The 112980-nt window shown below is 66.4% G+C and carries 115 protein-coding genes and 1 tRNA gene (1 of these 116 only partly in view); 79 read left to right on the top strand and 37 right to left on the bottom strand.

The window, feature by feature from the left end; genetic code table 11:
- The 3 genes in view from AU187_RS07300 to AU187_RS07290 are tightly spaced (at most 43 nt apart) and all read left to right on the top strand, a layout consistent with a single transcriptional unit that may run on beyond the window.
- Positions 1 to 1039, top strand: the 3' portion of a protein-coding gene (locus AU187_RS07300; protein WP_059102076.1) for an acetyl-CoA C-acetyltransferase. The gene continues 143 nt to the left of window position 1, outside the view; 1039 of the gene's 1182 nt are visible here — the last part of the coding sequence; its start codon lies beyond the left edge, outside the window; it ends in the stop codon at positions 1037 to 1039.
- A gap of 43 nt (positions 1040 to 1082) precedes the next feature.
- Positions 1083 to 1466, top strand: a complete 384-nt coding sequence (locus tag AU187_RS07295) for a DUF3817 domain-containing protein (protein WP_059102075.1) — start codon at positions 1083 to 1085, stop codon at positions 1464 to 1466.
- A gap of 13 nt (positions 1467 to 1479) precedes the next feature.
- Positions 1480 to 2373, top strand: coding sequence for a tetratricopeptide repeat protein (locus AU187_RS07290; RefSeq protein WP_216636049.1), 894 nt, complete (start codon positions 1480 to 1482; stop codon positions 2371 to 2373).
- 79 nt (positions 2374 to 2452) lie between these two features.
- Here the strand turns inward: AU187_RS07290 and glgB are convergent, their stop codons facing one another.
- Positions 2453 to 4666 carry a 1,4-alpha-glucan branching protein GlgB gene (gene glgB / locus AU187_RS07285; protein WP_059102073.1) on the bottom strand — a complete coding sequence of 738 codons (2214 nt, stop codon included), beginning with the start codon at positions 4664 to 4666 and terminating at the stop codon, positions 2453 to 2455.
- Positions 4667 to 4670: 4 nt separating this feature from the next.
- Positions 4671 to 6758, bottom strand: a complete 2088-nt coding sequence (locus AU187_RS07280) for an alpha-1,4-glucan--maltose-1-phosphate maltosyltransferase (RefSeq protein ID WP_059166472.1) — start codon at positions 6756 to 6758, stop codon at positions 4671 to 4673.
- Between the two features lie 195 nt (positions 6759 to 6953).
- On the opposite strand from AU187_RS07280, the gene AU187_RS07275 reads away from it, so the two are divergent.
- The 3 genes from AU187_RS07275 (at position 6954) to AU187_RS07265 (ending at position 11280) form a co-directional block, all read left to right on the top strand.
- A complete protein-coding gene (locus AU187_RS07275) occupies positions 6954 to 9578 on the top strand; it encodes a glycosyltransferase family 1 protein (protein WP_059102071.1) in 2625 nt (874 codons plus the stop codon).
- Complete coding sequence (locus tag AU187_RS07270) at positions 9575 to 10438, top strand: Vgb family protein (protein ID WP_059102070.1); 864 nt, start codon at positions 9575 to 9577, stop codon at positions 10436 to 10438. Before AU187_RS07275 ends, AU187_RS07270 begins: the two co-directional genes overlap by 4 nt.
- 116 nt (positions 10439 to 10554) lie before the next feature.
- Positions 10555 to 11280, top strand: a complete 726-nt coding sequence (locus tag AU187_RS07265) for an MspA family porin (RefSeq protein WP_286131872.1) — start codon at positions 10555 to 10557, stop codon at positions 11278 to 11280.
- A gap of 21 nt (positions 11281 to 11301) precedes the next feature.
- Here the strand turns inward: AU187_RS07265 and AU187_RS07260 are convergent, their stop codons facing one another.
- The 3 genes from AU187_RS07260 to AU187_RS07250 all read right to left on the bottom strand — a co-directional run bounded on the left by AU187_RS07260 (position 11302) and on the right by AU187_RS07250 (position 16038).
- A complete protein-coding gene (locus AU187_RS07260; RefSeq protein ID WP_059166471.1) occupies positions 11302 to 12741 on the bottom strand; it encodes a neutral zinc metallopeptidase in 1440 nt (479 codons plus the stop codon).
- 69 nt (positions 12742 to 12810) lie between these two features.
- A complete protein-coding gene (locus tag AU187_RS07255; RefSeq protein ID WP_059166470.1) occupies positions 12811 to 14763 on the bottom strand; it encodes an ATP-dependent DNA helicase in 1953 nt (650 codons plus the stop codon).
- An 18-nt stretch (positions 14764 to 14781) separates the two neighbouring features.
- On the bottom strand, positions 14782 to 16038 hold the full coding sequence (locus tag AU187_RS07250) for a nicotinate phosphoribosyltransferase (protein WP_286131874.1): 1257 nt from the start codon (positions 16036 to 16038) through the stop codon (positions 14782 to 14784).
- A gap of 102 nt (positions 16039 to 16140) precedes the next feature.
- On the opposite strand from AU187_RS07250, the gene clpS reads away from it, so the two are divergent.
- Genes clpS through AU187_RS07190 form a run of 12 tightly spaced genes read left to right on the top strand, consistent with a single transcriptional unit; the run spans position 16141 to position 25087 of the window.
- Positions 16141 to 16455 (top strand): ATP-dependent Clp protease adapter ClpS, encoded by a 315-nt coding sequence (gene clpS, locus AU187_RS07245; protein WP_059166469.1) that lies wholly within the window; start codon positions 16141 to 16143, stop codon positions 16453 to 16455.
- Positions 16456 to 16462: 7 nt separating this feature from the next.
- Positions 16463 to 17047 (top strand): oxidative stress transcriptional regulator AosR, encoded by a 585-nt coding sequence (gene aosR, locus AU187_RS07240; RefSeq protein WP_059102065.1) that lies wholly within the window; start codon positions 16463 to 16465, stop codon positions 17045 to 17047.
- The gene (locus AU187_RS07235) at positions 17044 to 18063 is read left to right on the top strand and encodes a P1 family peptidase (protein ID WP_059166468.1); all 1020 of its coding nucleotides are present in this window, start codon (positions 17044 to 17046) and stop codon (positions 18061 to 18063) included. The genes aosR and AU187_RS07235 overlap by 4 nt, the downstream gene beginning before the upstream one ends.
- Before the next feature lie 44 nt (positions 18064 to 18107).
- Positions 18108 to 18566, top strand: a complete 459-nt coding sequence (locus AU187_RS07230; RefSeq protein ID WP_286131873.1) for a M67 family metallopeptidase — start codon at positions 18108 to 18110, stop codon at positions 18564 to 18566.
- Positions 18563 to 18847: a MoaD/ThiS family protein gene (locus tag AU187_RS07225; protein ID WP_059102062.1), complete on the top strand. Its 285-nt coding sequence runs from the start codon at positions 18563 to 18565 to the stop codon at positions 18845 to 18847. Before AU187_RS07230 ends, AU187_RS07225 begins: the two co-directional genes overlap by 4 nt.
- Positions 18847 to 19809 (top strand): cysteine synthase, encoded by a 963-nt coding sequence (locus AU187_RS07220; RefSeq protein WP_059102061.1) that lies wholly within the window; start codon positions 18847 to 18849, stop codon positions 19807 to 19809. The genes AU187_RS07225 and AU187_RS07220 overlap by 1 nt, the downstream gene beginning before the upstream one ends.
- Complete coding sequence (locus AU187_RS07215) at positions 19800 to 20486, top strand: rhomboid family intramembrane serine protease (protein ID WP_059102060.1); 687 nt, start codon at positions 19800 to 19802, stop codon at positions 20484 to 20486. Before AU187_RS07220 ends, AU187_RS07215 begins: the two co-directional genes overlap by 10 nt.
- A gap of 8 nt (positions 20487 to 20494) precedes the next feature.
- On the top strand, positions 20495 to 21316 hold the full coding sequence (gene murI, locus AU187_RS07210; protein ID WP_059102117.1) for a glutamate racemase: 822 nt from the start codon (positions 20495 to 20497) through the stop codon (positions 21314 to 21316).
- A gap of 58 nt (positions 21317 to 21374) precedes the next feature.
- Positions 21375 to 22151, top strand: a complete 777-nt coding sequence (locus tag AU187_RS07205) for a cyclic nucleotide-degrading phosphodiesterase (RefSeq protein ID WP_059102059.1) — start codon at positions 21375 to 21377, stop codon at positions 22149 to 22151.
- A gap of 45 nt (positions 22152 to 22196) precedes the next feature.
- On the top strand, positions 22197 to 22979 hold the full coding sequence (rph, locus tag AU187_RS07200) for a ribonuclease PH (protein ID WP_059166466.1): 783 nt from the start codon (positions 22197 to 22199) through the stop codon (positions 22977 to 22979).
- Positions 22976 to 23584 carry an RdgB/HAM1 family non-canonical purine NTP pyrophosphatase gene (gene rdgB / locus AU187_RS07195; protein WP_059166465.1) on the top strand — a complete coding sequence of 203 codons (609 nt, stop codon included), beginning with the start codon at positions 22976 to 22978 and terminating at the stop codon, positions 23582 to 23584. Before rph ends, rdgB begins: the two co-directional genes overlap by 4 nt.
- Positions 23585 to 23626: 42 nt before the next feature.
- A complete protein-coding gene (locus AU187_RS07190) occupies positions 23627 to 25087 on the top strand; it encodes an MFS transporter (RefSeq protein ID WP_286131871.1) in 1461 nt (486 codons plus the stop codon).
- Here AU187_RS07190 and AU187_RS07185 read toward each other — a convergent pair.
- Positions 25065 to 25397: a DUF3817 domain-containing protein gene (locus AU187_RS07185; RefSeq protein WP_059102055.1), complete on the bottom strand. Its 333-nt coding sequence runs from the start codon at positions 25395 to 25397 to the stop codon at positions 25065 to 25067. The two genes, AU187_RS07190 and AU187_RS07185, sit on opposite strands and share 23 nt — an antisense overlap.
- Positions 25394 to 25774, bottom strand: a complete 381-nt coding sequence (locus AU187_RS07180; protein WP_059166463.1) for a hypothetical protein — start codon at positions 25772 to 25774, stop codon at positions 25394 to 25396. Before AU187_RS07180 ends, AU187_RS07185 begins: the two co-directional genes overlap by 4 nt.
- A 36-nt stretch (positions 25775 to 25810) precedes the next feature.
- On the opposite strand from AU187_RS07180, the gene AU187_RS07175 reads away from it, so the two are divergent.
- A tRNA-Leu gene (locus tag AU187_RS07175) sits at positions 25811 to 25892 on the top strand.
- A 73-nt stretch (positions 25893 to 25965) separates the two neighbouring features.
- Here AU187_RS07175 and AU187_RS07170 read toward each other — a convergent pair.
- From AU187_RS07170 to AU187_RS07160, 3 genes are all read right to left on the bottom strand, one after another.
- Complete coding sequence (locus AU187_RS07170; RefSeq protein ID WP_059166462.1) at positions 25966 to 26460, bottom strand: SRPBCC family protein; 495 nt, start codon at positions 26458 to 26460, stop codon at positions 25966 to 25968.
- Between the two features lie 45 nt (positions 26461 to 26505).
- Positions 26506 to 26724 (bottom strand): hypothetical protein, encoded by a 219-nt coding sequence (locus tag AU187_RS07165; RefSeq protein WP_059166461.1) that lies wholly within the window; start codon positions 26722 to 26724, stop codon positions 26506 to 26508.
- 86 nt (positions 26725 to 26810) lie between these two features.
- Positions 26811 to 27146, bottom strand: a complete 336-nt coding sequence (locus AU187_RS07160; protein WP_082684043.1) for a WhiB family transcriptional regulator — start codon at positions 27144 to 27146, stop codon at positions 26811 to 26813.
- Positions 27147 to 27277: 131 nt separating this feature from the next.
- Here AU187_RS07160 and AU187_RS07155 point away from each other — a divergent pair, with 131 nt between their 5' ends.
- Complete coding sequence (locus AU187_RS07155; protein WP_059166460.1) at positions 27278 to 27907, top strand: TetR/AcrR family transcriptional regulator; 630 nt, start codon at positions 27278 to 27280, stop codon at positions 27905 to 27907.
- Positions 27908 to 27920: 13 nt separating this feature from the next.
- Here AU187_RS07155 and AU187_RS07150 read toward each other — a convergent pair whose 3' ends face one another.
- Positions 27921 to 28772: an AraC family transcriptional regulator gene (locus tag AU187_RS07150; RefSeq protein WP_059166459.1), complete on the bottom strand. Its 852-nt coding sequence runs from the start codon at positions 28770 to 28772 to the stop codon at positions 27921 to 27923.
- A 24-nt stretch (positions 28773 to 28796) separates the two neighbouring features.
- Between AU187_RS07150 and AU187_RS07145 the strand changes: the two genes are divergently transcribed.
- Positions 28797 to 30068, top strand: coding sequence for an amidohydrolase family protein (locus AU187_RS07145; RefSeq protein ID WP_059166458.1), 1272 nt, complete (start codon positions 28797 to 28799; stop codon positions 30066 to 30068).
- Here the strand turns inward: AU187_RS07145 and AU187_RS07140 are convergent.
- Both AU187_RS07140 and AU187_RS07135 read right to left on the bottom strand, forming a co-directional pair.
- Entirely contained in the window at positions 30046 to 31119 is a 1074-nt protein-coding gene (locus AU187_RS07140) for an NAD(P)H-dependent amine dehydrogenase family protein (protein ID WP_059166457.1), read from the bottom strand. The two genes, AU187_RS07145 and AU187_RS07140, sit on opposite strands and share 23 nt — an antisense overlap.
- A 17-nt stretch (positions 31120 to 31136) precedes the next feature.
- Entirely contained in the window at positions 31137 to 31925 is a 789-nt protein-coding gene (locus AU187_RS07135) for an SDR family NAD(P)-dependent oxidoreductase (RefSeq protein WP_059166456.1), read from the bottom strand.
- A 72-nt stretch (positions 31926 to 31997) separates the two neighbouring features.
- Here AU187_RS07135 and AU187_RS07130 point away from each other — a divergent pair, with 72 nt between their 5' ends.
- The 12 genes from AU187_RS07130 to AU187_RS07080 all read left to right on the top strand — a co-directional run bounded on the left by AU187_RS07130 (position 31998) and on the right by AU187_RS07080 (position 42233).
- On the top strand, positions 31998 to 32597 hold the full coding sequence (locus tag AU187_RS07130) for a TetR family transcriptional regulator (RefSeq protein ID WP_059102047.1): 600 nt from the start codon (positions 31998 to 32000) through the stop codon (positions 32595 to 32597).
- A gap of 108 nt (positions 32598 to 32705) precedes the next feature.
- Complete coding sequence (locus AU187_RS07125; protein WP_156425644.1) at positions 32706 to 33353, top strand: hypothetical protein; 648 nt, start codon at positions 32706 to 32708, stop codon at positions 33351 to 33353.
- A gap of 250 nt (positions 33354 to 33603) precedes the next feature.
- A complete protein-coding gene (locus tag AU187_RS07120; RefSeq protein WP_059166455.1) occupies positions 33604 to 35133 on the top strand; it encodes a nitric oxide reductase activation protein NorD in 1530 nt (509 codons plus the stop codon).
- The gene (locus tag AU187_RS07115) at positions 35130 to 35921 is read left to right on the top strand and encodes a CbbQ/NirQ/NorQ/GpvN family protein (RefSeq protein WP_059102044.1); all 792 of its coding nucleotides are present in this window, start codon (positions 35130 to 35132) and stop codon (positions 35919 to 35921) included. Before AU187_RS07120 ends, AU187_RS07115 begins: the two co-directional genes overlap by 4 nt.
- A 14-nt stretch (positions 35922 to 35935) precedes the next feature.
- Positions 35936 to 36064: a hypothetical protein gene (locus tag AU187_RS25880; protein WP_286131870.1), complete on the top strand. Its 129-nt coding sequence runs from the start codon at positions 35936 to 35938 to the stop codon at positions 36062 to 36064.
- On the top strand, positions 36061 to 36783 hold the full coding sequence (locus tag AU187_RS07110) for a hypothetical protein (RefSeq protein WP_059166454.1): 723 nt from the start codon (positions 36061 to 36063) through the stop codon (positions 36781 to 36783). The genes AU187_RS25880 and AU187_RS07110 overlap by 4 nt, the downstream gene beginning before the upstream one ends.
- 21 nt (positions 36784 to 36804) lie before the next feature.
- On the top strand, positions 36805 to 37245 hold the full coding sequence (locus AU187_RS07105) for a hypothetical protein (RefSeq protein WP_059166453.1): 441 nt from the start codon (positions 36805 to 36807) through the stop codon (positions 37243 to 37245).
- Positions 37242 to 38459, top strand: coding sequence for a cytochrome P450 (locus AU187_RS07100; protein WP_059166452.1), 1218 nt, complete (start codon positions 37242 to 37244; stop codon positions 38457 to 38459). Before AU187_RS07105 ends, AU187_RS07100 begins: the two co-directional genes overlap by 4 nt.
- Positions 38456 to 39505, top strand: coding sequence for an NAD(P)H-dependent amine dehydrogenase family protein (locus AU187_RS07095; RefSeq protein WP_059166451.1), 1050 nt, complete (start codon positions 38456 to 38458; stop codon positions 39503 to 39505). Before AU187_RS07100 ends, AU187_RS07095 begins: the two co-directional genes overlap by 4 nt.
- A gap of 13 nt (positions 39506 to 39518) precedes the next feature.
- Positions 39519 to 40574 (top strand): NAD(P)H-dependent amine dehydrogenase family protein, encoded by a 1056-nt coding sequence (locus AU187_RS07090; protein WP_059166450.1) that lies wholly within the window; start codon positions 39519 to 39521, stop codon positions 40572 to 40574.
- Entirely contained in the window at positions 40571 to 40987 is a 417-nt protein-coding gene (locus AU187_RS07085; RefSeq protein ID WP_059166449.1) for a VOC family protein, read from the top strand. Before AU187_RS07090 ends, AU187_RS07085 begins: the two co-directional genes overlap by 4 nt.
- A gap of 19 nt (positions 40988 to 41006) precedes the next feature.
- Positions 41007 to 42233, top strand: a complete 1227-nt coding sequence (locus tag AU187_RS07080; RefSeq protein ID WP_059166448.1) for a cytochrome P450 — start codon at positions 41007 to 41009, stop codon at positions 42231 to 42233.
- A gap of 51 nt (positions 42234 to 42284) precedes the next feature.
- On the opposite strand, the gene AU187_RS07075 is transcribed toward AU187_RS07080, so the two are convergent.
- Genes AU187_RS07075 through AU187_RS07060 form a run of 4 tightly spaced genes read right to left on the bottom strand, consistent with a single transcriptional unit; the run spans position 42285 to position 46383 of the window.
- Positions 42285 to 43730 (bottom strand): adenylate/guanylate cyclase domain-containing protein, encoded by a 1446-nt coding sequence (locus AU187_RS07075; RefSeq protein ID WP_059102036.1) that lies wholly within the window; start codon positions 43728 to 43730, stop codon positions 42285 to 42287.
- A gap of 13 nt (positions 43731 to 43743) precedes the next feature.
- Positions 43744 to 44046: a hypothetical protein gene (locus AU187_RS07070; RefSeq protein ID WP_059102035.1), complete on the bottom strand. Its 303-nt coding sequence runs from the start codon at positions 44044 to 44046 to the stop codon at positions 43744 to 43746.
- 13 nt (positions 44047 to 44059) lie between these two features.
- Positions 44060 to 45562 carry a class I adenylate-forming enzyme family protein gene (locus tag AU187_RS07065; RefSeq protein ID WP_059102034.1) on the bottom strand — a complete coding sequence of 501 codons (1503 nt, stop codon included), beginning with the start codon at positions 45560 to 45562 and terminating at the stop codon, positions 44060 to 44062.
- Complete coding sequence (locus AU187_RS07060; RefSeq protein WP_059102033.1) at positions 45559 to 46383, bottom strand: SDR family oxidoreductase; 825 nt, start codon at positions 46381 to 46383, stop codon at positions 45559 to 45561. Before AU187_RS07060 ends, AU187_RS07065 begins: the two co-directional genes overlap by 4 nt.
- A 212-nt stretch (positions 46384 to 46595) precedes the next feature.
- On the opposite strand from AU187_RS07060, the gene AU187_RS07055 reads away from it, so the two are divergent.
- From AU187_RS07055 to AU187_RS07040, 4 genes are read left to right on the top strand one after another with little or no spacing between them, the layout of a single operon-like run.
- Positions 46596 to 48173: a methylmalonyl-CoA mutase family protein gene (locus AU187_RS07055; protein ID WP_059102032.1), complete on the top strand. Its 1578-nt coding sequence runs from the start codon at positions 46596 to 46598 to the stop codon at positions 48171 to 48173.
- Entirely contained in the window at positions 48173 to 48595 is a 423-nt protein-coding gene (locus tag AU187_RS07050; protein WP_059102031.1) for a cobalamin B12-binding domain-containing protein, read from the top strand. Before AU187_RS07055 ends, AU187_RS07050 begins: the two co-directional genes overlap by 1 nt.
- Positions 48596 to 48646: 51 nt before the next feature.
- On the top strand, positions 48647 to 49603 hold the full coding sequence (locus AU187_RS07045; protein ID WP_059166447.1) for an LLM class F420-dependent oxidoreductase: 957 nt from the start codon (positions 48647 to 48649) through the stop codon (positions 49601 to 49603).
- Positions 49600 to 50661 carry a CaiB/BaiF CoA transferase family protein gene (locus tag AU187_RS07040; RefSeq protein ID WP_059166446.1) on the top strand — a complete coding sequence of 354 codons (1062 nt, stop codon included), beginning with the start codon at positions 49600 to 49602 and terminating at the stop codon, positions 50659 to 50661. Before AU187_RS07045 ends, AU187_RS07040 begins: the two co-directional genes overlap by 4 nt.
- An 89-nt stretch (positions 50662 to 50750) precedes the next feature.
- On the opposite strand, the gene AU187_RS07035 is transcribed toward AU187_RS07040, so the two are convergent.
- Positions 50751 to 51065: a 2Fe-2S iron-sulfur cluster-binding protein gene (locus AU187_RS07035; RefSeq protein WP_059166445.1), complete on the bottom strand. Its 315-nt coding sequence runs from the start codon at positions 51063 to 51065 to the stop codon at positions 50751 to 50753.
- A 111-nt stretch (positions 51066 to 51176) separates the two neighbouring features.
- On the opposite strand from AU187_RS07035, the gene AU187_RS07030 reads away from it, so the two are divergent.
- From AU187_RS07030 to AU187_RS07015, 4 genes are read left to right on the top strand one after another with little or no spacing between them, the layout of a single operon-like run.
- Positions 51177 to 52574, top strand: a complete 1398-nt coding sequence (locus AU187_RS07030) for a class I adenylate-forming enzyme family protein (RefSeq protein WP_059166444.1) — start codon at positions 51177 to 51179, stop codon at positions 52572 to 52574.
- Positions 52559 to 53371 carry an acyl-CoA dehydrogenase family protein gene (locus tag AU187_RS07025; protein ID WP_059166443.1) on the top strand — a complete coding sequence of 271 codons (813 nt, stop codon included), beginning with the start codon at positions 52559 to 52561 and terminating at the stop codon, positions 53369 to 53371. Before AU187_RS07030 ends, AU187_RS07025 begins: the two co-directional genes overlap by 16 nt.
- Positions 53358 to 54446: an acyl-CoA dehydrogenase family protein gene (locus AU187_RS07020; protein ID WP_059166442.1), complete on the top strand. Its 1089-nt coding sequence runs from the start codon at positions 53358 to 53360 to the stop codon at positions 54444 to 54446. The genes AU187_RS07025 and AU187_RS07020 overlap by 14 nt, the downstream gene beginning before the upstream one ends.
- A 1-nt stretch (position 54447) precedes the next feature.
- Entirely contained in the window at positions 54448 to 55215 is a 768-nt protein-coding gene (locus AU187_RS07015; RefSeq protein WP_059102024.1) for an enoyl-CoA hydratase/isomerase family protein, read from the top strand.
- Positions 55216 to 55296: 81 nt separating this feature from the next.
- On the opposite strand, the gene AU187_RS07010 is transcribed toward AU187_RS07015, so the two are convergent.
- Positions 55297 to 56049, bottom strand: a complete 753-nt coding sequence (locus tag AU187_RS07010; RefSeq protein ID WP_059166441.1) for an SDR family NAD(P)-dependent oxidoreductase — start codon at positions 56047 to 56049, stop codon at positions 55297 to 55299.
- Positions 56046 to 56810: an SDR family NAD(P)-dependent oxidoreductase gene (locus tag AU187_RS07005; protein WP_059102022.1), complete on the bottom strand. Its 765-nt coding sequence runs from the start codon at positions 56808 to 56810 to the stop codon at positions 56046 to 56048. Before AU187_RS07005 ends, AU187_RS07010 begins: the two co-directional genes overlap by 4 nt.
- A gap of 76 nt (positions 56811 to 56886) precedes the next feature.
- Here AU187_RS07005 and AU187_RS07000 point away from each other — a divergent pair, with 76 nt between their 5' ends.
- Complete coding sequence (locus AU187_RS07000; RefSeq protein ID WP_059166440.1) at positions 56887 to 58032, top strand: thiolase family protein; 1146 nt, start codon at positions 56887 to 56889, stop codon at positions 58030 to 58032.
- 48 nt (positions 58033 to 58080) lie between these two features.
- The gene (locus AU187_RS06995; protein WP_059166439.1) at positions 58081 to 58968 is read left to right on the top strand and encodes an ArgK/MeaB family GTPase; all 888 of its coding nucleotides are present in this window, start codon (positions 58081 to 58083) and stop codon (positions 58966 to 58968) included.
- 28 nt (positions 58969 to 58996) lie between these two features.
- Here AU187_RS06995 and AU187_RS06990 read toward each other — a convergent pair whose 3' ends face one another.
- Positions 58997 to 59578 carry a TetR/AcrR family transcriptional regulator gene (locus tag AU187_RS06990; protein ID WP_059166438.1) on the bottom strand — a complete coding sequence of 194 codons (582 nt, stop codon included), beginning with the start codon at positions 59576 to 59578 and terminating at the stop codon, positions 58997 to 58999.
- Positions 59579 to 59675: 97 nt separating this feature from the next.
- Between AU187_RS06990 and AU187_RS06985 the strand changes: the two genes are divergently transcribed.
- Genes AU187_RS06985 through AU187_RS06970 form a run of 4 tightly spaced genes read left to right on the top strand, consistent with a single transcriptional unit; the run spans position 59676 to position 62113 of the window.
- The gene (locus tag AU187_RS06985; protein ID WP_059102018.1) at positions 59676 to 60383 is read left to right on the top strand and encodes a hypothetical protein; all 708 of its coding nucleotides are present in this window, start codon (positions 59676 to 59678) and stop codon (positions 60381 to 60383) included.
- Positions 60380 to 61219: a hypothetical protein gene (locus tag AU187_RS06980; protein WP_059102017.1), complete on the top strand. Its 840-nt coding sequence runs from the start codon at positions 60380 to 60382 to the stop codon at positions 61217 to 61219. Before AU187_RS06985 ends, AU187_RS06980 begins: the two co-directional genes overlap by 4 nt.
- Positions 61216 to 61812 (top strand): cytochrome c oxidase subunit 3, encoded by a 597-nt coding sequence (locus tag AU187_RS06975; protein WP_059102016.1) that lies wholly within the window; start codon positions 61216 to 61218, stop codon positions 61810 to 61812. The genes AU187_RS06980 and AU187_RS06975 overlap by 4 nt, the downstream gene beginning before the upstream one ends.
- 4 nt (positions 61813 to 61816) lie before the next feature.
- Positions 61817 to 62113 (top strand): cytochrome C oxidase subunit IV family protein, encoded by a 297-nt coding sequence (locus AU187_RS06970; RefSeq protein WP_059102015.1) that lies wholly within the window; start codon positions 61817 to 61819, stop codon positions 62111 to 62113.
- 42 nt (positions 62114 to 62155) lie between these two features.
- On the opposite strand, the gene AU187_RS06965 is transcribed toward AU187_RS06970, so the two are convergent.
- Both AU187_RS06965 and AU187_RS06960 read right to left on the bottom strand, forming a co-directional pair.
- Positions 62156 to 63760 carry an FAD-dependent oxidoreductase gene (locus AU187_RS06965; protein WP_059102115.1) on the bottom strand — a complete coding sequence of 535 codons (1605 nt, stop codon included), beginning with the start codon at positions 63758 to 63760 and terminating at the stop codon, positions 62156 to 62158.
- A gap of 28 nt (positions 63761 to 63788) precedes the next feature.
- Positions 63789 to 64514, bottom strand: a complete 726-nt coding sequence (locus tag AU187_RS06960) for an IclR family transcriptional regulator (RefSeq protein WP_059166482.1) — start codon at positions 64512 to 64514, stop codon at positions 63789 to 63791.
- Between the two features lie 142 nt (positions 64515 to 64656).
- On the opposite strand from AU187_RS06960, the gene AU187_RS06955 reads away from it, so the two are divergent.
- The 19 genes from AU187_RS06955 to AU187_RS06865 all read left to right on the top strand — a co-directional run bounded on the left by AU187_RS06955 (position 64657) and on the right by AU187_RS06865 (position 85540).
- A complete protein-coding gene (locus AU187_RS06955) occupies positions 64657 to 65526 on the top strand; it encodes an alpha/beta fold hydrolase (protein ID WP_059166437.1) in 870 nt (289 codons plus the stop codon).
- Positions 65526 to 67205 (top strand): bifunctional 3-(3-hydroxy-phenyl)propionate/3-hydroxycinnamic acid hydroxylase, encoded by a 1680-nt coding sequence (locus tag AU187_RS06950; RefSeq protein WP_059166436.1) that lies wholly within the window; start codon positions 65526 to 65528, stop codon positions 67203 to 67205. The genes AU187_RS06955 and AU187_RS06950 overlap by 1 nt, the downstream gene beginning before the upstream one ends.
- A complete protein-coding gene (locus AU187_RS06945) occupies positions 67129 to 68073 on the top strand; it encodes a 3-carboxyethylcatechol 2,3-dioxygenase (RefSeq protein WP_082691767.1) in 945 nt (314 codons plus the stop codon). The genes AU187_RS06950 and AU187_RS06945 overlap by 77 nt, the downstream gene beginning before the upstream one ends.
- The gene (locus AU187_RS06940) at positions 68066 to 69835 is read left to right on the top strand and encodes an FAD-binding protein (protein WP_059166434.1); all 1770 of its coding nucleotides are present in this window, start codon (positions 68066 to 68068) and stop codon (positions 69833 to 69835) included. Before AU187_RS06945 ends, AU187_RS06940 begins: the two co-directional genes overlap by 8 nt.
- Positions 69832 to 71172: an LLM class flavin-dependent oxidoreductase gene (locus tag AU187_RS06935; protein ID WP_059166433.1), complete on the top strand. Its 1341-nt coding sequence runs from the start codon at positions 69832 to 69834 to the stop codon at positions 71170 to 71172. The genes AU187_RS06940 and AU187_RS06935 overlap by 4 nt, the downstream gene beginning before the upstream one ends.
- Before the next feature lie 49 nt (positions 71173 to 71221).
- Positions 71222 to 72040, top strand: coding sequence for a coniferyl-alcohol dehydrogenase (locus AU187_RS06930; RefSeq protein WP_059102009.1), 819 nt, complete (start codon positions 71222 to 71224; stop codon positions 72038 to 72040).
- 39 nt (positions 72041 to 72079) lie between these two features.
- Entirely contained in the window at positions 72080 to 73078 is a 999-nt protein-coding gene (locus AU187_RS06925) for a cyclase family protein (protein WP_059166432.1), read from the top strand.
- Between the two features lie 10 nt (positions 73079 to 73088).
- Complete coding sequence (locus tag AU187_RS06920; protein ID WP_059166431.1) at positions 73089 to 73679, top strand: NADPH-dependent FMN reductase; 591 nt, start codon at positions 73089 to 73091, stop codon at positions 73677 to 73679.
- Positions 73676 to 74530: an alpha/beta fold hydrolase gene (locus AU187_RS06915; RefSeq protein ID WP_059166430.1), complete on the top strand. Its 855-nt coding sequence runs from the start codon at positions 73676 to 73678 to the stop codon at positions 74528 to 74530. The genes AU187_RS06920 and AU187_RS06915 overlap by 4 nt, the downstream gene beginning before the upstream one ends.
- On the top strand, positions 74527 to 75336 hold the full coding sequence (locus AU187_RS06910; RefSeq protein WP_059166429.1) for an SDR family NAD(P)-dependent oxidoreductase: 810 nt from the start codon (positions 74527 to 74529) through the stop codon (positions 75334 to 75336). Before AU187_RS06915 ends, AU187_RS06910 begins: the two co-directional genes overlap by 4 nt.
- Complete coding sequence (locus AU187_RS06905) at positions 75333 to 76043, top strand: TetR/AcrR family transcriptional regulator (protein WP_059102004.1); 711 nt, start codon at positions 75333 to 75335, stop codon at positions 76041 to 76043. Before AU187_RS06910 ends, AU187_RS06905 begins: the two co-directional genes overlap by 4 nt.
- Position 76044: 1 nt before the next feature.
- The gene (locus tag AU187_RS06900; protein WP_059166428.1) at positions 76045 to 76239 is read left to right on the top strand and encodes a ferredoxin; all 195 of its coding nucleotides are present in this window, start codon (positions 76045 to 76047) and stop codon (positions 76237 to 76239) included.
- 11 nt (positions 76240 to 76250) lie between these two features.
- Entirely contained in the window at positions 76251 to 77489 is a 1239-nt protein-coding gene (locus AU187_RS06895; protein WP_059166427.1) for a cytochrome P450, read from the top strand.
- 35 nt (positions 77490 to 77524) lie between these two features.
- Positions 77525 to 78715 (top strand): amidohydrolase family protein, encoded by a 1191-nt coding sequence (locus tag AU187_RS06890; protein ID WP_059166426.1) that lies wholly within the window; start codon positions 77525 to 77527, stop codon positions 78713 to 78715.
- Positions 78716 to 78744: 29 nt separating this feature from the next.
- Positions 78745 to 79959 (top strand): M24 family metallopeptidase, encoded by a 1215-nt coding sequence (locus tag AU187_RS06885; protein WP_172800182.1) that lies wholly within the window; start codon positions 78745 to 78747, stop codon positions 79957 to 79959.
- Positions 79959 to 81101: a M24 family metallopeptidase gene (locus AU187_RS06880; protein ID WP_059166425.1), complete on the top strand. Its 1143-nt coding sequence runs from the start codon at positions 79959 to 79961 to the stop codon at positions 81099 to 81101. Before AU187_RS06885 ends, AU187_RS06880 begins: the two co-directional genes overlap by 1 nt.
- A 100-nt stretch (positions 81102 to 81201) precedes the next feature.
- On the top strand, positions 81202 to 82143 hold the full coding sequence (locus AU187_RS06875; RefSeq protein WP_059166480.1) for an enoyl-CoA hydratase/isomerase family protein: 942 nt from the start codon (positions 81202 to 81204) through the stop codon (positions 82141 to 82143).
- A complete protein-coding gene (locus AU187_RS06870) occupies positions 82143 to 84608 on the top strand; it encodes a CaiB/BaiF CoA-transferase family protein (protein ID WP_059166424.1) in 2466 nt (821 codons plus the stop codon). Before AU187_RS06875 ends, AU187_RS06870 begins: the two co-directional genes overlap by 1 nt.
- Before the next feature lie 122 nt (positions 84609 to 84730).
- Positions 84731 to 85540, top strand: a complete 810-nt coding sequence (locus AU187_RS06865) for an SDR family NAD(P)-dependent oxidoreductase (protein WP_059166423.1) — start codon at positions 84731 to 84733, stop codon at positions 85538 to 85540.
- Positions 85541 to 85548: 8 nt separating this feature from the next.
- Here AU187_RS06865 and AU187_RS06860 read toward each other — a convergent pair whose 3' ends face one another.
- Positions 85549 to 86391 (bottom strand): SDR family NAD(P)-dependent oxidoreductase, encoded by an 843-nt coding sequence (locus tag AU187_RS06860; protein WP_059166422.1) that lies wholly within the window; start codon positions 86389 to 86391, stop codon positions 85549 to 85551.
- An 18-nt stretch (positions 86392 to 86409) separates the two neighbouring features.
- Positions 86410 to 87495 (bottom strand): NAD-dependent epimerase/dehydratase family protein, encoded by a 1086-nt coding sequence (locus tag AU187_RS06855; protein WP_059166421.1) that lies wholly within the window; start codon positions 87493 to 87495, stop codon positions 86410 to 86412.
- Between the two features lie 92 nt (positions 87496 to 87587).
- Between AU187_RS06855 and AU187_RS06850 the strand changes: the two genes are divergently transcribed.
- Both AU187_RS06850 and fadD12 read left to right on the top strand, forming a co-directional pair.
- Complete coding sequence (locus AU187_RS06850) at positions 87588 to 88394, top strand: lysophospholipid acyltransferase family protein (RefSeq protein ID WP_059166420.1); 807 nt, start codon at positions 87588 to 87590, stop codon at positions 88392 to 88394.
- Between the two features lie 2 nt (positions 88395 to 88396).
- Positions 88397 to 90004 carry an acyl-CoA ligase FadD12 gene (gene fadD12, locus AU187_RS06845; protein WP_059166419.1) on the top strand — a complete coding sequence of 536 codons (1608 nt, stop codon included), beginning with the start codon at positions 88397 to 88399 and terminating at the stop codon, positions 90002 to 90004.
- On the opposite strand, the gene AU187_RS06840 is transcribed toward fadD12, so the two are convergent.
- From AU187_RS06840 to AU187_RS06820, 5 genes are all read right to left on the bottom strand, one after another.
- Complete coding sequence (locus AU187_RS06840; RefSeq protein WP_059166479.1) at positions 90001 to 91437, bottom strand: WS/DGAT/MGAT family O-acyltransferase; 1437 nt, start codon at positions 91435 to 91437, stop codon at positions 90001 to 90003. The two genes, fadD12 and AU187_RS06840, sit on opposite strands and share 4 nt — an antisense overlap.
- Positions 91438 to 91510: 73 nt before the next feature.
- Complete coding sequence (locus AU187_RS06835) at positions 91511 to 92524, bottom strand: phosphotransferase (RefSeq protein ID WP_059166478.1); 1014 nt, start codon at positions 92522 to 92524, stop codon at positions 91511 to 91513.
- Positions 92525 to 92591: 67 nt separating this feature from the next.
- Complete coding sequence (locus AU187_RS06830; protein ID WP_059101992.1) at positions 92592 to 93428, bottom strand: mycofactocin-coupled SDR family oxidoreductase; 837 nt, start codon at positions 93426 to 93428, stop codon at positions 92592 to 92594.
- 44 nt (positions 93429 to 93472) lie between these two features.
- The gene (locus AU187_RS06825; RefSeq protein WP_156442330.1) at positions 93473 to 94600 is read right to left on the bottom strand and encodes a cytochrome P450; all 1128 of its coding nucleotides are present in this window, start codon (positions 94598 to 94600) and stop codon (positions 93473 to 93475) included.
- A 312-nt stretch (positions 94601 to 94912) separates the two neighbouring features.
- Positions 94913 to 95629, bottom strand: a complete 717-nt coding sequence (locus AU187_RS06820) for a TetR/AcrR family transcriptional regulator (protein WP_082691765.1) — start codon at positions 95627 to 95629, stop codon at positions 94913 to 94915.
- Between the two features lie 122 nt (positions 95630 to 95751).
- Here AU187_RS06820 and AU187_RS06815 point away from each other — a divergent pair, with 122 nt between their 5' ends.
- Together AU187_RS06815 and AU187_RS06810 are read left to right on the top strand one after the other, a co-directional pair.
- Entirely contained in the window at positions 95752 to 96924 is a 1173-nt protein-coding gene (locus AU187_RS06815; protein ID WP_059166416.1) for an acyl-CoA dehydrogenase family protein, read from the top strand.
- Positions 96925 to 96936: 12 nt separating this feature from the next.
- A complete protein-coding gene (locus tag AU187_RS06810; protein WP_059101988.1) occupies positions 96937 to 97719 on the top strand; it encodes an enoyl-CoA hydratase in 783 nt (260 codons plus the stop codon).
- Positions 97720 to 97806: 87 nt separating this feature from the next.
- Here the strand turns inward: AU187_RS06810 and AU187_RS06805 are convergent, their stop codons facing one another.
- The 7 genes from AU187_RS06805 to AU187_RS06775 are packed head-to-tail and all read right to left on the bottom strand — an operon-like array spanning position 97807 to position 103666.
- Positions 97807 to 98595 carry an acyl-CoA dehydrogenase family protein gene (locus tag AU187_RS06805; protein ID WP_059166477.1) on the bottom strand — a complete coding sequence of 263 codons (789 nt, stop codon included), beginning with the start codon at positions 98593 to 98595 and terminating at the stop codon, positions 97807 to 97809.
- 14 nt (positions 98596 to 98609) lie between these two features.
- Entirely contained in the window at positions 98610 to 99749 is a 1140-nt protein-coding gene (locus tag AU187_RS06800) for an acyl-CoA dehydrogenase family protein (protein ID WP_059166415.1), read from the bottom strand.
- A complete protein-coding gene (locus AU187_RS06795) occupies positions 99746 to 100210 on the bottom strand; it encodes a nuclear transport factor 2 family protein (protein ID WP_059166414.1) in 465 nt (154 codons plus the stop codon). Before AU187_RS06795 ends, AU187_RS06800 begins: the two co-directional genes overlap by 4 nt.
- Positions 100194 to 101477 (bottom strand): metal-dependent hydrolase family protein, encoded by a 1284-nt coding sequence (locus AU187_RS06790; RefSeq protein ID WP_286131869.1) that lies wholly within the window; start codon positions 101475 to 101477, stop codon positions 100194 to 100196. Before AU187_RS06790 ends, AU187_RS06795 begins: the two co-directional genes overlap by 17 nt.
- Entirely contained in the window at positions 101453 to 101782 is a 330-nt protein-coding gene (locus AU187_RS06785) for a hypothetical protein (protein WP_059166413.1), read from the bottom strand. Before AU187_RS06785 ends, AU187_RS06790 begins: the two co-directional genes overlap by 25 nt.
- Positions 101775 to 103118: an aromatic ring-hydroxylating oxygenase subunit alpha gene (locus AU187_RS06780; protein ID WP_059166412.1), complete on the bottom strand. Its 1344-nt coding sequence runs from the start codon at positions 103116 to 103118 to the stop codon at positions 101775 to 101777. The genes AU187_RS06785 and AU187_RS06780 overlap by 8 nt, the downstream gene beginning before the upstream one ends.
- A 5-nt stretch (positions 103119 to 103123) precedes the next feature.
- The gene (locus tag AU187_RS06775) at positions 103124 to 103666 is read right to left on the bottom strand and encodes a carboxymuconolactone decarboxylase family protein (protein WP_059166475.1); all 543 of its coding nucleotides are present in this window, start codon (positions 103664 to 103666) and stop codon (positions 103124 to 103126) included.
- Positions 103667 to 103925: 259 nt separating this feature from the next.
- On the opposite strand from AU187_RS06775, the gene AU187_RS06770 reads away from it, so the two are divergent.
- The 9 genes from AU187_RS06770 (at position 103926) to AU187_RS06730 (ending at position 112907) form a co-directional block, all read left to right on the top strand.
- Positions 103926 to 105221 (top strand): amidohydrolase family protein, encoded by a 1296-nt coding sequence (locus tag AU187_RS06770; protein ID WP_059101983.1) that lies wholly within the window; start codon positions 103926 to 103928, stop codon positions 105219 to 105221.
- A gap of 138 nt (positions 105222 to 105359) precedes the next feature.
- Positions 105360 to 106526, top strand: coding sequence for an acyl-CoA dehydrogenase family protein (locus AU187_RS06765; RefSeq protein ID WP_059166411.1), 1167 nt, complete (start codon positions 105360 to 105362; stop codon positions 106524 to 106526).
- Positions 106527 to 106545: 19 nt separating this feature from the next.
- Positions 106546 to 107304 carry an SDR family NAD(P)-dependent oxidoreductase gene (locus AU187_RS06760; protein WP_059101981.1) on the top strand — a complete coding sequence of 253 codons (759 nt, stop codon included), beginning with the start codon at positions 106546 to 106548 and terminating at the stop codon, positions 107302 to 107304.
- On the top strand, positions 107301 to 108518 hold the full coding sequence (locus AU187_RS06755; RefSeq protein ID WP_082691764.1) for a CaiB/BaiF CoA transferase family protein: 1218 nt from the start codon (positions 107301 to 107303) through the stop codon (positions 108516 to 108518). Before AU187_RS06760 ends, AU187_RS06755 begins: the two co-directional genes overlap by 4 nt.
- Positions 108515 to 109309 carry an enoyl-CoA hydratase/isomerase family protein gene (locus AU187_RS06750; RefSeq protein WP_059166410.1) on the top strand — a complete coding sequence of 265 codons (795 nt, stop codon included), beginning with the start codon at positions 108515 to 108517 and terminating at the stop codon, positions 109307 to 109309. The genes AU187_RS06755 and AU187_RS06750 overlap by 4 nt, the downstream gene beginning before the upstream one ends.
- A gap of 2 nt (positions 109310 to 109311) precedes the next feature.
- Complete coding sequence (locus AU187_RS06745) at positions 109312 to 110457, top strand: thiolase family protein (protein WP_059101979.1); 1146 nt, start codon at positions 109312 to 109314, stop codon at positions 110455 to 110457.
- Between the two features lie 18 nt (positions 110458 to 110475).
- A complete protein-coding gene (locus tag AU187_RS06740; protein ID WP_059166409.1) occupies positions 110476 to 111624 on the top strand; it encodes an acyl-CoA dehydrogenase family protein in 1149 nt (382 codons plus the stop codon).
- Positions 111625 to 111789: 165 nt separating this feature from the next.
- On the top strand, positions 111790 to 112407 hold the full coding sequence (locus AU187_RS06735; protein WP_059101977.1) for a TetR/AcrR family transcriptional regulator: 618 nt from the start codon (positions 111790 to 111792) through the stop codon (positions 112405 to 112407).
- Positions 112404 to 112907 carry a hypothetical protein gene (locus AU187_RS06730; RefSeq protein ID WP_059166408.1) on the top strand — a complete coding sequence of 168 codons (504 nt, stop codon included), beginning with the start codon at positions 112404 to 112406 and terminating at the stop codon, positions 112905 to 112907. The genes AU187_RS06735 and AU187_RS06730 overlap by 4 nt, the downstream gene beginning before the upstream one ends.
- The last annotated feature ends 73 nt before the right edge of the window (positions 112908 to 112980 follow it).

Below are 112980 nucleotides of genomic sequence, written 5' to 3'. Positions count from 1 at the left end.
CGAGTACGTGATCATGGGCCAGGTCCTCACCGCCGGCGCCGGGCAGATGCCCGCCAGGCAGGCCGCGGTGGCCGCCGGAATTGGCTGGTACGTGCCCGCACTGACCATCAACAAGATGTGCCTGTCGGGAATCGACGCCATCGCTCTCGCCGACCAACTGATCCGCGCCGGCGAGTTCGATGTCGTCGTCGCCGGCGGGCAGGAGTCGATGACCCAGGCACCGCACCTGCTGATGAACAGCCGGTCGGGCTACAAGTACGGCGATGTCACCGTGCTCGACCACATGGCCTACGACGGCCTGCACGACGTGTTCACCGATCAGCCGATGGGCGCGCTCACCGAACAGCGCAACGAGGTCGATCAGTTCAGCCGTGCCGAACAGGACGAGTTCGCCGCCCGGTCGCACCAGAAGGCCGCCGCGGCCTGGAAAGACGGCGTCTACGCCGATGAGGTGGTGCCGGTGCAGATCCCGCAGCGCAAGGGCGATCCGCTGGAGTTCAACGAGGACGAAGGCATCCGCGCCAACACCACCGCCGAGTCGCTCTCCGGTCTCAAACCGGCATTCCGCAAGGACGGCACCATCACCGCCGGGTCGGCATCTCAGATTTCCGACGGCGCCTGCGCGGTGGTCGTGATGAACAAGGCCAAGGCCGAGGAACTGGGGCTGAGCTGGTTGGCGGAGATCGGCGCCCACGGCGTGGTCGCCGGCCCGGACTCCACCCTGCAGTCGCAGCCGGCCAACGCCATCAGGAAAGCCGTTGCCCGCGAGGGGATTTCGCTCGACCAGCTGGACGTGATCGAGATCAACGAGGCGTTCTCCGCGGTCGCGTTGGCCTCGACGAAGGAGCTGGGGGTCGACCCGGAGAAGGTCAACGTCAATGGCGGTGCGATCGCGATCGGGCATCCGATCGGCATGTCGGGCGCCCGGATCACGCTGCACGCCGCCCTCGAGCTGGCCCGGCGCGGGTCCGGCTACGCCGTGGCCGCGCTGTGTGGCGCGGGCGGCCAGGGCGACGCGCTGATCCTGCGCGCGCCGTAGCCTCTACGACGGCGTGTAGTAAACATTCCGGTTTTCGTGCACAATAGCGGCCATGACTGGCGCTTTCGATCTTCGGTCCGTTGCCGGATGGTTCCGGCTCGTCGCCTTGCTGGAGGCGTTGAGCTGGGTTGGTCTGCTGACCGGCATGTACTTCAAGTACGTCGGCACGCCGCGCACCGAGGTCGGCGTGCAGGTGTTCGGCATGGCGCACGGGCTGATCTTCGTCGGCTTCGTCGCGGTGGGCCTGCTGGCCGGGATCACCGTCAAGTGGGCGCCCGGCACGTGGTTGCTGGCGATACTGGCGAGCATCGTGCCCCTGGCGAGTGTGATCTTCGTCATCTGGGCGGATCGCACCGGTCGGATGGGCGTCGTGCCCGCTGCCGCGAGCATGTCGCAACCGGGGCGGTCGATCCCGGAAACGACGTGACAAACTTGAACGCGTGAGTCGTCCACGCCCTTCCATCGCGGCCTCCATGGCCGGTGCGGTTGATCTGTCCGCCCTCAAGCAGCGGCCCTCGACGAACGACGGTGGCTCGTCGGCGCCGGCCGGTGGAGTGGAGATCACCGAAGCCAATCTCGAAGATGAGGTGCTGGTCCGGTCGAGCCAGGTTCCGGTCGTCGTCCTGCTTTGGTCACCGCGCAGCGATGCCAGTGTCCAACTGGGTGATTCGCTTGCCGAACTGGCCACCGCCGACGGTGGCAAGTGGTCGCTGGCGACCGTCAACGTCGACGTCGTACCGAGGGTGGCGCAGATGTTCGGGGTGCAGGCGATCCCGACGGTGGTCGCACTGGCCGCTGGACAACCGCTGTCCAGCTTCCAGGGCATGCAGCCGCCAGAACAGCTGCGCCGGTGGATCGACTCGCTGTTGAACGCCGTCGCGGGCAAGCTGCCCGGCAGCGGTGAGCCGGGGGAAGCCGAGGAGGTCGACCCCGCGGTCGCGCAAGCCCGGGCGTCTCTGGACGCCGGTGACTTCGACGCCGCGCGCACGGCGTATCAGGCGATTCTGGACGGCAATCCCAATCACGCCGAGGCCAAGGGCGCCGTGCGTCAGATCGACTTCCTGCAGCGCGCGAGTTCCCGGGACCCCGGTGTGATCGCCGCCGCCGACGCGGCACCCGACGACATCGATGCGGCGTTCGCCGCGGCCGACGTCGAGGTGCTGCAACAGAACGTCGCAGCCGCCTTCGACCGGCTCATCGGCCTGGTCAAGCGGACCTCCGGCGACGACCGCACCACGGTGCGCACGCGGTTGATCGAGCTGTTCGACCTGTTCGACCCGGCCGACCCCGAGGTCATCGCCGGCCGCCGCAAGCTGGCCAACGCGCTGTACTGACTCGCGGAGTGCGCCGAGACTGCGGGGAGATCGCGATTTCGGCTGAATCCGCGATCTGTGAGCAGTTTCGGGGTCAGAACTAGGCGGGTTCGTATTCGAACCACAGGGCCGCGAGCGGGGGTAGCACCATGACGGCCGACGCGGGCCGGCCGTGCCAGGGCTCGTCGGTCGCCTCGACGGCACCGTAGTTACCGATGCCCGACCCGTTGTAGATGTCGGCGTCGGTGTTGAGCACTTCGCGCCAGGTGCCGGCGTACGGCAGGCCGAGCCGGTAGCGGGTGTGTTCGGTGCCGGCGAAGTTGAACACACACGCCAGCACGGAGCCGTCGTCGCCGTAGCGCAAGAAGCTCAGCACGTTGTTGGCCGAGTCGTTGGCGTCGATCCAGGAGTAGCCCTCCGGTCGGGTGTCCTGCGCCCACAGGGCCCGTCGGCTGCGGTAGATGCCGTTGATGTCCTGCACCATGCGTTGGATGCCGGTCGAGAACCCGTTCTCGTCGAGCTGGTACCAGTCCACGCCGCGTTCCTCGGACCATTCGGCGCGTTGGCCGAACTCCTGGCCCATGAACAACAGCTGCTTGCCCGGATGCGCCCACTGATAGGCCAACAGGCTGCGCAACCCGGCCGCCTTGTTGTGGTCGTTGCCCGGCATCCGGCCCCACAACGTGCCCTTGCCGTGCACCACCTCGTCGTGGCTGATCGGCAGCACATAGTTCTCGCTGAACGCATAGAGCATCGAGAACGTGATCTCGTGGTGGTGGTAGCTGCGGTGGATCGGATCGCGCTTGATGAACTCCAGGGTGTCGTTCATCCAGCCCATATTCCACTTCATCGAAAACCCCAGGCCGCCAAGGTTGGTCGGTCTGGTGACGCCGGGCCATGAGGTGGACTCCTCGGCAATCGTCACGATTCCGGGCGCGGCCTTGTGCACGGTCGCGTTCATCTCCTGAAGGAACTGCACGGCTTCGAGGTTCTCGCGGCCGCCGTATATGTTCGGCGTCCACCCGCCCTCGGGCCGCGAGTAGTCCAGGTAGAGCATCGAGGCGACCGCGTCGACCCGCAGCCCGTCGATGTGGAATTCCTGCAACCAGTACAGCGCGTTGGCCACCAGGAAGTTGCGTACCTCGCTGCGGCCGAAGTCGAATACGTAGGTGCCCCAGTCCAACTGCTCGCCGCGGCGCGGATCGGAGTGCTCGTAGAGGGCGGTGCCGTCGAAGCGGCCGAGAGCCCAGGCGTCCTTGGGGAAGTGGGCCGGCACCCAGTCCATGATCACACCGATGCCGGCCTGGTGCAGCGTGTCGACGAGGTGGCGGAACTCGTCGGGCGTACCCAGCCGGGACGTCGGCGCATAATACGACGTCACCTGGTAGCCCCAGGAACCGCCGAAGGGATGCTCGGCGACCGGCATCAATTCGACGTGGGTGAACCCGTTCTCCACGACGTACTGGGTGAGCTGCGCAGCGAGGTCGCGATAGTTCAGGCCGGGCCGCCATGACATCAGATGCACTTCGAGGGTGCTCATCGGCTCGAACACCGGGTTCTGGTTGGTGCGCTTGGCCATCCAGTCCTGGTCCTGCCAGGTGTATTCGCTCAGGGTCACCTTCGACGCCGTCTTCGGCGGCACCTCGGTGGCGAAGGCCATCGGGTCGGCGCGGTCGCTGACCGACCCGTCGGCACCGTGGATGCGGAACTTGTACAGCCCGTCGATATGGAAACCCGGCCAGAACACCTCCCACACACCGGTCGAGCCGAGCACGCGCAGCTGTGCTTCGTTGCCGTCCCAGTGGTTGAACTCGCCGATCAGGGTGACGCCCTTGGCATTCGGCGCCCACACCGCGAACGAGACACCGTCAACGACACCGTCGGGCGTGCTGTAGCGGCGGGGATGCGCGCCGAGGATCTCCCACAGCCGCTCGTGGCGGCCCTCGGCGAACAGGTGCAGATCCATCTCCCCGAGCGTGGGCAGAAACCGGTAGGCGTCGGCCACCGTGTGTACCTGGGTCGAGCCGCTGCCGGCGGGGTAGTGCACCTCGAGCCGGTAGTCGGCCAGTCCGGTGAACGGCAGCGCCACCGCGAACAATCCGGATTCGATGTGCTGGAACACATACCGCTCAGCACCGACGAGCGCCACGACCTCCACCGCATGCGGGCGGTAGGCCCGGATCACGGTGTGGTCGTCGTACTCATGGGCGCCCAGCACCGAGTGCGGGTCGTGGTGTTCACCGGCAAGCAACCGGTTCAGGTCGGCGGTGTGCGGCCGCAGATGTGGGCTGCTCGCCTGTTTGGTCTGCGTCATGTCGTCACTCCCTACGCAGTAGGTTGAGTCGTTGGTCGGTGGGCACCTGCGGCATGTTCAAGATGTGCGCTACCGCACGTACCGGGTCGAGGCGCACGTAATTCGCCTGCCCCCATTGATATTCGTCGCCGGTGACCTCGTCGCGCACCCAGAAGCGGTCGTAGGGCTCCATCCCGAGCGCGGGCATGTCGAGCCACAGCGTGGCCTCCTCGGGCCCGAACGGGTTGAGGGTGACCACCACCAGCACCTGGTCGCCGGTCGCCGGATCGAACTTGCTGTAGGCCAGTAGCGCGTCGTTGTCGACGTGATGGAACGTGATGGTGCGCAACTGGTGCAGCGCAGGATGCAGCCTGCGAATCTCGTTGAGCCGAGCGATGAACGGTTCCAGTGATTCGCCGTCGGCCAGTGCGGCGTCGAAGTCGCGGGCGCGCAGTTCATACTTCTCGGAGTTGAGGTACTCCTCGCTGCCCTCTCGTACCGGGCGGTGTTCGTAGAGTTCGTAGCCCGAGTACACGCCCCACGCCGAACTCATCGTCGATGCCAACACGGCGCGGATCGCGAACATGCCGGGACCGCCGCGCTGGAGGCTCTCGTGCAGGATGTCGGGCGTGTTCACGAACAGGTTCGGGCACGCATAGTCGGCGTGTTCGGCGATCTGCTCGCCGAACTCGATGAGCTCCCACTTCGCCGTGCGCCAGGTGAAGTACGAATACGACTGCGTGAAGCCGAGTTTGGCCAACCCGTACAGGCGCGCCGGGCGGGTGAACGCCTCGGAGAGGAACACCACGTCCGAGTGCTCGTTCTTCACCTTCCCGATCAGCCATGCCCAGAAGTTCGGCGGTTTGGTGTGCGGGTTGTCTACCCGGAAAACCTTGACGCCGTGCGAGATCCAGTGCCGAACCACCCGCAGCACCTCCTCATAGAGGCCGGCCGGGTCGTCGTCGAAGTTCAGCGGATAGATGTCTTGGTACTTCTTCGGCGGGTTCTCCGCATAGGCGATGGTGCCGTCGGGCAGCACGGTGAACCATTCCGGATGGGCCTTGGCCCACGGGTGGTCGGGAGCGCATTGCAACGCGAGGTCGAGCGCCACCTCCATGCCTTCGTCGCGAGCCGCGGCGACGAAGTCGTCGAAGTCGGCGACGGTGCCCAGCTCCGGATGGACAGCGTCGTGACCGCCCTCGTCGCTGCCGATCGCCCAGGGTGAGCCGACGTCGTTGGGCGCGGCGGTCACGCTGTTGTTGCGGCCCTTGCGGTGAACCTTGCCGATCGGGTGGATCGGCGGCAGGTAGACCACGTCGAAGCCCATCCGCGCGATGCGGGGCAGCGCCTTGGTGGCGGTCGCAAAGGTGCCGTGGATCGGGTTGCCCTTGCGGTCCCAGCCGCCGGTGGAGCGGGGAAAGAACTCGTACCACGCGCTGAACCGTGCTTCCGGGCGGTCCACCCAGATCCCGTACTGCTCGCCGCGGGTGAGTAACTCGCGCAACGGATATTCGTCCAGCAGCGCGGTGACCTCCGGTGCCAGCGCTGCGCCGGCGCGGCTGAACGGGTCGCCGGGTTGTCGCAGCTGCGCCGCCGCGTCGATGAGCGGATAGCGGTGCTGACGCGGCACCCCGGTCGAGGCGCGTTCCAGCAGTCGCGCGCCGATCAGCAGATCGTTGGACAGTTCCGACTCACTTTGACCCGCATCGAGCTTGGCGGTCACGTTCTTGCGCCAGGTGGCCACCGGATCGCCCCAGCCGTCGACCCGGAAGGTCCACAGCCCGGTGCAGTCCGGGGTGAACGCACCGTGGAATACGTCGGGCGTTCTGCCCACCGACATCGGCAGGTGCTTGGGCCTCTTGCGCGGTGTGGCGCCGAGGACCGCCTCGATGGGCACCGCCTCGGTGGACTGTGCCAGCCCGGGAGGGTCGTCGGCGAGCTGAGGGTATGCCGAGCCGTGGTAGCGCACCACCAGTGTGGCCGCCACCGCGTCGTGGCCTTCTCGCCAGACCGTCGCAGCGATCGGGATGATCTCGCCGACGACCGCCTTGGCCGGATAGCGTCCACCGGAGACAACAGGCTGGACGTCATCGATCTCGATACGACCGGCCACCTACCAACTCCTCACACCCACGCGGCCCGGTGGGGCCGCTGTGTCGTCTGGTCAACTCACAGTCAACTTCAATAAGCCTCGTCGCGCCCTATACCCACGCTAGTGCGCAGCCCAACCCAAAGCGGACCAAGCAGTCGGAACGCCAGGCCTGCGGGACGCCGGATTGTCAGTAAGGTTGTGTCGCGTGATAGCCCGATGAAAGCGCTGAGAAGGTTCACCGTCCGCGCACATCTGCCCGACCGGCTGGCCGCGCTGGAACGGCTTTCGATCAACCTGCGCTGGTCCTGGGATCGGCCGACGCAGGATCTGTTCGAGTCGATGGATCCCGAGCTGTGGAAGCAGGTGGGCTGCGATCCGGTGGGCCTGTTGGGCCAGATCAGCCCCGGGCGACTGGACGAACTGGCGGTCGACGAGGCGTTCCTGAACCGCCTCGACGGGTTGGCCGCCGATCTCGACGACTACCTGAGCCGGCCGCTCTGGTACCAGCAGGCGATCGAAGACGGCGCGCAACTGCCCAACGGCATCGCGTACTTCTCGATGGAGTTCGGGGTGGCCGAGTCGCTACCGAACTATTCGGGCGGACTCGGCATCCTCGCGGGCGACCACCTGAAGGCGGCATCCGATCTCGGCCTACCGCTAATCGCGGTCGGACTGCTGTACCGGTCGGGCTATTTCCGGCAGTCGCTGACCGCCGACGGCTGGCAGCACGAGAGCTATCCGGCCCTGGATCCGCAGGGCCTTCCGCTTCGCCTGCTCACCGACCGGGACGGCCGACCGGTCCTGCTCTCTGTGGCGATGCCGAGCGAAAACCGCTATGACAACCAACTGCGGGCCCGGGTATGGATCGCACAGGTGGGTCGAATTCCCTTGCTGCTGTTGGATTCCGACGTTCCTGAGAACGACCACGACCTGCGCGGCGTGACTGACCGACTCTACGGCGGCGACCAGGAGCACCGGATCAAGCAAGAGATCCTGGCCGGCATCGGCGGGGTCCGGGCGATCCGGGCGTTCATCGAGTTGGAGGGTAGGCCCTCGCCGGAGGTGTTCCACATGAACGAGGGACACGCGGGCTTCCTCGGTGTCGAGCGAATCCGTGAACTCATCGACGCCGGGCTCGACTTCGACACCGCGCTGACGGTGGTGCGCTCGTCGACGGTGTTCACCACGCACACTCCGGTGCCCGCGGGCATCGACCGGTTCCCGGTCGAGATGGTCCGCCGCTACTTCGGTGGGTCTTCCGATGGACCTTCGGGCGCGATGTCACGGCTGCTGCCCGGTGTCCCGCTCGACCGCATCGTCGCGTTCGGCGAAGAGGACGACCCGGACAAGTTCAACATGGCGCACATGGGGCTGCGCCTGGCGCAGCGCGCCAACGGTGTCTCGCTGTTGCACGGCAACGTCAGCCGGCACATGTTCAACGAGCTGTGGCCCGGCTTCGACCCCGACGAGGTGCCGATCGGATCCATCACCAACGGTGTGCACGCTCCGACGTGGGCGGCGCCGCAATGGCTGGAACTCGCCACCGAGCTGCTCGACAGCGAGGATCTGAGCCGCGCGCGAGAACCCGCGGTGTGGGAGCGGCTGCAGCAGGTCGACACCGGTCATCTGTGGTGGATCCGGTCGCAGCTGCGCGAGCAACTCGTCCAGGACGTGCGCGCGAGACTACGCCGCTCCTTTCTGGAACGAGGGGCGGCGGAGGCCGAATTGGGTTGGATCGCAAACGCATTCGACCCCGGCGTGCTGACGATCGGCTTCGCCCGTCGGGTCCCGACCTACAAACGCCTGACGCTGATGCTGCGTGACCCCGAGCGGTTGGAGCGACTGCTGCTCAACGAGGAGCGGCCCGTCCAACTGATTGTCGCGGGCAAGTCCCATCCCGCCGACGACGGGGGCAAGGCGCTGATCCAGCAGGTGGTGAAGTTCGCCGACCGGCCCGAGGTGCGGCACCGGATCGCATTCCTGCCCGACTACGACATGTCGATGGCGCGCCAGCTGTACTGGGGCTGCGATGTGTGGCTGAACAACCCGCTGCGGCCGCTGGAGGCCTGCGGCACGTCCGGCATGAAAAGTGCGCTCAACGGCGGGCTGAACCTGTCGATCCGCGATGGGTGGTGGGACGAGTGGTACGACGGCGAGAACGGCTGGGAGATCCCGACGGCCGACGGCCTCGCCGACGAGAACCGGCGCGACGACCTCGAGGCGGCCGCACTGTACGACCTGCTCGAGACCTCGGTGGCGCCGAAGTTCTACGACCGTGACGAGCGCGGCATCCCCACCCGGTGGGTGGAGATGGTGCGGCACACGCTGATCGTGCTCGGGCCGAAGCTGCTGGCATCGCGGATGGTCCGCGACTACACCGAGAAGTACTACGCGCCCGCGGCCCAGTCGCTGCGCAGAACCGTCGAACCCGGTGCGGACGGTGAGCCGTTCGGCGCCGCGCGGGAGCTGGCCGGCTTCCGGCTGCGCGCGCAGGAATCGTGGCCGAAGATCCAGATCACCGACGTCGACAGCTACGGCTTGCCCGACACCCCGCTGCTGGGCTCGGAGCTCACGCTGACCGCCAAGGTCCATCTGGCGGGCCTGCGGCCCGACGAGGTCGTGGTGCAGGCCGTCCTCGGCCGCGTCGACGCCGGCGACCAGCTCGTCGACCCGGTGACGGTACCGATGGCGCACACCGCAACCGCCGACGGCGGCAACGAGGTGTTCTCCGCGACGGCGCCGCTGCCCGTCGCCGGTCCCGTCGGTTACACCGTGCGGGTGTTGCCGCACCACCCGCTGCTGGCCGGCGACAACGAACTCGGCCTCGTCACCCTCGCGTGACGGCGCCACGACGAGCGGACGCGCTCGAGGTCGCCGTCGACGGCGGACCCTACGCGCTCGCCGCGGGCCCGGACGGGGCGCTGTGGGTGACGCTGGTGCACGCCGGCGCTATCGCGCGGGTGACCGACGCCGGTGACGTCACCGTCTATCCCGTCGCGCAGGGGTGTCGGCCCACGATCATCGCCGCGGGCCCCGACGGCGCGATGTGGTTCACCCGCTACGGCGACGACCGCATCGGTCGCATCACCATGGCGGGAGAGGTGAGTGCATTCGAGCTGGCCGAGGGCAGCGCCCCCTACGGCATCACGACCGGTCCTGACGGCGGGCTGTGGTTCACGGCGCTGACTTCCGGTGAGATCGGCCGGATTTCGGTCACCGGCGAGATCTCCGCCGGGTACCCGATCGGCGGTGCGCCGTCGATGATCGCCACCGGGCCCGACAACGCGCTGTGGTTCACGCTGAACCAGGCCAGCGCGGTCGGCCGGCTGACGCTCTCCGGTGAGCTCACGGTGCGCGAAACCCCCACGGCCGCATCGGGTCCGGTCGGGATCGCCGCAACACACGACGACGCGGTGTGGTTCACCGAGATCCTCGCCGAGCGGCTGGGGCGCATCCCGCGCGACGATGCCATCCAGGAGATCGCGCTTCCCGGCAAGCCGCACGGCGTGCTCGCCGATCCGGACGACGGGGTGTGGGTGACGCTGTGGGGGTCGAGCCAACTCGCCCGGGTCAGCGGCGACGGGGAGATTGTCACCATCGACCTTCCGCCGGGCAGTGAACCGCACGGGCTGGCGGTCGACGCCAACGGCTGCGTCTGGGTGGCACTGGAAGCGGGTTACGTCTTGCGGATGCCGTCCTGATACGTCCCTGACGTCTTGCTGCCCGGTCCGCCGGAACGATTCTTCGGGCATTTGTCCGCAGCCGGCAGTCCTCGCGGTAGGTTCCGAAGCGTTCCTAACGATCGGGAGGGCGGGCAGTGACGGTTGGGATTGTGCTACGAAGCGGCATCACAGTGATCGCCATCGTGGGTCTGTTGGGCAATCTGGGCGCTGCCGTGGCCGCGGCCAATCCGGAGGTTGAACCCATCGCCGCCGAGGCCGCGCCCCCGCCGGGGGAAGGTGCGGTCGAGTCGACACCGCCGGCGGTGACGGAAGGCCCCGATGGCTGGCGTCTGGAGATGAGTGCCGAGAAGGAGACCCAAGCCCCGATCCCCCCGCTGACGACCGCACTGTCGTCACGTGAATACGTCGTCGGCGGCACTTACAAAGGACGGCTGAGCGGGCCTGGGGGCGGCGAGGAGCCGGAGGGCACCCTCGAGGTCGGCTACGAAATCGGCTGTGGCATCGACATGAGCACCTCCAACGGTGTCTCGTTGACGGGCACCGCCGGCATCAACCCGTCCATCGGACTCCTGGGACTCACCATCGTCGGAGGGGGAGAGGACTTCGGAATTCTGCCCAGCCTGGGCGGCAACGTCGGCGGCGGCATCACCGTCGGCCTCAAACCGGGCCTGGTCAACGTGGTCCCGGTGACGAAGAAGAAGTTCACCGGCGCCGAGCCGTGGGTAATGGTGAGCGGCTTCCGGGTCAAGATCGACGGCTGCGTCGGAGAGTCGTTCATCCGCTCCTATGCGTACCTCACCCACTCGACGGAGCAGTCGGAGGCGATCGTCGCTTGGTACGGCGTGACCAAGAAAATCTGAGCAGAGCCGAGAAGGTCCGCGTCAGTCGAATCGCTTGAAGCAGCGCTCGGTGTCGCCGAGCACCCCGACCCGGAACGCGTCGATGCGGGAGAAGCCCGACGGCACCGACTCGCCGTTGACGTCGCTGGCCACCAGGCCGTTGACGAGGATGCCCGACACCGCTTCGTCGACGTCGCCCGCGGTCAGCGCCACGGTGTTGCCGTCGGGGGTCTGCACACTCTTCGACAACTTGGTGGTGGCGACGCCGGTCAGGCACGCCGTGCGCAGCGCTGCCTCGGCGTCGTCCAGTCCGACGCCGCCGTGCTCGTTCTGGATCGCCTGCATGTAGCGCGACACCAGCACCGAGTAGGCGGTGTTGTCGCCGGTGGCCAGGCCGATCGGATCCTCAACGTCGGGCGGTGCGCCGATCCGCGCCAGCTCATCGAGATCGACGGCGATGGTGTTCGTGGCGGGACAGTAGGACACCGGCGGGCTGGGTCGCGCGTCCGGGCACTCGGCGGGGCCGAAGGTCAGCTCGGGTGGTGCGGCGGGTTCGAACAGGATGTCCATCGCGTCGACGACCGCGCGCACCGATTCCTCGGAGACGGCCCACTCGCCGGTTTCGTTCTCGTCCAAAAGAACCGGCAGATCGCCTCGGCGCTGGCCGATTTCGCGCATATCGATCGCTGCGCAGGCCGCCGCGCCGTCGGTGAATCCGAACTGGAAGGCCGAAACACGTTCGAACGCCGAGCCGTGTTCGTCGACGCCCGCTTCGGGGTCGTTCTCGCTCAACAGCGGATCGCGGAACGCGACGACGGCCGCCAGCACGTTGTTGAGCCCGTCACCGGTCGACAGTGTGAAGCGCGTCGACTCGTCCTCGGCGACCCAGCGCATGTACGCCCCGGCAAGGCAGTCGGCTTGTTGTTCGGAGACCAGCGTCGGGGTGTCCTCGCCGACCAGGCCCGCCTGCTTCTGCACTGAGTGGCCGTACTCGTGGGCGAGCACCATCGTGACGCCCATGTCGCCGTACGCCTGTCGCAGGCCCGGCAGAAGCTCACCGCGATCCCAGCCGATCGTGTTGTCGGTCTGGCAGAAGCCGGCATTGACCAATCCGTAGGTGTCGGTGTCGCAGAACCCGGTCTCGTCGAATCCGTTGGCGTCCCAGGAGTACACCTGGTCGACCGGCTTGAACCTGCCGTCGAAGGCGTCGCCGTAGGCACCTTCCCAGAACTCTTCGATGTCGCTGATCGCTTGGCGGGCGAGTTCGTCGATATCGCTTCCGTCGGTGCCGCGCACCTCACGCACGGGGTCCTGCGCGTCGGGCCGCAGACCGGTGGGGCCGTCCGTCGCCGGCATCCCGGCGACGCGGAACGGATCGGCGAACACCGAGACCGGTTGGCCGTGCAGCATGCTGGTGCACGCGGTCGCCAGCGAAGCCGCGCCCACCGCGATCGCGACGGCGATCCGGTGTCGTCGACTCATGGACGCCGCCTTTCGGATCGACTGGCGGCCACGCGGCGCGCACTGAACCGTTGCCAGGATAGAAAACAATCAAACGGTGCGGAGACGTTCGAGCGCCTGGCGCACGCGGGTGGAGTCGGTGGTGGCCCAGAACGGCGGTAGCGACGCCCGCAGGTAGCCGCCGTAGCGGGCGGTGGCCATCCGGGAGTCCAGCACGGCGACGACGCCGCGGTCGTCGACGGTGCGCAGCAACCTGCCCGCGCCCTGCGCCAGCAGCAACGCCGCGTGGCTGGCGGCCACGGCCATGAAGCCGTTGCCGCCGCGTGCGGCCACCGCCCGCTGTCGGGCGGTGAGCAGTGGGTCGTCGGGGCGCGGGAACGGAATCCGGTCGATCAGCACCAGCGACAGGGATGGGCCGGGCACGTCGACGCCCTGCCACAGCGAAAGCGTGCCGAACAACGAACTCTCGGGATCGTCGGCGAACCGTTTGACCAGTGCCGACGTGGTGTCCTCGCCCTGGCACAGCACCGGGGTGTCCAGGCGTTCGCGCATGATCTCGGCCGCGGCTTTGGCCGCCCGCATCGAGGAGAACAAGCCCAGCGTGCGGCCGCCCGCGGCGGTGATCAGCGCCGCGATCTCGTCGAGTTGTTCAGCCGACCCGGTGCCGTCGCGCCCGGGCGGGGGCAGATGCGCAGCGACGTAGAGGATGCCCGACTTCGCATGCTCGAACGGGGACCCGACGTCGATACCCTGCCATCTAGTGTCTTCGGCCGTCAGTCCCCATGCGGCCGCCATCGCGTCGAACGTGCCGCCGATGGTCAGCGTCGCCGACGTCAGCACCGTCGTCGAATGCTCAAAGAGCCTGGTGCGCAACAACCCTGACACCGCCAGCGGCGCCACCCGCAGGATCGTGCGCACCGTTCCCCGCGTCTCTTCGCGTTCGATCCACACCACGTCCGTGCGGTCTGCGAGGGCGGGCCCGAACGAATCGAGGATGCGCGAGGCGGTGTCGCCGATATCCGTCAACGCGGTGACGGCCTCGGCGCGCGCGGACGCCGCCTTGGGGTCACTCGGCGCGGTGTCGATCGCCGACCGGACCCGGTGCGCGGCGTCGCGCACCGCGGTCAGATAGGTCGCCAGTTCGTCGTCGAGCACATCGATGCGGCCCGGTTCGGTGTCGTGGATCGCCGACGACAGCGTCGCGGTCGCGGCCTCCAGCCGGTGTGCCAGTTCCTCGTCGACCAGGCGCGCGGCGCGGCGGTGGGCGGCGCCGAGCGACGTGGCCGACAACTCGCCGGTGGCCACCGAGGTCACCCGGTCGACCAACTCGTGCGCCTCGTCGACGACCAGCAGGTGGTGTTCGGGCAGTACCGCGGCATCGGAGATCGCGTCGATCGCCAGCAGTGCGTGGTTGGTGACGACGACATCCGCTCGGCCGGCTTTCTCCCGCGCCTTCTCCGCGAAGCAGTCGGTTCCGAACGGGCACCGTGCCACGCCGATGCACTCGCGCGCCGACACGCTGACCTGCGACCAGGACCGGTCCGGCACTCCGGGGGTCAACTCGTCGCGGTCACCGGTGTCGGTGTCCGACGACCAGGCGACGAGCCGCTGCACGTCGCGACCTAGCGCGCTGGCCGCGACCGGTTCGAACAACTCCTCCTGCGGGCGCTCCTCCGATTCCGCAGCCCCGTTGTGAATCTTGTTCAGGCACAGATAGTTTCCACGGCCTTTCAACAGCGCGAACTCGGGCGTGCGGGGCAGCGCGCCGGTCAGCGACTCGGCCAGTCGCGGCAGGTCACGGTCGACAAGTTGGCGTTGCAGCGCGATGGTGGCCGTGGACACCACGACGGGTTCGTCGGTCTCGACGGCGCGCGCGATTGCAGGAACCAGGTAGGCCAGCGACTTACCGGTGCCCGTTCCGGCCTGCACCGCGAGATGCTCACCGGTGTCGAACGCGCGCGCAACGGCCCGGGTCATCTCGATCTGGCCGGCGCGCTCGCGACCGCCCAGCGCGGTGACCGCCGTGGCCAGGAGTTCGGTGATGTCCGACGTGGCTGCTCCTTACGCGCCGGGAGGGATCAACCGGGTCGGGATCGCCGGCTCGCCGCGGGAGAGCTTCAGCCCGTCCCACGGCAGGCTCGTCAAACCGTCGGCGACCCGCTGACGGGCCGCGTCGAAGGACAGCTCGTCGACCGGTTCACCGCGCTGGATCAGCGGAACCGTCAACGCTCGCGCGGTGAGGCCGTCGTGGTCCGAGGGCGCGCGGCCGTCGGGGTACACGACTTCCTCGACGATCGTGCCGGTCGGCTTGGCAAGCCGCAGCGCCTGCTTGCGACCTCCGTGAGACTGCTTGTGGCTGCTGCGCTTTTCCACCGGGATGCCATCCACCTCGGCCAGCTTGTAGACCATGCCGGCGGTCGGGGCGCCGGAGCCGGTGACGAGAGAAGTGCCCACGCCGTAGGTGTCGACCGGTTCGGCGCGCAACGAGGCGATCGAGAACTCGTCGAGGTCGCCGGACACCACTATCTGGGTTCCGGTGGCGCCGAGGCTGTCGAGTTGAGCGCGGACCTGGCGTGCGAGCACCCCGAGGTCGCCGGAGTCGATGCGCACCGCCCCGAGCCCGGGACCGGCGACCTCGACGGCCGTCGCCACCCCCGCGGTGATGTCGTAGGTGTCGACGAGCAGCGTGGTGCCCACGCCCAGCGCGTCGACCTGCGCCCGGAACGCCGCCCGCTCGTCGGGACCGTCGTGGGTGGTGTGCAGCAGCGTGAAGGCGTGCGCGCTGGTGCCCAGCGCCGGGACCCCGTAATCGAGTTGCGCCTGCAGATTCGACGACCCGGCGAAGCCGGCCAGGTACGCGGCGCGGGCGGCGGCGACGGCGGCCCGTTCGTGTGTGCGCCGCGAACCCATCTCGATCAGCGGTCGGCCTTGGGCCGCGCTGACCATGCGGGCGGCGGCCGACGCGATCGCGGTGTCGTGGTTGAAGATCGACAGCGCCAGCGTCTCCAGTACGACACATTCGCCGAAGGTGCCGTGCACCGAGAGCACGGGCGAACCCGGGAAGTACAGCTCACCTTCGGCGTAGCCGTCGACATCGCCGCGGAATCGATAGTCGGCGAGATAGGCAAGCGTCTGTGAGTCGAGGAAGTCGAGGGCAGACAGCGTCGCATCGTCGAATCTGAAGTGCGCCAAAGCATCCACGAATCGGGCGGTGCCGGCGACCACGCCGTAGCGACGCCCTTCGGGGAGGCGGCGCGCGAAGAGTTCGAAGCTGGTTCGCCGGTGTGCGGTGCCGTCACGCAGCGCGGCCGCGAGCATCGTCAGCTCGTATTTGTCGGTGAGCAGGGCCGGGGATGCGGCGGTCACACCGCCACCGTAGTAGCTCGAAGCGACGGTTCTGCGTTGGCTATCCTGAACCACATGGTTACGCCGGCGAAGGCTCGACCGAAAACTCGCAAGGAGCGGGACGTCAAGTCCGTCGCGGAGGAAGACGCGGCCACCGACAGTCCGTGGGTGACCATCGTGTGGGACGACCCGGTGAACCTGATGACGTACGTGACTTATGTCTTCCAGAAGCTGTTCGGCTACCCCGAGCCGCACGCGACCAAGCTGATGCTGCAGGTGCACAACGAGGGCAAGGCGGTGGTTTCGGCGGGCAGTCGCGAGTCGATGGAGGTCGACGTGTCCAAGCTGCACGCAGCCGGGTTGTGGGCGACCATGCAGCAGGACCGCTGACAGACACGTGCGTAAGTGGAAGCGGGTGGAGACCGCCGGCGGCGCGCGCTTCCGGTCGGCCGTGGCGCCGCATGAGGCCGCACTGTTGCGGAGCCTCGCCACCTCGCTGATGGGCATGCTCGATGAACGCGAATCCTCCGCGCCCGCAGACGAACTCGAGGCGATCACCGGTATGCGCACCGGCAACTCGACACCGCCCGACGACGACACGATGAAGCGGCTGCTGCCGGACTTCTACCGACCGCAGAGCGAGCACCCGGCCGGCTCCAGCGCGGCCGAGAGCCTCAACAGCGCGCTGCGCAGCCTGCACGAGCCGGCCATCATCGACGCGAAACGCCAAGCCGCGCAGACAGTTCTGGACACCATGCCGCGCGAGGGCGGCAAGTTCGAGTTGTCCGAGGACGACGCGCACGCCTGGGCCGCCACGGTCAACGACATGCGACTGGCGCTGGGCACCATGCTGGGCATCTCGCCGGACGGTCCCGACGACCTGCCGCACGACCATCCGATGGCCGGGCACCTCGACGTCTACCAGTGGCTCACGGTGCTGCAGGAGTATCTGGTGCTCGCGCTGATGGGCAAGTCCCGATGAGCTCGATCACCGACGTCGCCGGTATCCGGGTGGGCCAGCATCATCGACTCGACCCGGATGTGACGTTGGGTTCAGGTTGGGCCAGTGGCACCACCGTCGTGCTGACCCCGCCGGGGACCGTCGGCGCCGTCGACGGCAGGGGCGGGGCGCCCGGCACCCGCGAGACCGACCTGCTCGACCCGATCAACTCCGTGCAGCACGTCGACGCCGTGGTGTTGTCCGGCGGCAGCGCGTACGGCCTGGCCGCCGCGGACGGGGTGATGCACTGGCTCGAGGAGCAGGGCCGCGGCGTCGCGCTGGAGGGCGGCGTCGTGCCGATCGTGCCCGCCGCGGTGGTCTACGACCTGCCGGTCGGAGGCTGGCAGTGCCGGCCGACTGCGGAGTTCGGTTACGCCGCCGCCGAGAGCGCCGGGGCCGAGTTGGCGATCGGCACGGTGGGTGCGGGCACGGGCGCGCGGGTGGGTGTGCTCAAGGGCGGCGTGGGCACGGCCTCGATGACGCTCGACTGCGGCGCGACGGTCGGGGCGTTGGTGGTGGTCAACGCCGCGGGCGACGCGGTCGATCCGGCGACGGGCCTGCCGTGGCTGGCCTACCAAATCGAGGAGTTCGGGTTGGTGCCGCCGCCCGCCGACCAGATCGCCGCCTACGCCGACCGGCATGTCGAGTACAGCCCGCTCAACACCACCATCGCCGTCGTCGCCACCGACGCCGTGCTGAGCCCCGCAGGCTGTCGACGGGTCGCCGTCGCCGCGCATGACGGGTTGGCGCGCACCATCCGGCCGTGCCACACCCCACTGGACGGCGACACGGTGTTCGCGCTGGCCACGGGTGCCGTGGAGGTCCCACCCGACCCGTCGACGCCGGCGTCGATGTCGCCGGAGGTCCCGCTGATCACGCAGGTCGGGGCCGCCGCTGCGGATTGTCTGGCCCGAGCCGTGATGGTGGGGGTGCTGGCCGCGGAGTCGGTGGCCGGAATACCCACGTACCGGGACCTGTTGCCCGGAGCGTTCGAGTAATCGCGAAACAGCATTCCAGCAGGCGTTTACTCGATATTTCGCTGCTGGAATACAGTTTCGGGCAGAAAGGGGTAGTTGTGCTGGTGATTCGGGCCGATTTGGTCGACGCCATGGTCGCCCACGCCCGGGCCGACCATCCCGACGAGGCCTGCGGCGTGATCGCCGGGCCGGAGGGCTCGGACCGTCCGGAGCGCTTCATCGCGATGGTCAATGCCGAGCGTTCGCCGACGTTCTACCGGTTCGACTCCGGTGAACAGCTGAAGGTGTGGCGGGCCTTAGAGGATGCAGGCGAGGCCCCCGTGATCATCTATCACTCGCACACCGCCACCGAGGCGTATCCCAGCCGCACCGACATCGCCTACGCGTCCGAACCGGATGCCCACTACGTGCTGGTGTCGACCCGCGACCCCGAGAAACACGAGGTGCGGAGCTACCGCATCGTCGACGGCGTCGTCACCGAGGAACCCGTCAAAATCGTCGAGCAGTACGAGGAGCAATCATGACTGTGAACGTGTCGATCCCGACCATCCTGCGCCCCCACACCGGCGGCGAGAAGCGCGTCACCGCGAACGGTGACACGTTGGCCGCGGTGATCGGCGATCTGGAGGCCAACTACTCCGGCATCTCGGAACGACTCATGGACAACGGCAAGCTGAACCGGTTCGTCAACATCTATGTCAACGACGAGGACGTGCGGTTCTCCGGCGGGCTGGACACCACGATCGCCGATGGCGACTCGGTCACCATCTTGCCCGCGGTGGCAGGAGGGTCAGTGGGCGTCTGATGACGCGTTACGACTCGCTGCTCGAAGCGTTGGGCAACACGCCGTTGGTGGGCCTGCGCCGAGTCTCGCCGCGCTGGGACGACGAGCCGCACGTGCGGTTGTGGGCCAAGCTCGAGGACCGCAATCCCACCGGCTCCATCAAGGACCGCCCGGCGTTGCGGATGATCGAGGAGGCCGAACGCCAGGGCCTGCTGCAGCCCGGCGCGACGATCCTGGAGCCGACCAGCGGCAACACCGGCATCTCGCTCGCGATGGCCGCGTTGCTCAAGGGCTATCAGATGATCTGCGTGATGCCGGAGAACACGTCGATCGAACGCCGCCAGCTACTGGAACTGTACGGCGCGCGGATCATCTATTCGCCCGCCGAAGGTGGCTCGAACACCGCGGTCGCGCAGGCGAAAGAGCTTGCGCAGCAGAACCCTTCGTGGGTGATGCTCTACCAGTACGGCAACGAGGCCAACTCGCTGTCGCACTACGAGGGCACCGGACCGGAGCTGCTCGCCGACCTGCCCGAGATCACCCACTTCGTCGCGGGCCTCGGCACCACCGGCACCTTGATGGGCACCGGTCGGTATCTGCGCGAGCACAAGCCGGACGTGAAGATCGTCGCCGCCGAACCGCGGTACGGCGAGGGCGTCTACGCGTTGCGCAACATCGACGAGGGGTTCATCCCCGAGTTGTACGACCCGGACGTGCTGACGACGCGGTACTCCGTCGGCTCATACGACGCGATTCGGCGCACCCGCGATCTGGTCCAGGTGGAAGGGATCTTCGCAGGCATCTCCACCGGTGCGGTACTGCATGCCGCGCTGGGCATGGCGGCCAAGGCGGTCAAGGCGAAAGAGCAGGCCGACATCGCGTTCGTCGTCGCCGACGCGGGGTGGAAGTATCTGTCGACCGGTGCCTACGCCGGTAGCCTGGATGACGCCGAAGACGCGTTGGAAGGTCAGCTATGGGCTTGAGCGGTCCGGGATACCCGGCCACGCCATCGCAGCCGAAGAAGCGGCCCGCGTGGATGGTCGGCGGCCTGACCGTGCTCAGCTTCGTCGTGCTGCTGTGGGTCATCGAGTTGTTCGACTCGCTGTCCGACCACCGCCTGGACGACAACGGGATTCGGCCGCTGGAGAGCGACGGGCTGCTGGGAATCCTGTTCGCGCCGCTGCTGCACTCGAACTGGGATCACCTGATCGCCAACACCGTTCCGGCGCTGGTGCTCGGTTTCCTGATGACGCTGGCGGGCATGTCACGGTTCATCTTCGCCACGGCCATCGTGTGGATCCTCGGAGGCCTCGGCACCTGGTTGATCGGCAACGTCGGCGCGCACTGTCCCTACGTCGGAGTGCGGTGCGAGGCCAACCACATCGGCGCTTCGGGCCTGATCTTCGGTTGGCTGGCGTTTCTGATCGTGTTCGGATTCTTCACGCGTAAGGCGTGGGAGATCGTTGTCGGCGTGATCGTGCTGCTGGTCTACGGCAGCGTCCTGCTCGGTGTGCTGCCCGGTACGCCGGGGGTGTCGTGGCAGGGTCACTTGAGCGGGGCGGTGGCGGGCGTCGTCGCGGCGTATCTGTTGTCCGGACCGGAACGCAAGGCACGCGAACGACGCAGGAGCGCGGCGTCGAACCCGTACCTGACGACGTGAACTCGGCAGTGTCCTCGGAGGCGCCCGTCGGCATCTTCGATTCCGGCGTCGGCGGGCTCACTGTGGCCCGCGCGATCATCGACCAGTTGCCCGACGAGAACATCGTCTACGTGGGCGATACCGAAAACGGGCCGTACGGACCGCTGTCCATCCCGCAGATCCGCGCACACGCCCTGGCGATCGGCGACGACCTGGTTTCGCGCGGAGTCAAGGCGCTCGTCATCGCATGCAACACGGCGTCGTCGGCGTGCCTGCGCGACGCCCGCGAACGCTACGCGCCGGTGCCCGTGGTCGAGGTCATCCTGCCCGCGGTGCGCCGCGCCGTCGCGACCACCCGCAACGGGCGGATCGGCGTCATCGGCACCGCGGCGACGATCGCGTCCGGCACCTATCAGGACGCGTTCGCCGCGGCGCGCGACACCGAGGTGATCGGAGTCGCCTGCCCCCGGTTCGTCGACTTCGTCGAGCGCGGTGTGACCAGCGGACGGCAGGTGCTGGGACTGGCCGAGGGCTACCTGGAACCGCTGCAGCGCGCCGAGGTCGACACGCTCGTACTCGGCTGCACCCACTATCCGATGCTGTCGGGGCTGATCCAGCTGGCGATGGGCGAGAACGTCACCTTGGTGTCCAGCGCCGAGGAGACCGCCAAGGACTTGCTCAGGGTGCTCACCGAACTGGATTTGCTGCGGCCCCACGGAAGTTCACCCGCGCAGCGGATGTTCGAGGCGACCGGTGATCCCGAGGCGTTCACCACACTGGCCGCGCGGTTCCTGGGGCCGACGCTCGACGGTGTTCGACCTGTTCAACGTCACGTCGGTTCCCAAAGATGATTTTCGTCGCTCGAACCGGCCATGTTTTCGTCGCGGGGATACCGGGCATGGCAAGCTAGTGAGCGTGCGAATCACCGTTCTCGGTTGCTCCGGCAGTGTCGTCGGGCCTGATTCGCCAGCGTCGGGATACCTCGTGTCGGCTCCCGATACGCCGCCATTGGTCCTTGATTTCGGCGGTGGTGTGCTCGGCGCGCTGCAGCGCCACGCCGACCCGAACGACGTTCATGTGCTGTTGTCGCACCTGCACGCCGACCACTGCCTCGATCTACCCGGGCTGTTCGTGTGGCGGCGCTACCACCCGTCGCCGGCACAGCAGCGCGGCATCATGTACGGCCCGGCCAATACGTGGGCCCGGCTCGGCGCGGCGTCGTCGCCCGAAGGCGGCGAGGTCGACGACTTCTCCGACGTGTTCGAGATCCGCCACTGGGTCGACGACGAGGCGGTCACGATCGGTTCGCTCAACGTGACGCCGAAGCTTGTTTGCCACCCGACGGAGTCCTACGGCATGCGTATCACCGATCCGGACGGCGCCACGCTGGTCTACAGCGGCGACACCGGCTACTGCGACGCGTTGATCGACCTCGCCCGGGGCGCCGACGTGTTCCTGTGTGAGGCGTCGTGGACGCACTCGCCGGACCGGCCGCCCCGACTGCACCTGTCGGGCACCGAGGCGGGCCGGGCCGCGGCCGCAGCGGGCGTCGGCGAACTTCTGCTGACCCACATTCCGCCGTGGACATCGCGGGAGGACGTCATCAGCGAGGCCAAGGGCGAGTTCGACGGTCCGGTGCACGCGGTGGTGTGCAACGAGACCTTCGACGTCGTGCGCGCGGCGTAGCGGTACGCGGGCGGTGGGGTCACACCGAGCCGATAGGGTTGGCTGGTGTCCCGAAGAGAAGACGGCCGGCTTGACGACGAGCTGAGGCCGGTTCGTATCACCCGTGGGTTCACCACGCATCCCGCCGGTTCGGTGCTGGTCGAATTCGGCCAGACGCGCGTCATGTGCACCGCGAGCGTCACCGAGGGAGTGCCACGCTGGCGTAAGGGCTCCGGGCAGGGCTGGCTGACAGCGGAATACGCGATGCTGCCCGCAGCCACGCACGACCGCTCCGACCGCGAGTCGGTCAAGGGCCGGATCGGCGGCCGCACCCAGGAGATCAGCCGGTTGGTCGGCCGCTCGTTGCGGGCGTGCATCGACCTCGGTGCGCTGGGGGAGAACACCATCGCGATCGACTGCGACGTGCTGCAGGCCGACGGCGGCACCCGAACCGCAGCGATCACCGGCGCCTACGTGGCGCTGGCCGACGCGGTCACCTATTTGTCGGCAGCAGGCAAGCTCTCCGACCCGCGGCCACTGTCGTGCGCGATCGCCGCGGTCAGCGTCGGCGTCGTCGACGGCCGCATCCGCGTCGACCTGCCCTACACCGAAGACTCGCGCGCCGAGGTCGACATGAACGTCGTCGCCACCGACACCGGGACGCTGGTCGAGATCCAGGGCACCGGGGAAGGTGCGACGTTCCCGCGCTCCACGCTGGACAAGATGCTCGACGCCGCGATGGCCGCGTGCGAGAAGATCTTCGAGATTCAGCGTGAGGCGTTGGAGCTGCCGTATCCCGGAACGCTGCCGGAGCCGAAAGAACCGACGAAGAAGGCGTTCGGAAGCTGACTGAGTTGTTGGTGGCCAGCCGCAACCCCAAGAAGCTGACCGAATTGCGCCGGGTGCTCGAGGCAGCGGGGGTTTCGGGTCTGACGTTGCTGTCGCTCGATGACGTGCCCGCGTTCGACGAGGCGCCGGAGACCGGTGCGACGTTCGAGGACAACGCGGTGGCCAAGGCGCGGGACGCGTATCGCGCGACCGGTCTCGCGACGGTTGCCGACGACTCCGGGCTGCAGGTCGACGCGCTCAACGGGATGCCGGGGGTGCTGTCGGCGCGATGGTCGGGCCGGCACGGTCAAGATGCGGCCAACACCTCTCTGCTCTTGGCGCAACTGGCAGATGTACCCGACGAGCGGCGCGGCGCGGCGTTCGTCTCGGCGTGTGCGCTGGTGTCTGCTGCCGGTGAGACTGTGGTGCGGGGCGAGTGGCCGGGCAGCATCGTCCGCGAGCCGCGGGGTGAGGGGGGATTCGGCTACGACCCGGTGTTCCTACCGGAGGGGTCGGCGCGCACCGCCGCCGAACTCAGTCCGGCGGAGAAGGATGCGGCGTCGCACCGTGGCCGCGCACTGGCCTTGCTGGTGCCCGCGTTGCGCGAGTTGGCCGCTCGAACGTGACGCCAATTTTGTATAGCCAAACTAATCTGTAGCATCCCCGGGGTGCGTCGCTCCTCCGCCCAACCCGCAGTCGGTAGGACGCGACGCCCGGCGATCATCGTGGTGGTGCTGGCGGCAGCGGGCATCAGTGTGTCGCTGATGCAGACGCTTGTCATCCCGCTCATCCCCGAACTTCCCACGCTGTTGAACACGAGCGCGTCCAACGCGTCGTGGGTGATCACCGCGACGCTGCTCACGGCGGCCGTCGCGACGCCGATGTTCGGCAGGCTCGGCGACATGTACGGCCCCAAACCGATGCTGATCATCTGCGCCGTCGTGCTCACCGCGGGATCGTTGATCGCCGCGACGACGACAGCCCTGATCCCGGTCATCATCGGGCGCGGACTGCAGGGCTTCGGCATGCCGATCATCCCACTGGGGATCAGTGTGCTGCGGGCGTCGGTGCCGGCACATCGGGTCGGCACGGCGATGGGCTTGATGAGCGCATCGCTGGGTGTCGGTGGCGCGCTTGGGCTTCCGTTGTCGGCGATCATCGCCGATCGGTTCGACTGGCATGCGTTGTTCTGGTTCGCCGCCGCGCTCGGCGCGGTTTCCGGCCTGTCGTTCGCCGCCCTGGTGCCGCGCATTCCCGCGGCCTCGGCCGACCGCTTCGACGCGCTGGGGGCGGTCGGTCTGGCGGGCGGGCTGGTGACGCTGCTGCTCGGGATTTCCAAGGGCGGGAGTTGGGGCTGGACGAGTGGCATCACCGTGGGGATGTTCGCGGCGTCGGTGGTGATCTTCGGGTTGTTCGGGTGGTGGCAGTTCCGGACTGCCGCGCCGATCGTGGATTTGCGCACCACGCTGAAGCGGCCGGTGTTGACGACGAATCTGGCGTCGATCGCGGTGGGGTTCTCGTTGTTTGCGATGTCGCTGATCGCGCCGCAGATCCTCGAACTCCCCGCCGGGACGGGTTACGGGCTCGGGCAGTCGATGCTGGAAACCGGGTTGTGGATGGCGCCCGGTGGGCTGGCGATGATGCTGTCGTCGCCGGTGGCGGCGCGGATCGCCGGAGTGCACGGGCCGCGGTTCACATTGTTCGTCGGCTCGGCGGTCGTTGCCGCCGGCTACCTTTCGGGCCTGTTGCTGATGAACAGCGCCTGGCAGCTGTGCGTGTTCAACGTGCTGGTGAGCGTCGGCGTCGGTTTTGCGTTCTCCTCGCTGCCCGCGCTGATCAACGCCGCGGTCCCGGTATCGGAGACCGCGGCCGCCAACGGCATCAATGCGCTGGCGCGTTCGCTCGGCACGTCGATCTCCAGCGCGGTGATCGGTGCGGTGTTGGCGGTGATGACCACTACGGTGGCCGGGCAGCAGGTGCCGTCACTGGCCGGCCTGCGAATAGCGCTGCTGATCGCAGCGGCCGCGGCCGTCGTCGCCGCGATCACCGCGTTGGCCATCCCCAAGGCGGACGAGGCCGACGAGCCCGCACACGAGCTGGCGCTGGCTACAGACCGTATCGGTCCTTGATCTCCTTGGTCTGCACCTGCTCGACGATGATGCCGACCAGCGGGATGGTGCCGGCCAGCAGCACGCCGATGGTCTTGCCGATCGGCCACCGCACTTTGACCGCGAGGTTGGCGGTGAACAGCAGGTAGACGAAGTACACCCAGCCGTGGACGACCGCGATCCAGTTCAGGCCCTCGACGTGGTAGACGTACTTCATCACCATCTCGTAGCAGAGCGCGATGAGCCAGATGCCCGTCGTCCAGGCCAGCACTCGATAGCCCAGTAGCGCCTTGCGGATGTTATCGGCAGAGGTGATCGGTGGTTCGGTCATGTGGCCGGGTGTTCCTTGTCTTTTCTCGCGAGCTCGGCCAGGTAGGCGTTGTACTCGCGTAGTGCGGGGTCGTCGGCGTCTTCGTCGAATTGGGTTGTTGTTGAGGGTTTTTGCGGGAGCAGATCCTCGGGGATCTCGGTGATCGTGTCGCGCTTCGTCGGTTCGGGCGGCGCCTCCTCGTAGCGCACGAACTTGTAGTACGCATACACGACGAAACCGGCGAACAACGGCCACTGCAGGGCGTAGCCGAGGTTCTGGAAGCTGCCCGATGCCGACTCGAAGCGGGTCCACTGCCACCAGGCCAACGCCAGGCATCCGGCGGCGCCGACGATCACCAGGGCGATGAGCGCCGGCCTCCTACGCCGTGTAGTGGACACCTTCCAACGGTACCGCGATACCCTTGGGGCGCTTAAGCGCGAGTGTCGGAACTGGCAGACGAGATGGATTTAGGTTCCATTGCCTCAGGGCGTGGGGGTTCGAGTCCCCCCTCGCGCACTCAATCCCCCGCCGATTTCTACACCAGGGTCGTGATCTGCCGATATCCACAGCCCTCGTGCAGAAATCGCGGTCACGCCTTGGCGGCGAAGTACTTCTGCCCGTCGGCGGGGATGCGCCCGAGCCCGGCCTTCAATAGCGGCGCAAGCACTTTGACCGGCAGAGCCAATGCCCTCTTCGGTTCGACTGCGACCACCCACGTGAAAAGCGTGCTGTCACCGTCGGCGTCGACGATGTAATCCTCGGCGAAGCGCTTGAAGAGCGGCAACGTCGACTCGTAGACGTAGAACGATTTCCGGTGGCCGTCTTCCCACTGGAAGTAGCGCTCGCGAAGGGTGGCCCCGCCCGCAGGCACTGCTTCACGGGTGGTACCGATGCCGAACGGACGCGGCGAGGTCCAGGTGACGCGTTTGACCGATGGCCCCCAAGCCGCCAGAGACTCGTCCGACACCATCGACTCCCACACCCGCTCGGGGGGCGCCGCGAACCGCTTCTCGTAACGGAAGACGTGCGGGGCCGACACCAGGAAATCGACGTCGGCGGCTGCGAGCGGGTACCAGCGCGTCATAGCTCGCCATCATCGCAGCGGACGCCGTCGCGGACGAGGGCCGGCTCAGCCGTCTCTGCTCTGGATTGCGAAACAAACCAGGCTGGCGGCGAAGCTCAGAGTGGCGATGGCCCCGGCCGCTGCGGCCATCGCCGCGTCGGCCGCGCCCCAACTGGCCAGGGACACCGCGACGGCGATCACTGCCGTGACGATGAGGAAGAGGCCCGTGGTGGCGATCGCTTCGGCGGTCGGGTCGTCGGCGGGTGCGATGGCGCGCTCGCGCATCAGGTCTCCTACGGGCTCACGGAATATGGTGCGCAGAGGTTGCCCGTTGTTGACGGTAGTGAAACCCGCCGACCCGAAGTTCCGGCTCAGCCTACTTTTCGGACGGTGAACCCGTTGCGTTCGGCCAGCGATCGAAGTTGCCGCAGCGCGAACTGGCGCGCGCGGCCCTCGTCCGGGATGAAGATCCCGGCCCACACTCCGACCGCCCCCGGTGTCTGGCACGCCTCCTGCGCGCAGAGCCAGCGGCGCGGGCATGCCCGGCACAGTTCCTTGGCGCCTTCATCGGCGACGACGGCCCACCGGTCCGGATCCTGGATGCACGCGCCGAACGGCGTCTCCTGCGGCGTCGAAACGGCCCGCGATACAAGATCGATGGAGCCAGGACGCGTCGTCTGCGGGGTCGGTCGCTCGTTGACTGCCATTCGCGTCTCTCCTCCCGGTCAAGACAAGGGTTCATCGTCCGCGGACGCCGACAATACACGCGTATCGGTTGCCTACGATACAGACGTATTGGATACCTTGAGGAGGTGAACAACCCGACCTGCAGGCATTGATGGCATCCACTCGAGCTCGTCAACATGCGCCCCGCGACGATCGACGTTCGAGCATCGAGCGGATCCGGGAGGCGGCCCTCAAGTGCTTCGCGGCCCGCGGCGCGGCGGCCACGTCGCTGCGCCTGGTGGCCGCCGAGGCGGGCGTCTCGCTCGGCCTGGTGCAACACCACTTCGCGACGAAGGCGAACCTGATCAAGGCCGTCGATGACCATGTGGTCGCGGTCATCGAGACGGTGATCGCGAAGCCCATCCCAGAGCCACCTGTCGACACGATCACCGACATCGGAAACAGGGTGACGTCACTGGTGACCGACGAACCGGATGTGATGGCCTACGTCGGACGAGCGCTCACCGACGGCAGTCCGCTCGGCGAGCAGCTGTTCGACTCGCTGGCGGCCATCGGTGCAGAACGCTGGCAAGCGCGTCGGGATCTCGGGTTGACGCGACCGGACCTCGACCCGACATGGGGCACGCTGAACCCGCTGGTGCTGGCCCTCGGCACGTGGATCCTGCGCGGCCATATCGAACGTCACCTCCCCGAGCCGTTCGACAACCCTGCGCAACTGCAGCGATGGCAGGACGCGGTGAATGCGCTACTGCGTGAGGGGCAGATGCGTCACGACCCGTGACACGTCGGCCCGATCAGAGCGGTGTGCCACCGACCCGCTTCCGGTAGCTCGTCGGCGTCTCTCCGCAGAACTGGGTGAAGGCCCGGGTGAACGAGCTGAGGCTGTCAAAGCCCACCGCCGACGAGGCTTCCTGTACCGATTGCCCCGGCGCGGCCAGCAGCGCCATGGCCTTGAGCATGCGTGCGTGCAAAAGATATGTGCGCCAGGACAATCCGATCGAATCGTGAAACAGTCGCCGCAGCGTGCGCTCCGACACCGAGACCGCCCGGCTCACCTCCTGGGCGCTCACGTCTTCGAGGTGTTCTTTCGTGTACGCCATCGCGGCGGTGACGATCGGGTGCTCGGAACTCGGCAGACTCAGCGGCGCCTCGTGGTCGAGGGCCTCGGAGACCAGGTTGGCCAGGGTGCGGAAGAACGCGTCTGACACCTCATCACCGTCGGGGCGGTCGATCGGCCAGCGCAGCGCGTAGATCATCATCTCCCGGATCAACGGTGAGACGCCGAGGATGCGCGCCCGGTCGCCCGCTTGCGAAATCAACTCGGGATCGAACATGACCGCGACGGTCCGGACGTCGGGGTTCATCGTGGCCTGATGTTCGAGGCCGACCGGAATCCACGCCGCCTGCTGCGGCGGCAGCAGGTAGTGTGCCGAATCTGTCTCGACCTCGACCACACCGCCGATCGCGTACTCGATCTGGTGGACGTCGTGTGAGTGCCAGCCGGTGATCAGGGCATCGCCCTCGTAGAGGTAGCTGCCGCCCAAAGCGCGACCACCTCGCCGCAGGTCGATGACGCGCCGAGGGTGTGCCGCGTCGAGCTTGGCCGTTTGGGCCAAATCTCTGTCCGATAGCGCGGAGACGGTCACACCGCTAGACGGTACTACTGGGGTATGGACATCGACGACCTGATCCTGGTGAGCATCGACGACCACGTTGTGGAACCGCCCGACATGTTCCTTCGGCATGTCCCGGCCAGATACAAGGACGAGGCGCCGATCGTGGTCACCGACGACAAGGGCGTCGACCAGTGGATGTATCAAGGTCGGCCGCAGGGCGTCAGCGGGTTGAACGCGGTGGTCTCCTGGCCGGCCGAAGAGTGGGGTCGTGACCCCGCCGGGTTCGCCGAGATGCGTCCCGGCGTGTACGACGTCCACGAACGGGTGCGCGATATGAACCGCAACGGCATCCTGGCCTCGATGTGCTTCCCGACGTTCACCGGCTTCTCCGCGCGGCACCTCAACATGCACCGCGAGGAAACCACATTGGTGATGGTGTCGGCCTACAACGACTGGCACATCGACGAGTGGGCGGGCTCATATCCGGACCGCTTCATCCCGATCGCGATCATGCCGACCTGGAACCCGCAGGCGATGTGCGACGAGATCCGTCGCGTCGCCGCGAAGGGCTGCCGCGCGGTCACCATGCCGGAACTGCCTCACCTGGAAGGGCTTCCGAGTTATCACGACGACGAGTACTGGGGTCCGGTGTTCCGGACGCTGTCGGAGGAGAACGTGGTGATGTGCCTGCATATCGGCACCGGCTTCGGCGCGATCAGCATGGCGCCCAACGCTCCCATCGACAACCTGATCATCCTGGCCACCCAGGTGTCGGCGATGTGCGCCCAGGACCTGTTGTGGGGTCCGGCGATGCGCAACTACCCCAACCTGAAATTCGCGTTCTCCGAAGGCGGTATCGGGTGGATCCCGTTCTACCTCGACCGCAGCGACCGCCACTACACGAACCAGAAGTGGCTGCGGCGTGACTTCGGCGACAAGCTGCCCAGCGATGTGTTCCGCGAGCACTCACTGGCCTGCTACGTCACCGACAAGACCTCGCTGAAGCTGCGGCACGAGATAGGCATCGACATCATCGCGTGGGAGTGTGACTACCCGCACTCGGACTGCTTCTGGCCCGACGCGCCCGAGCAGGTGATGGCCGAGCTCACCGCGGCGGGTGCGGACGACACCGACATCAACAAGATCACCTGGCAGAACGCGTGCAACTTCTTCGGCTGGGATCCGTTCGCTCGTACTTCGCGGACGGACGCGACGGTTGGGGCGTTGCGCGCCAAGGCAACCGACGTCGACGTATCCATCCGCCCACGCAAGGAGTGGGCGCGGCTCTACGAGGAGAAGCAGCTCACCACATCAACCCTCGGATGAGCTCATTCACGGGGATCTCCTCGGCAGAGATCAACCCCGACGGGGCGCGGCACACCCAGTCGATGGCGTTGACGACACGCGCGGCGGTGGACAGGCACCCCGCTTCGGTGACGTCGAGCACCGGATGCGACAGCAGCGTGCTCATCTCGATGCGCGGCTCGCCCTCGACGATCACCTTGTGCACACCGGAGTGGCCGTCGGGCGGATACTCCCACTCCGGCGCCGCCGCGGGGGTGAGCCGGGTGGTGTGCTCCACGGTGATGATGACGTCGCCGCCGCGCATCCCTTCGGCGGCGAATCGCACGCCGGCCAACTGGCCGGGCTCGACGGTCATCATCTTGCATTCGATGCGCCGGTCGGTGTACCAGGGCTCATAGCGCTGGCGAACCTCGTCGAGCCCGGAGCCGAGATGGTGAGCGAGGTTGCGCACCAGTCCACCGAACATCGCCGTGATGACACCGGGCTGAAACGCCATCGGCAGCTCGTCGTCGGGAGTGGTACCGAAACCCATTGCCGTCCCGGTGTATTCGTAGTCATCGTAGTTGCCGTAGTCGAAGACCTCCTGCACGGTGATCGACTCGGCGCGGCTGGACAGGCTCAGCGCGGCGAACACCGCGGTGTCTCCCGAGTAGCCGGGATCGATGCCGTTGACGTAGAGCGACGAGTTGCCTGCGGCACACGCCTCTTCCAGAGGTACGCGCAACCAGTCGTCAGCCTGCTTCGGCGTCACCAACCAGACCATCGACGTGCCGACGACATTGACGCCCGCGGCGAGGAACTGCGACATCTGCTCGATCGCCTCCATGGGCCGCGTCTCACCCAGCGCGGTGTAGACGACGCAGTCCGGCCTCAACGCGATGAGCGCGTCGATGTCATCAGTGGCGACGACACCGGTGGGCTCGCTCAACCCGCACAGTTCGGCTGCGTCCCTGCCGATCTTGTCCGGATTGGCGGCATGCACACCGACGAGTTCCAGATCCGGCCGTCCGATGAGCGCGCGAAGCGAGTGCTGGCCGACGTTGCCGGTGGAAAACTGGACGACTCTGCGCATTTGGGGTCCGTTCTCGATCAGTAGTCGGGGATCGGCAGTGGTGAGTTGTTCGAGTCGATGCCGCCGTCGACGTGAAAGATCGCGTTGGTCGCGTAGCAGTCGCGGGTGGCCAGGTAGACGCACAGCCGCCCGAGATCCTCGACGCTGCCGAGGCGGTGCAGCGGTGTGGCTTCCAACATCTTCTCCAGTGAGCCCGGCATCATGTCCAGACTGCCTTGCAAACCGTCGGTGGCGAAAGAGCCCAGTGCGATCGCATTGACCCGAACCTTCGGCGCGAGTTCCTGTGCCATGGCTCGCGTCAGCGCCTCCAGTGCGCCCTTGGCCGTGCAGTAGGCCGTCAACGCGCGGATGCCGAAACGTGCGGAGCCGGAGGAGATGTTGACGATGGAGCCGTGGCCCGCCTCGAGCATGTGGGGCGCGACGAGTTGGCTCATGATGAATGCCGACGTGACGCACCAGTCGAAGGTGAGCCGGAAGTCCTCGTCGGTGATGTCGAGGAACCGGGCGTAGGTCGATCCACCGACGTTGTTCACCAGGATGTCGACTCGGCCGAAGCGCTCGATCGTGGTATCGACGACACGCTCATTGTCGGGCCGGCTCATCGCGTCGGCAACAAGCGCCAAGCCGCTGCCACCCGTGTCTTCGATGCCCTTGATCGTTCCGACGATGTCGGATTCGGTCCGTGCCGTGCCGACTACTGTGGCGCCCGCCTCCGCGAGGACCCGTGCAATACCCTGACCGACGCCCTTGCCCGCGCCGGTGACGATCGCCACCTGGCCGTCGAGGTTGAACTGTTCCAACGCCATCCGGACCCTCCTGAAATTGACTGCAGTCAATCACACATGTCAATACCTGACCAGTGTTGCTATCGTCAGGTCATGGCGGTGGTGGACAAACCCTCAGCACGCGAAGCCAAGCGCTTGCAGACGCGCGAGCGGCTGATGGGGGCGGCGATCGCGGAGTTCAAGCGATCGGGCATCGCGGCGGCCGACGTCGGCGCCATCGTGGCAGCAGCGGGGGTTGCCCACGGCACCTTCTTCTTTCACTTCCCGACCAAGGAACACGTGTTGCTCGAGTTGGAACACCGCGAGGAGGAGCGCATCGCCAAACAACTGGCTCGCTACATCGATGCGACCCGCGATCTCGAATCGATTCTCACCGAGGCCGTCCGACTTGTGCTGGGCCTCGAGCGTCGTCTCGGGTCGCTGTTGTTCAAGGACTTCCTCGCATTGCACTTCTCGCAGACCCGGCCTGTCGACGAAAGCACCGAGCATCCCGTCATCGTCCGGGTCGCCGACGAGATCGAGCGTGCGCAGCAGCGTGGCGAGGTCGCCGCGGACGTCAATCCAATGAACAGCGCAGTGTTTTTCCTGCTCGGCCTCTATGCGTTGTTGACGACCACTCACAACTGGCCGACGCAGGGAACGATGCTCGAGGACTACGTCGCGAGGACGCTGCGCGGTATCGAGGCGCGCTAGTTGATTGACTGGGGTCAGTCTTCCTGCAATGCTCGGGGAGTTGATTCCCAGGAGGACGCCTTGACTCTGCGGACAATTCCCGCCATCGGCAGCGGTCTGGACGAGCACATGGAGCGCTCGCGGCTGGCGCAGCGCCAGGCCGACAAGTGGCTCATCTGTGGCAGCCTGCTCATCGGAACCGCGGCGCTCGGCGTCTTCGGTCTTCCGCTCTTCCTGCGAGGCGTTTGGCTGCTGCGCAAAGCTCAGCGCGAAGGGCTGTCGGTGCGCCCGATGATCGTCACGCTCATCGGCTACCTGGTCATCATCGACGCGGCGATCAACACCGTGGGCTGGGCGCTCGATCTCGTGGCCAACCACACCATTCTGGCGCGAATCCTGTTGAACGGCTGGGGCGCCATGTTCGACGCCGGCTACTTCTGGCACTACAACGAGCTGTGGCTGGGCGGGGCTGCCGGCCCGGGGGAGAAGGCGATGGAGGTCGGGATGATCCTCACCGTCTTCACGATGCGGATCGCCGCCGGGATCGGCTTCCTGCAGATGAAAAGGTGGGGCCATCAGTGGATGATCGTCACCTGCTGGATGGGGGTGCTCATCTGGTGCCTGTATGTGTTCAACATGACGATGTACGCCGACGTGCGCTACGCGGGCACGATATTCCCCGTCGTCGGTTGGTGGCTGTATGACATCTTCTACATCACGCCGTTCCTGGCGATTCCCTACCTGCACTCGGTGAACCGCGAGATCTTCTCTGACTGACTGAGATCATTGACTAGAGTCAGTATGTACGTTACAAAAGAGCAGACCATGACGGCTCAGGTGAGGCTGTCGGCGTGCTTGAACGCTGGTGGCAATGACCGATAACGCGCCCGCAAGGAGGCCGCACTGGTGGACTGGATCTGGGAGATACTTCGTTATGTCGCGGCCTGGGGCGGTACCGGCCTGATCATCTGGTTCTGGTACTGGATGTTCTCCAACATCGGAACCTTCTGAGCGGCCCGGACGATCGATGGCTGAACTTGCCGATGCGCACGCGATGGCGGTCGAGCGCAGTTGCGCGGTGACTGCCGTTGCCTTGAGCGGGCAACGGCGCGAGGGCGTTCGCCTCGTGACCGGTGAACACCGCGCATTCAGCTTGAGTGCGGCACTGGACTTCGTACATGTGCCGTATCCGATCGCCCGTGACTGGACCCGTAGAACGCTCACATGTGGTGTCGCACTGCAGTGCTCACCGTCGAAGGACCGCCTTGCCGAGTACCGGCTCAACGAACTGTCGGCACGTGAACTGCATGCGGTGACGGTCGTCGAGGCACGCGTCGCCCTTGGCTGGGTCCATGAGCGATGGCCCGGCCTGGCGCCGGAGATCCGGCGAGTGCTCGGTGATATCGACGTGCTCGACGGCGACCTCGACGCGACGGCGATGCTCAACCAGGCGATCGCCCTGGCGCGCACCGGACAGCCGCTTAGTGTCCACCCGCTGCTGGGCCGTCTTCCGCTGGCATACACGGCTCCGCAAGGCATCTCGGACAAGCTGCGGCGCACGCTCGGCAGGATGCCGTGGACCACAACGCAGAAGCGGCTGCCGCGGCCCTATTCCATTCCTGTCGGAGGCGACGGCGGTATCCGCAACCCCAATCTGCCTCCGCCGAGCCGACCGCAGGACAACGATCTCGACATCACTCCCGACCACCGGCCCGGCATCCCCTATCCCGAGTGGAACGAGTGGACCAAGAGCTTCATGCGCGACCACGTCGCGGTGCTCGAAAAGGCTCACGCGTCGCGCGGCCGGGAGCCGGAATCGGCATCGGCCGAGCTACGAAGGTGGTTCGAAGAGCACACCCATCGCGCGATGAGGAGCCGGCTGGAGGACGGCTCTGACCTGGACGTCGAACAATACGTCAACCATTACATCGACCTGACGACCGGTGAGGCGATCGAGCCGCGCCTTTTCCGCGAGCTTCTGCCGAGCAACCGTGACGTCACCACCGCGCTGCTGCTGGACGGCAGCTCATCGCTCGGTGTCCACGGCGGCCGGATCTTCAAGCTCGAATTGGCCTGCGCCGACGCGCTATCGCGTGCGATGACGCTCGCTCGCGAGCGGCACGGCATCTTCGTGTTCACCGGGAACACCCGCCACCGCGTCGAGGTGAGTTGCCTCAAGGACTTCGAGGACCGGAGGTTCGTGCCACCCGGCCGGCTCGGGCTGTCCACGGGCGGGTACACCCGGCTGGGAGCGCCGTTGCGCCATCTCACCAGCCGCCTTCTGGCGCAACCGTCCGAGCGTCGGCTGCTCATCGTGATCGGCGACGGCCTCATCTCCGACGAGGGCTATGAGGGGCGCTACGCCTGGGCCGACGCCGCCCACGCTGTCGAGGAGGCCAATGACGCCGGCGTGAGCATCTACTACGTCGGCGTCGGGCCGACCCGCGTCGATCCGCTACCGGAGGTCTTCGGACCCCGTCGCTCACAACGCATCCGACGAGTAGAGGAGCTTCCCCGAGTGCTTGCCCATGTTCATCGGGAACTGGTGGCCGCATGAATTACTACGCGAACGCCAACGAGGTCCGGCTGTTCGAGCAGGCGTATCAGCAGCGCCTGCCCGTGATGCTCACCGGGCCGACGGGCTGCGGCAAAACCCGCCTCGTCGAGCACATGGGCGTCCTGCTCGAACGGCCGGTCGTGACGATCAGCTGCCACGACGACCTGACGAGTTCGGATCTGGTCGGCCGGTTCATGGTCACGGGCGGCGACGTCGTGTGGACTGACGGGCCGCTCACCCGGGCGGTGAAGGCCGGTGCCATCTGCTATCTCGACGAGGTGGTGGAGGCGCGCCACGACTCACTGGCGATCCTGCACTCGCTGACCGACCACCGCCGCGCGCTGTTTCTCGACCGGGCCGGTGAGGTGGTCCGGGCGCCGGACACCTTCATGCTGGTCTGCTCGTACAACCCCGCCTACCGCAGCTCGCTGAAAGAACTCAAACCGTCGTTCCGCCAACGCTTCGTCACGTTACCCATGAGGTATCTGCCGGCCGACCGCGAGGCCCAGGTGATCGTCGCCGAGACCGGTGTCGACTCCGCGACCGCGACCCGGCTCGTGCAATGCGCCGCCGCGATCCGCACCGCCGACGAGGCGTTCCACTTCGAACCGCCGTCCACCCGCGTGCTCGTCACCGCGGGTCAACTGATCGTCGCGGGCGCAACCGAACTGGAGGCGGCCGAGGCCTGCATCCTCGCACCACTGTCCACTGACGGTGCCATCACCGACGGATTGCGTGAAGTCGCCGTGGCCAGCCTGGCCACCGATGCGCCGAACACCTCCGGTTAGGAAGGAGTCCGCCCATGGATCAGAAAGAGCGAAAGCGCAAGAGGGCGCTCATCATCCTGCAGATCGTGATCTACGGCTACTTGCTCGCGATGTTCGGGATCCAGCTCTACATGTCATTTGCCCGCGGATGGTGGGAATTGTGAATCTGCCGCTGTTGAGCCGTCGTTCCAAGGCGCCGGTCTCGCTCGACGGATCGGTCGGCCTCGAGGAGCACCACGAAGAGTCGCGCCTCGCGCAACGCCGGGCGGACAAGTGGATGATCGTCGGCGCCGCCCTGATGGGAATGTGGGCTCCCGGTTTGATCGGCTTCCCGATCTTCATGCGCGGGGTGTGGCTGCAACGGCAGGCCGCCCGCGCCGGTCTGTCGATGCGGCCGATGATCGTCACGCTGATCGGATATCTGGTGCTGATCGACGGGATGCTCAACAGCCTGGGCTGGGCACTCGACCTCGTCGCCAACCACACGTTGATCAACCGCGTACTGATGGTCGGCTGGGGCGCAATGTTCGACGCCGGTTACTTCTGGCACTACAACGAGTTGTGGGTCGGGGGTGCGGCCGGGCCCGGCGAGAAGTCCATGGTGTTCGGGATGATCCTCACCGTGTTCGCGATGCGGTGCGCAGCGGCGATCGGCTTCCTGCAGATGAAGCGCTGGGGTCATCAATGGATGATCGTCACCTGCTGGATGGGGGTGCTCATCTGGTGTCTGTATGTGTTCAACATGACGATGTACGCCGACGTGCGTTACGCCGGGGTCGTCTTCCCGGTCATCGGCTGGTGGCTCTACGACATCTTCTACATCACGCCATTCTTGGCCATTCCGTATCTCCACACGGTCAACCGCGAAATCTTCTCCGACTGAACAGGTTCAAGGAGCCGAGCCATGACATCCTCTTCACCGACGTCAGAAACCACCGAGGAGCAGAGAGACGATCTGCCACCGGGCACCACGCCGTACTACGCGCGGATGCATCGCTACATCAAGCGGGCGGTGCTGGTGTGCCTGGTCGCGCTGGTGATCGAGGGGGCGTTCACGCTGCCGTTCATGGCGGTGTATTACGGCTACCCGACACTGAGCCTCACCGAGATCTGCAGCGAACTGCTCAAAGTCCGCTACTCCGACGACACCTTGGAGTGCAAGGTCCCGTACCCGCCCCTGGGCCCTCCTGAGGGCGCCGAAGGCAAGGACACCGCGCAAGACGAATGGGGAATTCAACCGGTGCCGAAGTACAACAGAATCGGCTTCCGCGAGCTGGTCCGCATCCACGAGGAAAGAGAGGCGAGGGAGGCAACGGAACAACAGCAAGGCGCACCGGCTCCGTGACCAAGCCGATCGAGGAGCACGCACGAAACTGGGACCTTCGCCACGGGGACTTCGGTGACAACGACTTCCTGTACGACGTCTACTCGGTGATGCGGCGCAACGCACCGTTCGCCCACACCGACTCACCGTTCTTGTCCGCCACCCCCGGCGGCGCGTGGGTGGCGACCAGATACGACGAGTGCTACCGCATATTGCAGGACTGGCAACACTTCTCGAGCAATCCAGTACCGGAGGACGCCGAACAAATCCTCGGCGAACTTCTCGTCGTCATGGATCCTCCGCGGCAACAGAAGTTCCGCAAGGTTCTCAATCCCTACTTCTCGCCGGCGCGGATGAAGGCGCTGCGACCGCAGATCCGAGCCGAGACCGACCACTTGATCGACGCGTTCATCGAAGACGGCGTCGGTGACCTCGCCGAGGTCGCGTGGCGACAGCCCGGAACCGTCTTCTTCAAGTACGTCCTCGGAATGCCGGTCGACGATGTTCCGCTGTGCGTCGAGCTGACCGACACTGCGCTCAGTGGCGACACCGAGGAAGCCCGCATGGCCGCCAACGCCGGGCTGTATCAGCATCTTCACCGTGCGATGACCGCACGCACCGCACAGCCGCCGCGGGACGACATGATCGACGTCCTTCTTTCGGCTGAGATCGACGGCGAGAAGTTGCCGTTCCAAGACGCAGTCGCCAACGCGATGCTGCTGGTGCAGGCCGGTCTCGAGACCACCTCGAGCGCGATGTCGTTCGCGCTGCACTACCTCGCAACGCATCCCGATGACCGGGGTCGGCTCATCGACGAACCGGAGCTTCTGCCGAGAGCCGTCGAGGAGTTCATCCGGTACGCAGGGTCGATCCACGGGATCCCTCGCACCGTCGTCAAAGATGTCGAGATCAGCGGCCATACCTTCTGTCCGGGCGAATCGGTGATCGTCAACTACGCTTCGGCCAACCGCGACCCGCAGCAGTTCCCCGATCCCGACCGCTGCGTCCTCGATCGACAAGCGAACCGGCACCTCGGATTCGGCGCAGGCGTACACCGCTGCCTGGGTTCGAATCTCGCTCGGCTGGAGTTCACGGTCGCCCTCGAGCAGGTGCTGTCGAGGATGCCCGACTACCGTCTGGCACCCGACGCCGATCCGGTTTTCCACGGCAACTCCGTCACCCGCGGATACCGCAGCATTCCAGTGGTATTCAGCCCGAAGGAGCGCCACTCGTGACATATCGCGTCGTGCAGTGGACGACGGGCAACGTCGGCAAGAAGTCTGTGCATGCGATCACCGCAAACACCGATCTGGAGCTCGTCGGATGTTACGCCTGGTCGCCGGACAAGGTCGGCAAGGACGTCGGCACCCTGTGCGGCATCGAGCCGCTGGGAGTGACGGCGACCGACGACGTCGATGCGCTACTGGCGTTGAAACCGGACTGCGTGGTGTACAACCCGATGTTCGCCGACGTCGACGAGGTGGAGCGCATCCTCGCCGCGGGCGTCAACGTGGTGACCACGTCGGAGTTCATCACCGGCCACCAACTGGGAGAGGACCGTGATCGCATCACGGAGGCCTGTAACCGTGGTGGTGTCACGATCTTCGGCAGCGGCATCAATCCCGGATTCATCCAACTGTTCGCCGTGGTGACGGCCGGCCTCTCCGATCGCGTCGACCGGATCTCGATCCTGGAGTCCTTCGACACCACGATCTACAACTCGCCCGCCACCGAAATCCCCATGGGATTCGGCCGTCCCGTCGACGACCCGGACCTGCCGGCGATCACCGCGAAGGGATCGGGCATTTTCCGCGAGGCCGTGCTGTTGGTCGCCGATGCGCTCGGCGCCGTACTCGACGACGTCCGGTGCGAGGTCGAATATGCCCAGACCACCGCCGTTCTCGAACTTCCCGGCGACTGGACGATAGCGGCCGGCTGCGTCGCAGGCATCGACGTCCGGTGGAAGGGCTACCTCGGCGGTCGGGACATCATCGAGGTCCGTGGCGTGTGGACGAAAGGACAGTCGCTGCAACCGGCGTGGCCGACGACGTTCGGTTACACCGTCACTGTCGAAGGCAGGCCGACGATCAAGAGCACGTTGAGTTTCGAACCGCCTCCGGACTTTCACGCCGAAACCCTCGACGACTTCATCATGCTCGGCCTCACCATCACCGCCATGCCGGCGATCACCGCGATCCCGGCCGTCGTCGCCGCCGATCCCGGCATCGCGACATACAACGATCTGCCGCTGTTGCTGCCGCGCGGCGTGCTCGCACAGTGAAGGAGGGCAGACGATGCCCGATCGCACCTACCGGATGATCCAGTGGATGACGGGCGATGTCGGCCAGGTCGGCGTCCGGCACTTCGCCGACAGCCCCGTTTTCGACCTGATCGGCGTTCTGGTCCACACGCCGGAGAAAGTGGGTAAGGACGCCGGCGAGATCGCGGGTATCGCGCCGATCGGGCTGCCCGCCACCGACGACATCGAAGCCGTCATCGCCATGGATGCCGACTGCGTGTTCTACACACCGGTGATCATGGACACCGAAACCGTGTGCCGACTGTTGCGATCGGGGAAGAACGTCGTCACCACAAGCGGCTTCTTCTACCCCTCACCGGATTTCGCCGCGGACGGCGAGAAGATCCGCGCCGCGTGCCGGGACGGGGGATCGTCGTTCCACGCGGGCGGAATCCATCCCGGCTACGCCGGCGACATCCTTCCACTGACGCTGGCCCGGATCGTCAGCAGAGTCGACAAGATCTCGGTGTATGAAGTCGTCAACGTCCTCACCGACGCACCGCTCGACCACATCGACTGGATGGGCTTCGGAAAGGAGCGCGACGCCTTCCTCACCGAACCGACCATTCTGGGCCTCGGCGTCCCGTTCTTCGCCCAATCGATGCACATGATCGCCGACGGACTCGGCGTACACATCGACGAAGTCACCGCCGACCTGGCGGCCGCCACCGCCACCGAAGACATTCCACACGAACTCGGCGCGATACCACGCGGAACGGTGGCCGCACAGCATCACGAATGGACGGCGATGGTCGAGGGCCGGCCACTCATCGTTTTCCACGCGATCTACACGACGGCGCCCGCGGACAAGCTCGATCCGCCGTGGGATTGGGGCAAGACCCGGTACCGAATCGTGATCGCCGGCGACCCGCCGACGGAGATGACGCTCCAGGGCGTCGACCGGCCCGACGGCACCATGGCGCACCCGGGCTACAACTGGACCGCGATGGGTGCGATCAACGCGATCCCCGCGGTCTGTGACGCCGCGCCCGGTTGGATCACCCATCTCGACCTCGGTCTCGTACAACCCCGCGGACTGGTACGCAAATGACCGAGGAACACTCGCGGTTGCACCACGTCGTTCTCGCAGTTGCTCGAGAACGCCAGGCGACGGTCGCGCAGATGTTCACCGAACTCGGCTTCCAATTCGACGGCACCGATCTCACCGAACTCGGTGTGTCCGTGCATCTGGATTGGAACGGAGGGCTGGAGCTGATCAGTCCCATTCCCGGCTCGACCGCCGAGGTGGCCAGATCGGTGACCGACTTTCTCGACCGCAACGGCGACGGCGTCTACACGGTCGTACTGCGGGTGCCCGAGGCGTCGGCCGCCGAAGCGCTGACCGAGCGATACGGATCCACGACGCGCTTCCGGCAGAGCTTCTCGGGCGAGGGCTCATACCTCGACGAGGTCGATCTGTCCGTGTTCGGCATGCCGCTGACCTTTTTGTCCACCAACGTCTGATGACCGAACCGGCGGCTATATGAGCATCGACACCACCAAACCCAGTGTCTTCGAAGCCGATCTGCCGACGCTGGCCTACGACATCACCGCCACACCGCAGGACATCTACCCGCAGTTCCGCGCCGCCCAGGACGTGGCGCCGATCGCGCTGGGCCCGATCGGACCGGAAGTGCTGTCCTACGACCTGGCGAGGGCGATCTTGGGGGATCCACGATTCGGCATTCCACCGGGCATCCATCTCACCGCGCACGGGGTGACATCGGGGGAGCTGTGGGACCGGGTGACGCGCAGCATCCTGTGCATGGAGGGTGCCGAGCACCGGCGACTGCGCGGCCTCGTTTCCAGAGCCTTCACTCCCCGCGCGACCGCTCGCATGGACGTCACCATCCACGCCGTCATCAACGACCTCATCGACGCCGTCGAGGCTGACGGCCGGTGTGAATTCGTGGAAGCGGTCGCCCGCCCTTACCCGATCCCGGTCATCTGCGCGTTGCTTGGCGCGCCGTCGGAGGACTGGAAGTTGTTCTCCAAGTGGGCTGAAGACATCTTCAAGGTCGTCAGCTTCGACATCGACCTCGCCGCCGAGGAACCGGCCGTCTTGCGGGCCTGGGACGCATTCGACGAGTACATCGACGACATGATCGCCCACCGGCGCACCGAGTTGACGCATGACCTGCTCTCCGAGCTGATCCGCGCCGAGCATGACGGAGACCGGCTCGACGCGGCCGAGGTACGCATGCTCGCCTTCAGCATCCTCCTGGCCGGAACCGACACCACCCGAACCCAATTGGGTGCTTCCATGCAGGTGCTGTGCGATCACCCGGAGCAGTTGGTGCTGCTGAGGGACCGACCCGAACTCGCGATGAACGCCGTCGAGGAGACGATGCGGCATTCGCCGTCGATGTGCAGCACGCTTCGCAGCGCGACCGAGGATGCCAGCATCGGCGAGTACACGATCCCGGCAGGCACCTTCATCCTCGTCAACACCTTTGCGGCCAACCGCGATCCGGCGATCTACGACGAGCCGACCCGCTTCGACATCACCCGTGGTGATCCGCCGCCCATTCTCACCTTCGGTGGCGGTGCCCACTACTGCCTCGGCGCCAACCTCGCCCGGCGCGAACTGGCCGAGGCGCTGAAGATCCTTGCGGTGCGAATGCCGAACCCGCGAGTCACCGGTCCGGCGCCGTGGCGTCCGCTGCTCGGGATGAGTGGACCGACCCGCCTGCCGATCGAGTTCGGCTGATGGCGTACAGGATTGACCCAGCGGTACTACACAACGTCGCGCAGCCGCCACTCAGCGAGGGGCCCAGATCTCCGTCGGCGTGGATCGTCCCCTCAGGGTTTCCGAGCCCCGCGCGGTCCAGCAGCGGCGCTCGGCGTCGTCGGCGCGCTCGAGCGCGGCACCTGAGCACAGCACCCGTACGTCGAATTCCTTGGCCCGGTCGGCCAACCGGGCCGCCTCGTTGACCGCGTCTCCGACGACGGTGTACTCGTATCGGTTCTCCGCGCCGATGTTGCCGGCGAACACCGGGCCGGCCGAGACCCCGATGCCGAAGTCGAGGCGCAGGCGTCGCAACTCCGTGACGAGCATCCGGGCGGTCGCCAGCGCCGCGGTCGCGGGATCGTCGCTGCGCAGCGGCGCGCCGAACACGGCGAGCGCCGCGTCACCTTGGAACTTGTTGACCAGACCGTGTTTGTCGTCCACGGCGGCCACGACGATGCGAAAGAAGTCGTTGAGCAGTTCGGCGACCTCGTGAGGTTCGTGTGATGCGGCCAGTCGCGTCGACCCGACCAGATCGATGAACAGGACCGCGACATCGCGTTCGTCACCCGAGAGCGACTCGTTCTCCTCGACCGCGCGGCGCACCACCTCTTCTCCGACGTGGCGGCCGAAAAGGTCACGGAGGCGGTCGCGTTCGCGCAGGCCGGAGACCATGCTGTTGAAACCCCTCTGCAGGAGCCCGATCTCCGACCACTCGTACACCTCGACTCGGGCGTCGATCTGTCCGCGTTCGACCTTCGCCATGCCGTCGATGACCTCGTGGACGGGGTCGGAGATCGACATCGACACCAGGATCATGGCCCGCAAGCCGAGGACCACGGCGACGAGCGCCAGCACGAGAAGGGCCAACTCGATCGGGGCGGCCCTGTCGATGATCCAACCGCGTGCACGCATGATGAGCAGCACCGCGATCGCCAGTCCCGGCAGCGCGGTACACGTGGTCCACATGAGCAACAGCCGGGCACGCACTCCGGGCGCGGTGAGCCGGGTGAAATCGGTTGTGACGCCGGCCAAGACCGGTCGCAGCGGTCGCAATGTGAACAGGAACCCGGTGGACACCGTCGCGATCGTGCCGAAGAGCATGGCCGAGCCGATGACAGCCTGAGCCTCGACTCCCGCGTCGAGATCCCAGAAGATCAGCACCGCCCCCGTGAGCAACCACGGTGCGACCGTCAGCGCCGCCTGGCGGCGAAGGATTTTGAGCGTTTCCTGCCGTTCGGCGTCGGTGGGCTCGCGGGACCCGAGCCATTGCAACGAGGGCCGGATGATCAGCACACCGCCGACGGTCACGATCGCGGTACCGACAACGATCAATGACGCCGACACGAGGACGGTTTCAGCGGTCATCCCCGCCCAGCCGGTCATCGACATGACGATCGCGATGACTTCACCGACCGTCAGGACATAGGCGAACGCCAAGCCCGCTGCGTATCGAACGAGCAGGCCCCGTTGCCTCACATCGCTGAAAGTATCAGTCGCTGGCGGGTAGCGGCTTGGCTTCTTTGAGCGACAGGGGAGTGTTTCCGATGCTCAACGTGCCCGCACCGGCCTTGGTCACGAGGACTTCTGCGCCGTTGTCGTCGACGTAGCGCTTGCCCATCGCGTTACCGTCGGCGAAGTCTGGATCGATCGTGAGGTCGGCTGCCTTCTGCGCGTCGATCGGCACCATCGGTGCACCGCCGGCGCGCAGATCGTCGAGACTCTCGGCGCTGCGCACCACGATCACCTGGGTGTCACACACCTGGCTCTGAAGTCGTGTGCCGTTCTTGAACATGTTGAGCTCCTTGTTAGTTGGTGGCTGTCAACTCGGCGATCAGTTCTCGACGGAGCACCTTGCCGGTCGCGTTGGTCGGCAACTCGTCGCGGAAGACCACTCGGTCGGGGGTCCGCGATCCGCGCAGCTGGCGTCGGACGTGCTCGCGCAACTCGTCGGCGTCCGGGGTGGCCGGGCCGTCCGGATTGTCGGCGGGAACCACCACCGCGACGATGATCTGGCCCCACTGCGGATCCTCCGGCCCCACCACGGCGCAATCGCGTACCGCGGGATGCTCGACGAGCACATCCTCGATCTCGGCCGGCGCGATGTTCTCGCCCCCGCGGATGATCGTGTCGTCGGAACGGCCGCCGATGAAGAGATAGCCGGCCTCGTCGAGCATCGCGATGTCCTTGGTGGGGAACCACCCGTCGGCATCGAGCACCGAGCCGATCTCGGCGTAGCGGCCGGAAACCTGGTCGCCGCGGACGAACAGTTCACCCGTTTCGCCGGGGCCGAGTACCGCGCCGTCGGCGTTGCGGATCTGCACCTCGATCCCGGGCACGGGCTGGCCCACCGAACCGAGCCTTCGCAGCACCGCATCGTCGGATGAGGCCAGCGCCGCGCGGTGGTCGTCGGGGCCGAGCACCGCAATGGTCGAACTGGTTTCGGTGAGGCCGTACGCGTTGACGAAACCGACGTCGGGAAGCAGTTCGAGCGCCTTGCGCACCAGAGGCAACGCCACCTTGGATCCGCCATAGGCGAGATTGCGCAGCGTGGGCAAGTCGACGGACTCCGTCTCGAGAACCGTGACGATGCGGTCCAACATGGTCGGCACCACGGTGGCCGTCGTGACACCCTCTGCCCGCACCAGGCGCACCCACTCGTGCGGGTCGAACTGGCGCAGGTACACCATCTTCCGGCCCGCGTAGAGGTTGGACAACGCGGCACCGACGCCGGCGATGTGGTACGGCGGTACGCAGATCAGCGCGGCGTCCTCGGGGGCCGCGGAGTCGAACTCCACGGTGCCGGTGATGTAACTGGTCAGGTTGTTGTGGGTCAGCTCAACGGCTTTGGGCCGTGACGTGGTGCCGGAGGTGAACAGGACCACGCCGACATCCTCGGGGTCGGCGAACTCGGCTACCGGTTCGGCAGTGCGGGCAGCCGCCACGAATTCCTCGGACCCGATCACCTCCTTGCCCGTTCCGGCGACGAGGTCGCAGTACTCGGAGTCGGCCACGATCAGCGGGGCCGGCAGGCGGTCGATCAGCTCACGCAGTCCGTCGGCACTGAGCCGGTAGTTCAACGGGGTGACCGGCACGCCGGCCCTGGCCGCGGCGAACAACAGCAGCGGCAGCATGGCGCCGCCGGTTCCCACGTAGGCGACGTGGGACGCGCCCGAAGCGGCGATGACGCCCGCCCCGCCGTCCGCGAGCGCGCTCAATTCTCCTGTGGTCAGCCGCATTTCGCCGGACACCACGGCGGTCCGGTCCGGATTGCTCGAGGAGGCCATCTCGAGCAGCAGCGAGATGCTCATGACTTGTCGACGAAGATATCAAGGATGGGGTCGTCGCCACCGCCGTAGCGAGACAGGTCCGTCACGCCGGATTGCCTCAGCAGTTCGGAGTCGATGAAGCATTTGCCGTTGACCTCGGCCGCGGGGCGGGACAGGATCACCGCCGCCGCATCGCCCATGATCTGCGGATCGCGGGACCTGTCGATCATCTCCTGGAAGTTGGGCGCATTGGCGACCGCGGCGGTGGCGATGTAGGTCTGCGGCCACAGGCAGCTGAATCCGATACCCGCATCCGCGTACTCCTGCGCCCATCCCAGCGAAAGCAGGGTCATCCCGTACTTGGACAGCGTGTAGGACGGGTGCGCGCCCAGCCAGTGCGGGTTCATGTTCAGCGGCGGCGCCAGCGTGATGACGTGCGCGTCGGGGCTCTTGCGTAGGTAGGGCAGCGCGGCTTTGGTGAGCAGGAACGTACCGCGTACGTTGATGTCCATCATCAGGTCGAACTTCTTGGCCGCCAACTGCTCGGTCGGTTCGGTGGCGATGGCGCTGGCGTTGTTGACCACGATGTCCACGCCGCCGAAGTGCTCGACGGCCGCGTCGACCGCGCGCTGCACGTCTTCTTCCTTGCGCACGTCGCCCACCACCGCCACGCCCTTGCCGCCGGCGGCCTCGACCTCCGCGACGGCGGTGTGCACGGTGCCGGGCAGCTTCGGATGTGGTTCGGCCGTCTTGGCCAGCAGCACGACGTTGGCGCCGCGTGCGGCCGCGGCGAGCGCGATCGCCAGACCTATGCCGCGGCTACCGCCGGAGACGACCAGCGTGCGGTCAGTGAAGGCGGACATGGACCTCCTTAGCCAGGCGACCTGCGTCGTCCCACGATGCTAGCTGACAACCTCAAGACAGCGGTATTGACGTTCTCATTTTACGCAAGTGCCATAATCGCTGTGTACCGCGTCTTCGCGTGCTCTCGACCCGGGAGTGCACCGCTTCCTCCGTGCGCGTTTGCGGCGAGCGGTATTGGCATTCTCATTTTTTGCAAGTACGTTATCCAGTGATGAGCGAGCCAGTACAGACCCCGTCGGGGATCCCGCTCGAGCCGGTCTACGGGCCGTCAGAACGGGCGACCGAACCGCCACCGCCGGGCACCTATCCGTTCACCCGCGGCAACTTCGCGTCCGGGTACCGCGGTAAGACTTGGACGTTTCGTCAGTATTCGGGATTCGGGACAGCCGAGGAATCGAACCGCCGCTACCGCTACCTGCTCGACCAGGGCGGGACCGGATTGTCGGTGGCATTGGACCTGCCCACGCAGTGCGGCTACGACTCCGATGACCCCGAGTACGGCGAGGAGGTCGGTCGCGTCGGCGTCGCGGTCGACACGCTCGCCGACGCCGAGATCCTGTTCGACGGCATCCCGCTGGACAAGATCAGCACCAGCTTCACCATCAACGGCACCGCCGCGATCCTGCTGGCGTTCTATGTCGCCGCGGCAGAGAAGAAGGGGGTGCCGCGAGCGAAGCTGACCGGCACCATCCAGAACGACATCCTCAAGGAGTACGCCTCACGCGGTACCTGGATCTGGCCGCCGGAACCGTCGCTGCGGCTGATCGCCGACACGATCGAGTTCTGCGCGGCCGAGGTGCCCAGGTTCAACGCGATCTCCGTCGCCGGTGCGCACTTCCGCGATGCCGGCGCGAATGCCGTTCAGGAGATGGCGTTCACCCTGGCCGACGGCGTCACTTATTGCGACACCGTCGTCGAGCGCGGCCGCATGACCATCGATCAGTTCGCCCCGCAGATCTCCTTCTTCTTCTACACCCACGGCGACTTCTTCGAGGAGATCGCCAAGTACCGGGCTGGGCGCCGCCGGTGGGCGACGATCGTGCGGGAACGCTACGGCGCCACCACCGACAAGGCGTCGATGTTCCGGTTCGGCTGTGTGGCGGGCGGCGCATCGCTGTACGCGCCGCAGGCCCAGAACAACCTCGTCAGGGTCGCCTACGAGGCGATGGCCGCGGTGCTCGGCGGCGTGCAGTCGATGTTCACCGCGGCGTGGGACGAACCGTTCGCACTGCCGAGCGAGGAGTCTGCGACGCTGGCGCTGCGGACCCAGCAGATCCTCGCTTACGAGACCGGCGTGACCAAGGTTGCCGACCCGCTCGGCGGCTCGTACTTCGTCGAGGCGCTCACCGACGCGACCGAAGAGAAGATCATCGAGATCATGCACGACTTGGAGCGGCACGGCGGGATGGTCGCAGCCATCGAGGACGGCTACCTGCAGGGCCTGATCGCCGACGAGGCCTTCAAGATCCACCAGGACGTGGAATCGGGTATCAGGCCCGTTATCGGAGTCAACAAGTTCGTCTCCGAAGAACCACCGCCGGAGATCGCGACATACGAACTCGACGCCGAGGGCCGCGATATGCAGCTCAAGCGGCTGTCCAAGGTCAAGGCCGAGCGCGATGCCGCGGCGGTCAAGGAGTCGTTGGCGGCCCTGGCTCGCGCCGCCGAGGGTGACGACAACCTGATGCACAAGCTCATCGACTGCGCCAACACGTACTGCACTGTGGGCGAGATGGTTTCGACGCTCAAAGCCGTCTGGGGCGAATTCCAGCAGCCGGTGGTGTTCTGATGGCTGACTCCGCTCCCGCCCAGACCCGTCCGGCCCGCGTGTTGGTCGCCAAACCCGGCCTCGACGGTCATGACCGCGGCGCCAAGATCGTCGCACGCACGCTGCGCGACGCCGGGTTCGAAGTGATCTACACGGGTATCCGGCAACGCATCGAGGACATCGTCTCGATCGCGTTGCAGGAAGATGTTGCGCTGGTGGGCCTTTCGATCCTATCGGGCGCACACGTGGCGCTCACCACGCGCACCGTGGAAGCCCTGCGCTCGGCCGACGCCGGCGATATCGCGGTCGTCGTGGGCGGCACGATTCCGCAGAGCGATGTTCAGAAGCTGCTGGACGCCGGAGCCGCGGCGGTGTTCCCGACCGGCACACCGCTCGACACGCTGGTCGACGAGGTGCGCAAATTGACGGTGAGCGAACAGTGACTTGCCGGCCGAATGTGCGTTCGGCGCTGAACTCTCGGAGGAAGAGCTGACATGCGGCTTGGCGTGATGATCGGGGCCGAGCGCGGCGACATGGCCCGCAAGGTCAACAAGCTGGTCTCCGATATCCAATGGGCCGAATCCGCAGGCATGGACACGGCATGGATGCCGCAGGTGCCCAACGACTTCGACTGCCTGACGATGGTAGCGCTGATGGCGGCGCACACGTCGAAGATCGAGCTGGGCACCGCGGTGGTCCCGCTGCAGGCGCAGCACCCGATCGCGCTCGCGCGGCAGGCTCTGTCGGTGCACGCGATGGCCGGTGGACGGCTCGCGCTCGGGGTCGGCCCGTCGCACCATTGGATCGTTCGGGACATGCTCGGCATCCCCTATGAGAAGCCGGCCGCGTACACCCGCGACTACCTCGAGGTGCTCAACACCGCGCTCGCAGGACCCGGCGATGTCGATGTCGAGAACGACACCTTTTCGGTGCACAATCCGACGGTGCTGGGCGCGCAGAGCCCGCTGCCGGTCCTGGTGGCCGCGCTGGGTCCGGTCATGCTGCAGATCGCCGGGGAGCGCGCCGACGGCACGGTGCTGTGGATGGCTGACGAGAAGGCGATCGGTGATCACATCGCGCCCAAGATCAACAAGGCCGCCGCGGAAGCCGGTCGGCCCGCGCCGCGCATCGTCGCGGGAATTCCGGTGTGCCTGTGCGCGAACTCGGAGATCGAGACGGCGAAGGAGCGGGCGAATCGCATCCTCGCCGAGGCCGAGACGTCGCCGAACTATCAGCGCCTACTCGATCGCGGGGATGCGCGCGATGTCGGCGATCTGTGTGCGGCCGGCGACAGTGAACAGATTCTGCGGCGATTCCAGAATTTCGCCGACGCCGGAGTCACCGACTTGTCGGTTCGGCTGTTGCCGATCGGCGAGAACCGTGACGACCTGATCGCGTCGAAATACCGCACGCGCGAGGTGATCGCCGAACTTGCCAAGGCGGTACGGTGACCGACTCGGGTCCGCTGGCGGGCATCCGGATCATCGAGGTCGGCGTCATGCTGGCCGGCCCGTACGCGACCATGCTGCTGGCCGACCTGGGGGCGGAGGTCATCAAGATCGAACCGCCCGGCGGCGAGATCTCGCGTCAGGTCGGCGACAGCTACTTCGCCAGTCTCAACCGAAACAAGAAGAGTGTGGTGCTCGATCTGCGCTCGGATGACGGTCGCCGGCACCTGGCCGAGCTCGTCGCGGAATCCCATGCGCTGCTGGTGAACATGAAGCCGTCGGCGATCAAGAAGCTGGGCCTGACATACGAATCGCTTCGACAGTTCAACGAACGCATCGTCTGTGTGGCGATGACCGGCTTCGGGCTCGAGGGCGGCGACGACCCCGCGTTCGACTACGTGATCCAGGCCGCGACCGGCGTCGCCGCGATGACGGGACATCCCGACGGGCCGCCGACCTTGCCGGGGTATTCGTCTGCGGACAACTCGACCGGGCTGGCCGCGGCGTTGGGGTTGCTGGCCCAGATCGTGTCCGGCCGCGGTGGTCAGGTCGACGTGTCTCTGCGCGACGTGATGCTCTCGCAGTTGAACTATCGCGCCTCGGCCTACCTCAACGACGGTGCGGCGCCGCTGCGCTATCCGTACGGGGCCCACTCGTATTACGTTCCGGCGCAGCTGTTCGCAACAGCGGACGGCTATCTGGCGCTGTTCATCACCCATGACGCCTTCTGGCGGGCGTTCTCGGCCGAAGCGGGCATTGACGGCTTCGAGACGATGGCGGAAAGGGCCGCGAAACGCGACGAGGTGCTCGCCGTGGTCGCGACCGCGTTGGCCGCCGACGCGGCCGCGGGCTGGGAGTCGCGGCTCCGGCCGCTCGGGATCCCCGTCGCCGCGGTGCGTACGCTGCCGGAGGCGTTGGAGCAAACACCGGAGGTGATCGTCACCGCCGGCGAATTCCGTTTGGTGCGCAGTCCCATCCAGATCGCCGGCTATCAACCGGAATACCGGCCCGCGCCACGCGTCGACGAGCACGGCGCGCCCGGTCCGGCTTGTCGTTGCTGACGCAATGTCGCGCTGAGAGCACCGTCGCGGCTATATATGCACGGCGACGCTCTCAGACTGACATTGTGATCGGGCCTGTGCGAAGCGAGCTAGTCGTCGTAAGTGACGCCGATCGTTTCGGTTTCCGGAACCGCCTGGCAGGTGAGGATGTATCCCTCCTCCACCTCATCGTCTTCGAGAGCGTCGTTGACCCGCATGGTCGCTCGACCCTCGATGAGCTTGCCCATGCAGGTGCCGCAGTTGCCGGCTTCGCAGGAGAACGGCGGTGACAACCCGGCACGTCGGGCGCTCTCGAGAAGCGTCTCGTTGGCGACCCGCGCCACCGACACCTTCTTGCGGTCGAGCACGATCGTCACCTGTCCGCCGCTCTGCGCGGGATGGTCAGGCATCGGATCCGCCGTCATCAAACCTCTCCTGGCATGTCGATTCTAGCTGGATGAGAATACCATTCTCGTTAAATGATACGCTATTCTCAACACAGTCGTGCACGCCGGAGACGCTAGTGAGGACAGGGTGTGAGTGAGGCGATCGCGCTCGCCTTCGAGCAGCGTGAGTACACGCTGTCCCAACTCGATGCGCTGACCGGCGGCATGGCCGACACTCTGCAACGCCGCGGTGTGCGGGCCGGGGACCGGGTCGCATTGATGTCGTCCAATCGTCCCGAGTTCGTCGTCGCGCTGCGCGCGGTCTGGCAACTGGGGGCATCCGCCGTCCTGCTGAGTCCCGCCTGGAAGCGCGCCGAGGCAGAGCACGCACTTGCGCTCACCCGGCCGGCGCATGCCGTGGGGGACCAGGGTGTGCTCGCCGAGCTCATGCCGACGCTTTCGCTGGACGAGCCGATCGACCCGGCTCGACTGGAGTTCGACGCACCGGCGCCGGACGCCGACGCCCTGTTCGTGTTCAGTTCCGGTACCACGGGTATGCCGAAGGCCGTGCGTCACACGCACGCTTCGTTCGCCGTCGCGGTGCGGCACTGGCGAGACGCGCTGCAGCTGTCCTCGTCGGACCGCATGCAGATCATGACGCCGCCGTCACACATCCTGGGACTGCTCAACATCGTGATGGCGCTCGAGACGGGCACATGGATCCGGTTGCATCGGCGGTTCGACATCGAGCTGATGCTGCGACATATCGAGCGGGACGGGATCACGATCGAGATGGCAGTGGCCCCAATTGCTCTGGCGCTCGCCAGCCATCCGGATCTCGAGTCCTATGACCTGTCATCGCTGCGGTACATCATGTGGTGCGCGACTCCCGTCGCCGAAAGCGTCGCCGAGACGGTCACCCGCAGAACCGGCGTGATGTGGGCGACGGCGTACGGTGCGAGCGAACTTCCGGTCATCTCGTGCAACGACATCGACGGCAGGCATCTGGACACGGTGGGCCGGCCCGTTCCCGGCGTGCTCGTGCGGGTCGTGTCACTGGACAGCGGAGCGGTCCTGGGTGCGGGCGAGGTGGGTGAGATCCAGGTGCGTTCGGAATCGGTGATGGCGGGTTACCTGCCGGAGTCGGCGACACCAGACGCATTCGACGACGGGTGGTATCGCACGGGCTATGTCGGGTTCCTCGACGACGACGGCTGGCTGCGAATCACCGACCGGTCGAAGGAGATGATCAAGGTGCGTGGCTTTCAAGTCGCGCCCGCGGAGATCGAAGCGGTGCTGCACGGGCACCCGGCGGTCGACGACTGCGCGGTTTTCGGAGTGTCCGATGCAGTCAACGGTGAGGCGGTTGTCGCCGCGGTGAAGACGAACACCGCCGTGGAGCCGGGTGAGCTGGTGACTTTCGTGGGCGAGCGGTTGGCGTCGTACAAGCGACCGAGCCGGGTGGTCGTCGTGCCCGAGATACCGCGGCTGCCATCGGGGAAGGTTTTGCGTCGAGTGTTGAAGGAGCGTCTGTGGACGTCCGTCTGACGAGTGAACAACAGCAGTTGCGGGAGGCCGCAGCCAGTTTGGCCGACGACCTGGGCCCGGGCTCGGTCGCCGACCTCGACGACGCGAGCCGTGTCGCCAGGCTCGAAAAGGCGGTTGACGCCACGGGGTTTCGCACGCTGCGTTCCGATGGCGCCTCGGGTGTGGAGGTGGCGATCGTGGCCGAGGAGTTCGCCCGCGGCCTGGTCGACGTGCCGTTCATCGGGCCGGTGCTCGCCGATGACCTTCGGGCGCGCTGTGGGCGTGACGTCGCGCCCGGCGCGCAGTCCGAGTCGGCCGACCTGACCAACAGCCTTGCCGGAGTTGTGGAGTCGCCGGCTGAGCTCGGTGACCTTTCGGAAGAGGATGCACAGCGGTGGCGTGCGTTGGCGCTGACGGCCACATGCGCTGACCTCGTCGGGTCGGCTCGTGGCGCGCACACACTTGCGGTCGACTACGCCAAAGTGCGCGAGCAGTACGGCGCGACGATCGGGTCGTATCAGGCCGTCGCGCATCTGCTGGCCGAGAGCCTGGCGCTGATCGAGGGCGCGGTGAGTGTGTCGCGGCACGCCGCCTGGGCGGTGGATGAACTGCCGGCGGCCGAAGCGATCGAGGCGGCGCGGGTGGCCAAGATCTACTGTGCGCGAGCCGCTCTGACCGTCTGTGAGACCTCGATCCAGGTGCACGGCGGCATCGGCAACACGTGGGAGTGCCTGGCGCACGTGTATCTGCGCCGGGTGCTCGCCGCCTCCGAGACGTGGCCCGTGAAGCTGGAGGAGCTGACCATTGGACTTTCGTGATTCGCCGGAGGAAGCCGCGTTCCGCGATCGGCTGCGCGGCTGGCTGACCGAACAGAAGGGCAAGTTCCCGACGTCGGGCGACGAGTACTGGGCCGCCCAGGGCGCGTGGCACCAGGCGCTCTACGAGGCCGGGTTCTTCGGCACGTCGTGGCCGAAACAATATGGTGGGCAGGAGCTGCCGCCCGTCTACGACGTGATCGTCGACGAGGAGATCGCCAAGGCCGGCGCGCCGGCGCGGCCCAGCCTGGGCTATCTCGTGGTCGGTTTGTCGCACCACGGCAGCGAGGAACTGCGGCAGCGGTTCCTGCCCGGGATGATCAACGGCACCGAGCGGTGGTGCCAGGGCTTCTCCGAACCCGGTGCGGGATCGGACCTTGCATCGCTCACCACGACCGCGGTGCGCGAAGACGACGAGTACGTCATTCACGGCCACAAGATCTGGACCAGTTACTCCGACGTCGCCGACTGGTGTCTGCTGCTGGCGCGCACCGACAAGGATGTCCCGAAGCACAAGGGCATTTCGGCGTTCATCGTGCCGATGCACCAAGACGGTATCGAGCAGCGCCCGCTGAAGATGATCAGCGGTGTCACCAAGGAGTTCGGCCAGGTGCTGTTCGACGGGGCACGGGTGCCGGCCGAGAACATGGTCGGAGCGCCTGGCGAGGGCTGGAAGCTCGCGATGACCGTCGTCAGCCATGAGCGGGAGCCCTCGACCCTCGGCTTCTCGGCCCGGTACGGAAAGCTGGTGCGCCAGTTGGCCTCACGTGTCGAAGGCTCTGCGCCCGAGGAGTTGGCCTGGGCGTGGGTGCAGACCGAGATGCTGCGGCTGCATGTGCGCAGGAGGCTGTCCGAACAACTCGACGGCATCACGCACGGGCCGCAGGGGTCACTGGACAAACTGTTGATGACGTGGGTTGAGCAGTCCGTGGGACACGCCGCGCTGGCGACCGTCGGCACCAGCGATGCCGAACTGTTCGGTGCCTACATGTACAGCCGCGCGCAGAGCGTCATGGGCGGCACCTCGCAGATCCAGAAGAACATCATCGCGTCGCGCATTCTCGGATTAGGAGTCTAAGTTGTACGACCTGCCACCAGAGATCGACGTTCAGGCCGACGGCGCCTTGCGCATCATCACGCTGAACCGACCGGACTCGTTGAACTCCGTCAATGACGACCTGCACTGCGGCCTAGCGTGGGTGTGGTCGCGGTTGGCCGAGGATCGCGAGGCCCGCGCCGCGGTGATCACCGGTGCGGGACGGGCGTTTTCGGCCGGCGGCGACTTCGGCTACCTGGAGGAATTGCGGCAGGACGCCGATCTGCGCGCGAAGACGATTCTGCACGGCCGCGAGATCGTGCTGGGAATGGCGCGCTGCCGGATCCCGGTGGTGGCGGCCGTCAACGGTCCGGCGGTCGGGCTGGGCTGCAGCCTGGTCGCGCTGTCCGACATCGTCTACATCAAACCCGATGCCTACCTTGCCGATCCGCATGTGCAGGTCGGGCTGGTCGCCGCCGACGGCGGGCCGTTGGTGTGGCCGCTGCAGATGAGCCTGCTGCACGCCAAGGAGTTCGCGCTCACCGGAACCCGGATCTCGGCGCAGCGCGCCGCCGAGCTGGGCTTGGCCAATCACGTCGTGGAAGACCCGCTCAGTGAAGCGATCGCCTGCGCGAAGAAGATCATGGAGTTGCCGCGCCAGGCCGTCGAAAGCACCAAGCGGCTGTTGAACATTCACCTCGAGCGTTCTGTGCTGGCGGTGCTGGACTACGCCAACACGGCTGAGCACCAGTCCTTCGAGACAGACGACTTCCGCGAGATCGTCACGCGCCTGAACGCCAAGAAGAAGTAGCCCTCCCCAGCCACCGCGAGTGACCGTGTCCGTACGCCGACACGCCGCTGTCTGCGTGCATTATGCGGTCGCTTGCGGGGATCAGAACGTCAGCGATTCGCTGCGTTGGATGGTGCCGGTGACGCCGGTGCCGTTCTGCTGGGCCAAGCGCACTGCGGCGTTCGCCATCGCCTCGGGTGGTTCGACCATCTCCGGCGGGATCTCCATGCCTGCGCCGCCGGCCTGCCAACCCTCGGTGAGCACGACTCGCGACGGGCTCAAACAGTTGACGGCGATGTTGTCGGCCTGGAGTTCAGACGCCAGGCCGAGATACATCCGCTCGACTGCCGCCTTCGACACCCAGTAGGCGTTGGCGCCGTGGTCGACCATCTCGACACCGGTCGTGGTGATCGCGATCAACGAGCCGCCGCCGCGGGCACGCACATGCGGAATCACGGCCTTGGTCACGAGGAACACGCCGGTCAGGTTGACGTTGAGGCACAACTGCCAACGCTTGAGCGGCGTCGACTCGATGGGACCCAGCCACAGCACGCCCGCGTTGGCGACCAGGACATCGATGCCTCCGAACTCCGAAACCGTTACAGCGACCGCGGTTTCGACGGACTCCTCGCTGGTGACGTCGCACGGTACCGCCAATGCGCGTCCACCCGCGGACACGATCCGGTCGGCGACGGAATGAATGGTGCCCGGAACCTTACCCTCGTGTTCGGAACGCGCGGCGACCGCCACCGCCGCCCCCTCACGCGCCAGTGCCGCCGCGACCGTTGCGCCGATGCCGCGGCTGGCCCCGGCGACGAACGCGACGCGACCGTCGAGCGAACCCGCCGAAGTCATTTCGGTGGGAACCGCAGCGCCCCGTCCAGGCGGATGATCTCGCCGTTGAGGTAGTCGTTCTCGACGATGCTCTGCGCCAGTTGCGCGTATTCCGTCGACCGGCCCATCCGCTTGGGGAACGGCACCTGCGGGCCCCAGTACTGCTCGAGCTGGTCGGCCGCCTTGCCGTAGGCCGGGGTGTTGATGGTGCCCGGCGCGATGGTGACCACGCGGATGCCGAGCGGGGACAGATCGCGTGCGGCGACGAGCGTCATACCGAGCACGCCACCCTTGGCGGCCGAATAGGGGAGCTGGCCGATCTGGCCCTCCACGCCGGCGATCGAAGCGGTGTTGATGATGACGCCGCGGGCGCCCTCGTCGAGCGGCTCGGTCTTCGCGATCTCCGCGGCCGACAGCCTCATCACGTTGAACACCGCGGTCAGGTAGAACTCGATGGTCGTCTTGAAGCCGTCGAGGTCCAGCGGTGAACCGTCCTTGCCGATGAGCCGGCCCCCGCTCGCCGGGCCGCCGTGGGTGTCCACCGAAATCCGCACGGGCGCCAACGACGCGGCCTCGGCGATCGCCGCGTTGACCGAATCCTCGGACGTCGCGTCGGTGCGGACGTAGCGCACACCGAGTTCGCTCTCGAGCTTCTTGCCCTTGTCGTCGGCCATGTCCGCGACGACGACCTTGGCCCCCGCACCGTGCAGGCGCCGGACCGTCGCCTCGCCGAGGCCGCCGGCGCCGCCAACGACGATCGCCGAGCTACCTGCGATTTGCATATGGTTCCCCTTCTTGCAACTGGCACTCTCAGCCTGAGAGAATAGCATTCTCATACCGGTCGAGAGGGAGACACCTATGCCTGAAGCCGTGATCGTTTCTGCGCTTCGCACCCCCATCGGCACCGCGATGAAGGGCTCGCTGCGTGACACCGACGCCTATCAGTTGGCCGAACACGTCATCGGAGCGGCGGTCGGCGACCTGGACTCGCATCCGGTCGACGACGTGGTGCTCGGCGAGGGCCTTTACGGCGGCGGAGTTGTCGCACGACATGCGGCGCTTACCGCGGGCCTGACCTCGGTGCCCGGTCTCGCCATGAACCGGCACTGCGCCGCGGGACAGGCAGCTGTGCAGGGCGCGGCGGCGAGCATCCGCGCCGGCATGGACCAATTGATCCTCGCCGGCGGCGTGAACTCCGCGTCGACGTCGCCGCGGTTCAAGCGCCGCGCCGGCAGCGACAAGGATGCCGAGCTGGTCGACTGGTTCCCGCCCACGCATCCCGACCGGCCCGACGCCCCGAACATGGACATGTCGATCACCGTCGGCTGGAACGCCGCCGTCAAGGCCGGGATCTCGCGCGAGGAGATGGACGAGTGGGCGCTGGGGTCACACCGCAAGGCGATCCAGGCCATCGACGAAGGCCGCTTCAAGCACGAGATCGTGCCGATCGACACGCCGCACGGGCTGTTCGAGGTCGACGAGCATCCGCGCCGAGACACCACCATCGAGAAGTTGGCGGCCCTCAAACCGCTGCATCCCGAAATCGAGGGATTCTCGATCACCGCCGGAAATGCGTGCGGCGCCAACGACGGAGCCGCGATCCTCGGTATCGCCAGTGACCGCCTCGGGTTGCCCGCACTGGCGACCATCCGCTCGTGGGCGTCGGTGGGTGTGGACCCCGCATCGACCGGCCTGGCTCCCGTCGAGGCGATTCCGAAGGCGCTCAATCGGGCACGGCTTTCACTTGCCGACGTCGACCTGTTCGAGATCAACGAAGCGTTCGCCTCGATGTGCGTGGCGACGATCAAGCTTCTCGACATCGACCCAGGCCGCGTCAACGTGAGTGGGAGTGGATGCTCACTGGGCCATCCGGTGGCGGCCACCGGTGCTCGGATGCTCGTCACGCTCGTGCACGAACTCCGAAGGCGCGGAGGCGGTATCGGCGTGGCCGCGATGTGTGCTGGCGGCGGGATGGGATCGGCCACGGTCATCGAGGTCGGCTGAGCCGCCCGGCGGCGACGTCGGGCGCGTGATCCGTAGACTGCGGAATCGATGACCAGCTCAGACAATGTCGCGGAACTCCTCGACGCGGCGCGCAACGGTTCGGCGCGGGCGGCCGGCCGGCTGCTCAGCCTTGTCGAAAGTCCACGGCGCAGCGAGGTTCTCGATGCGCTCGGGCCGGTTTTCGCGCCTCGTGTCGTCGGTGTGACGGGGCCACCGGGGGCGGGGAAGTCGACGACTGTGGGCGCCCTGGTCGGGGCATATCGTGCGCGCGGCGAGCGGGTCGCGGTGCTGGCGGTCGATCCGTCGTCGCCCTATAGCGGTGGAGCGTTGCTCGGTGACCGGATCCGGATGGCCGCCCATATCAACGATCCCGATGTGCTGATCCGCTCCGTCGCGGCGCGTGGGCATCTCGGTGGGCTCGCCGCGGCAGTTCCCGCGGCGATCCGGGTACTCGCCGCGCTGTCTTACGGGCTGGTGGTGCTGGAGACCGTCGGGGTCGGGCAGTCAGAGATCGAGATCGCGGCGGTCGCCGACCCGACCATCGTCATCCTCAATCCCGGCGCCGGCGACGCCGTGCAGGCCGCCAAAGCGGGTCTGCTGGAGGTCGCCGACATCGTCGTGGTCAACAAGGCCGACCGCGACGGCGCCGACCAGACCGTGCGCGACCTGCGCGCGGAGACCGCGGCGCCGATCCTGAAACTCGTTGCCGCCCAGGGCGAAGGGGTCGCCGAGTTGGTGGGGGCCATCGAGGCCCATGTCCGCAGTGACAGCCCGGAACGCCGCGCCGCGCGGGCTCGGTCGCAGATCCTGTCACTGGCGCAGACCCTGCTGCGCACTCATCCAGAGCTGGACCGGCTGGCGGCCGCGGTCGCCGCCGGCAGCGACGACGCCTACAGCGCGGCCGAGCGGTTGTTCTCCGTGCGTGCGGAGCGCTGACCACTCGACATAGTCGAGTCCTGACGCTCTAGTCGGCAAGCCCGAGCATTCGGCGCGTCATTTCCTTCAGATGCCGGCGCAGTGTTTCGCCGTCGACATCGGCGACCAGGGGATGCATCACCGCAACACTGATCGCGCTCGAGAGCATCGCCGCGTGCAAGCGCGCCTCCACCCCGGCCTCGGTACCGAGCAGGGCCGCGTAGAGGCGTTCGATGAATCGTTGAAAAGGTTCATACTCGGCCTGCAGCCGGATGATCACGGGATCGAACTGCAATGCGCTGACCACACCGCGCCGGGAGATGGCCTGGTCGATCATCCGATCTAGCAACACCTCGCGCGCTCGCGGGCCGTGCCCCTCGGCTTCGGCGGCTTCGAGTGCATCCTCGAGCCGGCTCATCTCCCGCTCGGTGATGGCGATGACCATCTCGTCCTTGGTCTTGAACTGTCGGTACACCGCAGCCTTGGTCACGCCCAATTCGTCGGCGATCATCTGCAGCGAGGTTCCGCTGACGCCGTGCTCGGCGATCAGTTTCAACGCCGCGTCGAGGACACGGGTCTGAGCCGCGGTTCTCGTGATCGCGCCGAACTTGTGGCGTTCTCGAGTGGTCACAGCGACGAGGGTAGACGAGCATTGACCGTCAAGTTGCCGATCGGCTACCGTGCAAGTTGCCGATCGGCTACCAACGTTACGCGAAGAGGGTTCGACGATGAGACGAACTGATGGCGAGTTGCTCATGTTGTGGGCATTGCCCGTGATCGGAATCATCTGGGTGTCAGCGTTTTTCCTGTTTCCCGGCTTCATGCATCCCATGTCGCCGACCATGTCCGCGGAGGAGGTTGCGGGCTTCTACCGCGACGAGACCGCACGGATCCGGTACAGCATGATCTTGTTCAACTGGTTCGGCGTGGGGTTGATCCCCACCGTCATCCTGTTGGCGATGCAGGTACGCCGAATGGCGCACCGCACGCCGATTCTGTCCTACTGCCTGATCGCCTGCGCGGGTGGACCGCCGACGCTTTTCCTCATCGCCAACATGTTCTGGCTGCTCGGTTCGTTCCGCCCCGAGCGCGCCCCGGAACTCACCCTGTTGCTCAACGATCTGGCCTGGGTCACCTTCACAGTGCTGGTTCCTTACCTCATCGCTCAGTGCCTGGTGCTGGCGCTGGCGATCTACTGGGATCGCCAGGACCAACCGGTGTTCCGACCGTGGGTGGCGCACTTCAATCTGCTCGTCGCGGTCGCTCTGGCGCCGGCAGCTTTCGGCGCGGTGACGTTCACCGGACCGATCGCCTGGGACGGTTTCTTGTCGTTCTGGGTAAAGAACGTCGCCATCGCGGCGTGGATCGTCGTCATGGGAGTTGTTCTCACCCAGACCATCCGGCGCCAGCGGGCCGAGACTGCGGTCGCCGCATGAGTACTTCGGCAGCGGAAGCGGTGACTGTGCCGGAGCCGCCCGACGGTTCACGGCTGGGTCGTTTCGTCTGGAATTTTCGAAACCATCCCAAGCGCGAGTTGTGGTTCGCGTGGTGGGTGATGGTCGTCTTCTACCAACTGTACGGTGTGTTGTTCTTCCTCGTCACCCGTGTGCAGCCGCCGCCGAGCCCGGACTGGGAGACGGCGTTGGTCGTACAGTGGTTCGACGACCGCCACCACGGCATCCTCACCGGGTTCGGCATCGTCTTCCTCATCTCGGGCATGTGTGCGCCGATGAACGCCCTTCTCGCGTACTCGATGCGACGGATGTCGGTGAGCCGCGTCTTTGGATATTCGTACCTGATCATGTATTCGTTGAGCGCGCTCCCCGGCATGCTGGTGATGGCCATCGCAATGACCGTCGCGGCTCTGCGGCCGGACCGCGATCCCGAACTGATCTACTGGCTCTACGATTTCGCGTTCTTGTCGTTCAGCGGCACCATGGGGGTCTTCCTGGTCGGCTCCGTGGTGTGGCTGGTGGCGATCTTGCTCGACAAGAACGGCGTGTTCCCGAAGTGGTTCGCGTATCTGGGGTTGTGTAACGCGCTGACCGAAGTCGTCGTCGCACCGGCGTGGATCTTTCAACGCGGGGCGTTCGCATGGAACGGTGCGATCGCGTGGTGGATCAACATGGTCGTGTTCGTCACCTACACCGCCGCATTCATCATGCTGCTGCGAAAGATGATCGAACGAGAGGATTTCGGCACTGGTCCGCTGCCAGATCTTCCGGGCAAAAGTGAAGCCGCGCAGGCGGCTTCAGTGGAGGCGGTTCGATGACCAATCTCACTGGCGCCGAGCGGCAACAACTCGAGGCCACGCCGAAACGGTCAGTGCCGGGACAGCCGGACATGTGGCTGTTCGTGCTGTTCGAAGCGCTTCTGTTCACCGGGTACTTCTCGGTTTATCTGGCCTTGCGCACTCAAAACGAAGATCTTTTCCTGCAGTCGCAAGCCGACCTGGATCTTCGAATCGGGGTCTTCAATACCATTGTGTTGCTGTCGAGTTCGTGGGCGATCGCCCGATGCGTGCGCGCGTCACGGGAGGGTGCGTACCGGTCGGCGATGACGTACGCGCTCGTGACGGTAGGCTTCGGCGCGCTGTTCGTGACCTCCAAGGTGCTGGAGTGGGTTCAGGAGATCCGCATCGGTAACACATTCACCAGCGACGAGTTCCTCCAGCACTACTACTTCTTGACATCACTGCACTGCATCCACGTGTTGATCGGCTTCATCGTGTTGGGTGTGGTCATCTATCAGTTGCGCAGTCCGGCCCGGCGATCCCAGCAGCTCGTCGAAACGGGTGCCACGTATTGGCACACAGTCGATTTCCTGTGGGTCATGATCTTCGCAATGCTCTACGTCGTGAGGTGACCGGGTGAGCAACATATTCAACAAGAGGCTGCTGATCGCCTGGTCGATCCTCACATTGTTGACGCTGGTGTACGTCTGGATGGACGAGGCGGTCGATCAGAACGGCACGCTCAAGGCCAGCACAGTGGTCACCGTGAGTGCGATCGCGATCGCGCTCATCAAGGTACGCATCATCTTCCGCGAGTTCATGGAGGTACGCCACGCCCCCGTATGGCTGTGCCGCCTCACCGACAGCTGGGTTGTGCTCGTCGCAGCATGCCTACTGGGCAGCTATTTCGTCGGCTCCGCGGTAGCCGGCTAGGGCTTTGCGGTCCCCTGACTTCGTCGTGGGCCCCTGCTCGTGCTAGGACCGGGCGCAGACGGCCAGCCCCGCGCGGTAGCCGAACACCATTGCCGGGCCGAGGGTTCCGCCGGCGCCGCCGTACGCCTTGCCCGTCGCGCCCGCCATTGCGTTGCCGGCGGCGAACAACCCCGGGATCGCCGAGCCGTTGACGTGCAGCACCCGGCCGTCGCGGTCGGTGCGGGGTCCACCCTTGGTCCCCATCGCACCGATCGACACCGGCACCGCGTAGTACGGCGGTGTGTCGATCGGGCCGAGCGTCCGAGCTGCAGCAGTCGGCGCCTTGTCGTCGCCCCAGTAGCCGTCGTAGGCGCTCGAACCGCGGGCGAAGTCGGGATCGGTCTCCCGGGCGACGCCGTCGTTCCACGAAGCCAGCGTGCGGGCCAGGCCGTCCGGGTCGATACCGGTCTTCTCGCCCAGTTCGGCCAGATCCTTCGACGGCGAAAACCAGTCCGGCGCCGGGCCATCCGGGTCGACGCCGAGGAAGCCGTACTTCTTCAGGTGCAGCGAATCGAACACGATCCACGCCGGATCGTTGGCGTAGCCGTGCTGCGGGTCGAGATAGTGGAACGGCCCCGCCATCGAGTTGTACTCGCCGGCCTCGTTGAGGAACCGTTTGCCCGCCCGGTTGACGATGATGCTCCGCGGACGGGTGCGTTCTAGTCGCACGCTTCGGCTGCGCGGCTGACCCTGAAACGTATCGCCCTGCAGTTGAACGATCGGCACCCACCAGGCTTCGCCCATGTTGGCCAGGTCGGCGCCGTGCGCCATCGCCATCCGCAGGCCGTCGCCGGTGTTGTTGGGCGGCGAGACCGGCCCGCGCATCGGCCCCCGCAGATAAGCCTCGACCAGCTTGCGGTCCCACTCGAATCCACCGGTACCGAGGACGACGCCGCGACGGGCGCGAACGTTGAAGTCGTTGCCGTCCTGTGAGATTCGCACGCCGGTGATGCCCAGCGGATCGGCGAGCAACTCGACGGCTCGCGCGCCGGTCCGAGGCGCGATGCCGAGGTCCAACAGGCCCTTCAGCAATCCGGCGATCAGGGCGGTGCCCGCGACGCAGTAGTCACCGGATTCGTCGTCCACCGAGGCGTGGATGCGTGCGCGGGTCTCCGCATCGATGCCGACATTGCTGAAGTCCGCCGGGAACGACGTGATGTGGTCGCGCCACTCGCCGAGCCTGCCGAGGTCGAACGGCTTGGCGTTGAGCGAGCGCCCGCCCGCCGGTCGCCCGCCGGGCAGCTCGGGTTTGTAATCCGGGAACCCCTCGGCGACCTCGAACCGCAGATCACTGTGCGCTTCAACGAAATCGAGCATCTCGGGTCCGGTGCACACGAAAGTCTCGACGAGATCGTCATCCATGTAACCCAGTGACTGCGCGCGCAGATAGGCCATCGCGGCCTCGACGGTCAGTTCGCCGTCGGCGGCCCGGTCGTGCGCGGGAATCCAGATGATGCCGCCCGACACCGCCGTCGTGCCGCCGACGGTCGCGGCCTTTTCGTAGATCTCCACCGAAGCGCCGTTGGCCGCCGCGGTGAGCGCCGAGGTCAAACCGGCTCCGCCGCTGCCGAGGACGACCACGTCGACGTCGTGGTCCCAATCGGTCATGTGCTGCTCCTTCCGGCTCACTGACCCTCTAGCTGAGGATCGCGGCTAATTCGTTGGCCGCCTTGACGACCGCGTCCCGGCCTTCCATCACGACGTCCTCGCGGTGTGAGATGAGGTTGATGCAGGTCGGCGGCGCCGGTGGCTGCCGACGCACGGGCACTGCGAGGCCATAGGTGTTCGGCTCGACCTCACCGTGGGTGATCACCCAACCCCGCTCCCGGGTCAGGGGAACCAAATCGCGTTCCCCTGGGCGCGGCGGCATGCTCGCCAGCAGCGCAATTCCGGCGGCACCTCGGTCCAGCGGGTAGCGGCTCCCTTCGTGAAATGACAGTTGGTAGAAGACGTTCGTCGGCACGATGACGGCGATCGCGACCTGCTGATCACCTTCGGCGACGAGAAGCGACACCGTGCTTGCGAGTTCGTCGGCCAGCCGCCGCAGGGTGGCCAAGCTCAGCTGACGCACGTTGTTGTCGAACGACGCCCCGAGCACCGCCAGCGCCGCGGCCGAGCGGTAGCGGCCGTCCTCACCCTTGGCCACCAACCGGAACTGGGACAGCGTCGACAACAACCGGTAGGCGATGGTCCGGTGCACGCCGATGTCGTCGGCGACCTGCTGAGCGGTGAGCCCGGTGCGCGAGCCGGCGACCAGCTGCAGCGCGGCCAGGCCCCTGGCCAATGTCTGAGAACCGGGCGCGCCGTTGGGCGCAGCGCCGATCGGCTCCGCTCCCTGCCGGGCCCGACCCTGAGACGGCATGGCGCCCCCTTCCTCCACTTCCCTTGACATTGGCCAGTCGGGAGAGTGATGCTCTGACTATAGTGCACGTAGATGTGCGATAAGTGAGCAGAGTGCTTACAAAATACGAGAATTCGGTTCTCGCAGTCAAGAGAGGGTAAGCGTGTCTGAAGCCGAGTTCGAGAGCGTCTGGAGCGACCTTCAGGGCGTCCCGTTCTCACAGGGCTACCTCGATGCCGGCGGAGTTCGCACCCGCTATCTGCACGCCGGTGAGACCGACAAGCCGGTGCTCGTTTTCCTGCACGGCTCCGGTGGGCACGCCGAGGCCTATGTGCGCAACCTCGAAGCGCATGCTGAACACTTCTCCGTCTGGTCCATCGACATGCTCGGCCACGGCTACACGGACAAGCCTGGTCACCCGCTGGAAGTCGGTCACTACGTGGACCATCTGATCGCGTTCCTCGACGCGGTCGGGGCGCAGCGCGCCCACATCAGCGGCGAGTCGCTGGGCGGTTGGGTCGCTGCCCGGGCGGCGGTCGACCACCCGGATCGACTGGACCGGTTGGTGCTCAACACCGCCGGTGGTTCGCAGGCCGATCCCGAGGTCATGAAGCGGATCATCACCTTGTCGATGGCCGCTGCCGAAGACCCGGCGTGGGAGACCGTCCAGGCCCGCATCAAATGGCTGATGGCCGACAAGTCAAAGGATTACGACGACATTGTGGCCAGCCGCCAACGCGTGTACCGGCAACCGGGATTCGTGTCGGCGATGCGCGACATCATGGCGCTGCAGGATCCGGAGATCCGTGCGCGCAATCTTCTGGGACCGGACGAGTACGGGTCCATCACCGCGCCGACATTGGTGGTGTGGACCAGTGACGATCCCACCGCAGACGTCGCCGAGGGCCGGCGGATCGCCTCGATGATCCCGGGCGCCCGCTTCGAGGTGATGCCGGGCTGCGGTCACTGGCCCCAGTACGAGGACCCAAAGACGTTCAATCGCCTGCACCTCGACTTCCTGTTGGGGAAGTGATGGCCGAGCGGGTTGATGTCCTCATCGTCGGCGCCGGCCCGTCCGGCCTGACGCTGGCCAATATTCTTGGGCTGCACAGTGTTCGGACGCTGGTCGTCGAGGAGCGCGACACACTGATCGACTACCCGCGCGGCGTCGGTCTCGACGACGAGGCGCTGCGCACCTTCCAGTCCATCGGCCTTGTCGAGCGGGTGTTGCCGCACACCGTGCCCAACCAGATCCTGCGGTTCTTCGACGCCAAGCGGCGGCTGCTGGCCGAGATGGCGCCACCGGATGCCCGGTTCGGCTGGCCCAAACGCAACGGCTTCGTACAACCGATGGTCGACGCCGAGTTGTACGGCGGCCTGGACCGTTTCGACCATGTCGAGGTCCGCTTCGGGTACCGCATGGAGTCGTGTGTCGAGACCGATGACGCGGTGACGGTTCGGTTCGCCGGCGGACAGGCGCCCGTCACGGCCCGGTATGTCGTCGGTTGCGACGGGGGCCGCAGCGCGACCCGGCGCTTGATGGGCGTCTCGTTCGACGGCACCACGTCGTCGACGCGCTGGCTGGTGGTCGACGTCGCCAACGACCCGCTGGGGCATCCGAACAGCGAAGTCGGCGCGGATCCGGTGCGGCCCTATGTGTCGATCTCGATCGCCCACGGCATCCGCCGCTTCGAGTTCATGATCCACCCCCACGAGACCGACGAACAGGCCGATGATCCGGCATTCGTCAAAAAGATGCTGGCGCAACGGGTGCCGTATCCCGAGCGGGTGGACATGATCCGGCACCGCGTGTACACCCATCATTCGCGGATTGCCGGTTCCTTCCGCAAGGGCCGACTGTTGTTGGCCGGCGACGCCGCCCACTTGATGCCGGTGTGGCAGGGGCAGGGGTACAACAGCGGCATCCGGGATGCGGCCAACCTCGGTTGGAAACTCGCCGCGGTGGTGACCGGGCAGGCCGACGACGCCCTGCTGGACACCTACGACGTCGAGCGCCGCAAGCACGCCAGGGCGATGATCGACCTCTCAACGCTGGTGGGCCGGGTCATCTCGCCGACGAACCGGCGAGTCGCCACCCTGCGTGACCGTGTCATCCATGCCGCGTCGGTCGTGCCCACATTGAAGCGCTACATCCTGGAGATGCGGTTCAAGCCGATGCCACGCTACAGAGAAGGCGCGGTGGTCCATGCCGGCGAGGACAATTCGCCTGCCGGCACGCTGTTCATCCAGCCTCGTGTGGACACGCGCGCCGAGCAGAACGTGCTGCTCGACGATGTGCTCGGGCCCGGCTTCGCGGTGCTGTGCTGGAGCAACAATCTGCGGGCGGTCCTCGGCGACAAGGCTTTCAACAGGTGGAAGGCGCTGGGCGCGGCATTCATCGAGGCGCGGCCGATGACGCAGCTGCACTGGCCGGGGCACGACGACGCCGATGTGACGGTGGTCGGCGACAAGACCGGCGCCTTGAAATCGTGGTTCGACATCTACACCGACTCCGTGCTGTTCCTGCGTCCCGACCGCTGTATCGCCGGCGCCTGCATCGCCCAGCGCGCCGCCGAAGTCAGCGAGTCGATCTTCGACGTCCTTTGCCTGACCCAGGAAGGAGGCTCTGGTTCTCATGGGCACACTGGCCCTGTGCTGCATGTCGCACAGCCCGCTACTGAACCTTCCGGGACCGTCACGGGGACTCCTTGACGACATCGAATCCGCGCTGACCGAGGCCCGCCGGTTTGTCAGCGACTACGACCCCGAACTCGTCGCAGTCTTCTCCCCGGACCACTACAACGGGTTCTTCTACCGGACGATGCCGCCGTTCTGCATCGGGACGGCGGCTCAGGGTGTCGGTGACTACGGCTCCCATGCCGGTGCTCTGGATGTGCCCGCAGACCTCGCGACGGACTGCGCCCGAGCGGTTCTCGAGTCGGGTATCGATGTCGCGATCTCGGCCAGCATGGACGTCGACCACGGAACGGTCCAGCCGCTGCAGAACCTGTTCGGGGATGCAACGGCGCGTCCGGTGATCCCCGTCTTCATCAACTCGGTGGCCACCCCACTCGGGCCGGTGCGCCGCGTTCGTGCGCTCGGCACCGCGATCGGCACCTTCCTCGCGACCCTCGACAAGCGAGTGCTGCTCCTCGGATCCGGCGGGCTATCCCACGATCCGCCGGTGCCGACGCTGGCCACCGCCCCGCCGGCGGCGCTCGAACGGATCGTGCACGGGACGCCGATGACACCGGAGCAGCGGCAGGCCCGGCAGGTCGCGGTGATGGACGCCGCCAAGGCGTTCGCACACGGGGACAGCCCGTTGCAACCGCTGAATCCCGAGTGGGACGCCGCGTTCCTCGAGTTGGTCGACGCCAACCGACTCGCCGAGGTGGACGGCTGGTCGAACGACTGGATCGAGCGAGAGGCGGGCCATTCAGCGCACGAAATCCGCACGTGGATGGCGGCTTTCGCCGCACTCGCCGCGCACGGCCGGTACCGGATCGAGCAGCGGTTCTACCGGGCGGCGCCGGAGTTGATCGCTGGATTCGCAATCAGGACGGCGGTACTGGATGTCTGAGAACTTCGACCACGTCGTCGACGTGCTCGTCGTCGGCTCCGGCGGTGGGGGGATGACCGCGGCACTGGCAGCCGACGCGTTCGGCCTCGACACCCTGGTGGTCGAGAAGGCGGCGCACTTCGGTGGCTCCACCGCGTTGTCCGGCGGCGGCATCTGGGTGCCCGGCGCACCGGCGCAGCGCAAGGCGGGTTACGTCCCGGACCGCGACGGTGTCGTCGAGTACCTACGCCGGATCACCGGCGGGCTGGTCAGCGACGCGCGGCTGCGCCAGTACGTCGACACCGCACCGGAGATGATGGAGTTCCTGGAAAAGCTCAGCCCGTGGTTCGAATTCGTCTGGAAGCCCGGCTATGCCGACTATTACCCGGAACTTCCAGGCGGCTCCGAGCAGGGCAGCACGATCAACGTGCCCGCCATCGACCTGCGCAAGCTGGGTGACGAGGAACAGCACCTGCTGCAGCCGCTCGCGATGGCGCCGAAGGGAATCTGGTTCGCGCCGAAGGATCTTCGACTGTTCTACCAGGTCCGCCAGAACTGGCGGGGCAAGGCCGTGCTGGTCAAGTTGATCTGGCGGATGTTTCGGGCACGGGTGTTCGGCGACCGGATGGCGGCCATCGGTCAGTCGCTGGCGGCTCGGATGCGCCTGGCGCTGCGGCAGCAGGACATCCCGCTGTGGCTCAACTGTCCGATGACCGAATTGATCACCGACGTCGACGGTACCGTGACCGGCGCGGTGGTCGAGCGAGACGGACGTCAGCAGCGCATCGGGGCCCGCCACGGCGTGATCCTGGCCGCGGGCGGGTTCGACCACGACATGGAATGGCGCCGACAGCATCTGCCGGTGCTGGAAGAAGATTGGAGCTTCGGCAATCCGGCCGCGATGGGTGATGCGATCCGGGCCGGGGAGAAGGTCGGCGGCTCAACCGATCTGCTCGACGAGGCGTGGTGGTTCCCCGCGATCTGCTGGCCGGACGGCCGGTTGCAGTTCATGCTCAACGAACGCATGATGCCGTCGCAGTTCGTCGTCAACGGCGAGGGCAAGCGGTTCATCAACGAGGCCGCCCCCTACATGGACTTCGCCCACGCGATGATCGAAGGACAGAACGCCGGGGTCACGCACATCCCATGCTGGTTGATCACCGACATCCGGTCGTTCCACCGCTATGTGGTCGCCGGGCACCTCCCGATTCCCAAGGTGCCGTTCGCGCCCGTGCCCACCGGCCGCAGGGTACCCAAGGCGTGGCTGGAATCCGGTGTCGTGCACGAGGGCGGCAGCTTCGAGGAACTCGCGGGCAAGATCGGTGTCCCGCCGGCGCAACTCCGTCAGACCGCCGAGCGGTTCAACGAACTGGCGTGCAACGGCCACGACGACGACTTCAACCGGGGCGATTCCGCTTATGACAACTACTACGGCGACCCGACGCTGGCGAACCCGAATCTGCGCCCGCTGGGCAAGCCGCCCTACTACGCGTTCCAGATCATCCTCGGCGACCTCGGCACCTCCGGCGGGCTGCGCACCGACGAGCACGCCAGGGTGCTGCGCGCCGACGACAGCATCGTCAAACGCCTTTACGCAGTAGGCAATACGTCGGCGGCGGTGATGGGCCGCAGCTATGCGGGTGCCGGTGCGACCATCGGCCCCGCCATGACCTTCGGCTATGTCGCGGCCAAGCACATCGCCGAGCAGCTGTCCGACTCCGACGTCCCGGCGGGCACCAGTACCGATTCGACACTCGATACACATCGGAAGGTAACCAAATGAAGATCTCGCTGTTCTACGAATTCCCGCTGCCTCGGCCGTGGAGCGAAGACGACGAGCACAAGCTTTTCCAGGACGGTCTCGATGAGGTCGAGCTGGCGGACAAGGCTGGTTTCTCGACGGTGTGGCTGACCGAGCACCACTTCCTCGAGGAGTACTGCCACTCCACCGCGCCGGAGATCTTCCTGTCCGCGGCCAGCCAGCGGACCGAGAACATCCGCCTCGGATTCGGCATCATGCACCTGCCGCCGGTCGTCAACCACCCCGCCCGCGTCGCCGAGCGGATCGCGACACTCGATCTGATCTCCAACGGCCGCGTGGAGTTCGGCACCGGTGAGTCGTCGTCGGTCGGCGAACTGGGCGGCTTCGGCGTCGACCCGGCCGACAAGCGCGCAATGTGGGAAGAGGCGCTGGAGGTTTCGATCCGCTGCATGACCGAGGAGCCGTTCACCGGGTTCAAGGGTCAGCACATCGAGATGCCGGCGCGCAACGTCGTGCCCAAACCGCTGCAGAAGCCGCACCCGCCCGTGTGGGTGGCCTGTACGCGGCCGGCCTCGGTCGCGATGGCCGCGCAAAAAGGCCTTGGCGCATTGAGTTTCGCCTACACCGGACCCGGTCCGCTGACCGAGCGGGTGAACGGCTACTACAAGGAATTCGAGGAGAACGGCGCGCCCGTCACGCCCCAGATGAACCCGAACATCCTGGCGATCGGCGGGGACCTGTCGATGATGGTGGCTCCCACCGACGAACAGGCCATCGAACGGCTCGGCAAGGGCGGTGGCTTCTTCGCGTTCGGCATCATGCACTACTACATGACCGGTATGCACACACCGGGCCGGACCGGAGTGTGGAAGCGCCACCTCGAGGAGATCGAGAAGGACCCGAGCATCGTCTACGGACCCGACCGCGGACCGATCGGCAGTCCCGACACTGTGCGAAAGTTCCTGCGCGGCTATGAGGAAAGCGGCGTCGACGAGCTGATCCTGCTGCTGACGCCCCGCCGCCACGACGAGACGATGGAATCCATCGAGCTGATGGGCAAAGAGGTGCTGCCCGAGTTCATCGAGCGCGACGAGAAGGCCCGGGCCCAGAAGGCCAAGCGTCTCGAGCCGATCATCGAGAAGGTGGAGGCGCGCCGGCCGGCATCGCAAGCCCCCGTCTTCGACGAGAGCTACGCCTTCGGCGGCCTGCCCACCGGACGCCAGAACTACACCGCCAACGAGGTCTCCCTGGCGATGGACGAGATGAACGCCGGCATCGAGGCTGCTGCGGCGAAACTCAAGTCGGGAGAAGGCTGGACCAGCCGCAACCCCGACGCGGACGTGAGGAGCACGCCGTGATCGCCGACGCGAGGAGCACCGAATAGACGCCGGCGACGCGACATGAGCCATGAGCCCTACTGACGAACTGTGGCGCTACGACGGGCGCCGCGTCGTCGTCACCGGATGCGCGTCGGGTATCGGTGCCCACGTCGCGCGGCAGGTCGCCGATCTCGGCGCCGAGGTGATCGGACTCGACATCAAACCGCCCGCCGAGTCGTCCGGCGAATTCATCGGACTGGACCTGTCGGATCCGGCGTCGGTCGACCGGGCGGTCGGGGAGATCGGCGACCGGGTCGATGCGCTGTTCAACGTCGCCGGGGTGTCGTCGGGTATCAAAGATCCGCTGCGCGTGGTGACGGTCAACTTCCTCGGCACCCGGCGGTTCACCGAGGCGCTGATACCGAAAATGCCGCCCGGTTCGGCGATCGCGAACGTGTCATCGCTGGCTGCCTCGGCCTACCGGGAGAACGCGCCGGTCACCGTCGGCCTGGTCGACACGGACTCGGTCGACGCGGGAATCGAATGGTGTAAACGCAATCCCGAGGCACTGGCGGACGGCGGCGGTTACCGGTTGTCCAAAGAGGCGATCATCCTCTACGGCATGGCCCACGTTGCCGCTTTGGGCGCCAAAGGGATCCGCATCAACTGCACCGCCCCGGGGGTGACCGACACACCCATCCTCGACCAGTTGCGCAATGCGTACGGCCAGGGATTCCTCGACTCCTTCCGTACTCCGCTGGGCCGCGCCGCAGAACCCGAGGAACAGGCCAGCGTCCTGACCTTCCTGAACAGCAGGGCAGCCAGTTACCTCACCGGACAGGTGATCTGGGTCGACGGCGGCACGATGGGGGAGACGGACCTCGCGGGATCGGTGCAGCGACGATGAGAGGCGAGAATGGCTGAGACTTCTTCGATGACTTCTTCGATGACTTCTTCGATGAGCGACTTCCGCCGCGTCGCCGACGACGTGCGCAACTGGGGCCGCTGGGGTGACGACGACGAGCTCGGCACCCTCAACCTCATCACGCCCGAGAAGGTGGCCGAAGCCGCGTCGCTGGTGAAGAAGGGCACGGTGATTCCGCTGGGCGGCGACTTCGGGTCGAACGGTCCGCAGGGAGCGTTTCAGTTCCGGCCCAACCCCACCCACGTGATGACGGTCGACGGCGGGGACGCGAATACGCTGGCGCAGTACGGTCCGCAGTGGCTGCGTAACTCGGTGGCGCATCAGGTCAGCGAGTTCTTCGTGGACAACCCGTTCCGCTTCAACGACGACATGATCGTGATGCCGCTGCAGGCGGCCACGCAGTGGGACGCGCTTTCGCACGTCTACTACGAGGACAAGCTCTACAACGGATTCCCCGCGGACTCCGTGACCAGCTTCGGCGCCTTCCACTGCGGAATCGACAAGGTCGACGCCAAGGGGATCACCTCCCGCGGGGTCCTGCTCGACGTGGTGAAGCACCGCGGCGCCGACGTTTTCCTGGAGCCCGGAAGCCCCGTCACACCAGGCGAACTCGACGACATCGCCAAGGCGCAAGGGGTCACGATCACTCCCGGCGACATTGTCGTCGTACACACCGGGTGGTGGACCAGGTTCCTGTCGACCGGCGACGGCGCAGAACCCGGTTCCGGGCTGCACTGGACATGCGCCTCCTGGTTGCACGACCGCGACGTCGCGGCGGTCGCCGCTGACAACTTGATGGTTGAGGATCCCGACCCCGCCAACGGAGTCGAGGGCACGTTCCTGCCGATGCACATGGTCTGTTTGCGTGACATGGGCCTGATGTTCGGCGAGTACTGGGACCTCACCGGCCTAGCGGCCGACTGCGCCGCCGACGGCGTCTACGAGTTTCAGCTGATCGCGCCGCCGCTGAAAGTCGTCGGCGCGGTGGGCGCTCCCGTCAGTCCCATCGCGATCAAGTAGTAGGTGAAACATGAGTGCACACACCGCAACCGGGGGCGCACCGTTCGTCGTCGGACTCGGCGGCACCCTGCGGGCCAACTCGTCGACCGAGCGCGCGCTGCGCTGCTGCCTGGCGTCGGTGGAACAGCAGGGCGGGCGGACGCGGCTGTTCTCCGGTGAAGACCTCAACCTGCCGATGTACGCCCCGCACGAACTCGAGCGGACACCGAAAGCCCTCGAATTGGTCGGTGCGCTGCGCGACGCCGATGCCGTCGTCGTCGGTTCGCCCGGCTACCACGGGGCGATATCCGGGTTGGTCAAGAACGCGCTCGACTACATCGAGGACCTGCGCGAGGACCCCCGCGTCTACCTGGACAACACGCCGTGGGGGTGTATCAGCTGTGCCTACGGCTGGCAGGCGGCGGTCGGGACGCTCGGACAGTTGCGCTCCATCGGGCACGCGCTGCGTGCATGGCCGACCCCGCTCGGGGTGGCGATCAACTCCGCAGACCAGATCTGGGACGCCGACGGGCGGTTGGTGCACGACGCCACCCACAGCCAGCTGGACATGCTCGCCACGCAACTGCTTTCCTTCGCCAGCGCCGCCCGGGAGAACGCGTGACCTCTTCCGGCGCTCGGGCAGAACGCAGGTCCATCCTGGTCGACGGGCTCGTCACCGGCTACCTCGAAGCGGGACAAGGTGATCCGGTGGTGCTGCTGCACGGCGGCGAGTTCGGGGCGGGCGCCGAGATCGGCTGGGAGCGCAACATCGCCGCACTGGCGGAGCAGCATCGCGTGCTGGCCCTCGACATGCTCGGCTTCGGCGAGTCGGCGAAGGTCATCGACTTCACTGACGGTCGGGGCATGCGGATCCGGCACATCGCGCGGTTCTGCGACGTCGTCGGTGTCGAGGCAGCGCACTTCGTGGGCAACTCGATGGGTGCGGTAAACCTGTTCGTCGATGCCACCTCTGAATCGCCATTGCTGCCGGCGCGCAGCCTGGTGACCATCTGCGGCGGCGGTGAGATCCAGCGCAACGAGCATTCGGCCGCCCTCTACGACTACGACGCGACACTCGCCGGAATGCGCCGGATCGTCGAGGCGCTCTTTTACGACGCGTCCTATCCTGCCGACGAGGCGTACGTGCGGAGGCGCTACGACGCCAGCGTCGCACCCGGCGCATGGGAAGCGTTGGCTGCGGCGCGGTTTCGGCGTCCGGGCCTGGAGGCGCCGCCGATGCCGTCGAGCGAGCGGGCCTACGAGCGTATCGACGTGCCGACGCTTGTCGTCGAGGGCGGCGGCGACAAGCTGCTCCCGAAAGGCTGGGCGGCCGACATAGCGGCCCGGATATCAGGTGGTCGCGCGGCGCTGATCGAGAACGCGGGGCACTGCCCGCAGATCGAGCAACCCGACGCGGTCAACGAACTGCTGCTCGGCTTCTTCGCCGAGATACACGAAGGGGTGGCGAAATGACCGGCGAACTGGAAGGCAAGGTTGCGGTCGTCACCGGCGGTGCCTCCGGACTGGGTGAGGGCCTGGTGCGACGATTCTGCGCCGAGGGAGCAAAGGTGGTCGTCGGCGACATCGATCGCGACGGAGGCGCACAACTCGTCGCGGACCTCGGGGACCAGATCCGGTTCGTCGAAACCGATGTGGCAGAAGTCGATCAGGTCAACCGATTGGTCACGACGGCCGTCGAGGAGTTCGACGGCCTGCATGTGATGGTGAACAACGCCGGCGTGTCGGGCAAGATGTTCCCGAAGTTTCTCGACGATGATCTCGCCGACTTCCATCGGGTGATGGCGATCAATGTGCTCGCGGTGATGGCGGGTACCCGTGACGCCGCCCGGCACATGTCCCGACACGGTGGCGGGTCGATCATCAACCTGACTTCAATCGGCGGCATCCAGGCCGGTGGTGGGGTGATGACGTACCGCGCATCCAAGGCGGCCGTCATTCAGTTCACCAAGTCGGCGGCGATCGACCTGGCGCACTACGAGATTCGCGTCAACGCGCTCGCGCCCGGCAACATCCGGACCGCGATCGTGCGGAAATCGGCGGTGGGCGAGGACCTCCAGCGTCTGGAGGAGTTCGAGGAGAGGATCCGCGCGCAGATGCGCAACGATCGGCCGTTGAAGCGCGAAGGCACGGTCGACGACGTCGCCGAAGCCGCCCTGTACTTGGCCGGTGACCGGTCGCGGTACGTCACCGGAACGGTGCTGCCGATCGATGGCGGCACGAGCGCGGGAAAGGTGATCGTCCGCAAGTCACAGCCATGATTACTTTAAATCAGTCGCTTGACTTAACTGCGCGGCGGCGGTTGACTGTGACGGTGACCACCGCCAGAACTGTGCGCACCGAGCGAGCCAGCATCACCCGGGAAGCGATCCTGGCCGCCGCCGAGCGGCTGTTCGCCGAGCACGGTGTGTACGCGGTATCGAACCGCCAGGTCAGCGAGGCCGCCGGCCAAGGCAACAACGCCGCGGTCGGATACCACTTCGGCACCAAGGCCGATCTGGTGCGGGCGATCGAGCAGAAGCACCGCGTCTCGATCGAGCGGTTGCTCGACCGAATGGTGACCGCAATCGGGGACTCGACCGAATTGCGCGACTGGATTGCCTGCATGGTCTGCTCGCTCACCGAACACCTGGATCAGCTCGGCAATCCGACGTGGTACGCGCGGTTCGCCGCGCAGGCGCTGGCCGACCCCGCCTACCAGAAGATCGTTGTCAAGGACGCGCTGGCCTCACCGTCACTGCTGCAGGTCGTCGACGGCATCACCCGCTGCCTGCCCGACCTACCCATGCCCGTTGTCATCGAGCGGAACATCATGGTGCGCAACCTGATGATGCACACGTGCGCCGACTTCGAACGCGCCTTCGCCGAGGGCGCCGACATGCCCAGAACCACCTGGAGTTCGGTGGCATCGGGGCTCATCGACGCGATCGTCGGTCTGTGGCGGGCGCCGATCACGGAGCAGCCCTGACATGAAAGTCGCCGTCGACCAAGACAAATGCGTGTCCTCCGGACAATGCGTGCTCAACGCGAGCGACACCTTCGACCAACGCGACGACGACGGCGTCGTGGTCCTGCTCGACGACAGCCCCTCGGGGACCCAGGCCGAGGACGCCCGCAAGGCGGCCGCAGCCTGCCCCGCACTCGCCATCCACATCGAGGAGTGAGAAAGACACCCATGTCCGACACCTTGACCGGAACCCCAGACGTGTCCGCGGATATCCCCGAGTACCCGATGGAGCGCGACGCCCGCTGCCCGTTCGCGCCGCCGCCCCAGATGCTCGAGATGGGTGAGGCCAAACCGCTGTCGCGGGTGCGGATCTGGGACGGCAGCACGCCCTGGCTGATCACCGGTCACGCGGTGGCGCGCGAACTGTTCGCCGATCCGCGGGTCAGCGTCGACGACCGCCGTGAAGGGTTTCCGCACTGGAACGAACACATGCTGTCCACCGTGCACAAGCGGCCGCGCTCGGTGTTCACCTCCGATGCCGAGGAGCACACGCGGTTCCGCCGGATGCTGTCCAAGCCGTTCACCTTCAAACGGGTGGAGGGCCTGCGGCCGGCCATCCAGCAGGTGACCGACGAGTGCATCGACAACATCCTCGCCGGCCCGCAACCCGCCGACATCGTCACCGCACTGGCGCTGCCGGTGCCCACCCGGGTGATCAGCGAGATGCTCGGCGTGCCTTACGAAGACCACGAGTTCTTCCAGCACCACGCCAACGTCGGCCTGGCCCGCTACGCCTCCGCCGAGGACGGCCAGAAGGGCGCAATGAGCCTGGCGAAATACCTGAGCGATCTGGTCAAGGCCAAGATGGAGAACCCATCCGAGGACGCGGTGTCCGACCTCGCCGAGCGTGTCAACGCCGGTGAGATCAGCGTCAAGGAAGCCGCGCAGCTGGGGACCGGGCTGCTGATCGCGGGACACGAGACCACGGCGAACATGATCGGTATCGGGGTGCTGGCGTTGCTGGAGAACCCCGAGCAGGCTGCGCTGCTGCGAGATTCGGACGACCCGAAATTCATCGCCAACGCCGTCGAGGAGCTGATGCGCTACCTGTCGATCATCCAGAACGGCCAGCGCCGCGTGGCCATCGAGGACATCGAGATCGCGGGCGAGACCATCCGCGCGGGCGAGGGCATCATCCTCGACCTGGCGCCGGCGAACTGGGATGCCGGCGCCTACCCCGAACCCGAAAAGCTCGACCTCGGCCGCGACGCCGGCCAGCAGCTGGGCTTCGGCTACGGCAGGCATCAGTGCGTCGGGCAGCAGCTTGCCCGGGCCGAGTTGCAGATCGTGTTCCACACCCTGCTGCGGCGCATCCCGACACTGCGCCTGGCCGTCCCGATTGACGAGGTGCCGTTCAAACACGACCGTCTCGCCTACGGCGTCTACGAGCTTCCGGTGACCTGGTAGCCAGGTCTTTTCACAGCCCGATTGGAGTGTCAACGATGTCAGCACATTCAACGACTCCCGCCCGCCCCCCGAGCACCACTCTTTATCCTCCCGAGGGATTCGGCGCCCCCAAGCACCGAAAGGGCCACGCCACGGGCGATTTCGGTCTCCCGGCGGGCACCGAGATCTTCTCGGCCGACAACCACATCTCGGTCGCCGACGACATCTTCTATGAACGCTTCCCCGAGGAGCTCAAGGGCGCCGCGCCGCGAATCTGGTACGAGGACGGCGCCTACATGGTCGGCATGAAGGGCAAGGCCTGGACCGGCGGCGATTTCGGGCGAGTGCTGATGCAGTACGACGACCTGGCCGGCGCCGCGTCCAACAACATCGAGGCCCGTGTCCGCGAGCTCAAAGAGGACGGCATCGACAAGGAGTTGGCCTTTCCCAACGCCGTGCTGGCATTGTTCCACTATCCCGACAAGGCGTTGCGCGAGCGCGTGTTCCGGATCTACAACGAGCACATCGCCGATCTGCAGGAACGCAGCAACGGCCACTTCTACGGCGTCGGGCTGATCAACTGGTGGGACCCCAAGGGCACCCGCAGCACGCTCAAGGAGCTGAAATCGCTGGGCCTGCGGACGTTCCTGCTGCCGTTGAACCCGGGCAAGGACGACGAGGGCAACATCTACGACTACGGCAGCACCGACATGGACGCGGTGTGGGACGAAATCGAAGCGGCCGGCGTGCCGGTCAGCCACCACATCGGGGAAACACCGCCCAAGACGCCGTGTCAGCACAACAGCGTGGTGGTCGGCATGATGGTCAACGTCGACTCGTTCCGGGAACAGTTCGCCAAGTACGTGTTCTCCGGCATCCTCGACCGTCATCCGCAGCTCAAGATCGGGTGGTTCGAAGGCGGTATCGCCTGGGTGCCGACGGCACTTCAGGACGCCGAGCACATGTTCGCTTCGTACCGCCACATGTTCAACCACCAACTCGAACACCCGGTCCGGCACTACTGGGACAACCACATGAGCGCGTCGTTCATGGTCGATCCGCTCGGGTTGGAGCTCATCGACAAGATCGGCGTGGACAACGTGATGTGGTCGTCGGACTATCCGCACAACGAATCCACCTTCGGCTACTCGGAGAAGTCGCTGAAAACCGTCGTCGACGCGGTCGGGCCCGAAGACGCCACCAAGATCGTCAGCACCAACATCAAGAACTTCCTGGGGCTCTCGTGACTGTGGTGTCCGCGTCGTCGTCGCGCAGCATGTCCTTCGACATACCCGAGCTGCCGGACCGCGCCCGGATGTACCGCGAATGCGGGGCCCGGCTGCGCGACTCGATGAACGAAAAGGGCGTCGATGCACTCGTTCTCATCGGCAACGGGAACGTCGTGTACGCGACGGGTGTCAGCTGGCCGCTGCTCGATGCCGGGCTGTCCCACGTCGAACGGCCGGTGGCGATCGTGCTCGCCGACGACCCGCACCCACACCTGTTCATGCCGCTGCGCGAGGGATCGGCCGCGCAGTGCGAGGTGCCGGCCGATCACGTGCACGGCCCGCTGTACCTCGAATTCGACGAGGGCGTCGCACAATTCGCGAAGGTGCTGGCCGACCTGGTGCCCGTCGGAGGCGCCGTCGCGGTGGACGAGCTGACCGGTGCGATGCGCCGCGCGTCGGGCACGCTGTTCCCCGCCGGCCCGCCGTCGGACGCCGCGCAGGTCGTGGGACCCGCCAAGTTGGTCAAGACGCCCGACCAGGTCTCGTGCGTCCGCAACGCCTGCCGCATCACCGAAGAAGCCATGGTGGATGTGCAGAAGGCGCTCGCGCCCGGGGTTCGCCAGGTCGATCTTTCGGCGGCCTTCGTCCGGCGGGCGTTCGAACTCGGGGCGACGGCCAACATGCTCGAGGCCATCTGGCAGGTGATGCCGACGACGAAGACCAGCGGGTCTGTCTGGACCACCACCGGTGATCTCGCGCTGCCGCTGCTGACCACCGAACGCGAACTCGCACGCGGGGACGTGTTGTGGACCGACGTCAGCATCACCTACACGGGTTATTGCTCGGACTTCGGCCGCACCTGGCTGGTCGAGGAGGAGCCGTCGGACCGCCAGCAGGCGCAATTCGACAAGTGGCGGGAGATCCTGTCCGCGGTGCTGGCGGTCACCAAAGCCGGTGCGACGTCCGGTGACCTGGCTCGCGCGGCCATCGCCGCCAACGGAGGCGACAAGCCGTGGCTGCCGCACTTCTACCTCGGCCACGGAATCGGCACCAATGCGGCCGAAATGCCGATGATCGGAACCGATCTCGGCGAGGAGTTCGACGACAACTTCGTGTTTCCGACCGGGATGCTTCTGGTGCTGGAACCGGTGGTGTGGGAGGACGGTACCGGTGGTTATCGAAGCGAGGAGATCGTGGTGATCACCGACGACGGCTACCAATCGATCACCGACTACCCCTACGCACCCTACGGACGGATCTGATGGCACTCCAAATCCTCCCTGATGCAGCCGATCTGCGAAGGGGACGCCGCGAACGCGCGCTGGCCGAGATGGCGGACCGCGACATCGACATCCTCGTTCTGGGCCGCCAGGCCAACGTCCGATACGTGACCGGTGCCCCGCAACTCTGGGTCGCGGGCACCCGCCCTTTCGGGCCGATCTGCGAGGTCGTGCGGTCGACCGGAGAGATCCACCTCAACAGCACGTGGGACGAGGGTATCCCCGACGAGATCCCGCACGACCACCTCTACGGGTTGGCGTGGAACCCGATGACGCTCGTCGAGGTGCTCAAGGCGCTCCCCGGCGCTGCCACCGTCAAACGAGTCGGAACCGACTCGCTGACACCGACATTCGCCCAACTTCTGCCGATGGCATTCCCGAACGCCGAACTGGTCGACGCCGAACCCGCGCTGCGGGCGGCCCGCCGGATCAAGACGGCCGACGAGATCGCGGTGCTGCGCGGCGCGCTGGGAGTGGCCGAGGCGGCGCTCGAGGCGGCCCGCGCCGAGTTGACACCCGGCGTCACCGAGCAGGCGTTGACCGGGGCGCTGATGGAAGCGATGGCGGCCGGCGGCGTCACCACCCCCGCCACCCAGGACGGTGCCTGGGCGACCAGCAAGGAGCATCCGTGGCGGCGTGCCCGCGGCGACGGGCGCATCGAGAACGGGGACCTGGTCGCGTTCTCCGCGGGCGCGTTGGCCGACGGCTATGTCGGCGAGGTCGGTCGCACCTGGCCGGTCGGCGACGTCGACGGAACAGCGGTGCCGGAACTCTATGACCGGTGGAACAGGCTGTGGGACAGGTTGATAGCGGCCTGCCGTCCGGGTTATCCGGCCAGTGACCTGCTCGGTGCATATGAGGCGGCAGGCGAGCCGCTGCCCGCCATGCCCGTCGCCCACGGCCTCGGCCTCGGCTACGATTCACCGGTCGTCACCCCCGCGCTTCGGACAACCGTGGCCGAGGAGGTGCTCGAACCCGGCATGGTGCTCGCGGTCACCGGCTACGTCTGGCAGCAGGGCGTCGGCGCGGTCTTCGGTCGCGAGGCCGTGCACATCACCGCCGACGGCGGCGAGGTGTTGACCTCCAGCGCGTTCTGGAGTGGTGCGGGCGTCGGAATCGGTTGACCGATGACTGCTTCTCCTTCTCCCCGCGAGCGTCCGTGTCTGCACACGACACGCCGTCAATCGGCGACATTTTGTGGTCGCTCGCGGTGAAAGGACCACCGTGACAGGCCCGCCCGCTCCTGAGGACATCGTTCTCTACGCGAAGGACCCGTCGACCAAGATCGCGACGATCACGTTCAACCGGCCCGAGTACTTGAACGCACCCACGTCGGCGGCCCGGCTGCGATACGCCGACCTGCTGCGCGGCGCCACCGTCGACGACGACGTCAAAGTGGTTGTGATTCGCGGTGTTGGAGAGGACTTCGGCAGCGGTGCCGATCTGCCGGACTTCATGGCCGGTGACGACGAGGCCCGGTTGGCCGAGTTGCGTGTCGACGATCCGGACGTCACGTATCCGCCGAAGGGGTCGTTCCGGCACGGCGCGACGATGGGGCAGTGGTACGCCAACGTCGCCGCCGGAAACCGGGCGCTGCAGGAGCTCAAGAAGATCAGCATCGTCGAGGCGAAGGGCTACTGCTACGGCTGGCACTTCTACCAGTGCGCCGACGCGGACCTGGTGATCTCCAGCGACGACGCGCTGTTCGGTCATCCGTCGTTCCGGTACTTCGGGTGGGGCCCGCGGATGTGGACGTGGGTGATGACGATGGGGCTGCGGCCGTTTCAGGAGATGGTGTTCACCGGTCGGCCGTTCACCGCCGACGAGATGTTCGGTTGCAACTTCCTCAACAAGGTGGTGCCGCGAGATCAGCTCGAGGCCGAGGTGGCCAAGTACGCGCACGCCTGCGCCCGAAACCGCCCGGTGGACAGCGTGTTTCAGCAGAAGATGTTCTTCGAGGTGGTCAAGCAGTTCCAAGGCGAATATCTGGGCAGCCTGTTGTCGGCGATGTTCGAGTCGATGGGCGGCTTCGCGCGACCCGACGGCGAGGACTTCATGCTGGGGGATGCGATCGACGCGGGCCTCGCCGACGCCGTCAACGACAACGACGACAAGTTCCCTCCGGAGTTCCGGTTGAGCAAGCGGAATCGAGAGAAGGGCCAGTAGTGGCGGCGTTGGACGACTACACCGTCATCGATCTCTCGAGCGGGATCGCCGGTGCCTACTGCACCAAACTGCTCGCAGACGGTGGTGCCACGGTCGTCAAAGTGGAGTCTCCGGAAGGTGATCCGCTGCGGACCTGGTCGGCTTCGGGTGCGCGGATCGAACCCGGCAGTGACGGCGCGCTGTTCAGCTTCCTGTCTTGCTCCAAGTACAGCGTCGTCGTCGACCCTCAGAGCGCCGACGACGTGGAGCTCCTCCGTGGGCTGCTGCGGTCTGCGGACGCGGTGGTGTGGTCACGTGGATCGACGGTCGCGGCGCTCGACGAATTCGCACCGGCCGCCATCGCAGATGCGTACAGCGATCTGACCGTCACTGCGATCAGCCCCTTCGGCCTCGAGGGGCCGTGGGCCGACAAGCCCGCCACCGAGTTCACGGTGCAGGCGTGGTCGGGTGGGGTGATCGGGCTGGGCCGCGGGGCGCAGGACCGCGCGCCGCTGTTCGTGGCGGGACAGATCGGGGAGTGGCTCACCGGCGCCTTCGCGGCTGCGGGCACGATGGCGACCGCCGCGGGGTTGGTCGACGTCTCGATGCTGGAAACCGAAATCCTCAGCCTGACCTACTATTCGGTGTCCTTTCACGACGCGCTCGGGCGACCGTTCCGCGACCGTCGCCGCCTGACGATCCCCGGTGTGGCGTCGGCGGCCGACGGCCTGGTGGCGTTGGGCTGCGGCACCGCGCAACAGTGGTTCGACCTGTGCGCCATGGTCGGCCATGACGAATGGATCGACGAACAGGCCGACCTGTCCATCACCGAACAGGCCAACATCCACGCCGAGCAGATTTACGCGTGGGTGCGCGACAACCGCGTCGAGGACATCCTCGAGTTGTCCAGTGCGTTCCGGATCCCGAACGCACCGGTCGGAAACGGCGCCAACGTCACCTCGTTCGACCACTTCGAGGAGCGCGGCACATTCGTCACCAATCCGCGCGACGGCTTCACGCAGCCGGGCGCGCCGTACCGCACCAGCCCGTCGCTGCTGCGCAAGCCGCGGCCCGCGCCCCGGCTCGGCGAGCACACCGAGCAATACCGTTTGCGAACGGTACGCCAGGGTGACCCATTAACCGCCGAGCGCTCATCCATGTACAGTTTCGAGCCCTCAAACCGTACAAGAGTGAGCGCTCGTGCAACGGAGAGTGAGATCCGTTCGCCGATCGAGGGCCTGCGGGTGCTCGACTTGACGAGCTTCTGGGCCGGGCCGTCGTGCACACACGCGCTGGCGCTGCTGGGGGCAGAAGTGATCCACGTCGAGTCCACCGCGCGGCCCGACGGCACCCGGCTGATCGCCGGCGTGCCGACCAGCGAGGAGCAGTGGTGGGAGCGCTCACCGATCTTCTCGGGGTTGAACACCAACAAGAAGAGCGTCACGCTCGACATCCGCTCGGACCGCGGCGTGGAACTGCTGCGCGAATTGGTCAAGACCTGTGATGTCATCGTCGAGAACTACACACCTCGGGTGCTCGACCAGATCGGCCTCGACTTCGATGCCGTGCACCGGTTGCGCCCCGACGCGATCATGATGCGCATGCCGGGCTTCGGGCTCGACGGTCCGTGGCGCGACAAGCCCGCGTTCGCCTACGTGATCGAGGACTGCTCCGGGATGACCTGGCTGACCGGGCATCCCGACCAGAATCCCGTCGAACCGTATTCCGTCGGCGACCCGAACGCCGGTGTGCACGGTCTCAACGCGTTGCTGCTCGCGCTGGCGCACCGGCGGCGAACGGGCGAGGGTGTGCGGATCGAAGCGGCCATGGTCGACGCCGCACTCAACGTCGCGGCCGAGCAGGTAGTCGAGTACTCGGCATACGGCAATCTGGCGCAGCGGCAGGGGAATCGGGGACCCACCGCGGCGCCGCAGAACCTGTACCGCACCGGTGAACTCGACGAGTTCGGCCGACCCGACGACTGGGTGGCGATCGCGGTGGCCACCGACGAACAGTGGGCCGCCCTGGTCGCCGCCCTCGGCCACCCGGCCTGGGCGACCGAAGAACTCACCACCGTCGATGGCCGTCGCCGGCACCACGACGCGATCGACGACCACCTGAGCCGGTGGTGCGGCACACGGACCGGTGACCAGATCGTCGAAACACTGTGGGAGGCCGGAGTACCGGTGGCCAAGGTGATGCAACCGCACCGGGTCGGCGAACTACCGCAAGTGGTGCACCGCGGCTTCTACGAGCACGTCGACCATCCCGTCAACCCCATGGCCCGGCACAGCACGCTGCCCATGCGCATCTCCTCGGCGCGGCAGGGCTTCCATCGCAGCCCGGCACCGCTGCTCGGACAGCACAACCGCGAAGTACTGGCCGGGCTGGGGCTCTCCGACGATGAGATCATCGACCTCGAGCGACAGGGGGTCATCGGCAACGCGCCGAAGGGACTCACGATCCGCACCACCAAGACCGGATGACGGCCGCATCGATCACCGTGACGTCGTGCTACGGCCGAGATTGCAGCCACGGCTGTCCGTCAGCGAACGACCCTCACTGCAATCTCGGCGCTAGGCGCGTAGCGAGTCGCTAACCTCGACCGATGGCCATCAACCCCACAGACATCCTGCTGACCGGACGCGTCGCGGTGGTCACGGGCGGCGGCGCGGGCATCGGCAGAGGCGTCGCCGAAGGGCTGGCCGCATTCGGCGCGTCGGTCGCGATTTGGGAACGCGACGCCGAGACCTGCGCGACGACGGCCGAAAGTATTGGCGCACTGGGCATCGTCACCGACGTCCGGGACAGCGGCCAGGTCGACGCTGCGCTCGAGCGCACCGTCAACGAACTCGGCGAGGTGTCCATCCTGGTCAACAACGCCGGCGGCGTGTTCTTCTCCCCGCTGCTCGACACCACGGAGAACGGCTGGGATGCGCTGTACAAAGCCAACCTGCGCCATGTGCTGCTGTGCACCCAGCGGGTGGCGCGGCGCCTGGTCGACCGTGGGCAGCCCGGCAGCGTGATCAACGTGACGTCGATCGAAGGCGACAGGGCCGCACCGGGTTACGCCGCCTACGCCGCCGCCAAGGCGGGCGTGATCAACTACACCCAGACCGCGGCGTTCGAACTCTCGCCGCACCGCATCCGCGTCAACGCGATCGCCCCCGACCTCACGCTGACCGAGGGACTGATGCAGATGTCGGGCGGCACGCTTCGGCCCGATGTCGCGCCGGGCATTCCGATGGGCCGCCCGGGACATGTCGACGAGATCGCCTCCACGGCGGTCTTTCTCGCTTCGGACATGGCCAGCTATATCACCGGACAGACGATCCACGTCGACGGGGGCACGCACGCGGCGGGCGGCTGGTACCACCACCCACGGACCGGCAGGCCGACACTCGGTCCTGCAGAGTGATCGGCGGCTCAGTGTGGCCAGCCGTGGGCGGCCTGGTCGTCGAAGGTGCGATCGATGCGCTCGAACCGGCGCCGGATCGAGCCGCGGGCCGCGCTGTGCGGCAGCACATACAGCCGGTTGGCCTGGATCGCGTCGACGGTCAGCCGCGCCACCTCGTCGACGTCGAGCACCGAGTCGTCGCTGGGGTTCGACGCCAACTGCTGCACGGTCTCGGCATCCGACGGGGTGGGCGGGCCGTAGTCCTGGCTGCGGACGCGTTCGGTGTTGGCGAGCAAGTTGGTGTCGACGATCATCGGGCACAGCACCGTCACGCCGATGCCGTTGCCGCGCATCTCGCGGGACAACGTCTCGGCGAGCGCCACGACACCGTATTTCGCCACGCAGTACGGCCCCAGGCCGACGTTCGGAATGAGGCCCGCGAACGACGACGTGAACGCGATGTGGCTGTCGGCGTCCTGCGCGATCAGCCGCGGCAGAAACGCCTCCACGCCGTGGATCGGGCCCCACAGGTCGACGTCGATGACGAACCGCCAGTCGTCGTGGCTGGTGTCGGCGATCGGTCCGGCGTAGGCGATGCCGGCGTTGTTGAACACCAGGTGCACGTCGCCGAACACGCCGAAGGCCTCATCGGCCAACCGGTTGACGTCGTCGAGCTTTCGCACATCGCACACCACGCCGCGCGCGTCGACGCCGTCGGCACGCAGGTCCGCGACGGCACGGTCGAGCGCCGCCGAGTCGATGTCGCTGAGCATGATCCGGGCGCCGCGCCGGGCGAATTCGGTTGCGGTGGCGAACCCGATGCCGCTCGCGCCGCCGGTGATGACCGCCGCGCGCCCGCTAAAAGTGTCCACCCGGCGAACCCTATGCGCTCAGGACAGCTCGCGGGGTTGATCCCACGCGGGCTCGCCCAACCGGGCGCGGATCGCGCCCCAGGGGTCGGCGTACTGTCCGGGCGCCTTCCAGTACGCGCCGCGACGTTTGAGGATCTCGCGCAGCAGCGGTGCGAGCGGGGTGAGCAGCCGCATCAGATGCCGGGTCCAGCCCGCATTGGCCGCGGCCTCGGCCTGCATGTCCGGCCACGAATAGTGCTGGAACTGCAGGGCCTCCTGCGCGCGGGTGGTGTCCATCCAGTCGGTGACGAACCAGGCGTCGTCGCGGTTGGGGTCGCCGGGCCTGCCGGGCGGCAGCACACCGGTGAGGCCGCGCGCCGCCGCGAGCGCCACGCCCACTTCGCTCTGCCGGATCCGGTGCGAGTCGTCACCGGCGATCAGCAGGATCTCCCCGAGGACGTCGGCGGTGGTGGCGGCGGCGAACGCCCACGCGACATCGCGGACGTCGACGCTGTGCAACCGACCGTCGGTGGGCAGCAGGCTCTCGAAATACAAGGCGTCCGAACTCAACGCCATCGCTTTCGGATCGGTGCTCAGCACACCACCGAGTCGCAACACCACCCACGGCAGCGTCGAGGACCGGACGATCGCTTCGGCCTCCGCCTTGGTTCCGCTGTACAGGTCGCACGGGCGCATCGGGTCGTCGGCCCGCAGCGGTGCCTGCGCGGTGTGCGGGTTGCGCGCACCGAAAACCGCGTTGCTCGAGGCCTGGATGAAGCGTGGTGGCGTCGGCTGTTGTTCGGCGATGCGCACCAGCGTCGCGGTGGCGTCGACGTTGACGCGCCGCGCGAGTTTCGGGTTCTTGTAGATGGGCGGCGGGATCACGGCGGCGAGGTGGATGATCACCTCCGGGGCGACGTCGGCGATCAGGCGCTGCACCTGATCCTCGTCGGTCAGGTCGGTCCACCGAACCGAGGTGCCGCGGGGTAGCGTCGACTGCGCTTTACGGTTGGCGGGAGTGTCCAGGTCGGCCACGACCACCGAGCGGCCGAGTTCGGCCAGCCTGCGCACGGTCGCCGAACCCACCAGGCCGAAGCCGCCGGTCACCACCACTGTCCCCGCCATAGCGCCTCCCACCTGCGAATATGACATTCTCTTTTTCCGAAAGTAGCATAATCGGGTGCAAGAGGCGGGGGCGCGGGTATGACAGGTACCACATGAGCAGCACGGGGGCTGAAAAGCCGGAAGTCGCCAAGTGGGATCCCGCGTTCACGCGGGGCGTGATCAACACGGTCGGCCCACTCATCAAGCGGTACTTCCGCGCCGAGGTACGCGACTTGGACGCGATGCCCTCCGCCGGCGGCGCGCTGGTGGTGTCGAACCATTCCGGTGGGATGTTGACTCCGGATGTGCTGATCTTCGCCCCGGCTTTCTACAAGAAGTTCGGCTTCGATCGTCCCGTGTACACGCTCGCCCACTACGGGGTGTTCATCGCCAACCTCGGTGACTGGCTGCGTCGCGCCGGCGTCATCGAGGCGAGCCGCGAGAACGCCGCCAAGGCGCTGCGGGACGGCGCCGTCGTGCTGGTGTTCCCGGGCGGCGACTACGACTCCTACCGGTCGACGTTCTCCGAGAACGTCATCGACTTCGCCGGTCGCACAGGCTATGTCAGGACCGCGATCGAGACCGGTGTGCCGATCGTGCCGATGGTGTCCATCGGCGGCCAGGAGACACAGCTGTTCCTCGCGCGCGGCGACTCGATCGCGCGGCGCCTCGGCTTGAAGAAGGTGCGGATGGAAATCCTGCCGCTGTCCGTCGGATTCCCGTTCGGATTGTCGGCGATCTTCCCACCGAACCTCCCGCTGCCTGCCAAGATCGTCACGCGGGTGTTGCCGCCGATCGATGTGGTCGAGCAGTTCGGCGAGAACGCGGATGTGAAGGAGGTCGACGCGCACGTGCGCTCGGTGATGCAGGCTGCGCTCGACGAGCTGGCCTCAGAACGCCGCTTCCCGGTGCTGGGCTGACCGTGGCCGACGTTCTCGGACTCGTGCAGACGCTGTGGCGGGCCGGCCTGATCGCGCCGCTGCGGCCCGACAAGTACCTGCGGATGGGCGCGGCGATGCGCCGGGTCGGAATGACTGCGACGGTCGGCTTCGCGGCGGCCGCACAACGGTGCCCGGACCGCCCGGGCCTCGTCGACGAACGCGGCACGCTGACCTGGAAGCAGATCGACGACCGCTGCGACGCCGTGGCCACCGGGCTGCAGAACCTGCCAGGCGGTACGCCGAAAACCGTTGCGGTGATGTGCCGCAACCACCGCGGTTTCATCGAGTCACTGGTGGCGTCGAACCGGGTGGGCGCCGACGTGCTGCTGCTCAACACCTCGTTCGCGGGTCCCGCGCTGGCGGAGGTGGTCGATCGCGAAGGCGCCGACGTCGTCATCTACGACGAGGAGTTCGCCGCGATAGTCGAGCGGGCGATGGCCGACAAGCCGGATGCCGTCCGCGTCCTCGCCTGGACCGACGGGCCCGCCGACGGGCGGACGCTCGACGGGCTCATCGATGCCAATCTCGGCAAGCGACCGGCTCCCGCCGAACGCAAGAGCGACATCATCCTGCTGACGTCGGGCACCACCGGAACGCCGAAGGGCGCCAAGCGCGGCGAAGGCAGCGGCGGCGCAGGCGATCTCAAGGCGGTGCTCGACCGCACACCGTGGCGCGCCGAGGAGGCGACCGTCATCGTCGCACCGATGTTCCACGCGTGGGGCTTTTCTCAACTGCTGTTCGCCGCGCTGCTGGCCTGCACCATCGTCACCCGCCGCAAGTTCGATCCGGAGGCGACCCTGGACCTGGTCGACCGGTACCGGGCGACCGGCCTCGTGGTGGTGCCGGTGATGTTCGACCGGATCATGGACCTGCCCGAAGAAGTGCTGAACCGCTACAGCGGCAAGTCACTTCGGTTCGCCACGGCATCAGGGTCGCGGATGCGCTCCGACGTGGTGATCAAGTTCATGGACAGGTTCGGTGACGTGATCTACAACAATTACAATGCGACCGAAGCCGGAATGATCGCCACCGCGACGCCGAGCGACCTGCGGGCCGCGCCCGACACGGCCGGAACACCCGCCGACGGCACCGAGATTCGCATTCTCGATGCGGAGTTCCATGAGCTTCCCAACGGGCAGACCGGGCAGATCTTCGTGCGCAGCGGCACGCTGTTCGACGGGTACACCTCGGGCAAGACCAAGGACTTCCACGAGGGCTTCATGGCGTCGGGCGACGTGGGCTACCTCGACGACGCGGGCCGGTTGTTCGTGGTCGGTCGAGACGACGAGATGATCGTCTCCGGCGGAGAGAACGTCTATCCGATCGAGGTCGAGAAGACGCTGGCCGCGCATCCCGACGTCGAGGAGGCGGTGGTGCTGGGCGTCGACGACGAGCAGTACGGCCAGCGCCTCGCGGCATTCGTCGTGCTCGGCGGCGGTGCGAGCGCCAACCCGGACGACCTCAAGCAGCACGTGCGGGAGAACCTGGCGAATTACAAAGTGCCGCGGCAGATCACGGTCCTCGACGAGTTGCCGCGGGGCAGCACCGGCAAGGTGCTGCGCAACGATCTCCGCGATCTGGTGACCTAGGTCGTGGTGGCGGTGGCCGGCGCCATCGCCGTATCGACCGTCGTCAGCGCCGGAAGCCCTGCGGCGTCACGTATTTCGGCCAGCCCGTGGATCATCGCGTCGGTGGCTTCATGGACGTCGTCGAAGGTCTGGTCATCGGAGAGCACCGAGATGTCGACCTGATCGACGTAGCTCCACACCGTCATGTTGAACGCACTGCCCGGCGACAGCACACCGACCGAATAGATCTCGCTCACCTTCGCGCCTCCGACATGACCGTGCCTGCGCGGTCCGGGGACGCTGGAGATCGCGACGTTCATCAGCGGATTGTGGGACGCACGTCGGGCCTGCCAGCGGAACAGTGCCGGCGCGAGCGGCGGCGGCAGGTAGTCCATCATCCGCGCCTGCAGTGTGGGGCCGAGTAGTTCGTAGACCTCTTTGGCTCGCGAGGTCGCGAAGGACGTCAAGCGGACGCGTTCCAACGGGTCGTCGATGTGTACGGGCAACGACACCGACAGCCCGCCGATTTCGTTGCCGGTGATCCGGTCGGGCGACCGGTCGGTGGACACCGGCACCGACGCCATGATCGGCCGGTCGGCCCGCCCGTCGTAGCGCAGCAGCAGTTCTCGCAAGCCACCGGCCGCCATGGCCAGCAGAAGGTCGTTGAACGTCACGCCGAGGTGTTTGGCCGTCTCCTTGACGTCGGCGAGGGACGCCGAGGCGGTGGCGAAAGTGCGGACAGGCGACACCACATGGTTGAGGAATGTGGGTGGCGTCTTGAACATCTTGGCCAGATCGGGGGACTCGCTCTGGCCCCGGAACCGCCGCCGCAAGCGACTGACGCCCCGCCCCGCGTCGACGAGAAGGCGCGGCAACGCCGCGACGTGGCGAGCGTTGTCGCGGCCGGCCTCCCGCAGCAACTGCGCCTTCGTCGGCGGATCGCATGTCGCATAGTCTTCGCGCTCGTCCTGGGTCCCATCGGCCAGATCCATCAGCCGCGCAAGCAGATTCGCCGAGGCGACGCCGTCGGCCAGCGTGTGGTGCACCTTGCCGATGAGCGCGAAGCGGTCGTCAGCCATTCCCTCGGCGAAGTGGAACTCCCACAGCGGCCGGGTGCGGTCGAGCGGCGTGCTGGCGATTCGGCCGATCACCTCGTCGAGCTCGCGGCGGCCGCCCGGGCTCGGTACCTGCACGCGGCGCAGGTGATAGTCGAGGTCGACCGGGCAGTCCTCGAGCCACATCGGATGATGCAGCTTCCACGGGATGTCAACAAGCCGGTAGCGCAACGGGTCGAGCAGGTGCAGCCTCCGGGCGATGGTGCGCCGGAACAGGTCGAACGTGAACTCGCCGTCGAAGTCGGCGGCGTTGACGATCGCCACCTTCAACGTGTGCGTGTGCAGGTTTGGTGTCTCGCTGTAGAGCAGCATGGCGTCCATGCCGTTGAGTCGCTTCACACGCACCCCCTGCGGACCGTCGGCCCCGAAGGCTCTATCGAACCACCGGACCGTCAAGATCGGGGGATTTCGGCTAAGTGATCGCCGCCAGCGCCGCCCGCGTGTCGAGGTCGAGGAACGCCGCCGAATACCGTTGCGCCAACGCGAGGCAGACGGCTGCGTCCTGCCAGGCGTCGCCACCCGACAGGGTGGCCATCCAGATGGCCAGCCCGTGCGCGACGGACGCGCGGTACCGTAGCCAAACCTCTTCGGCCGACGGAAGTTCGGCCGCGGGCAGGGTGAGCGCCGCGCGGTACTCGTCGAGCAGATCGCGCTCGCACCGCCTGCGGTCCTCGATCGTCAACGCGCCCTGCAGGAAATAGCCGAGATCCAACGACCAGTTGCCGCGGCGGGCCATCTGCCAGTCCAGGAACCCGACCTCGTCGCCGGGAAGGACATAGGTGTTGCCGATGTGCGGATCACCGTGCAGCAGCGTCTGAGGCGCAGTCGTCAGCGTGCCGATGTAGCGGGCCCAGACGTCGACGAACAGCTCCGTGCCGCTCAAGCCGAGAATCTCCGAGGATACCGAATTCCCGAGTCGCTCATGGGCGATGTGCAACGGGGCGTACTCGAGCCCTTCGAACGCGACGAACGGCTCGAGCCAGCCCAGCGCGGGGTCGGCGGTCAGCCGCTCACCCCAGAACTGGCTGTGCATCCGCGCCAGCCCGCGGACTCCGTTGGCGACCTGCTCGACCGACATCGGCCGGGTCGAGTCGCGCGGATCGGCGCCCCGGGCGACGACATCCTCCATGATCATCAGGAAATTGGAGCCCGGCTCGTCGATGAGCGCCGCGTAGACGGTCGGATGGTCGAGCGGCAGCGTCACACCCGAGCTGAAGAGTCGCGGTTCGTGGAACAGGCCGCTGGTGAGCGCGACGAGCTCGGCGTGGTCGGGGTCGACGGCCTTAGCGAACACCGTCGCAGGCCCCGAACCCGCCGAGTACGTCAACGCCAGCCGCGCCCGCCGGTTGGTGCCGTCGTCACGCAACGCGACGGTGACACGTTCGACGGTGGCGCCCGGAAAGTGCTCGGCGAGCGCCGCAGTCATCCAACCGGGAGTGATTTCGTCCCAATTACCGGGCAGGGACAGCTCCGCTGCGGTGGTCACCCGTGAGCTACTTCAGGCAACTGCCGCCGTCGACGGGCAGAGTCACACCGGTGATGTAGCGGCTCTCGTCGGAGGCGAGGAACAGCACGGCGTTGGCGATGTCCTCCGGTTCGACCCAACCGATCGGCAGCGTATGCATCAGCTGGCCGACAACCTTCATGTCGTCGGGGCCCGGGTTCTCCAGATCGGGCCGGAACAGTTTCATCGTCGGTTCGTTCATGAACAGCGGGGTGTTGACGTTCGTCGGGTGCACCGAGTTGACGCGGATGTTCTGCGCGCCCAACTCGACGGCGAACGTCCGCATCAGGCCCACCACACCGTGTTTGGCGGCGACATAGTGACCCGTGTGCGGGTAGGCCTTCAAGCCGCCGACCGAGCTGGTCAGGATGATCGAGCCGCCGCGGCCGCCCGCGAGAATGTGCGGGACACCGGCCTTGACCGTCTTCCACACGCCGGCCAGGTTGACGTCGATCATGTCGGTCCAGTCGCCCTCGCTGGTCTTGTCCAGCGTCTCGCCACCGTTGCCGATGCCGGCGTTGGCGACGATGATGTCGAGCCTGCCCATCTGCTCCACACCGGCGTCGACCGCGGCCTTGAGCGCGTCGAAGTCGCGGACGTCCACCTCGGCGGTGTAGATGCGGCGGTTCAAACCCTTGACCAGGTCGGCGGTTTCGGCCAGATCCTCCGGAGTGGACAGCGGGATCCGCACGCTGTCGATCTGCTTGCAGATGTCGACGGCGATGATGTCGGCGCCTTCCTGCGCCAGGCGGACGGCGTGCGCGCGGCCCTGGCCACGGGCGGCGCCGGTGATGAAAGCGACCTTGCCTTCGACACGTCCAGTCATTGGTTACCTCAATTCGTAGTTGCTGGAAGGAAATTCATAGAAGGTCACGGAAGGAGAGCCGGCATTGACTCCCAGCCGCGGACAGTCGATGTCGGGGACAGCGACGCGTTGGCCATGTCGACGTCCCATTCGGGGAAGCGCTTGAGGATCTCCTCGAGGGCGACGCGTCCCTCGAGCCGGGCGAGGGCCGAGCCGAGGCAGTAGTGCGTGCCCACGCTGAATGCCAAGTGCTGACGGGGTTCCCGGTGGATGTCGAACACATCGCCGTCCGGCGGGAACTGGCGGTGATCGCGCACTGCGGCGCCGATCAGCATCATCATCACGCTGCCCTCCGGCACCGTCCGGCCATAGAATTCGGCGTCGCGGGTGACGTAGCGGGCCACATGCGGCGCGGGTGGTTCGAAACGCAGAATCTCCTCGATCGCCTGGGGGATCAGGGTCGGGTTCTCAACCAGGTCGCGGCGCTGATCGGGGTGTTCGGCCAGCACCTTGCCCGCCCAGCCGATCAGTCGCGTCGTGGTTTCGTTGCCTGCGCCGGCCACCACATTGAGATAGGTCAGCAACTCCTGGCGGGTCAGCCGTCTGGTGGTGCCTGTCTCGTCGACGAACTCGGCGTTGAGCAACTCGGTCATGATGTCGTCGGAGGGATGCTCGACGCGCCAGTCGATGTAGGCCTCGAACAGGTCACCGACCGCGAAGTCGGTGCCGGCCTTCATGGGTTGGCCTGCCTCCGTGCGCAATTGCGCGTTGGCGTGATCGCGGATCATCTCCTGGTCGTCTTCGGGGATGCCCAACAGTGCGCTGATCACCTTCATCGGCATCTGCGCGCCGAGGTCGGCGACGAAGTCGAATCGCGAGGCGCCTATCAACGGGTCCAGGCTCTGGGCGCAGTACTCGCGTATCACCGGCTCGAGCGCGTTGACCTTGCGCGGGGTGAACATCCGGGCCAGCAGCTTGCGGTGGATGTCGTGGATCGGCGGGTCCTCGAAAATCACTGTGCCCGGGGGCATCTCGAGGTTGGCCTTGATCAACTCGACGATGGCGCCGCGGGCAGAGCTGAAGGTTTCCCAGTCCACCAGGGCCCTGTTGACGTCCGCGAAGCGGCTGACCGCGTAGAAGTCGTGCTGCTCGTTGTAGTACAGCGGCTGCTCGTCGCGTAGCCGCCGGAACATCGGGTACGGATCGGCGTTCAGTTCTACGTCGTACGGATCGAAGTACACGGCGTCGACGGTCGGATTCTGGGCACTGATCGTCACGGGGTCGCCTCTCGGTGGACCAGGGTGGCGTAAGACATCGGACTGGTATTTGTCTCACAACTCTGGCATTCGCCACACGAGGGTGTCAACAAGCGATTCATCTTCGCCTAATCCGGCTCTTCTTTCCGAAGAACATCGTTCTCAGATCGGCCGCGGTCGTCGACTCGTCGACGCGCTTCGGGGGAGAGAACACGATTCTCGCTCAAGGCGCGAGAACGCAGTTCTCGGCTAGCGGGCGGCGAAACCGTGGGAGCAGAAATCCCACACTTCGTCGGCTGTGATGGGCTTGGTGGTGCCGTCTTCGGCGCCGTTCGACTGCGCCACGAACATCACCGTCTGCATGGTCATCGCCGCCATCCGCTTGGGATTGACGCCCTCGCGGAGTTGACCGGCCTCGCCGGCCTCTTCCATCAACTCGGTGAGCAGTGCCAGCAGCGGCGCATGGGCGACGCGCACCTCGGTCGGATGCGACAGCAGAAGCCGGGGTGCGAAGTCGGTGAACAGCGGCCGCTTCGCCGTGGGGTCGGGCCGCGACGACTCGAAGAGCAACTGCACCGCGACCTTGAGCCGCTCGATCGGCTCATCTTCAGTGGTGGTGGCGGCGCGGATCTGGTCGGCAGACCGGCTCAGGGCGTCCTCGAAGAGCGCCAGCAAAAGCTCGTGCTTGCCGTCGAACTGCAGATAGAAACTGCGCAGCGACTGCCGCGAGCGGTCGACGACCTCCTGCACGGTGAAGTCCGTGCTGCCCTTCTCGATGATGATCGCCTGAGCGGCATCCAGGAAGCGCTGCACCCGCTGCGCGGCCCGGAGTTTGGCGGTTTTGATCGATCGCTCGACCGCGCGTTGCTTCCAGGCCGGCTCTTCGCTTGGGCTCGTCACCGGCGACTCAGACGCAGGTCGAGTGGGGAGAACATGAACTGACTGTACCGGAGAACGCCTTGCCATTGCGGTCCTCGACCCCCTCGCGGCCAACGTGTCAGAGATTGTAACTTTCTCACGATGAGAATAGTATTCTCATTTTGGAGATAACAGTAGCCTTACCAAAAATTTGATCCAGCGGGAGTCTCGTGCAGCTGACCTTCGATGCTGATGTCGAGGCGTTCCGCGCCGAGTTCAACGCGTTCCTCGACGAGCATCTTCCCTCCGACGCCGCGGCCGTCGAGCGGTCGCGGTCCAGCAGTGATGTCCCGGCCTGGGCTCGGGACTGGCAGCGGCTGATGTTCGACAACGGCTGGCTGCTGCCGGGATATCCGCCGGAATTCGGCGGCCGCAACGCCACGATCCTGCAGCAGTATGTCCACCAACAGGAACTGGCACGCCGTCGCGTGTATCTGACGTACAACCCGCAGGGTGTGGGCATCATCTCCGCATCGCTGATCTCGTTCGGCACCCCCGAGCAACAACAGCGTTGGGCGGTTCCGATGCTGCGGGCCGAGATCACCGCGTCGCTGGGGATGAGCGAACCGGGCGCGGGGTCCGACCTTGCGTCGCTGCGCACCAGCGCCGTCCTTGACGGTGACCACTTCGTCAACGGGCAGAAGGTGTGGACGTCGGGCGCACACGACGCCGATGTGTTGCTGACCTTTGTCCGCACCGATCCGAAAGCCGCCAAACACAAGGGCATCAGCGTGCTGCTGATCCCGACCGACCGGCCCGGAGTGGTGCGGCGGCCGTTCGCATCGCTGTGCGACGTCGACGACCTGGACTTCAATGAGGTTTTCTTCAACGACGTGCGGGTGCCCGTCGAGAACCTGGTCGGGCCGCTGAACGAGGGCTGGCGGGTAGCCAACGGTTCGCTTGGTCATGAGCGAAACATGTTGTGGCTCAGCTATGCCGATCGCCTGCAGGAGCTCGTCGAAGATTTCCGGCCCTGCTCCCCGCTCGATCGTGACCGGTACGCCGGGCTGGTGATGGACAACCAGGCGTTGCGGCTGCTCGGCTCGGTCGCGCTGGCCCGCGCAGCACGCGGCGATGAAGACGTGTCCGCGCTGTCGGTGCTCAAACTTCTCGGCTCGGAGGCGTCGCAGGCGGCGACGGAGTACGCGCTCGCCGCCGCGGGCACCGACGCGCTTTTCGCGCCGAACTTCTCCGGCCCGTACAGCGCTCATCACCTCGACCTGTACAGGTGCGGCTGGTTCGAACGCTACGTGCGGACGTTCGGCGGCACGATCGCCGGCGGCACCTCCGAGATCCAACGCAACATCATTGCCCAGCGACTGCTGGGCCTGCCGCGAAATTAGAAGGATTGCAACATGTACATCGAATACGACGTCGCCGACCGTATCGCGACCATCACGTTGAACCGGCCCGAGGCTGCCAATGCGCAGAACCCGGAGCTGCTCGATGAACTCGACGCGGCGTGGACCCGCGCGGCAGAAGACAACGAGGTCTCGGTGATCGTGTTGCGTGCCAATGGGAAACACTTCTCAGCCGGGCACGATCTGCGCGGCGGGGGACCCGTACCGGACAAGATCACGTTGGACTTCATCATCCAGCACGAGGCCAAGCGTTATCTGGAGTACACGCTGCGCTGGCGCAACGTGCCCAAGCCGTCGATCGCCGCGGTCCAGGGCCGCTGCATCTCCGGCGGGCTGCTGTTGTGCTGGCCATGCGACCTGATCATCGCCGCGGACGATGCGCAGTTCTCCGACCCGGTGGTGCTGATGGGTATCGGCGGCGTCGAATATCACGGCCACACTTGGGAACTGGGTCCGCGCAAGGCCAAGGAGATTCTGTTCACCGGGCGGGCGATGACGGCCGACGAGGTGGCCGGCACCGGCATGGTGAACAAGGTGGTGCCGCGCGATCAGCTGGACTCGGAAACCCGGGCGCTGGCCGAGCAGATCGCGAAGATGAATCCGTTCGCGCTGCGGCAGGCCAAGCGTGCGGTGAACCAGACGCTGGATGTGCAGGGTTTCTACGCGGCCATCCAGTCGGTGTTCGACATCCACCAGACCGGCCACGGCAATGCCCTGAGCGTGGGCGGTTGGCCGGTGCTGGTGAACCTCGACGAGATGAAAGCCAACATCCAGTAGGTGGGTTCATCGGCGCGAGCGACCGCCAACTGTACGCGGTGACCGGCGTGTCGGCGTACAGACACGGTCGCTCGCGCAGAAGGGGAGCTACAGGTGCGCGAGGCGGGGGGCCGAGCCGCGGGCCCGCAGTCCGGCGCCGGCCTTTCGGGTGAGTTCCCGTGAGCTGCCGAGCAATCCGTCGAGCACGAGGGCGCGCTTGATGTGGCGATGCAGATCGTGCTCGGCGGTGAAGCCGATCCCGCCGAGCACCTGCTGGCAGTGCTTGGCCGCGGTCAGCGCCGCCTTGCCCGCGGCCGCCTTGGCCAGCATCGCGGTCAGGTCGGCGCTTTCGGTCCCGGGCAGACCGAGTGTCGCCTCGGCGCCTTCGATCGCCACCAGCGTCTCGGCCAGCCGGTGCCGAACCGCTTGAAAGGACGCGATCGGCTTGCCGAACTGCACCCGGTCCAGTGCGTGCTGGCGGGCCAGGGCCAGCATCCCTCGGGCCGAGCCGACCAGCCACCAGCCGACGGCCCGTCGCGCCTCGCCCATCCGCATCAGCTCACCGTCGGGCACACGGCGCAGCGGCAGATCAGCCAGTGTGGGTTCGTTGTTCGACGCGCGTTCCCACACCACCCAACTGCCCCCGGCGTACGGCATCGGCGGCGTACCGCCCGGCATGCCACCAATGGTCTCCAGCAGCACATCGTTGAGAACCGAAGCGTGTGAACCCGTTTCGCCCAACAGCCGGAACACCAAGGGAATTGCCTGATCGGGCATATCCGACAGCATCTCGGCCCAGCCGAGCTCGGCCAGCGCGGCGTCCAGCTCGGCGCCGGAGGCCGACAGCATCGTCTTGCGCAGCGTGTCCTCGAGCATCGCCAGCGATTCGGCGTCCATACCGGTCTCCACGGTCACTCCTTACCGAGATCGAGCAGGCGACGGGCGATGATGTTGCGCTGCACTTCGGCGGTTCCGCCGTAGATGCTCGCGGCCCGGGAGTACAAAAACTCTGTCCGCCATGCGTCGTCGTCGAGTTCGATCCTGCCGGGCAACAGATCGCGCGCGGTGTCGTAGAGCCGTTGCTCGGCGGTTGCCAACAGCACCTTGTCGATCGAGGTGTCGGCACCCAGCTTCTCAGCGCCCGCCAGCCGGTACTGCGTCGCACGCGACCGGCAACGCAGCGTGTGCAGCGCCAGATAGGCCTCGCCCAGATCCGAGTCCGATGCCGTGCCAAGCCCTTTGACTTCGTCGATGAGCGCGTCGAACCGCGAGTACAGATAGGCGATGCGCTGCCAGAAACAGGTCGAACGCTCATAGGGCAGCAGATCCATGGCCAGCTTCCAGCCGTCGCCGGGCCGGCCGAGCATGCGGTCTGCAGGCACGACGACGTCATCGAAGTAGACCTCGCAGAACTCGTCGACGTCGTGCATGGTCTGCAGCGGACGCACCGAAACCCCTGGTGAGTCCAGGTCGACGAAGAACGCCGTGATGGCCTCGTGGTTCGGGGTGCCCGCATCGCCGGTACGGGTGAGCAGGATGCAGCGCGTCGCGTACTGCGCGAAGCTCGTCCACACCTTCTGCCCGTTGACGATCCAGGAGTCACCCTGCTGCACAGCACGAGTCGTCAGCGAGGCCAGATCACTGCCCGCACCGGGTTCGGAGAAGCCCTGGCACCAGGACTCCTGACCCGACAGCAGCCGCGGCACCATCTCGGCGGCCAGCTCGGGCCGGGCGTAGTCGATCATCGTGGGGGTCAGCACGTCGAGCATCGAGTACGGCCCGGGATGGTCGAGCCCGCGCCCGACGATCTCCTCGCCGACGATGGCGCGCAGGATATCCGGTCCGCCCAGGCCACCGGCCGACTCCGGCCACCCGTAGCGCATCCAGTCGGCCTCGTACAGGGCCTTGAGCACGCGCAAGTGCTGGGCTTGATGCGCGTCGAGGGAATGGTTGTCGGTGAGCGGGGTCAGTTCGCCGGAATCGAGCTTGTCGTCGAGCCATCCGCGCAGCGCCGTGCGGAACGCGGTGGGATCGAGGAGGTTGTCCGTCATCGCGCTTCCGGAGCCGCATCGGGGTCGGGCCGTCCGATCGCGTGGGGGCGGCCCGAGTCGTGTTCCCCGCTGCGCCGAATGAACGTCATGGCACGGGTTTTCAGCCGCCAACCGTCGTCGGTGCGGACGTAGGTGTCGTTGTAGTAGCCGATGCGCATGTCGTGTTTGGAATGCTCGATGAAGCACAACGGTTGGGTGCCTGACGCCTTGTCGGGGTCGTTCTGATCCAGGTGCACAAGTGATGTCCCGGTCATGAACAGACCCTTGGGGGCGGCGTCGACCAACTCGGGGAAGCGGTTGAGCGTGTAGGTCGAGCCGAACGCGCTGTAGGTGCCGTCCGGCGTGAACACCGAGATCAGCCCCTTGATGTCGCCCTGGGTGATGGTGACGGCGTACTTCGCCAGCAGTTGCTGGATCTCGACGATGTCGTCGGTCCTGGTTTTGTCAGTTGGCACAGTCATTCTTGAAGACCTTACCGCCCTTCATTACAAAGTTGACATCGCGTGTAACGCTGATGTCGGTCAGAGGGTCGCCGGGTACCGCGATGATGTCGGCGAGAAAGCCTTCCGCGATGCGGCCCAGGTCCGGCTTGTCGATCAGGTCGGCGGCGACGACGGTCGCCGCGCGCAGCACCGCCGCGGGGGGCATACCCCAGTCGACAAGGGTCACCAGTTCATCGGCGTTCTTGCCATGCGGAATCGCGGGGGCATCGGTGCCGACGGCGATCTTGACACCCGCCTCGTAGGCCGCCTTGATCGACGTGCGCGCCTTGGGGAACATCTCGGCGGCCTTGTCCTGCAACGCCTTCGGCGCCTTGGACACGTCCATCGCCTCGGCCAGCCGACGCGTCGTCACCAGCCACCGGTCGTTGTCGACCAGCATCTGGATGGCCTCGTCGTCCATCAGAAAGCCGTGTTCTATGCAGTCGATGCCGCAGGCGACCGCGTGCTTGACGGCCTCGGCGCCATGGGTGTGAGCGGCAACCCGCAGGCCACGCCGATGCGCCTCGTCGACGATGGCCCGCAGTTCCTCATCCGAATAGTGTTGTGCGCCCGCCTCTCCGGTCAGCGACATCACGCCGCCGGACACGCAGACCTTGATCAGCTCGGCGCCGTGCTTGATCTGGTACCGCACTGCCTTGCGGATCTCGTCGACACCGTTGGCGATGCCTTCCTCGATCGTCAGCTCCAGCGCCCCGGGCATGAAGGCGGCGAACATCGTCGGGTCGAGATGGCCGCCCGTCGGGGTGATCGCATGCCCCGCCGGAACGACGCGCGGACCCTCGATCCAGCCGGCATCGATCGCCCTGCCCAACGCGACGTCGAGTAGGTAACCGCCTGTCTTGACGAACAATCCGAGGTTGCGCACCGTCGTGAAGCCCGCCCGCAACGTGCGTCGGGCATTGCCCACGGCGCGCAGCACGCGGGTCGCGGGATCGTCCTGCACCTGGGAGAGGCCGGGGTTCTCGCCCCGGCCGCCCATCAGCAGGTTGACCTCCATGTCCATCAGGCCGGGCAGAAGGATCGAGTCACCCAGGTCGATGACGTCGCCCTCCGCTGCACCACCGATGGCGACGATCCGGTCGCCCTCGACCCGCACGACGCCGGGCCGGACGATCTCGCCGGCGTCGACGTCCAGCAGACCCGCTGCCTTGAGGGTCACTACGCCCGGCGATGGGCCGCTCGCGCGAAGAGCAGACAATGTCAGACCACCGGCTCCTTGATGCATGTGATGTACGTGGCGCCACTGTCGAGCACCCGCGGCTGCTTCCACACTTCGATCGGGAACGACACGTTGACCAGTGACTGCATCATGTGGATGAGAGCCTTTGCATCCTCGGGCATTCCGTCCAGGGGGAACCTGGCGTCGCAGTATTCCATGACCGCCTCGAGCCGCGGGAACGCGGTGTCGTAGAAGTCCTGCATCTCGGCCATCGTCGAGGACAGCCGCTTCTGATAGCGCTCCTCCTCGGTGGGCAGGCACCAGTCCGTGAACCGCTCGAGGTCGGCGAATTCTTCGGGCAACTCAGGCATTGATCGCATCCTTCTGGCTGGCCGGCGAGGTGGCTTGACCGTTACCCCCACCGTTCTCGAGGCCCTTTTCCTTCTTGTAGGCGTTCACGTAGTCCCACGCCGTCTTATGCAGATGGCGCAGCAGGATTTCCTGGTCACACAGCGGGAATTCCTTGACCACCCCGGTGTTGATCATCGTCTGGGTGGCTTCCAGCGTGTTGGCGTCCTGGAACGCGTACTCCTTGAACGTCACCGCCGCGAGTTCGTGCGCAAGCCGCTCGCGGGTGTTGGTGGCGGGAACGAAGTAGAGCGTGCACTCGAAGATGTGCTTGTCCACGTCCGTGGGCCAGTAGTGGTAGGTGAGGTACCAGCCCGGCGCCCAGAGCAGCAGCGTGAAGTTCGGGAAGAACTCGAAAGAGTCCTGGCCCCAGGACGGATGGCGCGCCGGATTGACCGCCGGCGGCAGCTCGTCGGGCAGAATGCCTTTGATGTTGGGGCGGTCCCACGGTCCGAACAACCCGCTGTGCAGCACGCGTTCGATGGGCTTGACCATGTTCAGGTCCTTCGGCGGGCTCATCCCGCCCCACGACGAGATCATCGAGTGCCTGCCCTTGATGTCGTAGTGCAGGGCCTCGAAGCCGTAGCTGGCCAGCTTTTCGGCTTCCTCCTTGACCGCCTGCTTCATGTGCAGGACCGGTGCGTGGTAGAACTCGACGAATGCGTCGATGAACAGCTTCCAGTTCGAATTGACCTCGGCCCGATAGGAATACGTCTCCGTCATCTCATGGAAGGGATAGCCCTCCAGGCCCTTGGCGAACTCGCCGAGGTAGTCCGTGAGCGGTTCGGCGTTGTTGTCGAAGTTGATGAAGATGAAGCCTTCCCACACCTCGCAGCGCACCGGCACCAACCCGTAGTCGGCCTTGTCGACGTCGAAGAACTCGCCTTCCTGCTGGATGAACGTCAGGTCACCCTTGAGGTTGTAGCGCCAGGCGTGGTACTTGCAGGTGAACTGCCGGCAGGTACCGGAAACCTCTTCGCCGGGATAGTCGTTCCACACCAACTTGTTTCCGCGGTGGCGACACATGTTGTAGAACGCGCGCACCTCGTTGTCACCGTCCTTGACGATGATCACCGACGTGCCCGGGCCCGCCGATGGCATCTCGCGAGTGAAGTAGCTGCCCTTTTTGGGAAGACGTTCCACCCGACCGACATTCAGCCAGCACTTGCGGAAGATGGCTTGCTGCTCGAGCTTCCACTGCTCGGGGTCGATCGAGTCGGTGTAATCGACTGGCGAGGTACCGAGCTCGGGCCAGTGTTCGGTCCAGCTTCCCTCGGCTGGTTTGGGGAAAAACGCCACGATATCTACCTCTCTGCGTGCATTTCGGAGTCGGGTTCTACGCCGAAAGTGTTGATCGCCATGGCCAGTGCGCCATAGCAGCCGATCGTGAAGACGAGGTCCATCAGCTGACGTTCCTCGAGGTGCTCGGACAAGGCGGCCCACGTCGCGTCGGAGACGTTGGCCTTGTCCTGGAGTTCGTCCACCGCATGCAGTACGGCCCGGTCGAGCTCGTCTGAGGCCTCGCCGCGCTGCATGGCATCGATGACCTCATCGGTCAGACCCTCGTCACGGCCCATCTCGACGTGGTGCCGCCACTCGTACTCACAGTTCGTCAGATACGCGACGCGGAGCACCGCCAACTCGCGCAGCCGGGGCGGCAGCGTCGAGGAGAACAACAGGTGATTGTTGAACCGCAGGAACGCCCGGGTGAGCTTCGGGTGCCGAACCATTGTGGCGAGCAGATTGCCTGCGTCTTCGGGGTTGCGCCGCTCCGCAGGCAGCATGCCGGAGATCGAGTGGTCGACGGCTTCATCCCACTCTTCTGCGGGCAGCGGCGACACGCGCAAGGCGACTCCTTTCTGTGTCCTCTCGACGATGAGAATCAGGTTCTCATATTTCGCCAATAGATTTCCACCTTTCGCGGGAATGGTCAACGTGTGACGCCGGAACGGGTGGTCACGACGGTGCGGCGCGGGGCCCAACAGTGCTGCCAGAGGGGCCTAGGGTGGCTTTCGGACATTGATTCTCGTACGGTGAGAAGATAGTTTCCTCACATTGAGAACAGCGTGATGGATAGCCTCGGAGGATGCGACGAAAGGAACGGGCATGAACAAGGACGACATGATCTTGATCAGCGTCGATGATCACATCGTCGAACCGCCCGATATGTTCAAGAATCATCTGCCGCGCAAGTACATCGATGAGGCGCCGCGGTTGGTGCACAATCCCGATGGTTCGGACACCTGGCAGTTCCGCGACACGGTGATCCCCAATGTCGCGCTCAATGCGGTCGCCGGGCGGCCCAAGGAGGAGTACGGCCTGGAGCCCCAGGGCCTGGATGAGATCCGGCCCGGCTGTTGGCAGGTTGATGAGCGGGTCAAGGACATGAACGCCGGGGGCATTTTGGGTTCGATGTGTTTTCCGTCGTTTCCGGGTTTTGCCGGCCGGTTGTTCGCCACCGAGGATCCGGAGTTCAGTTTGGCCTTGGTGCAGGCCTACAACGACTGGCACGTCGAGGAGTGGTGTGGGGCCTATCCGGCGCGGTTCATCCCGATGACGCTGCCGGTGATCTGGGATCCGGTGGCGTGCGCGGCAGAGATTCGGCGCAACGCCGAGCGTGGGGTGCATTCGTTGACGTTCACCGAGAACCCGTCGGCGATGGGTTATCCGAGTTTTCATGATTTCGAGCACTGGAAGCCGATGTGGGATGCGTTGGTCGACACCGAGACGGTGCTCAATGTGCACATCGGGTCGTCGGGGCGGTTGGCGATCACGGCCCCGGATGCACCGATGGATGTGATGATCACGTTGCAGCCGATGAACATCGTGCAGGCCGCGGCTGATCTGTTGTGGTCGCGTCCGATCAAGGAGTATCCGACGCTGAAGATCGCGTTGTCTGAGGGTGGGACTGGCTGGATTCCGTACTTCCTGGAGCGGGTGGATCGCACCTACGAGATGCATTCGACGTGGACGGGCCAGGATTTCGGCGGCAAGTTGCCCAGTGAGGTGTTCCGCGAGCACTTCTTGACCTGCTTCATCGCCGACCCGGTCGGGGTGGCGGTGCGCCACCAGATCGGGGTGGACAACATCTGCTGGGAAGCCGACTACCCGCACAGCGATTCGATGTGGCCCGGGGCCCCCGAGCAGCTCGACGAGGTCCTCAAGGCCAACGACGTGCCCGACGACGAGATCAACAAGATGACCTTCGAGAACGCGATGCGCTGGTACCACTGGGACCCGTTCACCCACATCAGCCGCGAACAGGCCACCGTCGGCGCCCTGCGCAAAGCCGCCGAAGGCCATGATGTCTCGATCCAAGCCCTGTCGAAGAAGGAAAAGACCGGCGCGAATTTCGCGGACTTCGCAGCGAGGGCCAAGGAGCTGACCGGCAACAAGGACTGAACATGGGACGATCCTCCGGCCGACGACTGGGGGAGCGTCTCGTAGTGCGCCGGTGCGGGAAGGGCGTTCACGCGCCGGCGCACTGACGTGTGCGCCGTTGAGTAGAGGAGATCAGACGTGTCAGACGTGTCTGGGGGGATGACGTTCGAGCTGAGCGAGGATCAGCAGATCATCCGCAAGTCGGTTGCCGAACTGTGCAGCAAGTTCGACGACGAGTACTGGATGAAGAAGGACCTGGCACACGAGTTCCCGCAGGAGTTCTACGACGCGATTGCCTCCGGCGGGTGGCTGGGCATGACCATCCCGGAGGCATACGGCGGGCATGGGCTGGGCATCACCGAGGCCACGCTGCTGCTGGAGGAGGTTGCCCGATCCGGTGCGGCGATGAACGGCGCCAGCGCCATCCATCTGACGATTTTCGGGATGCAACCGGTCGTCAAACACGGCTCCGACGAACTCAAGGCCGCGACGCTGCCGCGGATCGTCAACGGCGATCTGCACGTCTGCTTCGGTGTCACCGAACCCGATGCGGGACTGGATACTTCGCGGATCACCACGTTCGCCAAACGCGAGGGGGACCACTACCGCGTCAACGGTCGCAAGGTGTGGATCTCCAAGGCGCTGGAGTCGGAGAAGATCCTGCTGCTCACCCGGACCACGCCGTTCGACGAGGTCAGCAAGAAGACCGACGGTATGACGTTGTTCCTCACCGACCTCGACCGCGACCACGTCGACATCCGGCCGATCAAGAAGATGGGCCGCAACGCCGTCAGCTCCAACGAGGTGTTCATCGACGACCTGATGGTCCCGGTGGGCGACCGCGTCGGCGAAGAAGGCAAGGGCTTCAAGTACATCCTCGACGGGCTGAACCCCGAACGGATGCTGATCGCCGCCGAAGCGCTGGGCATCGGGCGGGTGGCGCTCGAGAAGGCGGTCAAATACGGCAACGAGCGGCACGTGTTCAACCGGCCGATCGGCATGAACCAGGGCCTGCAGTTCCCGCTCGCCGACTCGTTGGCCCGACTGGACGCCGCCGAGTTGGTGCTCCGCAAGGCCACCTGGCTCTACGACAACGGCAAACCCTGTGGGCGCGAGGCGAACACCGCGAAATACCTGTGCGCCGACGCCGGTTTCGGTGCCGCCGACCGTGCACTGCAGTTGCACGGCGGCATGGGATATTCGGAGGAATATCACGTGTCGCGATACTTCCGCGAGTCCCGGCTGATGAAGATCGCCCCCGTGAGCCAGGAGATGATCCTGAACTTCCTGGGTGAACACGTCCTGGGCCTTCCCCGTAGTTACTGACGATGGAGAGCACTACCGAATGAGCACCTACTTCGATCTGACCGGCCGTTCGGCGCTGGTGACCGGCGCCGCCGGGGGCATCGGCTCCGCCGTCGCACAGGCCCTGGCCGACGCGGGCGCGGCCGTGCTTGTCACCGACGTCGACAAGGATGCCGCCGCCGCTGTGGCCGAACGCATCTCGGCAAGCGGTAAGCGCGCCGAAGCCGCCGCGCTCGATGTGTCGGACCGTGAGTCCGCCGACGCCGCTGCCGCGCAGGCCGCTGCATTGGCCGACGGCAAGCTGCACATCGTGATCAACAACGCCGGCGTCACGAAGCCGGCGATGTTCGAGAAGACGTCGCAGGAGTCGTTTCGGTTGCTGTTCGACATCCACGTGATGGGCGCGTTCAACGTCACGCAGGCGGCGTTGCCGCACATTCCGACCGACGGCACCGGGCGCATCGTCAACGTCACATCGGCGGCGGGCCTGACGGGCACGCTGGGGCAGGTCAACTACTCGGCGGCCAAGGCGGGCATCATCGGGTTCACCAAATCGCTTGCGCGCGAACTTGCGACCAAAAGCATCATGGTCAACGCGCTGGCCCCGCTGGCCGCCACGCCGATGACCGAGACCATCCGGACGAACGAGAAGTTCGCGGCCAACATGATGAACCGCATCCCGATGAAGCGGTGGGCCGAGCCGTCCGAGGTCGCGGGTGCGTTTGTGTTCATGGCCTCCGATGCGGCGTCCTACATCACGGGGCAGGTGCTGCCGGTCGACGGCGGCATGGTGATGTGACAGCCCAAGCCCCGCTCGCCGGGATCACCGTCGTCGCAATGGAACAGGCCGTCGCCGCGCCCATGTGCACCCGCGTGCTCGCCGACTTCGGTGCCCGCATCATCAAGATCGAAAATCCCAACGGGGGCGACTTCGCCCGCGACTACGACGATGTGGTCAACGGGCCCGGCGGCCTGGCGGCGCATTTCGTCTGGTGCAACCGCGGCAAGGAGTCGGTGACGCTCAACACCAAGGCCCCCGAGGGAATGGACCTGCTGCACCGGCTACTCGACCGGGCCGATGCGTTCGTGTCCAACCTGGCGCCCGGCGCCATCGCCCGCATGGGTTTGGCGCCCGCAGACCTGGCGGTGCGGCACCCGAACGTGATCCCCGTCGAGATCGACGGCTACGGTCCGGGCGGGCCGATCTCCCACAAGCGCGCGTATGACCTTCTCGTGCAGGCGGAATCAGGATCGTGTGCCGTTACCGGATATCCGGGCATGCCCGCGAAGCCGGGGCCGGCGATGGCCGACTTCACTACCGGCCTGTACGCGGCCACATCGATTCTGGCGTTGCTGATCGGCCGCAACAAGAAGAGCACCGAGACGGCACCGTCGGTGGCGCTGAGCCTGTTCGACGTGATGACCGATGTGATGGGCTATCAGCTGACCTACACCCAGCACTCGGGGATCGACCAGGAGCCCCTCGGGGTCGGCTCACCAGCCGTCGCGCCCTACGGCGCGTTCCCGACGCGCGACGGGCAGACCGTGGTGCTCGGCACCACCAACGACAGGGAATGGCAGCGGGTGGCGCGCGAGATCATCGACCGCCCCGATCTCGCCGACGATCCGCGCTTCGCCACCAACCCGGGCCGCTGCGCACATCGCGAGATACTCGACCAGGCCATCGGAAATTGGTGCGCACAACACGATCTCGCCGAAATCCAGAAGATCGCCGACGACGCCGGAATCGGCAACTCGCGTTACAACGTGCCCAGCGAGGTGGTCGCGCATCCGCAGTTGACGGCGCGGGACCGCTGGCGCACGGTCGACACACCCAAGGGCGAGATCCGGGCGCTGCGCCCGCCGCCGGTGATCAACGGATTCGAGCAGCCGATGGGCGCGGTCCCGGGGCTGGGCCAGCACACCGACGCCGTGTTGAGCGAACTGGGGCTCGCCGCAGCCGATCTCGAGCGGTTGCGGGCCGAGGGCGTGATCGGACCGGCCTACTCGTGACCGAGCACGTCCTGTTGACGTCCGACTGCGATGGCGTCCGTACGCTGACGCTGAACCGGCCGGAACGCAAGAACGCGATCAACGCGCAGTTGTGGGAGGAGTTGGCCGACGCCTTGCGGGCGGCGGCCCGTGACACCGAACTTCGCGCGGTGGTGATCACCGGTGCCGGCGGGGCGTTCTGCTCGGGCGCCGACATCGGCACCGGAGAGGACATTCACCCGCGCCACAAGCTGCGCAGGCTCACCGATGTCGCGCTGGCCCTGCACGAACTGTCTGTGCCCACGATCGCCAAGGTGACCGGCGTGGCCGTCGGCGCAGGCTGGAATCTCGCGCTCGGGTGCGACTTCGTCGTTGCGACCCCGGAATCGCGGTTCTGCCAGATCTTCTCGAAGCGCGGACTGTCGGTCGATCTGGGCGGATCCTGGCTGCTGCCCAAGCTCGTCGGCCTACAACAGGCCAAGCGGCTGGTGTTGCTGGCCGACATGATCGACGCCGAGGAAGCGCGGAGCCTGGGGCTGGTCACCTGGGTCAAAACCGCCGACGAAATCGACTCCTTCGTAGTAGATCTGGCGGCGAAATTGGCGGCCGGTCCGCCCGTCGCGCTCGCGCAGAGCAAGGCGCTGCTCAACGACGGGGCCAACGCGACGCTGCGTGAGGCGCTGGCCAACGAAGCCCGCGCGCAACCGGGCAACTTCGCCACGGCAGACTCGTCAGAGGCGTACGCGGCGTTCGCCGAGAAACGTCAGGCCACCTTCACCGGGCGGTGGGCCGTGTCCAGATCGGAGAGATGACAATGCGTGAGACCGTGATCGTCGAGGCCGTACGCACCCCCGTCGGCAAGCGCAACGGCGGGCTGTCGGACATGCACGCCGCGGACCTGTCCGCGATCGTCCTCAACGCGCTCGTCGAGCGCGCGGGTATCGATCCCGACATCGTCGACGACGTCGTCTGGGGCTGCGTGTCGCAGGTCGGCGACCAGTCGAGCAACATCGGGCGATACTCGGTGCTGGCCGCGGGCTGGCCCGAGTCGATTCCGGGCACCACAGTCAACCGGGCTTGCGGATCGAGTCAGCAAGCGCTGGACTTCGCGGTGCAGGCAGTGATGTCCGGACAGCAGGACGTCGTCGTCGCCGGTGGCGTCGAGGTGATGAGCCGGGTGCCGCTCGGGGCGGCCAGGGCAACCGGCATGCCGTACGGCCCGAGAGTGCTTGACCGGTACAAGGATTTCTCGTTCAACCAGGGCATCTCGGCCGAACTCATCGCCGAGAAGTGGGGCTTCTCGCGGACCCGCCTCGACGAGTACTCCGTGCGCTCGCACGAGTTGGCCGCCGCCGCCCAGGACAGCGGCGCGTTCGAGACGCAGCTCATGCCGGTGTTCACCGAGGGTGAGCCCGTGGTCGCCGACGAAGGGGTGCGGCGGGGAAGCACCGTCGAGAAGCTCGCGGGACTCAAGCCAGCGTTCAAGGACGACGGCGTCATCCATGCGGGGAACTCCTCGCAGATCTCCGACGGCGCCGCAGCGCTGCTGGTGATGGCGGCCGACAACGCGGTGGCACTGGGGCTGAGCCCGATCGCCCGATACCGCGCCGGCGCGGTCACCGGCGCTGACCCGGTGCTGATGCTGACCGGCCCGATCCCCGCGACCGAGAAGGTTCTCCACAAGTCCGGCGTGACCCTCGACGAGGTCGGAGTGTTCGAGGTCAACGAGGCGTTCGCACCGGTGCCGCTGGCCTGGCTCGCCGAGACGGGTGCCGATGAGAGCAAACTCAACCCGCTGGGTGGCGCAATCGCGCTCGGGCATCCACTCGGAGCGTCCGGTGCGGTGCTGATGACCCGGATGCTGAACCACATGCGCGACAACGGCATTCGATTCGGCCTGCAGACCATGTGCGAGGGCGGCGGAACCGCCAACGCCACATTGGTGGAACTCATCGCCTGAACTGACCAGAGGATCGTCGTGCAAAGAAATCTGTTCACCGAGGACCACGAGGCCTTCCGCGAACTCGCCCGCGACTTCGTCGAAAAGGAGGTGGTTCCGCACTATCCCGAGTGGGAGAAGGGCGGACGCATGCCTCGCGAGGTCTTCAAGCGGATGGGATCGCTGGGCATGCTCGGCATGGCCATCCCCGAGGAGTACGGCGGGGCCGGCACCGACGACTACCGCTACAACGTCGTGCTTCAGGAGGAGGCGGCGCGCGCGTTGGTCACCCTGTCGACGGTTCGTACGCAGCTCGAGGTGATCCTGCCCTATTTCTTGCATTACGCGAACGACGAGCAGCGCACGCGCTGGTTTCCCGGCTTGGCGTCGGGCGAGTTGTTGACCGCCGTCGCGATGACCGAACCGGGTACCGGCTCCGACTTGGCCGGGATGCGGACCACCGCGGTGCGCGACGGTGAGGACTGGATCCTCAACGGCGCCAAGACGTTCATCACCGGCGGCATGCAGGCCGATCTCGTGATCGTGGTGGCACGCACCTCGACCGACCCGGACAACCGGCGCAAGGGGCTCACCCTGTTCGTCGTCGAGGACGGGATGCCGGGCTTCACGCGGGGTCGCGAGCTGGAGAAGATGGGCTGCAAGGTCCAGGACACCGCGGAACTGTCCTTCGTAGACGTGCGGGTGCCGGCCGCCAACGTGCTGGGGGAGGAGGGCGAGGCGTTCGGCTACCTCGGCCACAACCTGCCCCAGGAGCGGCTCACCGTCGCGGTGGGATCCGTCGCGCAGGCTCGCTCGGCGATCGCCGCGGCGATCGACTACACCAAGAACCGCAAGGCATTCGGCACGCGGGTGGCGTCGTTCCAGAACACGAAATTCGAACTGGCGGCCTGTTCGACGGAGGTGGAGGCCGCGCAGACCATGCTGGACCGCGCAGTGAGCCTGCATGTCGATGGGCAGTTGTCCGCGGCTGACGCAGCGCGAGTGAAACTGTTCTGCACCGAGATGCAGCAGCGCGTGGTGGATCGCTGCCTGCAGTTGTTCGGCGGATACGGCTACATGATGGAGTATCCGATCGCGCGGTTGTACACGGACGCGCGAGTGGCCCGCATCTACGCCGGTACCAGCGAGGTGATGAAGGTGATCATCGCCAAGTCGCTCGGCCTCTGAGGGATTTCGGTGTAGTTGGTTGCGCTTGGCGCGCATTTCTACACCGAAATCGCCGTTGACCTGCCGGTGTGACGACGGCCCAAACCTTTTTTCGCTGAGATGCTTGTCACAGCGGCAAAACCTACCTACTGTGTGTTCACTAGGTTGGTTGAACGAAGGGGTCGAGTGTCCGCCACGGAGTCTGTGAGGCCGTACGCCACGCTCCTCGCCAAAGGCGAGGACCGCAGGCAGCGCATCCTTTCGGTGGCCGAACGCCTGCTCGCGCGCAACGGGTGGCGCAGCACGTCGCTGGCGCAGATCGCCAAGGAAGCCGGCGTCACGCCGGCAGGTCTGCTGCACCACTTCGAGTCCAAGGAGCAACTGCTCAACGCGGTGCTCGACGCCCGCGACGCCGACGACGCGATCCATGCCGACTACCGCTCCGGCGACCTGGTCACCGAACTCGGCCGGGTGCCCGAACGGTTCGATCGCGCACCCGAGCTGGTCGGCACGTTCACGGTGCTGCTGGTGGAGAACATCGCGCCCGATGCACCGCTGCACGACCGCTTGGTCAAGCGCTACAGCGATGCGGTGGACATCATCGTCGGGATCATCCAGCGCGGCCAGGAATGCGGCAAGTACCGCACAGATGTCGACGCGGCAGCCAAGGCCGTGGAAATACTCGCGTTCATCTATGGAATGGAGACCCTATGGTTGCTCGACCCCTCAATTCAGTTGGCCGAGGTGTTCAAGGGGTACGCCGAGTCGCTGGGGCGCGAGTTGGCGCCACGGAGCTCGACATGAGGTATCGCCTGGATGTCGTCGCGCCAACCGTGTCCGACGCGGTGAGGTACGCGGGCGGCTGGATCTACGACAGGGTGATGGCCGGATGGGATGTCACGGTCCTGGTCGGCGGCGACGACGACCTCCGCCCGCTGACGATCCTGGGCGCCAGGACGTTGGATCTGGAATCGGTGCTGCAAGCCTGGCAGGACCGGCCGCATCCCCAGACGATCGCGGTGGCCGCCGAGATGTTCGAACGTGATCCGCGCGTGCTCGCCCACGTGCGCACCGCGCTCGACCAGGGCGCCACCGAGGTGACGCTGTGGGGCGAGCGGTTGCCCGCCGAACTCGACAGCAGCGTTGACTCCGTCGAGCATCACTTGAGCGCAGCGGCACGGGCTTTCAAGGACAAAGCGCTTGCCGCGGCCCAGGATTCGGGCACCGGCGGCGTCCACTCCTGTGAGACGTTCCGCTGCGGGATGATGGTTTCGGTCGCCGCGGACCTGGTGCCCGCCAGCTAGTGTCCTGAGTCATTAATTCTGGTGCAGTAGTTGCCGATGCTGGTGAGGATTTGATCGGCGGTTTTGGTCCAGA

This window comes from Mycobacterium sp. IS-1556 (assembly GCF_001499985.1).
Lineage (GTDB): Bacteria > Actinomycetota > Actinomycetes > Mycobacteriales > Mycobacteriaceae > Mycobacterium.
This window is presented reverse-complemented; position numbering and strand designations above follow the sequence as displayed.

Excerpts from the sequence above, each read along its gene's own strand:
- glgB (WP_059102073.1), bottom strand. The coding sequence starts at position 4,666 with ATGACGCAGACCAAACAGGCGAGCAGCCCACATCTGCGGCCGCACACC.
- AU187_RS07275 (WP_059102071.1), top strand. The coding sequence starts at position 6,954 with ATGAAAGCGCTGAGAAGGTTCACCGTCCGCGCACATCTGCCCGACCGG.
- AU187_RS07260 (WP_059166471.1), bottom strand. The coding sequence starts at position 12,741 with ATGAGTCGACGACACCGGATCGCCGTCGCGATCGCGGTGGGCGCGGCT.
- AU187_RS07250 (WP_286131874.1), bottom strand. The coding sequence starts at position 16,038 with ATGCTCGCGGCCGCGCTGCGTGACGGCACCGCACACCGGCGAACCAGC.
- clpS (WP_059166469.1), top strand. The coding sequence starts at position 16,141 with ATGGTTACGCCGGCGAAGGCTCGACCGAAAACTCGCAAGGAGCGGGAC.
- AU187_RS07235 (WP_059166468.1), top strand. The coding sequence starts at position 17,044 with ATGAGCTCGATCACCGACGTCGCCGGTATCCGGGTGGGCCAGCATCAT.
- AU187_RS07225 (WP_059102062.1), top strand. The coding sequence starts at position 18,563 with ATGACTGTGAACGTGTCGATCCCGACCATCCTGCGCCCCCACACCGGC.
- AU187_RS07220 (WP_059102061.1), top strand. The coding sequence starts at position 18,847 with ATGACGCGTTACGACTCGCTGCTCGAAGCGTTGGGCAACACGCCGTTG.
- AU187_RS07215 (WP_059102060.1), top strand. The coding sequence starts at position 19,800 with ATGGGCTTGAGCGGTCCGGGATACCCGGCCACGCCATCGCAGCCGAAG.
- AU187_RS07185 (WP_059102055.1), bottom strand. The coding sequence starts at position 25,397 with ATGACCGAACCACCGATCACCTCTGCCGATAACATCCGCAAGGCGCTA.
- AU187_RS07170 (WP_059166462.1), bottom strand. The coding sequence starts at position 26,460 with ATGACGCGCTGGTACCCGCTCGCAGCCGCCGACGTCGATTTCCTGGTG.
- AU187_RS07165 (WP_059166461.1), bottom strand. The coding sequence starts at position 26,724 with ATGCGCGAGCGCGCCATCGCACCCGCCGACGACCCGACCGCCGAAGCG.
- AU187_RS07160 (WP_082684043.1), bottom strand. The coding sequence starts at position 27,146 with ATGGCAGTCAACGAGCGACCGACCCCGCAGACGACGCGTCCTGGCTCC.
- AU187_RS07155 (WP_059166460.1), top strand. The coding sequence starts at position 27,278 with ATGGCATCCACTCGAGCTCGTCAACATGCGCCCCGCGACGATCGACGT.
- AU187_RS07145 (WP_059166458.1), top strand. The coding sequence starts at position 28,797 with ATGGACATCGACGACCTGATCCTGGTGAGCATCGACGACCACGTTGTG.
- AU187_RS07140 (WP_059166457.1), bottom strand. The coding sequence starts at position 31,119 with ATGCGCAGAGTCGTCCAGTTTTCCACCGGCAACGTCGGCCAGCACTCG.
- AU187_RS07135 (WP_059166456.1), bottom strand. The coding sequence starts at position 31,925 with ATGGCGTTGGAACAGTTCAACCTCGACGGCCAGGTGGCGATCGTCACC.
- AU187_RS07130 (WP_059102047.1), top strand. The coding sequence starts at position 31,998 with ATGGCGGTGGTGGACAAACCCTCAGCACGCGAAGCCAAGCGCTTGCAG.
- AU187_RS07125 (WP_156425644.1), top strand. The coding sequence starts at position 32,706 with ATGGAGCGCTCGCGGCTGGCGCAGCGCCAGGCCGACAAGTGGCTCATC.
- AU187_RS07120 (WP_059166455.1), top strand. The coding sequence starts at position 33,604 with ATGGCTGAACTTGCCGATGCGCACGCGATGGCGGTCGAGCGCAGTTGC.
- AU187_RS07115 (WP_059102044.1), top strand. The coding sequence starts at position 35,130 with ATGAATTACTACGCGAACGCCAACGAGGTCCGGCTGTTCGAGCAGGCG.
- AU187_RS25880 (WP_286131870.1), top strand. The coding sequence starts at position 35,936 with ATGGATCAGAAAGAGCGAAAGCGCAAGAGGGCGCTCATCATCCTGCAG.
- AU187_RS07105 (WP_059166453.1), top strand. The coding sequence starts at position 36,805 with ATGACATCCTCTTCACCGACGTCAGAAACCACCGAGGAGCAGAGAGAC.
- AU187_RS07090 (WP_059166450.1), top strand. The coding sequence starts at position 39,519 with ATGCCCGATCGCACCTACCGGATGATCCAGTGGATGACGGGCGATGTC.
- AU187_RS07085 (WP_059166449.1), top strand. The coding sequence starts at position 40,571 with ATGACCGAGGAACACTCGCGGTTGCACCACGTCGTTCTCGCAGTTGCT.
- AU187_RS07080 (WP_059166448.1), top strand. The coding sequence starts at position 41,007 with ATGAGCATCGACACCACCAAACCCAGTGTCTTCGAAGCCGATCTGCCG.
- AU187_RS07070 (WP_059102035.1), bottom strand. The coding sequence starts at position 44,046 with ATGTTCAAGAACGGCACACGACTTCAGAGCCAGGTGTGTGACACCCAG.
- AU187_RS07065 (WP_059102034.1), bottom strand. The coding sequence starts at position 45,562 with ATGAGCATCTCGCTGCTGCTCGAGATGGCCTCCTCGAGCAATCCGGAC.
- AU187_RS07060 (WP_059102033.1), bottom strand. The coding sequence starts at position 46,383 with ATGTCCGCCTTCACTGACCGCACGCTGGTCGTCTCCGGCGGTAGCCGC.
- AU187_RS07055 (WP_059102032.1), top strand. The coding sequence starts at position 46,596 with ATGAGCGAGCCAGTACAGACCCCGTCGGGGATCCCGCTCGAGCCGGTC.
- AU187_RS07050 (WP_059102031.1), top strand. The coding sequence starts at position 48,173 with ATGGCTGACTCCGCTCCCGCCCAGACCCGTCCGGCCCGCGTGTTGGTC.
- AU187_RS07045 (WP_059166447.1), top strand. The coding sequence starts at position 48,647 with ATGCGGCTTGGCGTGATGATCGGGGCCGAGCGCGGCGACATGGCCCGC.
- AU187_RS07035 (WP_059166445.1), bottom strand. The coding sequence starts at position 51,065 with ATGACGGCGGATCCGATGCCTGACCATCCCGCGCAGAGCGGCGGACAG.
- AU187_RS07010 (WP_059166441.1), bottom strand. The coding sequence starts at position 56,049 with ATGACTTCGGCGGGTTCGCTCGACGGTCGCGTCGCGTTCGTCGCCGGG.
- AU187_RS07005 (WP_059102022.1), bottom strand. The coding sequence starts at position 56,810 with ATGCAAATCGCAGGTAGCTCGGCGATCGTCGTTGGCGGCGCCGGCGGC.
- AU187_RS07000 (WP_059166440.1), top strand. The coding sequence starts at position 56,887 with ATGCCTGAAGCCGTGATCGTTTCTGCGCTTCGCACCCCCATCGGCACC.
- AU187_RS06995 (WP_059166439.1), top strand. The coding sequence starts at position 58,081 with ATGACCAGCTCAGACAATGTCGCGGAACTCCTCGACGCGGCGCGCAAC.
- AU187_RS06985 (WP_059102018.1), top strand. The coding sequence starts at position 59,676 with ATGAGACGAACTGATGGCGAGTTGCTCATGTTGTGGGCATTGCCCGTG.
- AU187_RS06980 (WP_059102017.1), top strand. The coding sequence starts at position 60,380 with ATGAGTACTTCGGCAGCGGAAGCGGTGACTGTGCCGGAGCCGCCCGAC.
- AU187_RS06975 (WP_059102016.1), top strand. The coding sequence starts at position 61,216 with ATGACCAATCTCACTGGCGCCGAGCGGCAACAACTCGAGGCCACGCCG.
- AU187_RS06965 (WP_059102115.1), bottom strand. The coding sequence starts at position 63,760 with ATGACCGATTGGGACCACGACGTCGACGTGGTCGTCCTCGGCAGCGGC.
- AU187_RS06960 (WP_059166482.1), bottom strand. The coding sequence starts at position 64,514 with ATGCCGTCTCAGGGTCGGGCCCGGCAGGGAGCGGAGCCGATCGGCGCT.
- AU187_RS06950 (WP_059166436.1), top strand. The coding sequence starts at position 65,526 with ATGGCCGAGCGGGTTGATGTCCTCATCGTCGGCGCCGGCCCGTCCGGC.
- AU187_RS06945 (WP_082691767.1), top strand. The coding sequence starts at position 67,129 with ATGGGCACACTGGCCCTGTGCTGCATGTCGCACAGCCCGCTACTGAAC.
- AU187_RS06940 (WP_059166434.1), top strand. The coding sequence starts at position 68,066 with ATGTCTGAGAACTTCGACCACGTCGTCGACGTGCTCGTCGTCGGCTCC.
- AU187_RS06935 (WP_059166433.1), top strand. The coding sequence starts at position 69,832 with ATGAAGATCTCGCTGTTCTACGAATTCCCGCTGCCTCGGCCGTGGAGC.
- AU187_RS06930 (WP_059102009.1), top strand. The coding sequence starts at position 71,222 with ATGAGCCCTACTGACGAACTGTGGCGCTACGACGGGCGCCGCGTCGTC.
- AU187_RS06925 (WP_059166432.1), top strand. The coding sequence starts at position 72,080 with ATGACTTCTTCGATGAGCGACTTCCGCCGCGTCGCCGACGACGTGCGC.
- AU187_RS06920 (WP_059166431.1), top strand. The coding sequence starts at position 73,089 with ATGAGTGCACACACCGCAACCGGGGGCGCACCGTTCGTCGTCGGACTC.
- AU187_RS06910 (WP_059166429.1), top strand. The coding sequence starts at position 74,527 with ATGACCGGCGAACTGGAAGGCAAGGTTGCGGTCGTCACCGGCGGTGCC.
- AU187_RS06905 (WP_059102004.1), top strand. The coding sequence starts at position 75,333 with ATGATTACTTTAAATCAGTCGCTTGACTTAACTGCGCGGCGGCGGTTG.
- AU187_RS06900 (WP_059166428.1), top strand. The coding sequence starts at position 76,045 with ATGAAAGTCGCCGTCGACCAAGACAAATGCGTGTCCTCCGGACAATGC.
- AU187_RS06895 (WP_059166427.1), top strand. The coding sequence starts at position 76,251 with ATGTCCGACACCTTGACCGGAACCCCAGACGTGTCCGCGGATATCCCC.
- AU187_RS06890 (WP_059166426.1), top strand. The coding sequence starts at position 77,525 with ATGTCAGCACATTCAACGACTCCCGCCCGCCCCCCGAGCACCACTCTT.
- AU187_RS06885 (WP_172800182.1), top strand. The coding sequence starts at position 78,745 with ATGTCCTTCGACATACCCGAGCTGCCGGACCGCGCCCGGATGTACCGC.
- AU187_RS06880 (WP_059166425.1), top strand. The coding sequence starts at position 79,959 with ATGGCACTCCAAATCCTCCCTGATGCAGCCGATCTGCGAAGGGGACGC.
- AU187_RS06865 (WP_059166423.1), top strand. The coding sequence starts at position 84,731 with ATGGCCATCAACCCCACAGACATCCTGCTGACCGGACGCGTCGCGGTG.
- AU187_RS06855 (WP_059166421.1), bottom strand. The coding sequence starts at position 87,495 with ATGGCGGGGACAGTGGTGGTGACCGGCGGCTTCGGCCTGGTGGGTTCG.
- AU187_RS06850 (WP_059166420.1), top strand. The coding sequence starts at position 87,588 with ATGAGCAGCACGGGGGCTGAAAAGCCGGAAGTCGCCAAGTGGGATCCC.
- AU187_RS06835 (WP_059166478.1), bottom strand. The coding sequence starts at position 92,524 with ATGACTGCGGCGCTCGCCGAGCACTTTCCGGGCGCCACCGTCGAACGT.
- AU187_RS06830 (WP_059101992.1), bottom strand. The coding sequence starts at position 93,428 with ATGACTGGACGTGTCGAAGGCAAGGTCGCTTTCATCACCGGCGCCGCC.
- AU187_RS06825 (WP_156442330.1), bottom strand. The coding sequence starts at position 94,600 with ATGTTCCGGCGGCTACGCGACGAGCAGCCGCTGTACTACAACGAGCAG.
- AU187_RS06820 (WP_082691765.1), bottom strand. The coding sequence starts at position 95,629 with ATGGCAAGGCGTTCTCCGGTACAGTCAGTTCATGTTCTCCCCACTCGA.
- AU187_RS06810 (WP_059101988.1), top strand. The coding sequence starts at position 96,937 with ATGTACATCGAATACGACGTCGCCGACCGTATCGCGACCATCACGTTG.
- AU187_RS06805 (WP_059166477.1), bottom strand. The coding sequence starts at position 98,595 with ATGGACGCCGAATCGCTGGCGATGCTCGAGGACACGCTGCGCAAGACG.
- AU187_RS06800 (WP_059166415.1), bottom strand. The coding sequence starts at position 99,749 with ATGACGGACAACCTCCTCGATCCCACCGCGTTCCGCACGGCGCTGCGC.
- AU187_RS06795 (WP_059166414.1), bottom strand. The coding sequence starts at position 100,210 with ATGACTGTGCCAACTGACAAAACCAGGACCGACGACATCGTCGAGATC.
- AU187_RS06790 (WP_286131869.1), bottom strand. The coding sequence starts at position 101,477 with ATGCATCAAGGAGCCGGTGGTCTGACATTGTCTGCTCTTCGCGCGAGC.
- AU187_RS06785 (WP_059166413.1), bottom strand. The coding sequence starts at position 101,782 with ATGCCTGAGTTGCCCGAAGAATTCGCCGACCTCGAGCGGTTCACGGAC.
- AU187_RS06770 (WP_059101983.1), top strand. The coding sequence starts at position 103,926 with ATGAACAAGGACGACATGATCTTGATCAGCGTCGATGATCACATCGTC.
- AU187_RS06765 (WP_059166411.1), top strand. The coding sequence starts at position 105,360 with ATGACGTTCGAGCTGAGCGAGGATCAGCAGATCATCCGCAAGTCGGTT.
- AU187_RS06760 (WP_059101981.1), top strand. The coding sequence starts at position 106,546 with ATGAGCACCTACTTCGATCTGACCGGCCGTTCGGCGCTGGTGACCGGC.
- AU187_RS06745 (WP_059101979.1), top strand. The coding sequence starts at position 109,312 with ATGCGTGAGACCGTGATCGTCGAGGCCGTACGCACCCCCGTCGGCAAG.
- AU187_RS06730 (WP_059166408.1), top strand. The coding sequence starts at position 112,404 with ATGAGGTATCGCCTGGATGTCGTCGCGCCAACCGTGTCCGACGCGGTG.